The sequence below is a fragment of the Anatilimnocola aggregata genome (assembly GCF_007747655.1).
GTDB classification, from domain to species: Bacteria; Planctomycetota; Planctomycetia; order Pirellulales; family Pirellulaceae; genus Anatilimnocola; species Anatilimnocola aggregata.
The window spans coordinates 8,706,818-8,822,160 of the sequence record NZ_CP036274.1; the positions used below are offsets into that span (position 1 = coordinate 8,706,818).

At 58.3% G+C, this 115,343-nt stretch carries 86 protein-coding genes (1 of these 86 cut by a window edge); 34 read left to right on the top strand and 52 right to left on the bottom strand.

Going from position 1 to position 115,343, the window contains the following annotated elements:
* The 3 genes from ETAA8_RS33120 to ETAA8_RS33130 form a co-directional block, all read right to left on the bottom strand.
* A protein-coding gene (locus ETAA8_RS33120; RefSeq protein WP_145099380.1) for a hypothetical protein crosses the window boundary here: on the bottom strand, positions 1–757 show its beginning. It extends 884 nt beyond the left edge of the window; only the first 757 of its 1,641 coding nucleotides appear in the window; the start codon lies at positions 755–757; the stop codon falls past the left edge of the window.
* Positions 758–874: 117 nt separating this feature from the next.
* Positions 875–1,597: a sensor histidine kinase gene (locus tag ETAA8_RS33125; protein ID WP_145099383.1), complete on the bottom strand. Its 723-nt coding sequence runs from the start codon at positions 1,595–1,597 to the stop codon at positions 875–877.
* A gap of 116 nt (positions 1,598–1,713) precedes the next feature.
* Positions 1,714–2,301 (bottom strand): response regulator, encoded by a 588-nt coding sequence (locus tag ETAA8_RS33130; protein WP_145099385.1) that lies wholly within the window; start codon positions 2,299–2,301, stop codon positions 1,714–1,716.
* Positions 2,302–2,873: 572 nt separating this feature from the next.
* Between ETAA8_RS33130 and ETAA8_RS33135 the strand changes: the two genes are divergently transcribed.
* Positions 2,874–4,328, top strand: a complete 1,455-nt coding sequence (locus ETAA8_RS33135; RefSeq protein WP_145099388.1) for a hypothetical protein — start codon at positions 2,874–2,876, stop codon at positions 4,326–4,328.
* A gap of 230 nt (positions 4,329–4,558) precedes the next feature.
* A complete protein-coding gene (gene pgk / locus ETAA8_RS33140) occupies positions 4,559–5,965 on the top strand; it encodes a phosphoglycerate kinase (RefSeq protein ID WP_145099391.1) in 1,407 nt (468 codons plus the stop codon).
* A 92-nt stretch (positions 5,966–6,057) separates the two neighbouring features.
* Here the strand turns inward: pgk and ETAA8_RS33145 are convergent, their stop codons facing one another.
* Complete coding sequence (locus ETAA8_RS33145) at positions 6,058–7,137, bottom strand: threonine aldolase family protein (protein ID WP_145099394.1); 1,080 nt, start codon at positions 7,135–7,137, stop codon at positions 6,058–6,060.
* A gap of 235 nt (positions 7,138–7,372) precedes the next feature.
* Between ETAA8_RS33145 and ETAA8_RS33150 the strand changes: the two genes are divergently transcribed.
* Together ETAA8_RS33150 and ETAA8_RS33155 are read left to right on the top strand one after the other, a co-directional pair.
* Positions 7,373–7,915: an RNA polymerase sigma factor gene (locus ETAA8_RS33150; RefSeq protein WP_145099398.1), complete on the top strand. Its 543-nt coding sequence runs from the start codon at positions 7,373–7,375 to the stop codon at positions 7,913–7,915.
* A 138-nt stretch (positions 7,916–8,053) separates the two neighbouring features.
* Positions 8,054–10,807: a vWA domain-containing protein gene (locus ETAA8_RS33155; protein WP_145099401.1), complete on the top strand. Its 2,754-nt coding sequence runs from the start codon at positions 8,054–8,056 to the stop codon at positions 10,805–10,807.
* Positions 10,808–11,237: 430 nt separating this feature from the next.
* Here the strand turns inward: ETAA8_RS33155 and ETAA8_RS35115 are convergent, their stop codons facing one another.
* The 3 genes from ETAA8_RS35115 to ETAA8_RS33180 all read right to left on the bottom strand — a co-directional run bounded on the left by ETAA8_RS35115 (position 11,238) and on the right by ETAA8_RS33180 (position 15,148).
* Positions 11,238–13,466 carry a tetratricopeptide repeat protein gene (locus ETAA8_RS35115; RefSeq protein ID WP_202921426.1) on the bottom strand — a complete coding sequence of 743 codons (2,229 nt, stop codon included), beginning with the start codon at positions 13,464–13,466 and terminating at the stop codon, positions 11,238–11,240.
* Between the two features lie 18 nt (positions 13,467–13,484).
* Positions 13,485–14,453: a YybH family protein gene (locus ETAA8_RS33175; protein WP_145099414.1), complete on the bottom strand. Its 969-nt coding sequence runs from the start codon at positions 14,451–14,453 to the stop codon at positions 13,485–13,487.
* A gap of 188 nt (positions 14,454–14,641) precedes the next feature.
* Complete coding sequence (locus tag ETAA8_RS33180) at positions 14,642–15,148, bottom strand: hypothetical protein (RefSeq protein ID WP_145099417.1); 507 nt, start codon at positions 15,146–15,148, stop codon at positions 14,642–14,644.
* A 232-nt stretch (positions 15,149–15,380) separates the two neighbouring features.
* On the opposite strand from ETAA8_RS33180, the gene ETAA8_RS33185 reads away from it, so the two are divergent.
* On the top strand, positions 15,381–16,136 hold the full coding sequence (locus ETAA8_RS33185) for a DUF502 domain-containing protein (protein WP_145099420.1): 756 nt from the start codon (positions 15,381–15,383) through the stop codon (positions 16,134–16,136).
* A gap of 3 nt (positions 16,137–16,139) precedes the next feature.
* Here ETAA8_RS33185 and ETAA8_RS33190 read toward each other — a convergent pair whose 3' ends face one another.
* From ETAA8_RS33190 to ETAA8_RS33255, 14 genes are all read right to left on the bottom strand, one after another.
* Positions 16,140–16,991, bottom strand: a complete 852-nt coding sequence (locus ETAA8_RS33190; protein WP_202921427.1) for a transglutaminase family protein — start codon at positions 16,989–16,991, stop codon at positions 16,140–16,142.
* Between the two features lie 94 nt (positions 16,992–17,085).
* The gene (locus ETAA8_RS33195) at positions 17,086–17,577 is read right to left on the bottom strand and encodes a DUF1269 domain-containing protein (protein ID WP_145099427.1); all 492 of its coding nucleotides are present in this window, start codon (positions 17,575–17,577) and stop codon (positions 17,086–17,088) included.
* 191 nt (positions 17,578–17,768) lie between these two features.
* Entirely contained in the window at positions 17,769–19,619 is a 1,851-nt protein-coding gene (locus tag ETAA8_RS33200) for a glycerophosphodiester phosphodiesterase family protein (RefSeq protein WP_145099430.1), read from the bottom strand.
* A gap of 32 nt (positions 19,620–19,651) precedes the next feature.
* Positions 19,652–22,762: an efflux RND transporter permease subunit gene (locus tag ETAA8_RS33205; protein ID WP_145099433.1), complete on the bottom strand. Its 3,111-nt coding sequence runs from the start codon at positions 22,760–22,762 to the stop codon at positions 19,652–19,654.
* Between the two features lie 2 nt (positions 22,763–22,764).
* Positions 22,765–24,054, bottom strand: a complete 1,290-nt coding sequence (locus tag ETAA8_RS33210) for an efflux RND transporter periplasmic adaptor subunit (RefSeq protein ID WP_145099436.1) — start codon at positions 24,052–24,054, stop codon at positions 22,765–22,767.
* Positions 24,055–24,117: 63 nt separating this feature from the next.
* Positions 24,118–25,314, bottom strand: coding sequence for a M20/M25/M40 family metallo-hydrolase (locus tag ETAA8_RS33215; RefSeq protein WP_145099439.1), 1,197 nt, complete (start codon positions 25,312–25,314; stop codon positions 24,118–24,120).
* 58 nt (positions 25,315–25,372) lie between these two features.
* On the bottom strand, positions 25,373–27,016 hold the full coding sequence (locus tag ETAA8_RS33220) for an AbgT family transporter (RefSeq protein WP_145099443.1): 1,644 nt from the start codon (positions 27,014–27,016) through the stop codon (positions 25,373–25,375).
* 47 nt (positions 27,017–27,063) lie between these two features.
* Positions 27,064–28,902 (bottom strand): SLC13 family permease, encoded by a 1,839-nt coding sequence (locus ETAA8_RS33225; protein ID WP_145099446.1) that lies wholly within the window; start codon positions 28,900–28,902, stop codon positions 27,064–27,066.
* Positions 28,903–29,084: 182 nt separating this feature from the next.
* Positions 29,085–30,734, bottom strand: coding sequence for a DcaP family trimeric outer membrane transporter (locus tag ETAA8_RS33230; RefSeq protein WP_145099449.1), 1,650 nt, complete (start codon positions 30,732–30,734; stop codon positions 29,085–29,087).
* A gap of 146 nt (positions 30,735–30,880) precedes the next feature.
* Positions 30,881–32,173, bottom strand: coding sequence for a threonine/serine exporter family protein (locus ETAA8_RS33235; protein WP_145099451.1), 1,293 nt, complete (start codon positions 32,171–32,173; stop codon positions 30,881–30,883).
* Positions 32,174–32,203: 30 nt separating this feature from the next.
* On the bottom strand, positions 32,204–33,886 hold the full coding sequence (locus ETAA8_RS33240; RefSeq protein ID WP_145099454.1) for an MFS transporter: 1,683 nt from the start codon (positions 33,884–33,886) through the stop codon (positions 32,204–32,206).
* 53 nt (positions 33,887–33,939) lie between these two features.
* Complete coding sequence (gene glsA, locus ETAA8_RS33245; RefSeq protein WP_145099457.1) at positions 33,940–34,932, bottom strand: glutaminase A; 993 nt, start codon at positions 34,930–34,932, stop codon at positions 33,940–33,942.
* A gap of 412 nt (positions 34,933–35,344) precedes the next feature.
* Entirely contained in the window at positions 35,345–38,980 is a 3,636-nt protein-coding gene (locus tag ETAA8_RS33250) for a beta strand repeat-containing protein (protein ID WP_145099460.1), read from the bottom strand.
* 259 nt (positions 38,981–39,239) lie between these two features.
* Positions 39,240–41,870, bottom strand: coding sequence for a hypothetical protein (locus tag ETAA8_RS33255; protein ID WP_145099463.1), 2,631 nt, complete (start codon positions 41,868–41,870; stop codon positions 39,240–39,242).
* 478 nt (positions 41,871–42,348) lie between these two features.
* Here ETAA8_RS33255 and ETAA8_RS33260 point away from each other — a divergent pair, with 478 nt between their 5' ends.
* The 4 genes from ETAA8_RS33260 (at position 42,349) to ETAA8_RS33275 (ending at position 47,592) form a co-directional block, all read left to right on the top strand.
* Entirely contained in the window at positions 42,349–43,566 is a 1,218-nt protein-coding gene (locus ETAA8_RS33260) for a sialidase family protein (protein ID WP_145099466.1), read from the top strand.
* A gap of 6 nt (positions 43,567–43,572) precedes the next feature.
* The gene (locus tag ETAA8_RS33265; protein ID WP_145099470.1) at positions 43,573–43,839 is read left to right on the top strand and encodes a hypothetical protein; all 267 of its coding nucleotides are present in this window, start codon (positions 43,573–43,575) and stop codon (positions 43,837–43,839) included.
* A 720-nt stretch (positions 43,840–44,559) separates the two neighbouring features.
* Positions 44,560–46,617, top strand: coding sequence for a serine/threonine protein kinase (locus tag ETAA8_RS33270; protein WP_238397635.1), 2,058 nt, complete (start codon positions 44,560–44,562; stop codon positions 46,615–46,617).
* A 273-nt stretch (positions 46,618–46,890) separates the two neighbouring features.
* Positions 46,891–47,592 carry a hypothetical protein gene (locus ETAA8_RS33275; RefSeq protein WP_145099473.1) on the top strand — a complete coding sequence of 234 codons (702 nt, stop codon included), beginning with the start codon at positions 46,891–46,893 and terminating at the stop codon, positions 47,590–47,592.
* A gap of 433 nt (positions 47,593–48,025) precedes the next feature.
* On the opposite strand, the gene ETAA8_RS33280 is transcribed toward ETAA8_RS33275, so the two are convergent.
* Entirely contained in the window at positions 48,026–48,397 is a 372-nt protein-coding gene (locus ETAA8_RS33280) for a DUF309 domain-containing protein (RefSeq protein ID WP_145099476.1), read from the bottom strand.
* Between the two features lie 11 nt (positions 48,398–48,408).
* Positions 48,409–49,155: a Bax inhibitor-1/YccA family protein gene (locus tag ETAA8_RS33285; RefSeq protein ID WP_145099479.1), complete on the bottom strand. Its 747-nt coding sequence runs from the start codon at positions 49,153–49,155 to the stop codon at positions 48,409–48,411.
* Positions 49,156–49,721: 566 nt separating this feature from the next.
* On the opposite strand from ETAA8_RS33285, the gene ETAA8_RS33290 reads away from it, so the two are divergent.
* Positions 49,722–50,909, top strand: a complete 1,188-nt coding sequence (locus tag ETAA8_RS33290) for a hypothetical protein (protein ID WP_145099482.1) — start codon at positions 49,722–49,724, stop codon at positions 50,907–50,909.
* Between the two features lie 160 nt (positions 50,910–51,069).
* Here ETAA8_RS33290 and ETAA8_RS33295 read toward each other — a convergent pair whose 3' ends face one another.
* Positions 51,070–51,561 (bottom strand): hypothetical protein, encoded by a 492-nt coding sequence (locus tag ETAA8_RS33295; protein WP_145099485.1) that lies wholly within the window; start codon positions 51,559–51,561, stop codon positions 51,070–51,072.
* A 589-nt stretch (positions 51,562–52,150) separates the two neighbouring features.
* Between ETAA8_RS33295 and ETAA8_RS33300 the strand changes: the two genes are divergently transcribed.
* From ETAA8_RS33300 to ETAA8_RS33315, 4 genes are all read left to right on the top strand, one after another.
* The gene (locus ETAA8_RS33300) at positions 52,151–52,807 is read left to right on the top strand and encodes a methyltransferase family protein (protein ID WP_145099488.1); all 657 of its coding nucleotides are present in this window, start codon (positions 52,151–52,153) and stop codon (positions 52,805–52,807) included.
* Between the two features lie 315 nt (positions 52,808–53,122).
* Positions 53,123–54,082 (top strand): fumarylacetoacetate hydrolase family protein, encoded by a 960-nt coding sequence (locus ETAA8_RS33305; protein WP_145099490.1) that lies wholly within the window; start codon positions 53,123–53,125, stop codon positions 54,080–54,082.
* A 256-nt stretch (positions 54,083–54,338) separates the two neighbouring features.
* Positions 54,339–56,960, top strand: coding sequence for a trypsin-like peptidase domain-containing protein (locus ETAA8_RS33310; RefSeq protein WP_145099493.1), 2,622 nt, complete (start codon positions 54,339–54,341; stop codon positions 56,958–56,960).
* Positions 56,961–57,104: 144 nt separating this feature from the next.
* Positions 57,105–57,422 (top strand): FmdB family zinc ribbon protein, encoded by a 318-nt coding sequence (locus tag ETAA8_RS33315; protein ID WP_145099496.1) that lies wholly within the window; start codon positions 57,105–57,107, stop codon positions 57,420–57,422.
* A 27-nt stretch (positions 57,423–57,449) separates the two neighbouring features.
* Here the strand turns inward: ETAA8_RS33315 and ETAA8_RS33320 are convergent, their stop codons facing one another.
* Entirely contained in the window at positions 57,450–59,750 is a 2,301-nt protein-coding gene (locus ETAA8_RS33320) for a TonB-dependent receptor (RefSeq protein ID WP_145099499.1), read from the bottom strand.
* A 296-nt stretch (positions 59,751–60,046) separates the two neighbouring features.
* On the opposite strand from ETAA8_RS33320, the gene hemP reads away from it, so the two are divergent.
* A complete protein-coding gene (gene hemP, locus ETAA8_RS33325; protein WP_145099502.1) occupies positions 60,047–60,244 on the top strand; it encodes a hemin uptake protein HemP in 198 nt (65 codons plus the stop codon).
* A 17-nt stretch (positions 60,245–60,261) separates the two neighbouring features.
* On the opposite strand, the gene pckA is transcribed toward hemP, so the two are convergent.
* Positions 60,262–61,893, bottom strand: a complete 1,632-nt coding sequence (gene pckA, locus ETAA8_RS33330; RefSeq protein ID WP_145099505.1) for a phosphoenolpyruvate carboxykinase (ATP) — start codon at positions 61,891–61,893, stop codon at positions 60,262–60,264.
* Positions 61,894–62,051: 158 nt separating this feature from the next.
* Entirely contained in the window at positions 62,052–62,288 is a 237-nt protein-coding gene (locus tag ETAA8_RS33335; protein WP_145099508.1) for a hypothetical protein, read from the bottom strand.
* Positions 62,289–62,332: 44 nt separating this feature from the next.
* Between ETAA8_RS33335 and ETAA8_RS33340 the strand changes: the two genes are divergently transcribed.
* Positions 62,333–62,911, top strand: a complete 579-nt coding sequence (locus tag ETAA8_RS33340; protein ID WP_145099510.1) for a hypothetical protein — start codon at positions 62,333–62,335, stop codon at positions 62,909–62,911.
* A gap of 981 nt (positions 62,912–63,892) precedes the next feature.
* Here ETAA8_RS33340 and ETAA8_RS33345 read toward each other — a convergent pair.
* On the bottom strand, positions 63,893–64,849 hold the full coding sequence (locus ETAA8_RS33345) for an IS1 family transposase (RefSeq protein ID WP_202921428.1): 957 nt from the start codon (positions 64,847–64,849) through the stop codon (positions 63,893–63,895).
* A 584-nt stretch (positions 64,850–65,433) separates the two neighbouring features.
* On the opposite strand from ETAA8_RS33345, the gene ETAA8_RS33350 reads away from it, so the two are divergent.
* Positions 65,434–66,114, top strand: a complete 681-nt coding sequence (locus ETAA8_RS33350; RefSeq protein ID WP_145099516.1) for a hypothetical protein — start codon at positions 65,434–65,436, stop codon at positions 66,112–66,114.
* A gap of 171 nt (positions 66,115–66,285) precedes the next feature.
* On the opposite strand, the gene ETAA8_RS33355 is transcribed toward ETAA8_RS33350, so the two are convergent.
* Positions 66,286–67,278, bottom strand: coding sequence for a ComEC/Rec2 family competence protein (locus ETAA8_RS33355; protein WP_145099519.1), 993 nt, complete (start codon positions 67,276–67,278; stop codon positions 66,286–66,288).
* A 100-nt stretch (positions 67,279–67,378) separates the two neighbouring features.
* Between ETAA8_RS33355 and ETAA8_RS33360 the strand changes: the two genes are divergently transcribed.
* Complete coding sequence (locus ETAA8_RS33360) at positions 67,379–67,963, top strand: helix-turn-helix domain-containing protein (RefSeq protein ID WP_145099522.1); 585 nt, start codon at positions 67,379–67,381, stop codon at positions 67,961–67,963.
* A gap of 170 nt (positions 67,964–68,133) precedes the next feature.
* The gene (locus ETAA8_RS33365; RefSeq protein ID WP_145099525.1) at positions 68,134–68,556 is read left to right on the top strand and encodes a hypothetical protein; all 423 of its coding nucleotides are present in this window, start codon (positions 68,134–68,136) and stop codon (positions 68,554–68,556) included.
* 490 nt (positions 68,557–69,046) lie between these two features.
* Here the strand turns inward: ETAA8_RS33365 and ETAA8_RS33370 are convergent, their stop codons facing one another.
* A complete protein-coding gene (locus ETAA8_RS33370) occupies positions 69,047–69,250 on the bottom strand; it encodes a ribbon-helix-helix domain-containing protein (protein WP_145099528.1) in 204 nt (67 codons plus the stop codon).
* A gap of 213 nt (positions 69,251–69,463) precedes the next feature.
* On the opposite strand from ETAA8_RS33370, the gene ETAA8_RS33375 reads away from it, so the two are divergent.
* The gene (locus ETAA8_RS33375; RefSeq protein WP_145099531.1) at positions 69,464–70,420 is read left to right on the top strand and encodes an IS1/IS1595 family N-terminal zinc-binding domain-containing protein; all 957 of its coding nucleotides are present in this window, start codon (positions 69,464–69,466) and stop codon (positions 70,418–70,420) included.
* Between the two features lie 121 nt (positions 70,421–70,541).
* Entirely contained in the window at positions 70,542–71,042 is a 501-nt protein-coding gene (locus ETAA8_RS33380; RefSeq protein ID WP_145099534.1) for a hypothetical protein, read from the top strand.
* A gap of 65 nt (positions 71,043–71,107) precedes the next feature.
* Here ETAA8_RS33380 and ETAA8_RS33385 read toward each other — a convergent pair whose 3' ends face one another.
* The 3 genes from ETAA8_RS33385 to ETAA8_RS33395 are packed head-to-tail and all read right to left on the bottom strand — an operon-like array spanning position 71,108 to position 74,471.
* Complete coding sequence (locus tag ETAA8_RS33385) at positions 71,108–72,505, bottom strand: ComEC/Rec2 family competence protein (protein WP_145099537.1); 1,398 nt, start codon at positions 72,503–72,505, stop codon at positions 71,108–71,110.
* Positions 72,506–72,552: 47 nt separating this feature from the next.
* Positions 72,553–73,269, bottom strand: a complete 717-nt coding sequence (locus tag ETAA8_RS33390) for a hypothetical protein (RefSeq protein WP_145099540.1) — start codon at positions 73,267–73,269, stop codon at positions 72,553–72,555.
* 29 nt (positions 73,270–73,298) lie between these two features.
* Positions 73,299–74,471: a glycosyltransferase gene (locus tag ETAA8_RS33395; protein WP_145099543.1), complete on the bottom strand. Its 1,173-nt coding sequence runs from the start codon at positions 74,469–74,471 to the stop codon at positions 73,299–73,301.
* Between the two features lie 132 nt (positions 74,472–74,603).
* Here ETAA8_RS33395 and ETAA8_RS33400 point away from each other — a divergent pair, with 132 nt between their 5' ends.
* The gene (locus ETAA8_RS33400; protein WP_145099546.1) at positions 74,604–75,038 is read left to right on the top strand and encodes a GNAT family N-acetyltransferase; all 435 of its coding nucleotides are present in this window, start codon (positions 74,604–74,606) and stop codon (positions 75,036–75,038) included.
* A gap of 45 nt (positions 75,039–75,083) precedes the next feature.
* Here the strand turns inward: ETAA8_RS33400 and ETAA8_RS33405 are convergent, their stop codons facing one another.
* A complete protein-coding gene (locus tag ETAA8_RS33405) occupies positions 75,084–75,926 on the bottom strand; it encodes a leucine-rich repeat domain-containing protein (RefSeq protein WP_145099549.1) in 843 nt (280 codons plus the stop codon).
* A 156-nt stretch (positions 75,927–76,082) separates the two neighbouring features.
* Positions 76,083–77,444 carry a DUF1501 domain-containing protein gene (locus ETAA8_RS33410; protein ID WP_145099552.1) on the bottom strand — a complete coding sequence of 454 codons (1,362 nt, stop codon included), beginning with the start codon at positions 77,442–77,444 and terminating at the stop codon, positions 76,083–76,085.
* A gap of 258 nt (positions 77,445–77,702) precedes the next feature.
* On the opposite strand from ETAA8_RS33410, the gene ETAA8_RS33415 reads away from it, so the two are divergent.
* The gene (locus ETAA8_RS33415; RefSeq protein ID WP_145099555.1) at positions 77,703–78,716 is read left to right on the top strand and encodes a DUF3592 domain-containing protein; all 1,014 of its coding nucleotides are present in this window, start codon (positions 77,703–77,705) and stop codon (positions 78,714–78,716) included.
* Here ETAA8_RS33415 and ETAA8_RS33420 read toward each other — a convergent pair.
* Positions 78,708–79,526, bottom strand: coding sequence for a sugar phosphate isomerase/epimerase family protein (locus tag ETAA8_RS33420; protein ID WP_145099558.1), 819 nt, complete (start codon positions 79,524–79,526; stop codon positions 78,708–78,710). The genes ETAA8_RS33415 and ETAA8_RS33420 overlap by 9 nt on opposite strands.
* A 154-nt stretch (positions 79,527–79,680) precedes the next feature.
* Between ETAA8_RS33420 and ETAA8_RS33425 the strand changes: the two genes are divergently transcribed.
* Positions 79,681–80,622 carry a sulfite exporter TauE/SafE family protein gene (locus ETAA8_RS33425; protein ID WP_202921429.1) on the top strand — a complete coding sequence of 314 codons (942 nt, stop codon included), beginning with the start codon at positions 79,681–79,683 and terminating at the stop codon, positions 80,620–80,622.
* A 151-nt stretch (positions 80,623–80,773) separates the two neighbouring features.
* On the opposite strand, the gene ETAA8_RS33430 is transcribed toward ETAA8_RS33425, so the two are convergent.
* The 4 genes from ETAA8_RS33430 to ETAA8_RS33445 all read right to left on the bottom strand — a co-directional run bounded on the left by ETAA8_RS33430 (position 80,774) and on the right by ETAA8_RS33445 (position 86,249).
* Entirely contained in the window at positions 80,774–81,625 is an 852-nt protein-coding gene (locus ETAA8_RS33430) for an alpha/beta fold hydrolase (RefSeq protein ID WP_145099561.1), read from the bottom strand.
* Positions 81,626–81,673: 48 nt separating this feature from the next.
* Positions 81,674–82,651, bottom strand: coding sequence for a DUF1559 domain-containing protein (locus tag ETAA8_RS33435; RefSeq protein WP_145099564.1), 978 nt, complete (start codon positions 82,649–82,651; stop codon positions 81,674–81,676).
* Between the two features lie 115 nt (positions 82,652–82,766).
* The gene (locus ETAA8_RS33440; RefSeq protein ID WP_145099567.1) at positions 82,767–83,951 is read right to left on the bottom strand and encodes a hypothetical protein; all 1,185 of its coding nucleotides are present in this window, start codon (positions 83,949–83,951) and stop codon (positions 82,767–82,769) included.
* Positions 83,952–83,975: 24 nt separating this feature from the next.
* Positions 83,976–86,249, bottom strand: a complete 2,274-nt coding sequence (locus ETAA8_RS33445) for an acetylxylan esterase (RefSeq protein WP_202921430.1) — start codon at positions 86,247–86,249, stop codon at positions 83,976–83,978.
* Positions 86,250–86,388: 139 nt separating this feature from the next.
* Here ETAA8_RS33445 and polX point away from each other — a divergent pair, with 139 nt between their 5' ends.
* Both polX and ETAA8_RS33455 read left to right on the top strand, forming a co-directional pair.
* Positions 86,389–88,122: a DNA polymerase/3'-5' exonuclease PolX gene (gene polX / locus ETAA8_RS33450; protein ID WP_145099574.1), complete on the top strand. Its 1,734-nt coding sequence runs from the start codon at positions 86,389–86,391 to the stop codon at positions 88,120–88,122.
* Between the two features lie 191 nt (positions 88,123–88,313).
* Positions 88,314–88,775 (top strand): hypothetical protein, encoded by a 462-nt coding sequence (locus ETAA8_RS33455; protein ID WP_145099577.1) that lies wholly within the window; start codon positions 88,314–88,316, stop codon positions 88,773–88,775.
* Between the two features lie 18 nt (positions 88,776–88,793).
* On the opposite strand, the gene ETAA8_RS33460 is transcribed toward ETAA8_RS33455, so the two are convergent.
* The 3 genes from ETAA8_RS33460 to ETAA8_RS33470 form a co-directional block, all read right to left on the bottom strand.
* On the bottom strand, positions 88,794–89,117 hold the full coding sequence (locus ETAA8_RS33460) for a P-II family nitrogen regulator (RefSeq protein WP_145099580.1): 324 nt from the start codon (positions 89,115–89,117) through the stop codon (positions 88,794–88,796).
* Positions 89,118–89,318: 201 nt separating this feature from the next.
* Positions 89,319–89,711 (bottom strand): 2Fe-2S iron-sulfur cluster-binding protein, encoded by a 393-nt coding sequence (locus ETAA8_RS33465; protein WP_145099582.1) that lies wholly within the window; start codon positions 89,709–89,711, stop codon positions 89,319–89,321.
* Between the two features lie 143 nt (positions 89,712–89,854).
* Entirely contained in the window at positions 89,855–91,177 is a 1,323-nt protein-coding gene (locus ETAA8_RS33470; RefSeq protein WP_145099585.1) for a citrate synthase, read from the bottom strand.
* 385 nt (positions 91,178–91,562) lie between these two features.
* On the opposite strand from ETAA8_RS33470, the gene ETAA8_RS33475 reads away from it, so the two are divergent.
* The 3 genes from ETAA8_RS33475 (at position 91,563) to ETAA8_RS33485 (ending at position 97,835) form a co-directional block, all read left to right on the top strand.
* A complete protein-coding gene (locus ETAA8_RS33475; RefSeq protein WP_145099588.1) occupies positions 91,563–93,962 on the top strand; it encodes a DUF1549 and DUF1553 domain-containing protein in 2,400 nt (799 codons plus the stop codon).
* A 14-nt stretch (positions 93,963–93,976) separates the two neighbouring features.
* The gene (locus ETAA8_RS33480; RefSeq protein WP_145099591.1) at positions 93,977–95,281 is read left to right on the top strand and encodes a DUF1501 domain-containing protein; all 1,305 of its coding nucleotides are present in this window, start codon (positions 93,977–93,979) and stop codon (positions 95,279–95,281) included.
* A 184-nt stretch (positions 95,282–95,465) separates the two neighbouring features.
* Positions 95,466–97,835, top strand: a complete 2,370-nt coding sequence (locus ETAA8_RS33485) for a fused MFS/spermidine synthase (RefSeq protein ID WP_202921431.1) — start codon at positions 95,466–95,468, stop codon at positions 97,833–97,835.
* Here ETAA8_RS33485 and ETAA8_RS33490 read toward each other — a convergent pair whose 3' ends face one another.
* Positions 97,836–98,840: a hypothetical protein gene (locus ETAA8_RS33490; protein ID WP_145099597.1), complete on the bottom strand. Its 1,005-nt coding sequence runs from the start codon at positions 98,838–98,840 to the stop codon at positions 97,836–97,838. It lies immediately after the preceding gene.
* Between the two features lie 274 nt (positions 98,841–99,114).
* Between ETAA8_RS33490 and ETAA8_RS33495 the strand changes: the two genes are divergently transcribed.
* Together ETAA8_RS33495 and ETAA8_RS33500 are read left to right on the top strand one after the other, a co-directional pair.
* Positions 99,115–100,593: a UTP--glucose-1-phosphate uridylyltransferase gene (locus ETAA8_RS33495; protein ID WP_145099600.1), complete on the top strand. Its 1,479-nt coding sequence runs from the start codon at positions 99,115–99,117 to the stop codon at positions 100,591–100,593.
* 12 nt (positions 100,594–100,605) lie between these two features.
* Positions 100,606–101,706 carry a mannose-1-phosphate guanylyltransferase gene (locus ETAA8_RS33500; RefSeq protein ID WP_145099603.1) on the top strand — a complete coding sequence of 367 codons (1,101 nt, stop codon included), beginning with the start codon at positions 100,606–100,608 and terminating at the stop codon, positions 101,704–101,706.
* Between the two features lie 16 nt (positions 101,707–101,722).
* Here ETAA8_RS33500 and ETAA8_RS33505 read toward each other — a convergent pair whose 3' ends face one another.
* A complete protein-coding gene (locus tag ETAA8_RS33505) occupies positions 101,723–102,208 on the bottom strand; it encodes a metallophosphoesterase family protein (RefSeq protein ID WP_145099607.1) in 486 nt (161 codons plus the stop codon).
* A 340-nt stretch (positions 102,209–102,548) separates the two neighbouring features.
* Between ETAA8_RS33505 and ETAA8_RS33510 the strand changes: the two genes are divergently transcribed.
* Positions 102,549–103,382, top strand: a complete 834-nt coding sequence (locus tag ETAA8_RS33510) for a hypothetical protein (protein WP_145099610.1) — start codon at positions 102,549–102,551, stop codon at positions 103,380–103,382.
* Positions 103,383–103,393: 11 nt separating this feature from the next.
* Here ETAA8_RS33510 and ETAA8_RS33515 read toward each other — a convergent pair whose 3' ends face one another.
* The 5 genes from ETAA8_RS33515 to ETAA8_RS33535 all read right to left on the bottom strand — a co-directional run bounded on the left by ETAA8_RS33515 (position 103,394) and on the right by ETAA8_RS33535 (position 111,966).
* Positions 103,394–105,289 (bottom strand): ABC transporter ATP-binding protein, encoded by a 1,896-nt coding sequence (locus tag ETAA8_RS33515; RefSeq protein ID WP_145099613.1) that lies wholly within the window; start codon positions 105,287–105,289, stop codon positions 103,394–103,396.
* Between the two features lie 48 nt (positions 105,290–105,337).
* On the bottom strand, positions 105,338–106,480 hold the full coding sequence (locus ETAA8_RS33520; protein ID WP_145099616.1) for an ABC transporter permease: 1,143 nt from the start codon (positions 106,478–106,480) through the stop codon (positions 105,338–105,340).
* A gap of 25 nt (positions 106,481–106,505) precedes the next feature.
* Complete coding sequence (locus tag ETAA8_RS33525; RefSeq protein ID WP_145099619.1) at positions 106,506–107,498, bottom strand: ABC transporter permease; 993 nt, start codon at positions 107,496–107,498, stop codon at positions 106,506–106,508.
* 86 nt (positions 107,499–107,584) lie between these two features.
* Positions 107,585–109,495: a peptide-binding protein gene (locus ETAA8_RS33530; protein ID WP_145099622.1), complete on the bottom strand. Its 1,911-nt coding sequence runs from the start codon at positions 109,493–109,495 to the stop codon at positions 107,585–107,587.
* A gap of 140 nt (positions 109,496–109,635) precedes the next feature.
* The gene (locus ETAA8_RS33535) at positions 109,636–111,966 is read right to left on the bottom strand and encodes a serine/threonine-protein kinase (RefSeq protein ID WP_145099625.1); all 2,331 of its coding nucleotides are present in this window, start codon (positions 111,964–111,966) and stop codon (positions 109,636–109,638) included.
* A gap of 177 nt (positions 111,967–112,143) precedes the next feature.
* Here ETAA8_RS33535 and ETAA8_RS33540 point away from each other — a divergent pair, with 177 nt between their 5' ends.
* On the top strand, positions 112,144–112,770 hold the full coding sequence (locus ETAA8_RS33540) for a sigma-70 family RNA polymerase sigma factor (protein WP_145099627.1): 627 nt from the start codon (positions 112,144–112,146) through the stop codon (positions 112,768–112,770).
* Between the two features lie 186 nt (positions 112,771–112,956).
* On the opposite strand, the gene ETAA8_RS33545 is transcribed toward ETAA8_RS33540, so the two are convergent.
* Positions 112,957–113,241: a hypothetical protein gene (locus ETAA8_RS33545; RefSeq protein ID WP_145099630.1), complete on the bottom strand. Its 285-nt coding sequence runs from the start codon at positions 113,239–113,241 to the stop codon at positions 112,957–112,959.
* A gap of 292 nt (positions 113,242–113,533) precedes the next feature.
* Here ETAA8_RS33545 and ETAA8_RS33550 point away from each other — a divergent pair, with 292 nt between their 5' ends.
* Positions 113,534–114,616 (top strand): hypothetical protein, encoded by a 1,083-nt coding sequence (locus tag ETAA8_RS33550; protein ID WP_145099633.1) that lies wholly within the window; start codon positions 113,534–113,536, stop codon positions 114,614–114,616.
* Positions 114,617–114,626: 10 nt separating this feature from the next.
* Here ETAA8_RS33550 and hpt read toward each other — a convergent pair whose 3' ends face one another.
* Entirely contained in the window at positions 114,627–115,154 is a 528-nt protein-coding gene (gene hpt / locus ETAA8_RS33555) for a hypoxanthine phosphoribosyltransferase (protein ID WP_145099636.1), read from the bottom strand.
* Positions 115,155–115,343: the final 189 nt, after the last annotated feature.

Genomic DNA, 115,343 nt, shown 5'->3' on the forward strand with positions numbered 1-115,343 from the left:
CCATGCCGCCATAGGGCTTCGTCCCCTCCCCTTCGGAAGCCGACAAGTACCGTAGCAGTTTGCCGGCCTCGAAGTCCCACAGGGCCAGCTTGAATATTTCGCGATTCGTGGTCTCAATCACTACGCCATAGCGGCCCGATTCGCTCCACAAGCATTTCTCGAAATGAAAGTATCCCGGGTTCGTCCGTATATCGAGCAGCCTGGCCGTAATCTTGCCCGGAGCGCCCGGATTGGTGGAGGTACCTTTGGTGCCCGGGCTGGTGGCGACACTCGAGCTGCCGTTCGTCGGTGGTGTAGGCATGCGTGGCGTGGGCGATGAAGACCCACCCGTCGAAGGCACGCCCGTGGCAGCACTCATTTCGGTTGTCAGTCGCAAAAACTTGGCCTGGCGAACTTCGTGGTCCGTAGCCTTGCCTTGCTCCTGCCGCTTGTTCACGAGCTCTTCGAGCGATTTAGCAAACTCGAAGTGCCGCTGGGCAAACTCGCTGCGCGCAGGGGCATCCAAGTAAATGCCGCGAAGACTTTCGTCAATGAGCATGCCAGCGGCGAGAACGTCGCTGAACTTGCCCTTCTCAGCTAAGTATTGTTCGTAAGCAGTTTTTAGTTCTCGAAGGGAATCATTGAACTGAGTGACACGCGATGGTCCCGACCTGGAAGCAGTCACGGAGACTGGCTGCAGAGGAAACTCCTGTGCAGCGGCAATGGCAGTAGTCGAGAGGGCGGCAATCAGTAGAGTGACTTGCAAATACCAACGCATGCCTTCATTCCTTGCCGGGAGAGTTACCAACGATTGTCTTGATCGTAGAGATAATTATGACAAGAAGCGAGATGCAAGACGACGCGATTTAGCCGAGCTAAAGCGGGCTATAAACGACTATTGAGGCAATCGCAGCGCAAAACGAGCCCCATGCGAAGGCTGACTATCGACGGTGAGTTGCCCGCCGTGCATTTCGGCAATGCGATAGGCCTTCGAGAGCCCCAAGCCGAGACCGCGGCCCGCTTCGCGACCGGAGAAGAAGGGATCGAAGAGATGGCGGCGAACTTCGGGGGTAATGCCGGGGCCATTGTCGGCCACGACCAGCTCAATCCCCTGTTGATCGGTGGTCTGATAGCTGGCTGCGGTGACCAGAATCTCGCCGCCGGTTTTTAAGGCTTCGAGCGCGTTTTTGATGAGCGCGCTGAGGGCGGCGGCCAGTTGGGTTCGGTCGGCAGTGATTGAGTCGACGTCGCTGGGAAGTTCGGCGAACTGAAGATCGGTTCGCTGGGCTTCGGCAATGGCAGCCTGTTCGTCGTTGAGCTGAGACAGGAGTTCGCACAGGCTGAAGGTCGTCGGCACGAGGGCCGGCGGATGCGCAAAAAGCATCAAATCGGCCAGCATCTCGAAAGCTCGAAATGCTTGGGCGTTGATGGTGGCCAAGGCTTTGCGCCGCGCGGGATCATGCTCATCGACTAGGAGCATCTGCGCGCGGGTGGCGATGTTGGTCAGCGGATTGTTGATCTCGTGGCTCAGGCCATAAGCAAACTGCTTGAGCGCCGCGAGTTTCTCGCGCTCGAGATCTTGGGGAGTATAGAGCAGTTCCGAGTCGGATTGCGCCACAGCTCCTCACCCCAACCCTCTCCCTGAGTGTAGGGGCGAGGGAGTAACACGTTGGAGTTCCGGCTGTAGCCGGTCCTCCTCATAAACCAGAACCGGCTGAAGCCGGGACTTCAACACTAGGCGTTCGCTGCGCGTTCCATTTCGAGCATGTCGCACACGCGGTCGAGCAACTTCTCGACGGTGAACGGCTTCTGCATGAAATCGTCGGCACCGGCTGCACGCAAGTCGGACACCTTGTCCTGCTCGATCATGCCGGAGATGCAAATGACCTTCACCGATTCGAGGGTATTGTCGCTCCGAATGCGCTGGCAAACTTCTTTGCCGTTGATATCGGGGAGCATGATGTCGAGCACGACGACGTCAGGAACGAATTCCTTGACCATCATGCCAGCATCGAAGCCGTTGTTGGCGACCTTCACTTCGAACCGGCCATCGCGAACAAACGAGTCGCGGAGGAGTTCGCTCAGTTCGACGTCGTCGTCGACAATCAGCAGCTTGCGCTTGCCGCTTTCGAGCGCGTCGGTCGGAATCCCATTATCCCGCATGAAGTTGTACAACTCATTACGCGGAATGCGGCGAAATCGACTCCCCGGCACGCGGAAGCCCTTGAGGGCTCCGTTGTCGAAGCAGCGGATAATGGTCTGTTGGCTCACCTTACAGATTTTGGCGGCCTCGCCCGTGGTAAACACCGTCTTCATTGACATGGCTGCGAACCATCCTTCCCTTACGATGGTTAGACCGACTGTTGAAGCCAGCAACCTTCCGTGCTTCAACTATCGTGGAATGCCCCAAAAGAACTAGCCACGACGCTGCCGATCACTAAACTCCGTCTATCACAGACTACGCCCTAAGCGTAGCCGACACAGTTAACTTGCTTGCTGTAAAGCCCAGGAACGGCGAACCTTTCCTGCCTTACCAAACTTTCCTGACGTGGGCATTATAGCGGGGTGCCCTAGCCAGTCAAGATTGATTCAAACGACACAAAGTCAATCGTGAGTAAACCTTACGTCCTGTCTTCTGATTCAGGCTCGAATTTTCTAAGGGAGCCGAATTACCCATCTTTAAGGGCAAGTATCGCAAAAGTGTTCTGCGCTGGGGCCACTTTCTTCCTCTCCTGAGCGCCCATTCCCCCTCTCCCTCGAATGCCCTCTCCATCCGCCCAGCCCGCAAGGTCCGTTTTTTCGGAACATTCCTCACGTTCGGAACATCCGGCTGCCGATAGGTCTGGCAAGCTGGATTGTCGATTACCCCCGGTCGGTTGTTAGAGGGATTTGCCATGCTCGTCATCGTCAGCGACCTGCACTTAAACGACGGAACTGCTGGAGCGTTGCTGGATAGCGGTGCTGCGGAGCTCTTCACCGACCGCATTTGCGAGCTGGCCTATCGGGCCTGTTGGCGGGCCGATGGAAGCTATCAGCCGATTCAACGACTCGACCTCGTCCTGCTGGGCGATGTACTCGATATCATCCGTTCGCAGCGCTGGCTAACGAGCGATGTCCGACCATGGAGCGATCTGCACTCGCCCGCTGGCGTTGAAATGGTCAGCGGCATTACGAACGAAATCCTCCGCAAGAACGTCGAGATCATTCGTCAACTGCGGGCCTTGGCTACCGAAGGCCTGGTGACCGTGCCACTCGCTGGCAGCGACGGCAAGCCGCTGGCCCATCACGACGAAATGCCCGTCGCGGTTCGCACTCACTATATGGTGGGCAATCACGATTGGCCGCTTCACTTGCCGGGTGCAAGCTACGACTTGCTCCGCCACAAAGTGGCTCACCACTTGGGGCTCGCCAGCCCGCACAACAAGCCATTTCCTCACGAAGCGGTCGAAAGCGAAGAACTGGCCGATGCACTCCGCCGCCATCGCGTGCTGGCTCGTCACGGCGACATCTTCGACCCGCTCAGCTTTGCCGACGATCGCGATGCCAGCAGCATCGGCGATGCCCTGGCCATTGAACTTCTCGCCCGTTTCCTGCAACGGATTGAAGGGGAACTCAGCGGCGATCTCACACCCGCCGCGATGTCCGCAATTCGCGAAATCGATCAAATTCGCCCCACGCTGCTCGCTGCTCCGTGGATCGAATGCACGCTCGAACGCCACGTGCCGCAACTGGCAATTCGCAACATCATCAAGCGACTCTGGGATAACCTGGTCGACGATCTGCTCGAACTCGAAATCATCCGTCAGCGAAGCCGCTGGACTCCAGCCGACGTCATTGATGGCCTGGCTGGCGCGCTGAAGTTCAGCAAGCGGGACTCGGCCCAGTGGATGCACCGGACCATGCGTTGGCAAGAAAGCCTGCGGGGCGCTGCCAGCGAATCCTACGTCGCTCACGCCTTGGCCGAAGCGGACCTGCGCAATCGCCGTGCTCGGCACATCGTCTATGGCCACACGCATCATCACGAGGCGATTCCCCTCGACGCCAGCCATGCCGATGGCTACGTCCTGAATCAGACCTATGTGAATGCCGGCACCTGGCGTCGGACCTACAGCGCCACTCAGGTCGCAGCTGCCACACAAGAGTTCGTCGCCAGCGAAAGCTTCTCGCTCCTCGCCTTTTATCAGGCCGACGAGCGAAACGGTCGCAGCTACGAAACCTATAGCGGGACCCTTGCTCCCAAGAGCGCGTATGTCAGTCCACCAGCCGCTCACGCCGAACCAACTCTCGGTTCGCATGGCCAGCTCCGAGCGCCGCACTTTGCCAAGCAAAGCTCGCGCAGCCGAGTCTAAGGTTCAAAGCTAATAGTTAAACCCGAAAAGGCAGTGAAGCAGTTCGCTTCGCTGCCTTTCGCCGTTTTCTCGCTTGGCCTTCAGACCTGAACCTCGGACGACGTGCCCCGCCTCGCGGAAAACGCCGCCAATTGCTAATCTTTTTAGTCAGCGGGCCACAGCACGTCCGTTGCCTCTCCTGCCTCAGAACGCAAACTTCCAACTCAGAACTTCGACCCGGGAGCTCCCGCATGGCCGTCACCGCCGAACGTGCTTTCCGCCTTTGTCAGTTACTTAAAGGCGTTGCCACACGAGAACAACTGAGCCTCGCCGACTACTTGCAATCCATCCCCAAGCTCGATTCGCTCGAGGACCTGCCGGCAGGCACAACGGTGCTCATTCGTGGCGATGTCGATGCCAAAGTGGGTGCCGAAGTGGGCCAGGGCGATATCCGCCTGCGCTCGATGGTCGAAACCATCAAGTTTGGCCAAGAGAAGGGCTTTAAGCAGGTGATCTTCGGTCACCTCGGCCGCAAAGAGAAGGACAAGCCGATTGGTTCGCTTGCCAAGGTGGCCACGCGCCTCGGCAAACTGCTCGGCAGCGAAGTGCCCCTCATCGAAGACTGGCTGGACGAAAGCACCAACACCGTGAAGGACCACGTGCAGCAGACGATTGGTGCCGCTCCGAACGGCAGCGTCTTCGTCCTGCAAAATGTGCGTGGTTACGACATTGAAACGGCGCTGTGGAAAGCCAAGCCCGATGCGCTCGCCGCAGTGGCCGCCAAACAAGCGACGTTCGCCGATTCGCTGGCCGAGAAAGTGGCCCAGGTCTACGTCAACGAAGCCCTCTCGGCCGGCAGTCTCGATGCTTCGAGCACGATCGTCCCGTTGGCGATGAACCGCGTCGCATTGGGCAAATACACCGCCCGCGAGTTCGAAGGGCCGATGATGGAGTGCATGCAGGCCCAGTTCGTGGTTTTCAGCGGCATCAAGATCGATAAGCTTGACGACCTCGAAGCGATGATTAATCGCGGCAAGATCAAGACGATCATCTCGGCCGGTTCGCTGGCGATGGCGCTGAAAAAGGCCGAAGCCCTGGTAGCCGGCAAAGAGTTCAATCTCGGTGTGACCGAAGACCCCGCTCATGCCGACAAGCCTTACTACATTCCGCCCGACCGCATCGAACAAGCCCGCCGCATGTTGCTGGCCGGCAAGAAGCAGGGCATTGAGTTTGTCTTGCCGTGCGACTTCGTCCTGGCTGATGCCAGTGTGGTCGAAACTCTGAAACCCGGCGATCAACAATTCGACATCGGCCCCAAGACCATCGCTCTCTTTAGTCAGAAGATTGGCGACTTCCTCACCAAGCACAAGGGGCAAGAGTCGACGACAGTTGCCTTCCACAACGGCGTCTTCGGCATGTTCGAAGATCCTCGTTTCGAAGCTGGTACGAAGGCTTTCATTGGCCAACTCAAGCGGCTGACCGATGCGGGCATTAAGGTCTACGTCGGTGGCGGCGAAGGTGGTACCGCTCTCGAACGCTACGGCCAGCCGAATTGGGTCACCCACTGCTTTACGGCAGGTGGCACAGTGCTCAATGCCCTGGGTAGCGAGCCAGTTCCTTATCTCGTGGCTTTGCGCATGGCTGCTCAAGACGCCTAAGGAGCACCCGTTCCTCAAAGGAAAATCAACAAACACCGGTGCGAAAGAGTAACTTCCGCACCGGTGTTTTCTTGAATGAAGGAAAGCCTTGTTTAGTAGGCTGCTTCTAGTTCGCGCGTCGAAGTGTTTCCCTTGGCGAGTTCGCCGGCCACCTGCTTGATGATCTTGGCAGCCTGGCGACAGAGGGCTTCGGTCACATCCAAGTGAGTGACGAGGCGCACCTGCGTGCCGCTAATCGGCAGAGACAGCACGCCCTGCTGCTTGAGTTCCGCAGCGAACTGAGCAGAAGAGCCGAGGGCGGGCTCGACGGCGAAGATGATGATGTTGGTATCGACATCTTTGGGCGAGAGCGAAATCCCTTCGGTCTGGCGAATCGCTTCGGCCAGCAGTTGGGCATTGGCATGATCTTCGACCAGTCGCGCGCGGTGATGTTCGAGAGCATAGAGTGCGCCGGCCGCGATGATCCCGCATTGACGCATACCGCCGCCAAACAGCTTGCGATGACGACGGGCTTCTTGGATCATCTCTTTGGGGCCAGCGAGCGCAGAGCCGACAGGTGCGCCCAGCCCCTTGCTAAAACAAACGCTCACCGTGTCGAAGTGCCGGCTCCATTGCTCGGCTGAAATTCCGGTGGCGGCGACGGCATTGAACAAGCGAGCGCCATCCAGGTGCGTCCGCAGCCCGCTCTCGTGAGCCCAGGTGCAAATTTCTTCGACATGGTCGTAAGGCTGCACTTTGCCAGCCCCGCGATTGTGCGTGTTCTCGAGGCAGACAAGCTTGGTCCGCACGAGGTGGTCATTGAAGGGACGAATCAGCCCTTTCAGTTGGCTGGCGCTCAGCACGCCAGCGGGGCCTTCGACAGTGCGGGCGACCACGCCGCTCAATTGGGCGAAAGCACCTTGCTCGTAGTTGTAGATGTGGCAGCCCGCTTCGCAAATGAACTCGTCGCCCGGTTTGCAATGAATCCGGACGGCTACCTGGTTCGTCATAGTTCCCGAGGGCATGAAGATGGCAGCTTCTTTGCCCAGCAATTCGGCGGTACGTCGTTCCAGGCGGTCGCAGGTGGGATCGACGTCAATCACGTCGTCTCCCACTTCGCAAGCGGCAATGGCTGCCCGCATCGAGGCCGTGGGCTTGGTGACGGTGTCGCTCCGCAGGTCGATCACGTTCATAACGGTTCCGCCGGTTGGAAGGTGGGGCAAACGAACCCACATAATGTAACTCAGCGGTGTAACACCGGGCCACTTGGGACGTTAATCTTTCGGAGGCGGTCATCAGCGGGGGTTGCAAAGTAGCTGGACTCGCCAGAATTCAGTCGTCCGCGGGGCCTGGATTCTGGCGACTTCAGCTATCAAACCTCATCCGGCAATTTCCGGTGACACAAAGACTGCCCATAGGGACACAGCGATGCAAGCAAACGCGCGGCGAGCATGGGTGTTGGCGGCTCTGGAGCGGCACGAGGGCGAATTGGTGCGCTATGCACAGCGTTTTGTCGGCGATTTACACGCCGCCCGAGATGTGGTGCAGCATGCCTTTTTGCGACTCTGCGATCAGGACCCGGACGAATTGCAAGGACGAGAAACAGCCTGGCTGTATCGCGTCTGCCGCAACCGGGCTCTCGATTGGCTCCGGCAAGCAGGCAGGCTGCAAGCGATGGACGAAAGCGATGATCTGTCGCTCCAGCGATGTGCGGCCGAGTCGTCAGACCCGGCGGAACTGGCCGAACGCGGGGAACTGAGCGACGTGCTCCGGTCGCTGGTCGACCGCTTGCCCATCTTGTATCGCGAACCCCTGCAACTTTGGTCGCAAGGCTGGTCGTATCGCGAAATTGCCGAAGTCGTGGAGCGAACCGAAGGCAATGTCCGCGTGCTCGTCCACCGAGCGGTCAAAGCATTGAAAGAAAATCCGCAGGTCGCTGCCTGGACAACGGAGACAGCGGGCTCGAAATAGCCTCCTCCTTACTCCCTCTCCTCGCCATGTTTTTGAAAATACGGCCGGAGAGAGGGTTGGGGTGAAGGGCTGCCTTGCGAACTGCGGATTGCTAACGCCAACTTCCTCAACACACATTCCCTCTTGAAGGGTCATACGATGAAATCAACTTCCCATCTCGACGACGCCGCCAACAACGGTGCCCCTGATCCGTTCCTGAATTCGCTGCGGCAAGCGATTGCCAGCGAATCACTTCCTCCGGCCAGTGCGGACCTGCGAGCAGCGCTCCTGGCCCGGCTCGATCAACCCGCAGTCGCGCCGGCAGTCCTCACGCCGGCCGTTGCTGCCCGGCGCAGAACGTTTTTCCAGCGGGCCGCGATTGCCCTCGTCTCGACCGCTGCTGCCGGGGCCGCGCTCGTCCTGCTGCAAACTGGTCGAGTCAGTGACTGGCAACTGAGCCAGGTCGATAGCCAACCATCGGCGGTGAAACGAACTCAAGCTCCCGGCGCGACGGCACCAACATCGTCTTATGACCGCTTTGCGGAAGCCAATCCTTCTTCCGCCGGATTGCCTGTGGAAGGATGGGAACATGCCCCGGGTTATGAGAACCGAGGGAAGGTCGCAGGAAACGATCCGTTTGACGATGACTCCAAGAGCTTCTCCATCGGCCTAACACCTCCATATGCTCCCGCCCCTACCACTCCGCTATCCGCAGGCACTGGGGTTGTTGGTCGCAACCCCGGAGCCCAGCCTCACCCCTACGTTGAGAGCAGCAGCGCAGCCCCCAGCCCCGGTTTACAGACTGGTGGGAAATACGGTGATGGCGGTGAAGGATACGCACTCGCGCCTACGTTGCAAGGAAGACAATCAGCACCAGCGACGAGCACGCCAAGCTACTCAACCCGTGGGCCACGGGACTATTCTGGGAACGCCGGCGGTCAACCGGCGGGCGCTGGTACTCGGCAGCCCGATCTTGGCAGTGGCGGTGGTGGTGGACCGCGACCGGGCGGTGTTGCGAGCGCTCCTGGCGACGACTACGGCCGCCCTGCTCCGCAAGGGCTGCTCCCTTCGCCCGGGGCTGGCAAGCCTGCTGATCCGGCAGTCACCAGTAGTCCCGCACCGAACAAGAAAATGCCGCTTGTCGGAGGGCCAGCGCCGAGTGATCCGCGGCCGACCAGTGGTGCGGCTCCCACACCGTTTGACCTCGCTCCCGGTAGCAACGAAGGCAAGCCCGCGCAACCAATTAGCGGAGTGACAAGCCCTGGTGTCGAGGCAAATACACCGCGTCGCTCGGCGATCTTGCCCGATTTAATGGAAGGCAAGTTGGGCGAGAAAGGCGAGCGCGAGCTTCCCAAGGCTCAGCCAGAAGTGTTAGCCAAGATCACCGATCAGTCGAAACAGTGGCACGATAAGGACGAAGCCACTTCCGACAATCACTTCCGCCACGTCGCTCCCCAGGCTCAACCTGGCGAGCAATACGCCAAGATCGTCGAGAACGAATTTCGCGACCCTCGCACTGTCGAGCATGCTCTTTCGACCTTCTCGATCGATGTCGATACGGCCTCGTACGCCAACGTCCGTCGGTTCCTCAATAACGGCCAACTTCCGCCGCCCGATGCGGTGCGGCTCGAAGAGCTGGTGAATTACTTCCCCTACAAGTATCCGCAGCCCAAGGGTGACGATCCCTTCTCGGTGAATATGGAAATGGCCGATTGCCCCTGGCAGCCTGGCCACAAGCTGCTGCGGGTCGGTTTGAAAGGAAAGGAAGTCCATCGCTCCGAACGCCCCGCGAGCAACCTCGTGCTGCTCGTCGATACTTCGGGCTCGATGACCGACGCCAACAAGCTCACACTCCTCAAGCAGGCCTTCACACTGATGGTGGGGGAATTGAACGAGAACGATAAGGTGACCATCGTCACCTACGCCGGCAACGCGGGCATGCGGTTGCCGCCAACCCGTGGCGATCAGAAGGAAACGATCATCGCGGCCATCGACGGCATGCAATCGGGCGGCTCGACGCACGGCAGTGCGGGCATCGAACTGGCCTACGAACATGCCGCGGCCCAGTTCATCAAGGGTGGCACGAACAAGGTCATCCTCGCCACCGACGGCGACCTGAACGTCGGCATCACCGACGACACCGCCCTGGTGAACCTCATCACCAAGAAGGCTGAGACCGGCGTCTTCCTCACCGTCCTCGGCGTCGGCACCGGCAATTTGAAAGATGCCAAGATGGAACGCCTCGCCGACAATGGCAACGGCATTTATGCCTATCTTGATAGCGTGCGTGAAGCCCGCAAAGTCTTGGTCGAAGAGATGTCCGGCAGCCTGGTAACCATTGCCAAGGACGTGAAGATTCAGATCGAGTTCAACCCGGCCCACATTCAAGCGTATCGCTTGCTTGGTTATGAGAACCGAATTCTCGCCCACAAAGACTTCGACGACGACAAGAAAGATGCCGGCGAAATCGGAGCCGGGCATAGCGTGACCGCTCTGTACGAAGTGGCCCTGGTCGGTGGTCCTGCGGTTAAGGCTCAAGACGGCGAGCCGCTGAAGTATCAGCGAGTTCCTGCCGCTGAGAAGCCTGCCAAGGAACTGACCGAAGCCGCCAAGACGGGCGAACTTCTCAATCTCAAGTTGCGTTACAAGCAGCCTGAAGGCAAAGAAAGCAAGCTGCTCGAGTATCCGCTGACCGATAAGGGTGGCACCTTCAACTCGGCCTCATCCGAGTTTCAGTTCGCCTCGTCCGTAGTCGCCTTCGGTCTGGTGCTACGACAATCGGAGTATCGCGGCAGTGCGAACCTCTCGGCAGTCTCTGAAATCGCGGGCGCAGTCACGGGCGAAGACGCCGGCGGCCATCGCGCCGAGTTCCTCGACCTCGTCCGCCGGGCGAAGTCGCTCCGCGGCAACTAACCCCGTCGTCGACCAGCTATCTCGAAGAACCTACAAGGCCACATCCACCGATGTGGCCTTCATCTTGCGCAGTGGCCCCCATGCCAATCTCCACTTGCGACGATTTGCGGGGCACCAATTTCAACCAACTTGTCCAACTTTCATTCGATAGTTGGACACCAACCTGCAGCCAAACCCGAGAACTGCGCTATCCACTGTCCAACAATTGACCCCATTGTTGGACACCCCTCTTTTGCGGTTTTGCGACGCAACTCGGACTTCCCGCTCATGCTGCGGAGCATTCCTTCGCGCGCATTGATAGAGAGGCAGGCGCAGTAGCGCCTGCCTCGCAGATTCTCTCTGCGGGCAGTGTCCACTCGCCAGCTGGACACTGCCAATCGTCACACCGAGGAACGGAAAACAGCTCGCATGTTGAGCGCGCGATCGAACGCTAGTTCTGCCGCACGAAGGTCAAGCCCATATCGTCGGGAGGGCCACCCGGCACGATGAACTGGAACTTATCGTCACCGCCGGACTTCACGCGACCCATCATGGTGCCTTGGCCTTCCGTTTCCAGGGCAATCATGTTCCCTTCCGCCGCCAGCGAACCGGCCAGTTCGACTGGTGGCTTGCCGGTCGGTTTGGCCACCCAGGTAAACTGAGAATCGTCGGTTATCTTGAGCTCGATGTTGACGTCGTCTGCTTTCGCCAGCCACCGACCAACGAGATCCGTCGTCTGACCATCGTCTTTCGTCTCCGCCCGAGCCGAAGCATCGCGCTGCAGTGCGCCGAGCATTCGCTGGGCGGTGACATCCTTGGGTTGCAGTTTCACGACGGTTTGCAGCTTTTCAATCGCGGCATCGGTGTGACCAACAACCAGGTAGTGATAGGCCAGAACGAACGCCGCAGCGGCATTGTTCGGATTGGCATCCACATATTGCTCGAGGGCCCGCAACTGCGTCGTGTAGAGATCAATATCTCCATACACGCTGCTCATCGTCGTCCAATCCATCCCCGGTGCCGACGCCAGCAACGAATTGAGAATCTCGGCCGACTGCGGATACTTGCCCAGGGCAAAATACGTGAGGGCCAACATTTCGTGAACCACCGGATCACCGGGCAACAGCTTGAGCGAAGCGTTGAAGCTATTGAGCGCCGTGGGAAATTGCGCCTCGTAAAAGGCTGTCATTCCCGCATCGAACTGCTTCATGGCTGCTTCATTCTGAGCCGTGGCCTCCGCGGTTGCAGTGGCTGTCGCGCTGGAGTCAGAACTGACGATGTTGTTAATTACAACGGGCTGCGAGTAGTTAAACGACGGAGTCGTTGACTGGATCACGTAGGGATTGGAATAAACCACGCGACTATTCCACGAACCGAGTCCCCAGCCAATAAAGAACGCCGGCGCTGGTCGGTACCAAGGGCTTCGCCAGTGATTATTCCAGGGGCCGTGATACCAGCGGTGATTGTTCCAATGACCGCCCCAACCTGGATTCCAACCCCAACCCCAGCCCCAGCCCCAGTTGGGGTTGTTAGGCCGATTGATGATGATGTTGTTATTATTATTATTGTTGTTGTTGTTATTCCCGCCTCCGATGATCGGACCATCAGGGCGATTGGGCCAGTTCGGCCGGTCGACGATTGGGCGATCGATCACTGGTCGATCGGGGAAGACGGGGCGATCGGGACGAATCGGTCGATCACCGATGCCGGGACGATCCGGAAAAACCGGTCGATCGCCGCCCCCCGGCCGTTCTGGCCAGCCAGGCCGGTCGCCGCCGGGTCGATTGGGGAACGTGGGACGATCGCCACCACCGAGTCCTGGACGGTCAGGAAATATCGGGCGATCACCCCCGCCAACTCCCGGTCGGTCGGGTAACGTTGGCCGATTACCACCACCGATTCCTGGGCGGTCAGGGAGTGTCGGACGATTGCCGCCGCCGATACCCGGACGATCGGGCACGATTGGGCGGTCGCCGCCAATTCCTGGTCGATCGGGCAATGTCGGCCGGTTGCCACCACCGATTCCAGGTCGGTCTGGAAGTGTCGGTCGATTGCCGCCACCGATACCCGGACGATCGGGCAGCGTTGGGCGATTGCCGCCACCACCAATTATTCCAGGTCGATCAGGCAATGTCGGCCGGTTGCCGCCACCTATCTGACCCGGTAGGTTTGGACGCACTGCAGGCAACGTGGCCGGAGGCTGCAAACTCGGACGCGATAGATCTGGGCGCCCAATATTGCCCGGTGCGATCGGACGGTTCACTCCCGTGGTCGGACGATTGGCGCCGACATTGGGTCGGGAAGGTGCCGTCACATTCGGCCGGCTAATTCCGCTGAGGGACGGATTCGAGCCGCCACCGGGTCGAGCGATGGGTTGAGTGGGACGTGCGTTGAGTCCAGGATTCGACAAACTGGGCCGTGAGATATTGCCCGGATTGGGGCGGGCAGCAGCGCCACCTCCTCCCAAATTCGGTCGTCCACCACCTCCACCTCCCAGGTTCGGTCGCGCACCTCCACCACCACCCAAATTCGGTCGCGCACCACCGCCGCCGCCACCAATGTTGCCGCGCGCGCCGCTGAGACCGCCCCGTTGAGCCTGCGACTGCATGGGGAGCAGAAGCGCCGTCAACGCAACTACGCCGGCCACCGCGCACTTGCGATACCAATGTTTCACGTTCATGGTCATTCCCCTTTCGCGTTAGCGCGTTGGTGCGATGGAGTTGCGAATGGCAGGCGGCGCTGAGGCACCGTTCGGAACTGCGGCGCTCTTGGGAGCAGGCGGGGCACGGACAACGGTAATGTCGAAATCGTCACCGCGACCGTCGCCAATTAGCCGGTCGGTGCCACGCATGGTGAACTGGTTCTTACCTTTGGGAAGGATCGTGATCGTAGCGCTGCCGGTCGTGCCATCGGGCATCGTGGCTTGCGACTTGATCACCCAAGCGTCTTCGAGATTGGTCCAGCTACCTTCCGAGAATCCACCGTCGGCATCGAAGAGCCACGACCGTACTTTGCCGGCCACGGGATCCCAACCGATGCGTTGGGTGCTCTTCATTACTTCTTCGCCGCCGCGCGTCGCGCGAAAGCTTCCTTCGATAAAGTTCTTGTCGTCGGTCCAGCGATAGGACATTTTTACGACCACGTCGGAGTCTTCGCTGGCCCAGTCGCCCACCAACCAATCGAGCGCTGCCAGCCGCTGGCTGTTGGTGGGGGCCGGTTCGTCGTAGAACTCGCGAACGGAAGCGATTCGCCACTTGCCATCTTTCTTGGTGCGAACCGTGGCGTATCTCACTTGCGCTTTCCCCTCGTCTTTGCTCGACAAGTAACGGGTGCCGTCCTCCATCGACAGGTCGCTGCCGATCAGACGAATCGATTCGACATCGAGCACCAGAGTTGCCCCGGGAAACTTGGCGAAATAGCCCGAAAAGAGCTTCTGTAGCTCTTCTTTCCCTTTGTAAAGATTGCCGTTTTCATCGATCAGTTCGGCCTCGGGCGCGAAGAGTTCAACGACTGCTTCGGCCTTTCCTTGATTGAAAGCTTTCACGAAGGCCTCGGCCTCGCTTTTGACTTCGGCATCCGCTTCGGCGGCCAGTGAGAGGCAGACGGAACCCGCCAGGCACCAGCACAATGTGAAACAACTAAGCAGCGCAGAAAAGAAACGCGCCATGTGAGTTACCCCTTGAAGAAAAGACAGGATAAAGGGAGCGATCGCGGTTCGCGGGACGTGGAAAAGTCCTGGAGCCGAGGAACGTATTATCGATGAAGTTCGGCGATTCAGAAACTACCAACTTGTTAATTCTGAGCGACTGCAAGAAGCAACGCTAAGGCGTGGAGTCTATGCGCCGCACCGTTTTCTTACTGGGACGCCTTCAGTAGCGTTTCGGCTTGAGCGGGATCAATCTTTTCAAGTTTGATTACAGGTCGTTCGGGACTGGATACGCCCTTGCTGGTCACATAGTCGTGATTCCAACTGAGCAAAACAAAGTCGCCGGCCTTCAGCCCTTGGATCGTTTTCAACAAGGCCGGATCGCCGAGTGGCCGCTTATCGAAGTCGCTGACCTGAATCAAAAAGTTCTCTTGCTTGGGATCGCCAAACTCGCCGAGCTTCTCGTACTTCAGATACTTCTTGATCGTGAAGTCGGCGAAATTCCCCGAATGTCCGCACTCTTTGGGGCAAAGGGAAGTCAGTCCGCGACACAAGCGATATTCGACTTTGTTCAAAACGGCGAGCGTCTGATGAACTGCCAACCGCTCCCGCTTCTCTTTGGCCTGCTCCGTGGGTTCAGCGCCCAGCAAACCGTTCGTGCTGACCAATCCCAACAGAACGACAACCAGCCAAGAACAGCCGCCTAGTCGCAACATAGCTTGATCCTAGTAGAAGAGAGTTTGTGACGAGCTGCGATACGCCAGCATAGGGCCAGTTCAGCGGCGAAGCGAGTGGGTTCCGCAGCGGTGAGTGGGCTAGCTTGAGAAATGACAGGCACCCAAATTAGCCCGCTACTTCGCAGCGCTCGAGTGCGACTGGTGGGCCTGAGCCTACCAAGTTACATTCGAATGCTCGTTTGCGCAATTCCTGCTCAGCTTGTGGTGAATTATGAATGAAGTTTCGCGGCCTGGCACTTTTGGCCCGGCGGTTGCCACGGTACCGACAGCACCTCACTTGCCCTTGCCGCCTCAAGGTTTTAAGGCTCGCATTCTGGGCGGGCTGATTATGGTGTTGCCGGTTTTGATCACGCTGTGGGTCGTGGGCTGGCTCTTCTTTGCGCTGCGAAGTTACGTGATCGATCCACTTGCCATGTTGGTGCTGTGGACAATCCGCAAGGGGCGGTTTTCCTCGGACTTGCCCGATTGGTTCGAAATCTATGCTGCCCCGCCCATCGCGATTTTGCTCGCCCTGTTGTTGCTGTACGTGCTGGGCTTTTTTGTGCACTCCAGACTGCGGCGCGGCTTTGATGCCATCTTGCTGCGGGTTCCCATCATTTCGACCGTCTACGACGGCGTGCAGAAGATTTTTCAAACGCTCGATAAGCAGCGTACCAATCAAGGCCCGCAGCGCGTGGTGTTAATCGAGTTTCCGCATCCAGGAATGAAGGTGCCGGGATTTGTCACGGCCACTTGCCGCGATATTGAGACCCAGAAGACGTTGCTCTGCATCTATGTGCCGACCACGCCCGTGCCGACTTCGGGCTATTTTCTGTTGGTGCCCGAAGAAGATGTGACCGAGCTCAACTGGACTTCCGAACAAGCCTTGCAGACGATTGTCTCCGGCGGGCTCACCGTGCCCCCGGAAGTTCGTTACTACAAGTCAGCCCCCAAGAAGAATTTGGAACCCAGCGCCATGACAGAGTAGCCGCTACTGCGACACCACTTGCACGGAGACCTCCATCCCTGCAAAGGCATCACTGGCTCCTTCCCAGAAACCAGAGAGTGGTGAAGCCTTGTCCTGATCGCGAGCCACGGCCACCGAAACGTGCTCATTGCCGGCCAGCTTGTGATTCGTCGGGTCGTAGCCGCGCCAGCCGGCACCGGGAATGTAGATTTCGGTCCAGGCATGCGTGGCGCCATGCTGCCCTTCGCTCATCTGAATGTACCCAGTGACGAACCTCGCACCAAAACCCCAGTGACGGGCTGCTTCCATCATGAACACCGCGTAATCGCGGCAAGAACCCGTTCCCATCGCCAGCGTCTGGCAGGGGAGCTGCACTCCTGGCTCGTCGCGATGGCGGTACTGGAACGATTCGAAGATGCGCGTATTCAAGCTGTTCAGCAATTCTGCCGTGCCGATCAACTGCCCCGGACGATACAACTGCAGCAACCATTGCTGAATCGCGGGGCCGTCGTGCGGATAACTCGGCAAGCGATACTGCACCAGTTCGATCTGTTCTTCTGCGCCGTATTGAAACGGATACTGCTGGGCGCTCGGCTCGACCAGGCACTCAATGGGCCCCTCGTCATGCAATTCGACATCCACCTCGCTGAAGACTCGTAACGTCTGCCCAGGCTCAGTGAAGGTGATGATGGCAATCGAATTGCCGTAGATATCGCGGACCCAGCGCACGTTCGCTGCTGGTTCGATTTCGAGTCGCGACGCGGCAATATGCACGTCGTGCCCTTCGCGCGGACGGAGGATCGCGCGATGCGGACCGAATGTAACAGGCGTTTTGTAATGATAGGCAGTATTGTGGATGATCCGAATACGTTTCATAGTGACCCTGCCTGATGGCGCAAATAACAGGCCTCGCATCTGGCAAAATACCCGCTGCGAGGCCAAACGTGTTACTAGAATACCAGCGCCGAAACTACGCGCTCGGTGCGCTCAGTGCGGCTTGCAGCTTCGCCTCGACCTCGTGCGTGAGTGACGACTTCAGCACTTTGCCGCCGCTGCCCGCGAGTTCTTCGAGCACTTTGTCTGGCGTCATCTTGCGCACCAGCACAAACAGCGCCGAACTGCCTGGCTTGAGCGTAGCAGCCAGTTCTTTCATGAAGTTGTCGTCGATGCCTACATCGGTGAGCGCGCCGGAAACTGCGCCGGCTGTAGCCCCCACAGCCAGGCCCAGCAAAGGATTCATAAACATCAAGCCGATCAAACTGCCCCAAAAGCCGCCACTCATGGCTCCAGCAGCGGTCAGATTTACTGCCTGGTGCAATACTACTTTGCCTTGGTCGTTCTTGACGGCTACCACGGCGTCTTCCAGGTCGATCAGATAGTCCTGCTGCATCTTATGCAACTTCAAGCGGACTTCTTCGGCCTTAAACTGATCATCAAAACCGACAACAATTAATGTGCTCATCACGTTTGCTCCTAGACACTTCTACGCAGGAAAAGAAGAGAGGCGGAATTCGCCGTTGGTGTTACCCGACAGATTGGCACTGCAATGCAGCACCCATACATTGATTGCAGGGTTCACAAGAACTTTCTCCACCACAATCTAGCGATCGCTTGCTGCAACCGTCAAGCCGCGGCTATTGATCGCGACAGCCATCAAATTCCCAGCAGTACACGCGAAGACTGCAGCAGTTGTTCGGCACTTCCTAACTCAGACCACTCGCGGCGCACCTCAATCGCCAGGTCTGGATCGGAGGTAATCAGATTGTCGACATCGCGTTGAATCCATTGCGTCATCGCAGTGCGATCGTTCACCGTCCACACGTGGACCTCGCGTTTGAGGCGACGGGCCGAACGGAGCATCGCGTCGTTCAAATGGTCCGCGCGCACACTCAGCGCATCGACCTCCAAGCGACTAACATCTCCCAGTGAGTGCGCCACGATCAAACCCACGCGCTGCGCGGGGTTATGGCGTTTGTTCTCCAGCAAGGCTTCGTAATTGAACGAGGTGACGAGTGCGTCCTTTGTGAAGCCCTGGTCGGCAACAACCTCGGCGACTCGCCGCGCGAGACCATCATCGGGGCCATAGTATTTGAGTTCGATGTTGAGCTTGATGCGCCCCTTGGCCAGTGCAATTACTTCTTCCAGCGTCGGCACTCGTTCGCCTGCGAAGGAAGAGGCAAACCAACTGCCAACATCGAGTTGGCGCAACTCCGCGAGATTGAGATCTGCCAGTCGGCGCGAGTCGCGCGCCACACGCTTCAGGTCTCGATCGTGCAGCAGGATGACGTGGCCGTCGGCAGTCAGCTGAACATCGATTTCTGCGTAGTCTGCGCCACTTTCAATCGCTTTGCGAATGGCGGCCAGGGTGTTCTCCGGCGCAGCGCGAGCGTGACCGCGATGAGCGGTAACCTTCACCCACGGTTTTGCATCACCCGCCTGCAGCAGTCCGATCCAGATGAGGATGGGGGACAGCAGCACAGCTGACAGCGATACATAGACCAGCCGCGTGACGAGGATCGAGCGCGGTTCGCTAGTCGCAGCTTCTTCAGTAGTAAGCCTGCCCACATCAACACCAAGCTGCTCGGCGCGGGACAGGTAGAGTCTTCGCATCAACGCCCCTTGGCCCACGGCAGCCACGAACGAGACCGCTGCCAAGAGGAGTGCTTGAACGAGCAAAAGAAGCAGCACCAACCAGCCAGGGCGCTCTGTGGCAGCACCGATCAAGAGCAGGGCGAGTTGACGATAGGCGATGCCGACCAAGGCTGCCATTAACAGCGCCAGAAATTGCCAACCCAAGAGAAAGGCTGCGACCCGCCAGCCAATGCCGCGCACGCGTTGGGCACTGGTTCGCAAGGCAACGTGGGCCAGCTTCTGCTCGAACAAGGCAATGGGGAGCGCAAACGCCCAGCGCACATAGAGCCAGCAGCCTACACTGGCCGCACCAAGCAGAATCACCAGGCCGATTCCCGCGGCCAGCCAAAAAACAGGGGGCCGATTGATCCAATAGAAGTAAATGTCGTGCTGCGTTAAGAGCAGTCCATAAGTGATCACCGCCAGCGCGACAAAGGGCGCAAATACCACCGTCAGCAACACAACCTTGACCGCGCCGAGTTTGGTGATGTTCAACGATTTGAAGAACAGCTTCTTCAACCAGGCCATCAGCGTCGGACGCTCACCGCGGGTGGCCAAAGAAACCACCAGCATAATCCCGGCTTGCTCGATCAGCCGTGAAGTCACCGCGACAGTTCCGAAGATTGCCGCATAGAGGATGCCCAGCGGCGTGAACAGAAAATCGAGAATCTCGTGATTGGTAACGGTGAACCGCCCGGCATGTGCGAGCACTGTTCGCAGCAACAGCGCCACCGCCGGAACCAGCAGCCAGGCATCGACCAGTTTGAACAGCAACTCGTAGATCACGAGCCCGCGCCACGCGCGGGTGAAATCGGACCACGCCGCGCGGAGAACGGTCGGTGCGCTCAGGGAGTGATTATCGACAACAGCCATGAGCGCTAGCTTTGCCGAACGGATGGCTGGTGCTACAGGGCATCGCCGACAGGCTCCTTCGCAGGGGTATTCTCGTTAATATTGAAGAAGATCGCGTACAGAACGGGTACGACGAACATCGTCAACACGCAGGCGAACATCAGGCCGAACATCACCGTCACCGCGAGACCGGAGAAGAACGGATCGGACAGCAGCGGAATCATGCCGAGCACGGTGGTAATGGCCACCATCATTACCGGCCGCAACTTGGCGGTGCAGCCATCGAGAATCGCCTTGTGAGGAGCTTTGCCGGCCGCGATGTCGACGGCCACCTTGTTCAACACGACGATCGAGTTCTTAATCTGCTCGCCACCGAGCGCTAGTGCGCCCAAGAGGGCCATGAAACCGAACGGCACTCCGGTCAGCAGCAAACCGCCGGTGATGCCAATGATGGCCAGGGGGACCGTCAGCCAGATCACCGCGGTCGTCCGGATGGAATTGAACAAGCAAATGACGATAAATACCATTAGCACCAGGGCTGCCGGCAACTGACGCGCAAGTGCCGCGCGAGCGTTGCTTGAATCTTCATACTCGCCGCCCCATTCCAGTGAATAGCCCGGCGGCAACTCGATCTTTTCGATCTTTTCGCGTACGCGGCGAAACAGCACACTGGGCAAGCCCGTGCGCGGATCGGCATGCACCGTGATGGTAGGAAACCGATCGCGCCGCATGACGACCGGATTCTCCCACTCCATTTGCGGCGTGGTGGCTACCTGGCTGAACGGAATCATCCGCCCCGCGGCAGGACTCCAAATCTGCATGCTCTGGATAGCGCTCACATCGCTCCGTTCGTCCAGCGGAGGACGGGCGATGATGGGCAGAAGCCGAGTCTCTTGGGGATAGATGCCCGCCCCAGCGGCACCGGGTTCACGATAAAAGCCGACCACGCGCCCTTCCAGTCCGGTTTCGAGCGCCTGGGCCACTTCCACGCGCGTCAGTCCATTGCGGCGAGCTTGCATTTCGAGCAGGTCGGGACGCAGTACTTTTTCGCGTTCTCGCCAATCGTGGCGGACACAAACCGCGCCCCCGTCGTTATCGATGATCTCGCGCGCCTCGGCCGCCAGGGTGCGCAACTTCTCGGGATCCGGGCCGCGAAACCGCGCTTGAACTCGACCACCAGCACCCGGGCCGAGCAGAAACTTCTTCGCCACGGAGTTGGCGTTCGGGTACTTCGTATCGAGCTGATTCTGGATCTTCTCGATCAGACCATCGATTTTCTGATCGTCGTCAACGTCGACCAGAAATTGCACGTAAGCGCGGTTCTCGCGCTCGACCGAGTAGACCAACACGAACCGCAACCCGCCGCCACCGATAAAGGTCGTTAAGTGCGAAACGTCGGGCAAATCGCGAATGAACTTGCCCATGTCATCTGCGAAGGCTTCGGACTCGCGGATGTGAGTACCCGCGGGGAGAAACGTGTCGACCATGAACTGCGGACGAGTGGCCGGCGGAAAGAAACTCTGCTTGACGAGTGTGAAGCCGTACAGCGAGGCAATAAAGAGCAAAATCGAGGCAATCACCACGATCCAGCGATTCTGCAGACACCAGATCAACATCGCGCGATACGTGGTAAAGACAATCCCGCCGTAGGGATCACTGTTGTTCGCTGTTTGCGGTACGGGATTAAAGGCCAGATAGCTGAGCAGAGGCGTGATCGTAATGGCCGAGATCCAACTCAAGGTCAGCGAAATCAAAATCACCCAGAACAGCGAATTGCAATATTCGCCCGTCGAGTCGTCGGAGAGGCCGATGGCGGCGAAGGCGACGACCGCAATCGCGGTCGCTCCAAACAGGGGAACCTGGTTCTCGGCGACGGCGTCACGCACCACCGCCAGCTTGTTTTCGCCGGCTTCAATGCGAATGCGAATTCCCTCGATGATGATGATGGCGTTATCGGTCAACATGCAGAGGGCGATGATGAGGGCACCCAGCGAGATGCGTTCCATCAGGATGTCGCCATCGATGAACATGACCAGGAACGTGGCCATGATCGTCAGGAATAGCACCATCCCGATAATCAAGCCAGTCTTACGCCCCATGGCGAACAGCAGCACCACGACCACAATCGCGACTGCCTTGAACAAATTGAAGATGAACTCGTTGGTCGCAGCGGTAACTGCTTCAGGCTGAAAATTGATCTCGCCAATTTCGATGCCGATGGGCTGATGTTTCTTCAATTCGGCCAGCTTCGCGCGCACTCCGTGCCCCACGGTGACCACATTGCCACCTTGGACCGTCGAGATGCCGATGCCGATCGCAGGCTGACCATCGTAGCGCAGCAGTCGCCGCGGCGGATCGGGATCACCACGCTCGAGTGTCGCCACATCGCGCAGGAACAGTTGCCGCCCGCTATTGTCCGACCCAATCACCAGGTCGAGCATTTCGTCCGCGGTGTTAAAGCTTCCCTTGGGATCGAGAGCGATGTGTTCGTCGCCGATCCGCACGCGACCGCCGTCGGCTGCCACGTTGCGCGCCTGGAGCTGCCGATAGATCTGATCTTCGTTGATTCCCAGCCGGGCGAGACGATGGCGCGAGATCTCCAGAAAGACCAGTTCCTGTTGTTCGCCGAACAATTCAACTTTCTTGACGTCGCTGACCGCTTGCAGTTCGCGTCGCAAGAACTCGGTATAGCGGCGCAGTTCGGGATAGGAATAACCCTCGCCCGTGACTGCCAGAAAAATGCCGTACACGTCGCCGAAATCGTCCACCACCCGCGAGTTGCCGCGCACCGAGGGGGGCAGTTGCGGTTGGGCATCGGCGATCTTGCGACGGAGTTCGTCCCAAACCTGCGGGATGGAGTGCTTGTCGTATTGGTCCTTGATGACGACCGACACGACCGAGCGCCCGCGCGACGATTCAGACTCCACTCGGTCCAATTGACCCAGTTGCTGACAGGCGCTTTCGATCGGGGTGGTAACTTCCTTGGCTACTTCCTCGGCACTGGCACCCGGGTAGGGTGTGATGATGAGTGCTTCTTTGATCGTGAATTCTGGATCTTCAAGTCGCCCCATGCGATTGTAGGCCACGAAGCCGCCAATCACGATCAGCGCCATCGCCATGTACAAGACGCGGTCGTTGCGAACCGATATTACACCAAGGTTCATTGTTAGCCGCCTCCCAATTCGTCGCCAAGATCACGAACCTTGACGCCTTCGCGGAGAAAGCTGACGCCTGCCCGTGCGATTCGCTCACCGGGCTTAAGCCCGTCAACAATTTCTACCTGACCCGCCATCACCGAGCCCAGTTTGACCGGACGCCGCGAGACGACGTTATCGGAGTTAAGCACCCACACGATCTGTTCGCCGCTGCTGTCTTTGTACACAGCTGAAATGGGGACCAGCGTGCGGCTGCCGAGAATGCTCGCCCGGCGATACGTAAGCAGCACCGTGGCAGTCATTCCGGGGAGCACGTTCTGCTCTTTCGGTGCTTGCATGGCCACGCGCACGGCGAAGGTCTGCGTGGTGGGATCGGCCCGCTGGGCAATCTCTTTGACGTGCACCGGAAAACGCAGCCCCGGCACGCCGCTGAACTCCGCTTCCAATTGCAGAATATCGGCAGATTGCAGATTGGCCGCCATCACCGACTCGGGAACATCGACCACCACTTCCAACTCGTCGACATCCTGAAACTTCACAATCGGAGCTTTGGCGGCGACGTTCTGCCCCTCTTCGACAAAGCGCTGCGCGATGACACCGTCGTACGGGGCACGCAGCGTGGAATCGGTCAGGTGCAAGTTTGCTTCTACCACGCGCGCTTCGAGGCCGCGAACTTCGGCAGTTCTGGCATCGATGTCTTCCTCGCGAGCGATGGTGCCAATCTCGAGCAGTTGGCGGGCTCCCTGCAGATCTTCCTGCGCAACGCGATACTGAGTTTCTGCCCGTTCGAAGTCTTGTTGCGAGGCGGCTCTGGATCGGACCAATCTTTCCAGCCGATCGAACTCAGAGCGGGCGTTGGCCAGTCGCGCCTCGGCAGCTCGCACGTCTGCTTCGCGCCGCAGTCGTTCCTCGGGACGATCACCGGCCAGCAATGCTCGGAGTGCTGCCCGCGACTGATCGAGTTGGCTTTGCAGCGTCTTCAGCCGAGCTTCGAATTCGTCCTGCCGCAGCTGGGCAATGACCTCGCCTTTGGCAACCTTCTGGCCTTCCTTGACCGGCAGCTTGACCAGCAAACCCGGCACTTGAAAGGCAAGTTGCACGCGATTCGCGGCGTCCACTTTGCCGGGGAAGGCGCGCGTGTTGGTCGCCTCGCCCGCGACCACGACCAGAGTCTTCACGGGGCGAACTTGCTCTGGCGAACTCGTCTTGGCTCCTGAACAGCCGGCCGCTGCCAGCAATAGCACGAGTCCGATCCGCCAATCTGGACCGTAATTGGGGAGGTTGCGTCGTCGATAGGTCATAACGGTTTATTCAACTCCTGCCTGAGAATATCGCAGCCCGCATAAATCGTTTCGCGCGTGGCCTTAGAAATCCAACGTTGCCAGCAGAATCGCCAGGCGACATCCCTGGGCGAACTCCGGCAAATCGATGTATTCCTTGATGGTGTGAATCTCGTATTGCCCAGCCCCGATGGTGACAGTCGGCACGCCATGCTTGACGAGCCAGTTGGCGTCGAGGCCACCATTGGAAAAAATAGTGATCGGTTTCAATCCCAACGACTCGACGGCTTTGATCGCTCGCGCCGCGGCGGGCGAGTCGGCTGGCAAGTTGAAGGGAGGATAGGAAGGTTTGCTGGTGAACTTGACATCAGCCTTCGCACCGCCAGCGTCCGTTACTTCGGCTTGGGCTTTCGCAAAGGCTGCGCGATAGGCCTGGCAAATTTCGGTGGCAAACGTTAGCTCCGGACTGCGGGCCTCGCCCACGATGTGGACATAGTCGGTTACTACGTTGGTGGCGTCGCCGGCCGGCTTCCCTGGCTTGCCGCCGAAAATGCCCGGATTACTGGTTCCCTTGCCGTGCGGTTTGGTGACTTTGCCAAACCAGCCGCCGCGGTGCGCTTCGGTGAGTGCGATGGACGCCACGAGCGTAGCCGAGATCCCTTTTTCGGGTGCGACGCCAGCGTGAGCGGCCTTGCCGGTAATTTCCACATCCCAGTTTTCTTGCCCCACGGCACCGATGATCAGCTCCGAGGCCAACTTGCCATCGACGTTGAAGCACATGGCGGCATCTTTGAGATCCTCCGGCTTCAGCTCGCGTGCGCCGTGCAAACCACTTTCTTCGCGCACGGTGAAGAGCAGTGTGATCGGCGGATGTGGCAAGTTGTGCTTCAGCAGCGTTTCGACCAGCGAAACGAGCACGGCACAGCCCGTGCGATTGTCGCCGCCCAAAGCGGTCGTGCCATCCGAGACGATCTTATCTCCCTCGCGCTTCGCCTTGGCGCCGGCACAGAGCGGAACGGTATCGAGATGGGTCGAAAACAGCAGACGCGGCCCAGGGCGATTACCCGGGATATCGACGTAGAGATTGCCGGTTTGAGTTGGCAGCGGAATGCGCTCGTGGACCGTATCGAAACGGATAGCCGAGGCAGGGACGCCGATTTTCTTCAACTCTTCGACAACCGCCTGGCCAATGGCCGCTTCTTCGCCAGTCACGCCTTCGACCGCGAGAAAACGCATCAAGTGCTCTTCGGCGGCTTGAACATCCAGGGGAATGGAATTCATACGTTTGCTCCTCTGCTTCACTTCGTGCAAAAAACCAAGCTGCGAAACTCGACGGCAATTACAGGCCCCAGGGAAGTCCCAGTTGTTGCCAGCCGGCGAAGAGCGCGGTCCAGACAACGAACATGATTACGACATAGGGCAGCATCATTGATACCACCGTGCCCACCCCCGCTCGGCTATCGTAGCGCTGGGCAAATCCGACCACGAGAGCAAAGTAAGCATTCAACGGAGTGATGGAGTTCATGGGGGAATCGGCCACGCGATAGGCTGCGAGCACCGCCTCTGGGGAGACAGCCAGATTGATCAGAAGTGGAACGAAAACCGGAGCAAAGAGTGCCCATTTGGCGATGGCACCAGTAATCAGCAAGTCGATGAGGGCCACCACGACAATGAAGCCGATCAACAGCAGGAGTGGCGGAAAGTTCGCCGACTTCAAAAGATCGGTCATGGTTAGGGCCAGCAGTGTGCCCATGTTGGTGTAATTGAAGTAGGCCACAAACTGGCTGAGAACGAGGAACAGCAGAATCAATCCACCCAGTCCGGCCATCGCCTTTTCCATGGCCTTGATGATGGCAGTCAAGCTGGTGAGCGTTTTCGCACCATAGCCGTAGGCAGCGCCCGTGGCGAGGAACAAAATCATGATCAGAGCGATCAGACCGTTCATGAACGGTGAATTGCCGATGAGCGCCCCCGTCTCGACATCGCGGAGCGGCGCTTTTTCCGGCAACGACAGAAACGCGAACAGGCCGAGCGTCACCACCAGCGCGCCGATGGCATACCAGAGTCCCCGTGTTTCGTCGGCCGAAAGCCCGCTGGCGGTTTGATTCTTCACTTCATCCGCAGCATGTTCCGGATTGTACTTGCCCAAGCGCGGTTCGACGAAGCGATCGGTAATGAACGCCACTAAGAAGGTGAGGACTGCGACCGAGGCGATCGAAAACCAGAGATTGGAGGCGAGGCCGATCGACTTCGTGGGATCGACAAGATGAATGGCGTCATTCGTGAACTCGACGAGAACCGCATCGAGCGGCTTGATGAGCACATTGACGGTGAATGCGCCAGCCACACCAGCAAAGCCCAAGGCCAGACCCGCATGGGGATGCCTGCCGACGCTGATATAGGCAGTTGCCGCCAAGGGAATCAAAACCAGGTAGCCCGCATCGGCGGCAATGCTGGAGAGGATGCCGACGAACGCCAGAATGTAGGTTAAAGCCCAGGCGGGTGAGAGCATCACCAGCTTGCGAATGAGGGCATTCACCAGCCCCGATTCCTCGGCCACACCTACGCCGGCCATGGCCACAATCATCAGTCCGACCGCCGTGAAGCCCATGAAATTCGGGATTAAAGAGACATAGACAAAACGAATCCCTTCCGTGGTCAACAGGCTGCGGGCCGCGATCGTCCGAGTTTCGATGTCGTAACTTTTCTCGGCGTAGCTGTGATAGTTGATCGAAGAGCCCGAGTCGTAAATCGGTGGCTCATACGCCGCATCGACCTCGGCCTTCGCCTCTTTCTCGCGCGGCACAATGATTTCGGTCGTGAACTTCGCGCCGGTCATGTAGAGGATGTGCGACAAGACAACGACGATCCCGATCAGGATCAAAAAGATAATGACCGGATGCGGTACTTTGTTGCCGACCTTCTCGACGACATCGAGAAATCGTTGCATCATCGATTTCGGCGCTTCGATTGTTGTACTCATGGCAGGTATTCCAAGGAGTTATGTATCGCGCGAGATCGGCCAGTCAACTATTTAAGCGGTAGCAGCCAGGGAACCATAAAGACACAAACAATCATCACCAGAATGCTGAACGGCACCCCGACTTTGATAAAGTCACCAAAGGAGTAGTTACCTGGTGTTACCACCAGAGTGTTCACCGGCGACGAGACGGGCGTCATAAATGCCGTGGAGGCAGCCAGCGCCACAATCATGGCAAACGGATAGGGGGAGAAGCCCAGGTCGCTGGCTACGGCAATCGCCACGGGGGCCATCAACACGGCAGTCGCCGTATTCGAAATGAAGAGGCCCAGAATCGCAGTAATGGCGAAGAGTGCCCCGAGTATCACATAGATGCCCGCCCCCTCAGTAATCGTCATCAAACCATCGGCGGCCAGATCGACACCGCCTGTTCGCTGCAGGGCTGTTGAAAACGGCAACATGCCGACGATCAGCACAATCGTCTTCCAGTCGATCGATTTATAAGCACTCGTCAGATTGACGATGCCGAGACCGCCCATCAAGAGGCAACCGATCAGTGCTGCCTGAACGTTGGGCACCAGGCCACTGACCATTAAGCCCACGACGAGCCCCAGGCAACCCAAGGCGAGGAGTGCCTTGCCGGGAACCGGCAGCACGTCGTCCAACTCGGCGGGCAAGTTCAACACGACCAGATTCTTGCTTTGCGAACGCAAGGTCTCAATTCGCTGCCAAGGACCAATCAGCAGTAAGGTATCGCCGACCTGCAGTTTTTCTTCACTCAAACCACGTTCCACGGCCTCTTTGCCGCGCCGCAGACCGATGAGCGACAAGCCGTATTTCTCTCGCAATTCGATGCCAATCGCGGATTTGCCGACGAGCTCCGACAGGGCCGGCACGATTACTTCGGCCATGCCGATGTCCTGCGTCACATCGCTGAAATAGGCACCCGAAAGAGACATCAACTGCAGGCCGAAACGGTCGAGCAGCGTCTCTAAGGGAGCAGTTTCTGCAAAGCGATTGAGGAACAGAATGTCTCCCGCTTGCAGGCGGGTTTGCGGCGTCGGCTGAATGAGCGATCGCTCCCGTTCGATGGCCACCAACTGAGCATCAGGCTGATAGTTTAGCCGGATTTCTTCGATCGACTTACCAATCAAGATCGAGTCGCGCTTAACGCCTGCGCGATATTCGCGCCCCTCGAGCTTGTACATCAAAATCCAGTCGGCGAGGGTGACGCGCTGTTTGTTCGTGGTGCTGTTGGGGTCGCCCGCCGATAACCAATGCCGGGCGAAGAGCATATACACAATACCCATGATGAGTACCGGCACGCCGAACGGAGCAAAGCTGAAAAACTGAAAGCCACTGGTCCCAGTCCGCTGAAGTTCGGCATTCACCACCAGGTTCGGAGCCGTGGCAACCAGGGTCATCATGCCACTGATGAGGGCTGCCATACTGAGTGGCATCATCAGGCGACTGGGCGAGGTGCCGGTACTGCGCGAGATGCGGAGCACGACCGGAATGAAGATCGCGGTGACGGCGGTCGAACTCATGGTCGCCCCCAGGCCGCACACCACCACCATCAGCAGCACCAGCAAATTGGTTTCGCTGCCGGCGGCTCGCGCGGTGAGCCAATCGCCCAACAAACGGGCCACACCGGTGCGTACCAGTCCATCGCCAATCACAAACAGAGCCGCAATCAGCACGATGTTGGCATCGGCAAAGCCAGCGAGCGCTTCGTTCATGGTGACGACTTTCTCGCCGGTCACCACGCCCACAAACGGGAGCAACGTCAACACAATCAGCGCTACCGCGTCCATTCGCGGTCGATTGATCGCGAACATCACCACGGCTGCCACGAGCAGGCCTAGAACTAAGCCGAGAGCTACGCTCATTCGTACGAAAAGTAGTTAGTGAAACCATTGAGGCAAGTCGCGATCCGAATTAGATCGCGTCGGACGGTTTCAGCACCGTGTGTTGTAGACCACGCCGCGCGCACTGTCTAGGAGCGTAAGACGAGACACGGGACGGACTTTGGCGAGCAAGAACGGAGAAGCAAATGCCGTCTCCAGCGCGCTTAGAAGTTGTATTGAAACAGGCCGTTAATTCGGTTCACTTCGGCCGACTGCCCGTCGAAGTTGTCACGCTGGCCACGCAGATACTCGATGCCGAACGACATGCGAGGAATCGGAATCCACCACAAGTTCGCGGCCATGTATTCGCCCTGGCTATACGTCGTGCCCGGCATCCCCACATTGTTCTCGACCGAGGCGACAGAATACGTGAATACCGAAAGCCAATGCTCGTTGTACCAATGCTCGTAGCTGGCATTCCAGGCCGTCGACTTGACGATGTTGAACTCGCCCGTGACCGGATCCACCTGTGCGTCCAGTCCTTGCCCAACAAGGTCTTGCACGTAGCGCGCCGCGCCTGGGCCCCAAGTCCCTTGTAGGATGATGCGACTGCGAGTTAGGCCCGAGGGATTGTCCTCGTGAACCGGATCGGTCCCTAACAAGAGTGCCCAGGGATGAAACACAGTGCTGCCGCTGATGGCCGCCGCGGTATGCCGCTCGACATCGCCGCCGCCCGTGGGTTGATAGGCGATCGAACGGAGCAAACCCGAAATCTGCACGTGGCCTCGATCTGCCTCAAACCGCCAGTGCGTCGTCAGGTCGGGCGAGTCTTGCACACCCGTCCCCAGGCCGCTGGTGGTGATATCCGAAAACGGTCGTTCGATGGCCATGGCCCACAACGTCCGTTCGGTCACCGGCAAGGTAATGCGCGCCGACGGTTGGCGTTGATTGATCCAACCATTGGGGCCTTGAAAATCGACCACGCTGGGCCAGGCATTGCCGTTCATGAACACCGAGTTCTGCTGTCCGAAGCGGAAGAAGCCGAAGTCGAAGAAGGCATGCCGCAAACGGAACGGGTTGCCACCGCCCCCTGCAGCCTGATCGGTGCCATTAAAAAAGTCACCTTCGATCATCGTGTGTACATTCCAGTCGCAGAAGTCGGTGGGCGTCCACGACTCGAACGCAATGCGACTCATGCGGGCGCTCATGTTGAAGTTGCGCCCCGTGGTCTGTGGGACAGGAATGGTGTTGGGAACAAATGAATCGCGCGAGCCAATCGGATTGAAGTCACCGAGGGCCTGCAAACGGACGAAGCCGCGGATGCGAAACGATGTATCGGTGCCCGGCGCGAGAAACGACCCGGGAAACATACCGCCGACCACCAGCCCTTCGCGGGCTGCTTGGGGAACAACGACGGGAGGCGAGATGCGACTGAACTCTGGTATGCCCGGCGCGCTTTGGTAGTCGCGGGCTTCGTAGCCCGGTGGCGCATAGTCAGGCAGTTGGCGCGCCCCAATTCCAATTTCGTCGTAATAGTTGCGATCGTAAACATAAGAGGGAACAGGATCGGACTCGCGGTCGTAGTCCGACGGATACCCACCCATCCCCGGCGCGTTTTGCACATCGCTCGAGGGAAAATAGCCATAGGGAATGGCATTCGCCAGCGGAGGCTGCGCGAACGTGCTGACAGGTTCGATGACTGGTTCGACAACTGGCGCTGCGGAATCGTCCGAGAGACTGGCAGTGGCTGGATTGATGTTATCCGGCCCGTAGTCGGGCGGCGCGGGGACTTGAGCAAAGGCGCAGACCGGCAGCAGGACGAGTGCCGTCCAAGTTGCAATCAGGTTTCGTTTTGCTGGCCGAAGCAAATGCATGAGCCGCCTCCTGTGGGGCACCTGCTTGCTAGCGGCGAGTGGTCAGAGTTCGCGCTCGCGCAGCGGGTGTCACAATCCCTACAATCGGCAAAATTTAACACCGACTGAATTGCTAACTGGGCAATTCGAGGGAGTTCTGCGAAGTGCTAGCGTTTGCGGCGCTGCTTTAACGACGAATTGGTGCGCCCGATCAGCAATCGCCAGCCGCCAAAGCGTTCGCTCAGCCACTTATAGAGCGAAGCTCCCATCAACGAGCCCAAGGCGAGTGAAATGAAAATGAAGAGCGTCGACACCAGGCCATCGACACCCGCAGCCCGGTCGCTCAGCATCCGCGTCACGCTTAGTAGTCCCAGCGACCCCGGCACCAAGAGCCAGAAACAGGGCAAGAAGGTGACCATCGCCGGCGGGCCTTTGAACCGCAGCTGAATCAAATAACCCAGCGGCGTTGCGACCAGCATGCCGAAGAAACCGCTGATCTCTTTACCGAGCAGGGCCGCGCCCAGTTGCTGGGCGGCAAAGGCGAGGACTAAGACCAGCTGCATCCACCAGAAGGAATTGCGCGGCGCTGAAAAGTGGAAAAACACACCGACGCCAAACACAACGACTCCCAGCCACTGCACCCAAGGAATTTGAATTTGATCGGAGGCTTCAATCAGGCTATCGGAACTCACGCCGACAAGTGCCGCGCCGGCCACCAATCCAAAAGCCAAGAGCATCAATTGCACGAACCCGGTCGTCAGCCGGCTGCTGCCGCTCACCATGTCGCCATACACCAATTCCACCATCCCCAGCGACAGCATCGCGCCGGGCAGGAACGAAACGAGGGGCGGAACCAGCGCATGAATGGGGACGACCGGAAGTTCATACTTCACCGCCAGATAGACAACGGCCGAGACGATGGCGGCCGCAATCACCGGCAACGGCACCGCCAGCACGGGACGGTCCTTGTTGAGCAACTTCAGGGCGCCAATAAAAGCACCGAGCACGGCGGCGACAATCAAGTTGGTGAATGCGGAAGCCAGGATCATGGCGACACCAACGGCCAGAATCGTATGCCCGAGCACTTCGCCCACAGCCCCGAAGCGTGGCGCGGTGCGCAAGATCGCCGTGAGCCGCTCGATTCCTTCGCGGGGCGTGATCTCAGCTGCCAGCGCGAGTTCGCCCAAGTCGTAAATATCGGCGATTTGATCCAGTCGCAAGTTTTGCGTCGGACCATCGGCGACCGCAATCCGGTCGTCGACACCATCGTTTACCGAAATGAAGATGGCCGTGGGAAAGACCACCACGCGTGACCTGCGCGCTTTGTAAGCGGAGGCCACACGCCGCAGTTGCAACTCGACTTGCGGGGTCTGTTCGCCGCAGGCCAGGTAAGCCTGCCCCAGCCGAAACATGAACTCTAACAGAGCCTTGGTTTCGACAGTGGCAGGAGCTTGGGCCATTAGGTTCTCAGAGGGGTGGAGTGGGGCAGACTATTTCTGCTTGTCGCTGTTGGGTGCGGCGTTGCCCGGCACATTGCCGGGCGTGTAACCGGGCAACCAACTGCACGGAAAGATCGACAGCAACGATAAACCGGCGAGAACCACAAAGCCGATCTTCAAAGCCCGCAGGCGCGACTCAGAATTAATTCGCACGACCTCGTCAACTTGCTCGGGACTGGCGGCCGTCTGCCCCAGGCGCTCTTTCAGCTGATCGTTGCGAATGAAGTTGATGTTGTTCAAATCAAACTGGCTGGCAAGTTCCGTCTGTTTGAACTCTGGCGAGATCTTCGGATTGTCGATCACGTTCGAGTGAATCATCGACGCCAGCAGTCCGACGAGCAGTGTGCCCATCAGAGCGGTCCCAACGGCAGCGGCCAGATTCTGCGTCACACCGCGCAGCGAGCCCACGTCGGCTGCGAGGGTCTTCGGTGCCGAAGTAACCAGCACATTAAACAGCAGTGTGACGAGAGCACCCTGGCCCAGACCGACCGTGATGAGACCGATAATCACGGGGACGACGTTCCAGTCGTTGCTGACGACGAAGGCCAGCCACAACGTACCCGCTGCGACCAGCACAAACGCGGTGCGCGCGATGGTGCGAGGTGAGAAGCGATCGTAGAACCGGACAATCAGAATGGCCGTGAAGAAGACGGTCAACATGAAAGGCATCATGGCAATGGAAGTTGCCATGCTGGAACTACCTTGCACAATCTGAATGTAGAGCGGTACGGAGAAGTTGATGGCCGCTTCGGTGCCGACGATGACAAACAGCGTGGCCGCCGCAGCCCATTCGCGCGGGGCGTCGATGACTTCAAGCGACAAGAGGGGCGTGCCACCACCGAAGGCATGGCGATGGGTCCAAACGAGGAAGCCAGTGCCAATCACCAGGCCGATGACGATCAAAATTGGAGCTGGCGAGACGCCGAGCAGATCGAACGGGGCCGCATCGCGGGCGAGCAAGAGACCCCAGTTCCGTAAGTTGTTGAAGCCGAACGTGATGCAGATGATTGCCGTGGCAGAGAGCAACACTCCGAGGAAATCGATTTTGACATCAGGATTACCCGCGGATGGCTTCAGCTTGAAACTGAGGAGCAAGATGGCCGCCGCATGGACAATGAGCAGACCGAAACCGAGTCGCCAGTTGATGGCGGCAAGAAAGCCGACGGTGACAAAGGCGAGCACACCGGCAATAGCTCGGGCTGAACCCAACCAGCCCACTGCTTGGGCTTGTTGCTTGCCGCGGTAGTGATTGGCAATGAGCACAACGAGTGTTGGCACTAATGCAGCACCGGCAAAGCCCGCCAGGCCTTGAGCGGCCAGCATGATGACCGCCGTAGGACTGGCCACCATCATGATCATCGCGGCGAGGAACATCGCCACCGCGATTTGAAAGAAGGTCTTCGAGCCAAATCGCTGCCCCAACTTGCCGCCGAGCATGATAAATCCCGAGACGCCCAGCGAGTACATGACGATGGCAGTACCGACCGTCGTGGGGGGCGTATCGAAACTTGCGACCATGCCACCCATCGAGACGGGGAGGGCCGCGACGTTGAACGACATGAGCATCTGGCCCATGGCGATGACGATCATCGGTACCCACGACTCTTTGGCTTCGTCGTCGTCCAAGTGCGATGCTTGGGAAACAGACGCTTTGGAATTCGATTTTTTTGACATGACCGCCTACTAAATAGAAGAGTCGTGATCGTCGAGTGAAGGGACGCAGCGGGTCAAACCTCGGGCTGCGAAACAAACAAGTCCATGCCAAGTCCCTCGCTGAGATATTTGGCGACTAGTTGCCCCTTGATGCTGTTGCCGGCCTGATCGAGAGGTGGGGCAAACGTGCCGACGCCTGCTTTGCCTGGTGACACCGTGACAATGCCGCCACCGATGCCGCTCTTGCCGGGCAGACCGATATCGTAAAGCCACTCGCCCGATGTTTCGTACAGCCCGGCAGTTGTCATGACGACAAGTGCATAGTGGCAAATGGACGCGTCGACGACGCGCTCTTTAGTGACCGGATTCACGCCACCATCGGCCAGCGTCGCGCCCATCACGGCCAGATCTTTCGCGCTGACATTCAGCGAGCATTGGCGGGTATAAAGGTCGACCGCTTCGGCCGGGTCAAGGTAGACGCGACCATAGCTTTGCAAGAGCCGGGCGATCCCCTGATTGCGGAAGTTCGTTTCCGAAGCGCACTGAAACACTTCTTCGTTGAGCGACAACGTCCGTCCGGCAAACCGCGACAAGCCCGTGTGAATGAAGTTCCACTTCTCATCGAGCGTCTTACCGGGAACCAGACTGGTGGTGGCGATCGCCCCCGAGTTGACCATCGGATTGGTCCGGCCATTGTCTCCCTGCTCGATCGCGCCGAGAGAATTGAAGGCCAGTCCGGTGGCGTTGACCCCAATCTTCGCCCGCACCTCTTGGGCGCCGAGCACTTCGCAGACGAGGGCAAAAATGAACGGCTTCGAGACGCTCATGATGGTGAACTCGTGGTCCACATCACCGGCCGAAAACACCTTGCCGCGCGTATTGACGACGCACACGCCCAGCGAGTCCCGCGGAGCTCGCGCCAGGGCGGGATAGACTTGGGAGTTTTGTCCGTCCTGATTGGTTTTGAACTGTTCGTAGGCTTCGGTGACCAGAGTGGTCACTAGTTCATCGGGGGGCAGATGCCCCGTGGAGACATAGGGCTTGCGGGCAGTCGACTTAGAGTTCATGGCAGGTACCTCTATTTGCTTCCGTTGGTGCGCAGCACGGTTTGGAATGTGAAACTGGATTAGCTCGGTGTCCTACCTCTCGATTTCATTCCACGCTGTTGGGTCGAAACGGGGCCGTTGACTCGGTGTTGAACCGTCACCCAAGTGCCACGCGAGTGCTGCGATGATGAGATATTAGAATTCAGATGAGTCAATCGTGATGAAGCTGGCCAACTCGCCACGACAGCATCACGCGGCAGAAGAAACTGCCGACAAAACGGACAGCTTGCTAGCCGCAGCGCTGGCCACCCGCGAGTGCTGCGCAGCAAGCGCCGTTGAGTTTAGCCACGCCTTCTGGGGAGCACAAGCGTGTCCCATTGCACCCACAAACGCGTTCATGGAGCAGTGTTTTTTTGATTAACTGGCTAACTGTTTAGCCGGTGATAAATCCCAGATCGCTAACGACAACCACGTTGTTAAGCACACGGTTATCGGCCCAGTCGTTCAGCAGGGCGAGCATGGCGATGTCGGCGGCATCTCCCTTGCGTTTGCTATCGTCGGTGCCGACTGAGCCGGGCGGGGTAACGGTGGCGCTGAGGATGAGCCCTTGATACACGCGGTCGTTGCCGTTGCCGCCCGTGAGAACATCGTTTTCTGCGCCGCCCACGAGCACGTCGTTGCCGTCACCACCGGTCAGCGTATCGATGCCTGCGCCGCCACCCAGGAAGTCGTTCCCCGCCAGGCCAGTCAGCGTATCATTGCCAGCGCCGCCGTAGCCTTGATCGTTCCCTGCTCCCAGGTTGATGAAGTCGTTGCCGTCGCCGCCGTGAACATAGTCGTTGCCGCCGCCGGCATTGATGAACTTGGTGACGTCGGCCGCGCTCACTCCCTTCACCCCATCGTTGCCGGGGCCGCAGTAGATTTCGTCGGCTCCGCCGCCGGTAGTGATCTTATCGATATACGCGAGATTGGCCGGGTGAACATCCACTCCGCCAATCAGCACTCCGGGCACGCTCGTCGCTAGGGCTTCGCGGTTGGCAGCTGTGTCTGCGAGACCAGCAGCCACCGGGTCGTTGTCGCCCCACACGACATTGGCTCCTTCGCCGCCAGTGATGATGTCGTTGCCACTGCCGCCAACGAGCTTATCGGCAGCTGCCCCGCCAGCGAGCGTGTCGTTACCGTCGCCGCCGTAAAACTCGACGCCGTGGCCAGTAAAGCTGGTGGTGAAGTTATCGTTGCCGCCGCGGCCAACGAAAATCGCCTTGCCAGGAATTTGATAATTGCCGAGCGGGATGGCAATGCGGTTGGTGTAGGTGAAGGTGGCCTGGTTGGGAACAGCTTTGTTCTTGACCTTCACGTCCTTCAGGTCGAAGCGGTCGGCATTGTCGCCACCGCGGGCGTAGAAGTCGCCGTTTACGAACGTGGTGGGCTGGTTGTTATCGCGCAGGCTGGCTGTCTCGACCCCGGCATAGCTGAAGCCTTGAAACAACGAAGCGAAGAGCGAGGTCGAAGTCGAGCCGACGCGCTGACCGAGCGTGACGGGCAGAATCGTGGGGACGAGCGACAGATCGACGAACACCGCGTCGCCCGTTGTGCCCTGAGCGCCACCGTCGATGACAATGTTGGTCAGGGGCTGCGGATTAATGCCCAAGAGCGCGCTGCCGAAAGTGTCGTCGCCGGCCCCACCGTTAAGGTTGAGTCGCGGCAGCCCAAGCACCACGGCAATATTGAACGTATCGTTTCCGCCATTCCCATTGATGGTCACGGTGTTGATGCCCGACAGCGGGATGGTTAGCACTTTGTTGCTGAGCGACAGTGTGCCGCCCGTTGCTGTGGCCGAAGCGGTGGTGAAGCTGATGAACGGGCTGAGTGAAAGCGACGCTTCGCTAATGAGCAAATCGGTGCCAACCACGCTGAGGACGAAGGTATTGTTATAGCCCGCGATGTCGTTGACAGTGAGCGTGCTGCCGCTTCGCGCGGCAGTGATAGTCCCCACAATGCCCGTACCGGTGATGGCGAAGTTGTAGGGGTTTTCGTTGGTGTCGTTACTGGCAACATTAACAATGGCGGCCCGGATGCCTTCGACCGTGGGATCGAAGGTGACGTTGAATGTCGTCGATTCGCCGGGAGCAAGTGTTAGCAAGGCGGGCTGTGTGACCGTGAAGTCGCCAGAGCTGAGGATATTCGTGATTGAAACCGGGTTAGGGGGCAGGATCAGCGTGTTGTCGCCCGTATTCTCAATTGTGTAGGTGCGAGTCAGCGAATTGCCGTCGAGATCTTGTGCCCCGAAGTCGGCGGGGCCGGCCAACTCGGGAATCAGCGTGTCGTCCGCGATCGAAATGGTTCCCAGCTTGACGTTGATGTCGGGAAAGCCGCCGATACCTGTAATGGCGAAGGTATAGGGGCTTTCGTTCGGATCATCGCTGGCGATGCTGACGCTGGCATTTCGCACGCCTGATGCACTGGGGTCGAACGTAATCTCGAACGTGGCGCTAGTGTTGAAGGGGTCGAGAATATTGAAGATCGGCACCGTGGCAATCGGCTGTACGGTGACGATGAAATCGTCGGGATGATCGCCTGTGATGATGACGCGGTTGGGCGAACCGGTGAGACTCAGCACGTCGCCGCCATCATTCAGGATCGTAAAGGTGCTGACCACCGTTCCACCCGTGATCGCAGCACCGCCGAAATCGGTGCCGTCCCCAGTACCGGGGCTCGTATCGCCATTGGGAATGGTGACGACCAGACTTCCCAACACGCTGATATCCGGCGGGCTATAGCCGGAACCTTGGATGGTGAAGGTATAGGGGCTCTCGTTGGTATCGTTGCTGACGATGTTGACGCGCGCCGCGCGAGTGCCGGAGGCGCTCGGCGAGAAGGTCACATCAAATGTGAAGCTGTCATTCGGTGCAACATCGATGGGAAGTGTCGGCAAATTCGCGAGGCCGAAATCTGACGGTGCCGAATTGAATAAAGAGGCCACGAGACTGATATTGCCCGATCCGATGGTCAACGTGTCATCACCGGTATTCTGCACCGTGAAAGTATGGGTCACCGTGTTGCCGATAATGGCAGTGCCAAATGCTGTGCCGTTCGTCGTCGAGGGAGTATCAAAACCTGGGTCGTTGTCGGCGATATCAATCGCATTGCCTTGCACATTGATGTCGCCCGCGCCGGCCTGACCCTTGATGTCAAACGTATAGACACCTTCGGCGTCGGGATCGTCGCTCAAAATAGTGACGGTCGCCGTCTTCGCACCACCGGTCAAAGGATCGAACGTAATTGAGAACGTAGTAAAACCGATAAGGGCCGACAACGATGACGGACTCGGTTGGACAACGGTGAAGTCGCCGGCATTCGCGCCGGTGATAGCCACTTTTGGGCTGCCAAAATTCAAGGCCACGGTGCCAATGTTCGCAATCCGGAACGTACTGGTTGCCGAACCACCAACAACTGCAACCCCGCCGAAATCCGTGCTCTTGCCTGCAGTGGGCGATACGTCGCCATCCGGAATTTCTGTCAGGTCGCTATCGGAAACAAAGATATCGGGCGAGTTGTTCCCCTGGATTCGGAAGTTGTAAGGGGATTCACCTCCGGTGGCGTCATTATTGACGATGTTGATTTGGGCGTATCTTGCGCCGGAAGTGCTCGGGTCGAATTTGACTTGGAAGGTGAAACTGCTGCCACCTGCGATCGTTGGTAGTCCGGGCGCTGTGACAAACGTGAAGTCGCCAGAACCGAACAATATTCCCCCTGCGCTAATGATGTTGAAGGTCGAAATCGTCAAGTCTGTATCGCCAGAGTTTTCAATCGTGTAAGTGCGGACAACATTGCTGGTGCCAGAGACAGTCACCACTCCAAAGTCGGTGTGATCGGCCACCGACGGAGTTGTGTCACCGTCAACAATCGAAATACCATTGCCGACTAGATTGATCTCCGCCGCTAACATCGCCCGGCCTTCGAGTTGCTCCAACTGTAAGAAACACTGGCGGGCGGTGAGTTGTCGGACTCCGCTCACGCGACGCACTTGGGATCGGCTAACGCGGCGAATCAGGGTGCTCAGCGACATAGGAAGATCTCCGAAACTCAGGGGGGCGGTATGGCCGAAAAAAGCGTGAAATTTAGAGCAAATGGCGAAGCATGTTGCCCCCCAAAGGTGCTACGACATATCGCCGCATTGTAGGGCTGCCACTACGTTTGTCCATCCCGGAGACTGGCGTTTGGCAGAGTTATGCCGGGCGTTGCTAAGTGCCAGATTGCCAAGGCGTTCGAGCTTCATTTTTCTCGCCGGGAATCAAAAGCGGCTAACAACGAAGTGACATTTAATGTCACACCCCGACGAGGCTGGCCAACGATTGGCCGGGCGAGACGATGAAGATTTGCGAGAAGATCTGCTCGCTGAGGAACGGACGCAGGCGTGCTTCGTCGCTGAGCGCGGCTGAGCAAGTTGCCGGCTGTGAAGCGGGCGATGGCTGAACCGCAGCTGATTGCCACGCTTGTTTGGCCGAGGCAGGCCAAGCGGCTTCGCCGTCGTCGTACCAGAAGTGTTTGCCGAGTGATGCGGGCTCGCCACAGTCGGCGAGTACGAGCCCGGCAGTCTGCGCGTGACGAGCGGCGTAAACGACAATCGCGTCGACGACTTTTTCGTGCAGTGCGGCATCGACATCGCCGGCCGTGTACGCCCCGTATCGCAGTAGTTGAAAGTTGTTGCTGACCGTAATCAACATGCGGGCCAGGGCCACGCGCTTGCCATTCTTCTGGCCATAAGCATAGACCACCTGCTTGTTGGCATCGCAGGCGTTGGCGAGGACCGACATTTGGTTGCAATCGCCCAAGCTCAAGCAAGTATGAAAGTAGCTCCCCATCAAGAAGATTTCGCGCGGATCAGCGGCCAGGCAAATCTCGACCGGACGGCCGTCGATCTCCAAGGATTGCGATTCGCCATGAAGCCAACGCGTGAGATCGATCCCCTGGGCGGCGGCCCGCGCGAGCCAATCTTGATTGAGTTGCAAGTGCCGCCGATAGTCGCTGCCGTGGTCGCGCCAGGCGGCCATCAGTTCGGTGTGCAACGCGCGCGATTCACTCGGCATCTTCCGCAACCACTGAGCAAATGTCATCAAGCGCGAAAAGGGAACGTCGCTCCGCTGCCAGCACGAGTGCTCGTTCCAGATCGACTCCACGGCACGATGAACGAGCGAGCGCAAAGTCTCTACGGCGAGGATGACAAAGGCTTCTTCCGCCGCGCGAGCCACGCGGGTGTCGCTGGTCGTCCACTGTGGCAGCATCGTTTGCAGGTGATAGTACCGGATCAGTTGCCCCGGAGTGGCCGCCTGCTGAGCAGCCAGGCTGTGAAGGTGAGCCAGTTCCTGCTCCGCTTGGGCGCGTTGGTCCAGCAGTTTTCGCACTGACTTCGGTACCTTCACCGCCTGGCCCCCCAACTGCTGCAAGTGCTGGATGCGCTGCAGCCAGGCAGCAGTAGGATCGTCTGATTGGGGAACAGCAGCAGCGCGGGTCCAGGCTTTCAGTTCGTCGTGCAGGCCCAAATCGAACGCCGGGTTCACCAATTCTTTCAGGGCCGAGTGCAACAGCTGGCCGATGCGCGGCGTCACCGTGGCGGGCGTAAGGCGTTCGAGCCAGGCAATCCATTGCTGCAGGCTCAACTTGTTGGCGTCGTCGCAGCGCGCAAGGACAGAGTAGAGCGCACTGCCGGCGTTCATGTGCCGACGTTCGAACAGAGCATGGGTGCGGCGCAGCCACGGCACACTCGCATTCGATTCGTCAAAGAAGTTGAGCCAGACTTCTTCCTGCGCAAGCCAGCGAATATCGTCTTCGCGAGTGCCGCGCGCCAGCAGACGCCGAATGTTGAACAACTGCCGTTCGATGACGGCGTCGCTTCCCTTGCTTAGAAACGTCAGCAGCCGTTCGTAGCCCGGCAAGCGGCTTTGATGGTTCAGAATGATGGCCAGTTTGTTGATTTGCTGCGGCGAGCGGCGGTTAGCCTGCATTTGGAACAGTTGGGCCGGCAACGGAGCCAGGCCACCATCGCAGGCGGCCAGCGTAGCGATGGCAGCGGGCGAATAGTGCTGCGCCAGTTGCAAGTCGCCGGCGAGTAGACGCTCGCAACGGGCCAGCAATTTGTCGCACAATTCGGGGAAGGTGCCGCGCCGCTTCAGTTTCTCGCCCGGTGTGCTGATCAGGCCGGAAGGTAGCTGATTGAGTCGTTCGGCCAACTCCACATGCAACCAGCCCGCGTACTCCGTGCCGCTGCGGCGCTTGAGCGCCTGCAGATAATCGCGCAGCCGCTCGAGGGCAGCCGTCTTGGCCAGCAGTTGCGGCGCATCGATGACGCTCGTCACCGCGGCCAGAAACCGCGCCGCAGCGCGCGGACCACTCAGCCACATCACCAGCCGCGCGAGCCAGCGTTCGAATTCGGGCAGAGCATACGGCGATTGACTGGCCCGCAACAGTTGCGCCAGCTCGCGCTCTTCGTCGGCATCCAGCACGTAGGGGAGTCCAGCACGGCGCTCGGTGGTTTGAAACTCGCGCAGCAACCGATAGCAGCCGAGCAAGCGGCGCTGCAATCGCTCGACTTCGCGTCGTTCCTGCGCGCGACGTTCGCCGCTGCGCCGGTCGCGCGGGCCAGTTTCCTCGGCTTGCCGCAGCGCGCGTTCCCAAAACAACAGCGACTGCTGAAACGAAGCGAGCAGCGTCGCGGTTAGTTCGCCGTCGCTGCTGCAATCGAGTCCTAGCAGTTCCGGTGCGAGCCCTTCGCCGGGGGGTGGAATTCGCGGCAAGTTGGTCAATTTTGGCAGCAAGCGATGCGCCGTGGGAGTTCCGCGGATGATCCACAAGCGGCCATCGGCAGTGGCGAGCAGGCGACCATGCAAGGTCCGCGCGAGAGTCCGGTGACGCCGAATTCCCACGGCCCAATCGTGTTTCTGTTCAAGGTGTTTGTTCATAGCGGAGTCAAGGCACAGAGCCAGTGCGCGCGCAGCAGCTTGCGACGGCTAGCCAAGGTGGAGGAAAGCGAATCCGAATCAGCGGGCAGAGAGCCGGTCGGCTCAGATGCGCTGAGTAGCAAGGAACGGGGGCGTTAGTCAGGACGGCCCGCGCAGCATCGGCGCGGACCAATAGATTCATTCACAGGGGCGCGGCCAGCATCAGGCCGCGTGTAACGGAACAGGGAATGAGTGACTCGTTCGCATGGTTGCTACGCTTGGCCTCTGGCCGGTGTAGTGCGTGCAGAAGTGAGTTGCGCGCGAGGAACGACGGCGCAACTTGCCTGAAGCAAGGACAGGCTTCTGCGGGCGAGGTTCGCAGCGAATTTCAACCAGCGGCTGAATTCTGGTGAATCCAGCTACTTTGCCATTGTCCTGCTGACTACGATAATCGCTGCCTACCGATTCCACCTCGCCTCCATCGCCGAGCCAATCCCAAATGACGTTTCCGATCTCTCGCCGCCGCGCGTTGCAGTTTGCCAGCTTGAGTGCAGCGGGGGTGCTCAGTCCCGAGCTGTTTGCGCAAGAAGGAAGTGCTCGCGATCCGATTCGCTCGATCGAACGCGAGACGATCTTTCGCGGTCGCGATGGGGGCACGACCTGGTTCAGCACGCGGGCTTGCGCGGTGCCCAACAAAAACGGGGCAAGCATGGTGTTCATGATGCTCGCCGAGATTACGGGCTCCGATTACTTCGGCCCAGTCCATTCGACGCAAACGACCGACCTGGGAAAGACATGGTCAGAGCCTGTCGCCGTGCCGATGCTTGGCCGCACGCCGCGCGAGGGGGGCGTTCAAGAGGGAAGTTGCGACTGGGTTCCCGAGTTTCATGCCAAGACAAATACCGTGCTCGCGATGGGACACAACGTCTTTTACAAAGGGGGCCGCTTTTACAATGAGCAGCCGCCGCGGCACACCGTGTTTGCCGTTCGCCGGGCCAGCGGCGAATGGGGACCACCCACCAAGCTGGAGTGGAATGACCCGCGCGGCAAGTTCATCTACACCACCAACTGCTCGCAGCGCGTGACGTTGCCAGATGGCGATGTGCTGGTGCCGCTGTCGTTTGGAGCCGGCAGCAATGCCCGCAGCGTGGCCGTCGTCCGCTGCTCGTTCGATGGCGAGCAACTCATTGCTAAACAAACGGGGGACGAATTGAAAATGAAGGTGGGCCGCGGCTTTCTCGAACCCTCGCTGGCCACCTTCGATGGACAGATTTATCTGACGCTGCGGGCCGAAGATGGCCACGGTCACGTTGCCGTGAGTGACGACGGGCTGAAGTTCAGCCCGCCGCAACCGTGGACATGGGACGACGGCAGCCCGATTGCCATGTCGACCACGCAGCAGCGCTGGCTGCCACATCGTGGCGGACTGTCACTCGTTTACACCCGCAAAGATGCCAGCAACGAAAAGGTGATGCGTTGGCGGGCCCCGCTGTTCGTCGCTAATGTCGATCTGAAGACACGCCGCCTCATTCGCGAGACGGAACGGATCGCGCTGCCCCTCACCGGCGACGCCGTCAAAGACCCGAATGGCGTGGGACATCTCGGCAACTTCCACACGACCGCCGTCAACGACCAAGAATCGTGGATCACCGTCGGCGAGTTTGCGCTAAAGAACTGGCGCGGCGATACGCTCCTCGCCCGCGTGAACTGGAAGTAACCACCTGTGGACGAAAAGGCCGAGATCAACAACCTGCCCTGCTGCGGCCCGACCGAGACGGCCAAGCTGAAAGAGTTGCCGCACCTGTACGGCTTCGATTTCGATTTGCACTGCTGCCTGAGTTGCGGACGGACCTGGGTCTATGCCTTGAGCACCGGCTTTGGCAGCGGGCGGTGGGAGTGGGTCGCGGAATCCGACGCCGAAGAAATGCTGAACTCCGACGGTGAGGAACTGCAGCAGCTCATGCGCACCTGGGGGCAGCGGCTGGATTGAGTGGCGAATCTTAAGTAGCCCGACGCGTCAGCGAGGGAGCTATTCTGTTCTCGCGCTCTGTTGTAGCGAATCGGTGTTCTTGATGTCCCCTCGCTGACGCGTCGGGCTACCTGAAAAGCCTTTGGCTTCTCGCCCCTCACTCCAAAATGCGCGCGTGAACGAGTGCTCTTTCGAGCAGATTGAGGTGTTGGAGCTTGGCGAGCAAGAGAGTCGCCACTACGACTCTGGGCAGGGCTGGCAGTCGAGTAGGCATTTTTCATTGACCTTGGGCCGCAACACGAGGTTTTGTCGCCTCAGTGGAAGATTGTTGAGCGCGCAGAAGCGATTCGCAAGTAATTTGCCAGAAACTGGCTCAGCGACTTGATTTGCCGCAAACGGGACTAAAATTGAAGGTGGCTGCTTTACTCGCCTCGCGCAGGGGTGTAACTTTTTTTCAAGCAGAAAATATTTCCTTGTCTACATTTGCGCTTTTGGCGGGGCGACGGAATGTTGCTGGCGCGTTGAGAGTGCAGATTTTGCTGCTGACCATCGGGAACATGGTCGAATAGGAGGAGAAGAGCGGAACGCGCAGAGAGATTGCGTGAGCGTCACGGCTATGTCGTCGCAGCCTGGGCATGATTGCCTGCCAGCTGTGATAGTTGCTTTGCCTGGCAGCGCGCGTGCACAATCTCTCCCCAGGAGCTAACACCGGCGAGTGGTCACCGGTTCCGCCTCACCTGTATGGCAAAACTGAGCGTCGATAACTTTTTGGATTTCGTCGAGCGAAGCAAGCTGGCAGATGCCGACCAGCTGGCGAAGTCGCTGGAGACGCTCCGCGCTCAGAACTCGGGTTCGCTCCCCGATGATGCCGACCGTGTGGCCGAGTCGCTGATTGCGGCCGGTCTGATCACCAAGTGGCACGTCGATAAGCTGATGGACAAGAAGTACAAAGGCTTCATCCTCGGCAAATACAAACTGCTCCGTCTGCTGGGCAGTGGCGGCATGAGCACCGTCTATCTGGGCGAACATACGCTCATGCACCGGCTGCGGGCGATCAAAGTGTTGCCCAAAGGCCGCGTGAACGATTCTTCTTACCTGGCGCGTTTTGTGCGTGAAGCCCAGGCCACGGCTTCGCTCGACCATCCGAACATCGTGAAGGCGTACGACATCGATAACGATGGCGACACGCACTACCTGGTCATGGAGTACATCGAAGGGCGCGACCTGCAGAATATCGTCAAGCAGGAAGGGCCGTTGCCGCTCGAAGTGGCCTGCAATTACATCGCTCAGGCGGCCGACGGTTTTCAGTACGCCCACGAGAATGGCCTGATTCATCGCGACGTGAAGCCTGCAAATTTGCTCATCGATACCAAGGGGCAAGTCAAGATTCTGGATCTGGGCCTGGCACTTTTAGCCGACGAAGACCGCTCATCGCTGACGGTGGCTCATAACGAGAATGTGCTCGGCACAGCGGACTATCTGTCGCCCGAGCAGGCGGTGAATAGCCACAAGGTCGATTCGCGGGCCGATATTTATAGTCTCGGCTGCACGCTGTATTACGCCCTCAGCGGGCATGCACCCTTCACCGATGGTTCGCTCGCTCAGCGCATTGCCAAGCATCAAACGCAGATGCCCGAAGATATTCGCAAGGAGCGGGCTGAAGTGCCGCGCGACCTGGCCGATATCTGCTGGAAGATGATCCAGAAGCGGCCCGAGCGGCGCTATGGCCGGATGAGAGATGTATCCGATGCGCTGAAAGGTTGGCTCACGAGTCGCGGGTTTGAGTTCACGCCGGCCAATTCTGGCAACGCCAGCATGAAGTCGATGAACGGCGGCACCGGAGGGGGCGGCGGCGGTTCATCGAAGTTGATCAAGCGCCCGGGTACCGGCAGCAGCGTCCGGCGAGTTCCCGGTGTGGGCGAAGATACGGTCTCGGACAAGTTGCGGCAGGAGACGATGAAAGGTCTCGGCACCGGCAGCAGCGTCGGTAAGACCGACAGCAGCAAGGCGCTCCCTAAAGCGACGCAGCGTTTGCCAATGGCCAAGTCGCTCGATGCTCCCACAGCTGCCAAGCCCGTCGGTGAAGCCAAAACTGGGAGTGATACAAAGTCCGGCAGCGATGCCAAGCTGAGCGGCGAAATGCGGGCCGTGCGCGAAACGAAAACTGGCAGCGATCTCAAATTCCCAGCCGCCGCCAGGCCGGCAACGCCCGCCGACAAGAAACCAAGCTCGCCATTTAATTTCAACGTCGGTGGTCCCGCCAAATCGACATCGAGCCCCGCGTTCCCCGCCATCTCGCTTTCGAAGACTCCCAGTGGCCCGATCCCGACGAATCCCAAAGCGGCCCTTGGGCCCAAGGGTGCCGCGCCCGCGCCACCGAAGGTGAACACGACCGCCACTACCGCAATACCGGTGGGCTCGGCGAAGCCCGCCATGCAACCGCTGATGATGTGGATCATCGCTGGGGCTGTTGGCTTTCTCGTGTTCGTTGGTATTACCGTGGGCGTAATCCTGGTGATGTCTTCAGGCAAGGAGGAAAAGAAGCCACCTGCCACTGAGCAGCAAGCAACAGAGCAGCCAGCAACCGAGAAATCGGCCACGGACAAGAAGTCAGAGAAGAGTTCCAAGTCGCCTGCAAAAACAACGAAGCCACCACAGCGGAAGACAATTCCTGGTAAGCCTGCGAAGCCCGGCGAACTGGATACCGGCAATCTGTTTCCTACGCACGAGTCCCCGCGCAGGCTGATTGCGTGGGTGGGGCCCAATTTGTTTGTCAGCAACTTCTCGCCAATTGGTTAATAATCGCCGAGTTCCGAACTGCCAAAAAGCCCCATTGGACATGTCAATAGGCAGTTTTTGGATTTCGCAAGTGCTTGCCAAATAGCCACTTGCGCATCTTGCTTGAATCTGGCCCAGCTTGGGTCGTAGGATAGGGGTGTGGGAATCGCCCGCAGCATTTGAGCCAGAGGCCTGTGTGACAGGCTAGGAACGGCACTTCGGAACCCGCCAGCAGGAAGCGACTGAGCGGCAAATGCGTGTAGAGATCCCGTTTCAACTGAGTAGGTTGCTTCCATGTCTCGCCGCGTTGAACTCAATCTGAAAGCCCCGGCCCCCGCCAAGAACAACACGGGGCGCGTTGCGTCACGCCGCGTCGCTGGTGCTGGCAAAGGCGCGCGGATTGCCGGTTCCCCCGTGCGCGGTCCCTACATGCCGCCCGAAAACTGGTACGAACCCAGCGAGAACCACAACGGCCAATTCAATGTCATCGAGCAGGCAGCTGGCCTCGGCTATCGCCACATTCTGGGCGAAGACGAAATCCGCGAGCGGCTGTCGCTGTTGCCAGCTTGGATGGTCAAGCCCTTGCAGATTGTGCAGCTAAGCCAGATGACGCGCAAGAAGCGGCGCGCTCCTTGCTATGGCATGCAGTGGGGCAACACGATCTATCTGTATCCCATCGAGCAGAACCTGATCGAGAACTTCCGCCGCGCGCCGAAGCCCGCCCAGCTGATCGAAGCCAAGATGTTCGGTGCCCGCTGGGAACGGATCTCGTCCACCTCGTGGAACCTGATCTGGTCCGAGAGCACCATTCGCGACTTCTACCTGAACAACGTGCTGATCCACGAACTGGGTCACATTCTCGACGAGCGCAACACCCGCTCGATCGATCGCGAACGGTACGCCGAGTGGTTCGCCCTCGAGTACGGCTACAAGCCCTCGCGCCGCAAGGTGTACGCCGAACGGGCTGCCGCCCTCTACAGCGGCGAAGCATCGTAGCACTCCGCGGGGTCGGGAAGTTTTTCGGGCTCGCGCGCTTTTGCTTAGGCCGAATGATGTCGGCCCGAAAATCTCCCTAAACCCGCTGGGGTGGAACCATCGCGCGAGCAGAGCGATCTCGCGAAGCTGCGTTATTGGATCAGGACAATGTTTCGGGTCGGCGCTTGGCGGCTGAAGGCAACGTTAACCAGCCCGAAAATTGCCCCGACCCGGTTTGGGGTCGGGAAGTTTTTCGGGCTCGAGCGATATTGCTTGAGCCGAGAGATGTCGGCCCGAAAATCTTCCTGAACCCGCTGGGGTGGAACACTCGCGTGAGCAAGGCGATCTCGCGAAGCTGCGTTATTGGGTCAGGACAATGTTTCGGGTCGGCGCTTGGCGGCTGAAGGCAGCGTTACTCAGCCCGAAAATTGCCCCGACCCAAGGGCGCTCAAGTTTACTCTTCCAGATGAATCTCCGGAATCAGGTCGGCGTTGACTTCGACCTGCGGAAACTCTTCGGTGCTGGTGAGAAATTCGTGGCAGCAGATTTCGAGTTGGGCGAGCAGTTGCTCGATGTTCAGCCCTTCGAACACCGGCCCGTAAGGCTGCAGATAGCCGCGGCTGCTGTTGTAAAGCTTCTTCGCGCCCCGAATGTTGCCGTTGCCGAAGTGATGCAGGCAGACGGCAACATGAATCAGCCCTTTGTAGAATAGCCGCGACGTCCCGCCGACGTCTTTCCACAAGTCTTCCCACACTTCGTGGGCCTCGAAGAAATCGCACTGGTTGAAGTGTTCGATTCCTTCGAGATAGCGCTGGTCGTATGCCATTGGCTCTCCCACTAGTCGCGTCGATTGAATGCCATCAACAGCCGCAGGATGTTATAGAACAGCATGGTGATCGAAGCGAACAGGGCCAGCGAAGCGGCCACGTATTGATCGGTGCGATAGCGGTGCAGGATGTTCGAGGTATCGTACAGAATGTACACGCTGGCCAGCCCGACCATCGCGGCCGCAAACCAGACGCCGAGTTGAAAGTTGAAGAAGATCGCGGCGACCACTACGCCAATGGACGCAATGCCGGCCCACCACAGGTACTGGCCCCAGCCCGAGAAATCGGCCTTCGTCAGCACGACGAACATCGTCAAGCCACCAAAAATCAGCAGCGTGAGCAGGCCAGCTGCGGGAATCGTCCCCGGGGCTGTGCGCTGGGCGATGTATAGGAGCGGCACAAAGATTAACGCTTGCGCCACGATGTAGAGCATCAGGCCGGCGTACTGCATGCCTTTCGACGATTCCGAATTGGCCAGCGACTGCGCCAGCCAACTGGCGGCCATGAAGGCCCCAATCACCATCAGCCAGCCGAAGCGACCGCCCAGCAGCATCCCCATCGTCCCCCGCAGCGTTTCTTCGGGAACGAGGGTGAAGATTGCCGCTTCGATGCCGGTGAACAGCAGCACCGCGGCAAAGACGTGCACATACACACGCCGAATGAAAGTCGTCCGGGCCGAAGTTTCCGCGAGAGCGGCTGGCAACGTCCCAATATCGACCGGAGATTCGTACGGATTGGGCTGCGAATAGTAGTTCATAACCGAGCCACGCGTCAAAAAAGGAAAGAACGGTGCGAACAGACACAGTCGCCCTCGCCGGTAATTCTACCACGCAGACCGCCGTTTGGCAGGAATAGGCGGGGGGGGAAGGAGAGAGTGGAAGAGAGGGAGAGTGGGTGAGCGTGCGAGTTCTGCCTTCTCACGCCACCGCCCCTGCGGCGGTCGTTCATTGGCTTGTGCACTAGAGATGCTGGGAACTATCTAAAAATGTTCTCAGAATGTGCTTGCGATGTGAGCAGCAGGTCCTTAATGTTGTGAGTAGTTGCGTAGGATGTTATGCGCAGTTCGTGATAACAACAGGCCGGGGTCGGGAGGTTTTTCGGGCTCGGGAGTGGTTGCTTGGGCCGAGAGAGGTTGGCCCGAAAATCCTCCGGAACCCGATGGGGCGGAATCATCGCGCGAGGAGAGTGACATCGCGAAGCTGCGCTTGTGGGTCAGGACAATGTTTCGGGGCGGCGTTTGGCGGCTGAAGGCAACGTCTGCGCGCCCGAAAATTGCCCCGCCCCGGTTTGGGTTTGTTTGTTTTCATTTCGAAAGGAGCCGTTATGTCTCGCAAGCTACGCATCAGTGCCCAGGATATCGAGATTTTCAAGTTGGTTCGCGTCGAAGGGCGCAAGCAGAAGGATGTGGCGATCAGCTTTCAGCTGACGCCGAGCGCGATCTGCAAAATCGTGCAGAAGATGGAGCAGTGGCAAGGCTCGCTGGTGCCGCACATCACGCGGAAAACGGCGGAGTTTCGCGAGCTGAGCCGCGAGCAGCGGTTGTACAACTGCGTGCGATTGCGGCGACGGCAACTGCAAATGATGTACGAAGATTCGATGGAGGCGTGGCGCGAGTCGCGCAAGCCGCTCGTCTCGGCCAAGGTCGTGAAACGAAACGGCGTCATCGAGCGCGAGGAATCGTGGAGCCGGCAGTGCCGCGGCAATCCACGGATGCTGCGCGAGGCCCGCGAGATCAGCCGCGAGTTGGCGGAACTCGACGGGCTCAAGCGCGACGGCACGGTCGATCTCAGCTGCGAGGGGCGACTGTTCGAGCCCGCCGCGCTGACGAAGGAAGAAATGATCGCCGAGCTGCGCGCGGAGGTGGACCTGTCGCTGCGGGAACTGGCGAAGTGGGAGCGGGCGGGGAAAGAGGGGGAGAGTGGGAGTGAGGGAGAGGGGGAGAAGGAAGCAGAGAACAAGTCAGAAGGTAGAAGTCAGAATGCAGAAGTGAAGACGGAGGAAGAATTCTGGAAATTGAAAATGGAAAGTTGTGCGAGTCAGGAGGAAGTTATTGTGGCGGAAGTCGTGGAGGAGTCAGTAGATAAGAGCGTAGCGAGTCATGTCGAAACAATTGAAGATTCCGGAAATTTCCAGACGTCAATTCCTGTTCCTGTCTCCCCCTCTGCTTCTACTCCCAAGCTAGAGATCCCGCAGAACCTGACCGCAGAGGGGAGGAGCCGGTTAGCGCAGCAGTTGTCGCTGTCGTACAAGTTGCAGCATGCGCCGGAACTGCTGGAGCCGCACGAGCGCCCCGCGGAACTTCCAGTGCAGTCAAAGAGCGCGTCAAGGCAGCCCGTGAAGAAGAGCAAGCTGCACGTCAACCAGCACGGCCGCATCTTTCGCGACGTGGGTGGCTACCTCATGCCGATTCCGGGCATGTGGGTCGAACCGGAGAAACCGTGGAAGCGTGAGGAACGGGAAAGGGCGGAGGAAAGGGAGAAGGAAGAACGCAGAATGCAGAAGGCAGAATGAAGACGAGCGGGGAGATTGCGAGCGAAGGAAAGGTCGTGCACAGTGCTGCCCCTCTCCCCGGAGTACCGAGGCGAGGGAGTGAGGAGTGGTAGCCACTCGTCTCTTCGTCCCTTTGTCCCTTCGTCCCTTCGTCCCTTCAGCTCAGCCCTGACTCGTCGCGTTAGCGGTGATAGTGCGAGGCGGGAGCGCGGCTGGTGGAGACGGCGCGAGCTTGTGTCATGGGACCAGCGGGCATGGGGCGTTGAGTGGTGCGAATTTGGGCGGGCGTTGGTTGGCCAGCCTGGTGAATGTTTTTGCCGGGAACGGCGGGAGTCGGTTGATGATCCCAATTTTCGTGCATGAGGCTGCCATGTTCGCCGCCGTAGTAGGCACTGCTACCACCGCCGCACGAATCACAGCCCGCACCACCGCAACTGTTACAGCTGTTGCACGGAGTGCCGCAAACTATGCTCTGCCACAGAAAGAGGAGAGGTCGTGGGCCTGGTCCGCAGCAGCGGGGGCCGACGAAGTTACCGCATTTGTTGCAGGGGTCGCAGCAGTCGGGGCCATCGCTGACCCACTCGCCGACGTAGCGCTCGCCGCAACTGCGGCCGGCATAGCAGCGTCCGTTGAGCCAGTATTTGAGTCCGCCGCCACAGGGGCTGCAGGTCAAGCTGCGAGGTCCGCAGGTGTTGCACGAAGGGCCACACGAAGGTCCGCAACTGGGACCGCAGGTCGGTCCACAAGTGGGACCGCACGTTGGGCCGCAGGCGGGTCCGCAGCCGGCAAACAGTGCCGGACGTGGGCCGCAAGGTCCGCAACAGCATCCGCTGGCAGAGAGAAGGGCAAGGACAATCGTCGGCAAAGCCCATTTGATCATGGCTGTAGCTTCCGTGCGCGGCCAATCGCAGAACATTCCACAACCGCAGGGCCAACGATCGGCACTACGGCGGTTCCACAAAACGACTCCCTGTGTGGGTGTCAGAAGGAGATATCGGCCCGCAGAATCGGCAGAATCGAGAAAATCTCTGCAATCGGCAAATCTTGCCGCGGCAAGAAAAAATGCTGTCAGCGGGTCGCTAGCGAGGCTAGACCAGATAAAAAGGGTGAATCGGGTGTTCTGGGTATGACGATCCGGCAGCTTCGACAGGTATCAGCGTCTGTGATGCAAACGCCGATGATTACAAAGCTTCTGAGCGGGCAAAATTCAAGCGGAATTGAACTTCTCGTCAATTCGCCCGTCATGCTCTACTGAGTCCACTATGAACGCCGCACCCACGGAAGCTCGCACTTTCATCGATCCTGTCTCGGCCAGCCGCGATTTTATTCGCCGCTCGCGGGCGTGGATTTCGCTCTTGCTGCTCTGTCCCGTCATTGTGTTGGCGGTCTTTTCGCGGACCCACTTTGCCGACGATAGCCTGGCCGAACTGGGCGTCGAGATCGCTGCCTGGGCGTTCTTTTTGTGCGGGGCGTTACTGCGCTGGTGGGCCACGTTGTACATCGGTGGCCGCAAGTTGAACGAGTTGATCGTCGACGGTCCCTATTCGATTTGCCGCAATCCTCTGTACCTGGGTTCGCTGCTGATGTGCCTATCGGTGGGCATCTTCATGCAAAGCCTGCTGCTGATCGGCGCGATGCTGCTGGTCTCGATCATTTATCTGACAATCACGGTGCCCGTTGAAGAAGAACGGCTGGCCGTCTGCTATGGCGACGAGTTTCGCGACTATTGCCGCCGCGTGCCGCGGATCATTCCGAACTTCAGCACTTATCAATCGCGCGAAGAAATCACCGTCCGCCTGATTGGCCTGCGGGCCGAACTGCTGCGAATGATGCACTGGGGTGCGATTCCCGTGTTGTGGTACTTTCTGGAGCACGTGCGGATGTTGTCGTGGTGGCCGGCGTGGTTCAACCTGCCGTAAGGAAAGTGGAAGCGAATTCCGGCCGGTGCAGGAAAGTACGGTGAAGGAATGACAGGCAAGGTGCCTGTCCCACGGAATGACGGGCAAGATGCCTGTCACACGGGGAAGAGCGGACAGGCAACGAGGCCTGTCCTCATGGATGGCTGGCAAGGGAAGCCGCAAAAATAGTTGCATGCGGCATGTTGGGCGTGATATCACAACAGGCCCTGTGTTGACTCAACCCTGCCCTGCATTGACCCAAGCTGGCCCCGCGCGCAAGCCGCTGCCTGGCTGGGCCGAAAGATTCCCGCCACCTTTCCCCCCCGGAGCATCTCCATGCGTCTCTGTCGTTATCAACAGCGTGACTCGGTTCAGGTTGGCTTTTACGACGAAAAGTCGATCATCTCGCTGGCCGCCGCAGCAACCGCTTACGGACAAGGGACGCACGAACGGCTGCCAATTCCGGTGGGCGATTCGCTCATCGACTTGCTCCCCAATGGCAAACACGCCGAGGCCGCGCAGAAGCTCTTCGATTGGGTGGCCAAGAACGAATCGATGTTGCCCGCCAATGCGCGAGTGGAAACCGACAAGGTCCAACTGCTCGTCCCGATTGCGCGGCCCAACAAGCTGCTGCTCTTGGCCGGCAATTACAACTCGCACATTCAAGAAGGTGGTGGCATCGCCACCGAGCGGGCCGAGACATTTCCTTACGTCTTTATGAAGCCGCCAAGCACCACGCTCGCCGATCCCGGCAAGCCGGTGTTTGTGCCCAAGGTTTCGGCCAACAACGTCGACTGGGAATGCGAACTGGCCATTGTGATCGGCAAGGGTGGCAAGCACATCACTGAAGCCAACGCCCTGCAGCACGTCGCGGGCTATACGGTGGTCAACGACATCTCGGACCGCAAGTTCAAACCGAACCCCGGCCGCAAGGAGCGGAAGAACGATAGCTTCTTCGATTGGTTGCACGGCAAATGGCACGATAGCTTCTGCCCCTGCGGTCCGTGCGTGGTTTCGGCGGCCACTGTGCCCGATCCACAAAAGTTGAAGATGAAGCTGACCGTCAACGGCAAAGTGTGGCAGGACGCATCCACCGCGCAGCAGATTTTCTCGGTCGCGGCGACCATCGCCTTCATCAGCGACATCGTCACGCTGGAACCCGGCGACATCATTGCCACGGGCACACCCGCCGGCGTGGGCAACACGAGCCAGACCTATTTGCACGCTGGTGATAAGGTCGAAGCCTGGATCGAAAACATCGGCACGCTTGTCTCGCCCATTAAGGATGAAGCTTAAGAGAGTTCTTCGCTGGCGAAGCAACGAGAATAGGTTGTAGGAATCAATAATCCCGAATGCTTTTTTGTTTGCGCATTTGGGTGAGTAAACTTCTCGTCGAAATCCTTGCGGACAAGCGCACAGCGGTTGATAATATCAACTCCGAAACCACCAACTCTCGCCGGCTATGCTGCTGCGCGGTTAGTAGCTTTCGGCTGGTGATCTCGTCGACCTGCTTGCTTGTCCAACTCCTCTCGCCACGATTCGGATTCCAGACATGTCGGAAGTACTTTGCCGCTGCACTGCTTGTTCGGCCAAGTTCAAAGTCGACGCCAAGTACGCTGGCCGGAAGGCTCGCTGCCCGAAGTGTTCGCAGGTGGTCGAAGTCCCTGCCGCGGGGAGTGCGCCCGTCTCGAGCAGCACCACGATTGTTCCCACGCTGACGACGGTGGCACCCCCCAAATCGTCGCCGGCACCTGCCGCGCCTGGGGCGCATCCCGATCAGTTTCCGCCGAGCCATCCTGCTTCCAAACTGGCTCCCCCCGCACATGCGAGCAGTAGTTCGATCCCCGTTAGCAAACCGGTGCCAAGTCGTACGTTGCCCGCCCATCGTCCGCCGCCCCCCGTGGCAGTGCCGGTGCACGAACAGCCCATGAACGCATTGGTCGAAGAACCAGTGCCAGTTCCTCAGCACACTCCGTATGCCAATCAGTATGCCGACCCCTATGCTCAGCCTCATGGTGCCCAGCCCCATGGTGCCCCCGTCAATCCGGCGCTGAGCGCGCCGCAGGCCCCCGCCAATCCGGCGGACAGCTTGGGCTTTCAATTGAATGTTAGCCGTCCCAAGGTGAGTTCCGCTTCGGCCATTCACGCCGCACCGAGCGATCCTCACGCTGCACCCGGCCTGCCAAGCAAGCCAATCAAAGCCAGTGGCAACTCGGCCCTGCCGCTCATCATCGCCGGCGTTGTCGGCCTGATGTTGATTGTCGGCGGCGCGGGTGCCGGTTTCGTACTGCTGAATTCAGGTGGCAAAACCGTTGCGAAGGGAACCAAGAACGGCGGCAAGAGTGCCATCGTCAAAGGGACCGGCAAACTGGTGATCGATTGGGCGGAGGAAGATCGCAAGGAAACCTTCCAGGTCTTCATCGACACCAAGCCCGAAATCACTCTCAGCAAGGGCGAGTTGTATTACGACCTGAGTCCCGGCGAACATGCCCTGATTCTGCGAAGGCGAGGCTATGCCCGCGTCGATACCAAGGTGACGATCGTTGCCGGCCAGACAACCACATATAAACCTGAATGGACGAAGGACGTCTTCGGCACGGGTGGGTCAACCATCGCCAGCAAGGGCCCCGGTGGTGCCACTAAGTCGGACGGCACCGACTTCTCGGTTGGCCTTGGTGCCGGTTCGCCTGTCACGGGCTTTGAAGGTTTCACGCAGAACTTTCATCTGGCCAAAGAAGCGGCGCTCAAGTCGCAAAAGGGAATCCTGATTATCTTCGGTTCGAGCGATACCGATTCGCAGACCCAGTCCCTCGCTCGGCTCGTGCAAGAGCAGGCGCTGAAGGACCAAATCACGGCTGCCTATGTGCCCGTGATTATCGATCTGCCCCGCACGCGCGAAGGGCATAACAACTTATTCGATTCGGCGCAGAACTTTGCGATGCTGCGGGAGTTCGGCCTGCGGCAGATCCCGGCGCTGGCATTGCTCGATTACAAGGGAAAGACTTACTACCTGCAAACCGAATGGAAGAACGGCACGAAGGATCTCAAGGGTTACCTGAGTGAAGGGGAAGCTGACCGCACCGAGCGTGACCGGATGTGGGCCGAGGTCAAAGGCGAATCGCTCGACCCCGCCGTGAAACTCGTCGAATGGCTGCTCGAAAAGAAGCTCGTCTCGCGCTATAAGGAAGAGATCGATAATTGGTCGCGCGTGGCCACTCGCTTGGATCCCAACAACGAGAAGGGACAACTCGAAAGCTTTGTCGAAGCGGGGTTGATGGTCAAAGCAGTCGATACGGATGCGGACGACGAAATTGAAGTCACCCAGTTTGTCGAGCCGCTGAAAGACTGGCTTACCAATAAAAAGTTCGTCAACGACGATCGCGGCGCGCGGATGCACATCCTTGCCGCCAGCTTGCTGGGCCGGGCCGATCGACGCGACGAAGCGCTCAAGCATCTCTCGCGGGCGGCGACTTACAGCCCCAAAGATGCCAAGCTGAAAGAGGCCATCGCCTCGGCCAAGGAATTGATCGAGCGCGGCAGCATTCTCTCGTCGGGCACGGGCTTTCTGGTTTCCGACGCGGGCTACATCATGACCAACCACCACGTGATCGATGGTCCCGGCAAAGTCGTGGTCCGCTTGCCCGGCGGCAAAGACACCATCGATGCCACGGTAATCGCCAAAGACGCCGATCGCGATATGGCGATTCTCAAAGTCACCCTGCCCGCCGGGAGCACCATCAAACCGATCTCGGTCAGTCCCGCTGCTGTCGGCCGTGGGTTGAATGTCGCGGCCTTTGGTTATCCGCTGGGCGATGCCTTGGGTTCGAACCTGAAGCTGACAACCGGGGGCGTGATGGCCCTGCCCGACGAGTCGAACGAGAACATGATTACGCTCGACCTGCGCGTAAATCCCGGCAATAGCGGTGGTCCATTGTGCGACCAGAAGGGAAACGTTGTCGGCATGGTCACAGCCAAAACAGGCGGCAACATTTTCGCCGGCGTCGATAGTTATGGTCTCGCCATTCCCTCAAACGACCTCGTCAAGTTTCTCGATATGCACCTGCCCGGCGGAACACCGCGGCCCGAAGTTAAGGCCGGTGCTGACCTTGGCAATTGGAGCGCCGTCGATGGCATCGTCAGTCCCGGCGTGCTGATGATTCTTAAAGTCGAGTGAAAGGGAGGCAGATGTTAGAAGGCAGAAGTAAGAGTGACTACGACTGACCTGCCGATCTCTGACCGCCGACTCCTGACTTCCCGCGCGTCGGTGCTATAATGGTGGTAGTTAACCAACCGCCACCAAGAATACTCCCTTAACGCCATGCCCCTCTACGTTTACGAAGTGATCACCGACGACGACTCGGGCGAGCAGTTCGAAATTTTTCAAAGCATGGCCGAGGAACCGCTCAAGCAGCATCCTGAGACGGGCCTGCCCATTCGCCGTGTGTTTCAAGCGCCGAACATCGGCGGCAAGTGGTCCGACTCGGCGATGGGCAAGAGTGCAGCCGACGATAAGAAGCTCGGCCGCCTCGGCTTCACCAAGTACGTAAAATCGGGCGACGGCACCTACGAGAAGACCGTGGGCAAAGGGCCCGATACGATCTCGCGCGATGCCCCGGTTTCTCCCGGCGACCTGTAACGCCGGGAGCCTGTTGCCGCTGCCGCATTACTGGCGATACTCGTAACCGAAGATCGCATTGAAGCCCGTGCCATCGACACCGCTGCCATGCACGCGGTAGTACTGGTCGGTAATATTTTCCAACGACAAGCTCACGCGATGCTGGTCGAACTCGCCCCACGTGGTCCCGGTCCGCAAGTTCAGCGTGGCAAACCCGGGAGTCGCGAATTGGCCATTCACATAGAAGCGGCTATCGCCGACCGTGTTGGGATTGTTACTGTTCCGATCTTGCCGGTTCACCATCCACGCAAAGACCTCGAAATAGCTGCGGCGGTCGAGTTCGCGCCAGCGCAAGCCGAGTACACCTTGGGTCGGCGGAATTCGATTAATCGGGTCCTGAATGGTCAGGTCCTGACCGAAGGTATAGGCGAAGTTGCCGAAGAGGGACCAGGTCGGATCGAGCAAGTACTCGCCGGCCAGTTCGGTGCCGTTCAAAAAGGCATCGTGATTGGCAAGGACCGTATTGCCCATGACGGTGTCGCGGGCCAGGTAGTCGTTGATCGAGTTCCACCATTCGAAGATCTGCAACTGCAACCGTTCGCCGCTGTACTTGGCGCCGATCTCATAGGTGACGCTATGTTCGGGCTGTACGTTCAGCGCCGCCAACTGAGGTGACTGGACGGCGTTCTGAGCAAACGTGGTATTCACGACCAGGTCGTCCACCGTCGGCGCTCGATAGCCTTCATACACGCCACCGACGATGTTGATCTCGTCGGTCAGGTTGTAAGTCAGGCCGATGCTGCCGATCCAATCCTGGTAGGTTCGTGAATAGAAGACGTCTTCCGGCACACCTGCGAATGAGAACCGCGGCGTCCCTTGCTGATCGGAGTTTTCGTACCGCACCCCGATCACTGCATTCAAGCGACTCGTCAGCAGCACGTCCCAATTCAAATAGCAGCCCACGCGATCGGCAATCGAATCGTCAGGATACTGCGGACCAATGGCCTGTTGATTGGGCGGCAGCGGCGCACCGGTCTGCACGCTGAAGCGCTGCCGGCTGGCGTCGATATCTTCGTAGTAGTAGTCAGTTCCATAGGTGATGATGCCGAACCCTTCAGCGGTCAAGTCCTTCGACAGCGAAGCTTGAAAGCCCAGCATTTCGTCGTCGAATTCACCTTCTTGCCGGCGCGTGTAGTCGTTCAGCGGCACACTGAAGTTGGTGAACTCACGCGAACCCTCCTTCGTGCGTTGATACGAGAAGGTCGTCGTGAACGTATCGAAGAGCGGGTTGATGTTGTAGGCCATCCCTTGCCAACGAATGTAGGCCAGGTCCCGCTGCTGCGGATCGAAGAAGGTCGGTCGCGCGGTGTTGCCGGGCCGATTGAACACGAACGGCGGAAAGCGGTCGCTCCGCGGCAGGTTCGACTGCTCGAAGTGCGAGAGGGCAACTGTCACTACCTGGTCGTCGTTGACCATCAGATTGTATTTGATGTCCCCCGCATATTGTTCGTAGTTGGTGAACGGCTGCCGTCCGCGACCGCCGCCGATATCGATGTCGTTCACGTCCATAAAGCTGGCCCCAGCAAAGAGGCCGCCACCGCCGACCCAGCCTTCGATATTTGCCCGGCTATAGGGCGAGTTATCGGCCGTGCTGAAAAACTGGCGAAACGAACCGGCCGTGTAATTGGCCCGCGTCGGATCGGCCGACCGCGTGACAATGTTGATCGTGCCGCCGATGGCATCGCTGCCGTACAGCACCGAACCGCTGCTCCGCAGCACTTCGATCCGCTCGACTTGCCCAGGATCGAACGTATTGAAGTATTGATTGGGACCGGCCCGCAGCACACTGTTGTTCACACGAATGCCATCGACCAGAATCAGCAACTGCTGCCCCGTTACACCGCGAATGAACGGCGATGCCTGGCCCCGCCCTGTTTGCTGCATCAGCACACCCGGCTCGAATTGCAAGGCGCGGAACATATCCGTTGCTTGTTTCTCGCGAATCGTTTCCTGGTCGATGATGGTGCCAAAGTTCGATTGCTCGAAGAGGGACTTCTCGCCCTTGATCACATTATTCAGCCCGCCGAAATCCAGCGGCGATGCCCCACCATAGAACTGCTCGGTCAGTGCCGGAAAAGCAAAATTCCCGGCCGGTAGATCTTGGTTACCCGGATCAAACGGAGTGGCCGAGGGTGTTGGTTGACCGACGACATCCGTATCGGGCAGCGTTTGCGGCTGACCCGTTACTGGTTGCAGAGTGCTGGTCGAAGTTGTCTCTTGAGCGCCAACCAATGCGGGAAACGCCGCCATCGCCAAGAGCGCGGCAATCCATCTCGGTGGGTAGAACATCACACAAAACTCCGTCCCCTGCCGCGCGCAAGTTGGCCCAGAGCTGGTCGCGCGTGAGCAGGTGCCTGCTGCTCTAACCTTTCGTCTTTGCAAGGTTTGTTCGCTAAATAATGTTTGTAGCGGTCGTACCGTTTAACACGGTTGCATAATTTGGATGGCGAGGACTTCGACAGACGGGTCGAATTCACCGACAGCTAGCGCTTGGTTGCTGCTAGCAATGTACAAATTATGGCTGTTTTCCGTGGCTGGTAAGTTCTCGCAATTGGTGGCGCGCGAATTGCCAGCAGCTAGCGGACATGAACGATCCCAACTTGTTGCCCCCTCACGATTCGCCCGATTCTTCTGCGCCGCGCGAGGCAGAACCGTCGAAAAGTCCACGCATCTATACTTCCGCGGAACTCTTCGGCAACCAGCGCGAAGTGTGGATCGAACATGGCGATCAGCAATATAAGTTGCGCATCACCAGCACCAACAAACTGGTGCTGAACAAGTAACGCCGTCTCGTATTCGTTTACTTGGGTCCCGCAGCTCGCACTTCGGCCGAGACGTTCGCCGCGTACTTCTCGAAATTCTCCTGGAACTGAGCGCTCAGGCGTTGTGCGCCCGAGTCATAGGCACTCTTATCAGCCCACGTATTGCGCGGTTGCAAGATCTCGCTTGGCACGGCCGGGCAGGTCTTCGGCACGGCGAAGCCGAACACAGGATCGGTCGTCGTTTCGACTTTGGCCAGGCTGCCATTGTGAATGGCGTCGATGATCGCCCGCGTCAGCTTGAGCTTCATGCGCGAGCCGGTGCCAAACGCGCCACCGGTCCAGCCGGTATTCACCAGCCACACGTTGGCCTTGTGCTCCTTCATCTTCGCGGCCAGCAGTTCCGCATAGTACGAAGGATGCCAGACGAGAAACGGCCCACCGAAGCAAGGCGAAAACGTCAGCTGCGGCTCGGTCACGCCCATCTCGGTGCCGGCGACCTTGGCCGTGTAACCGCTGATGTAGTGATACATGGCCTGCTCGGGCGTGAGTTTGCTGACCGGCGGCAGCACGCCGTAAGCATCGCAGGTCAGAAAGATCACGTCGGTCGGATGGCCCGCCACGCAGGGAATTTTGGCGTTGCTAATGAACTCAATCGGATACGCCCCGCGCGTGTTCTCGGTAATACTGCGGTCGTCAAAATCGACGTGGTGCGTTTGCCGGTCGTACACCACGTTCTCGAGCAGCGCACCGAATCGCAGGGCTTGAAAGATCTCGGGCTCTGCCGTCGCCGACAGGTTGATGGCCTTGGCGTAACAGCCACCTTCGATGTTGAAGATGCCATCGTTCGACCAGCAATGCTCGTCGTCGCCGATCAACAGCCGATTCGGATCAGCCGATAATGTCGTCTTCCCCGTACCCGACAAACCGAACAACAGCGAAGACCGGCCGGTCTGTTTGTCCGCTGTCGCCGAGCAATGCATCGACACAATCCCCTGCTTCGGCATGTAATAGTTCATGAGCGTGAAGACGCCCTTCTTCATCTCGCCCGCGTATTCGGTGCCGAGAATCACCATCTCGCGTGTCGCGAGATTCAGGTCGATGCTGGTCTTCGAAGTCATGCCCGGGGTATGCCGGTTCGCCGGAAACTGCCCCGAGTTATAAATCACGGCATCGGGCTCGCCGAAGTTCGCCAACTCGTCAGCCGTTGGACGAATCAGCATGATGTGCATGAACAGGGCGTGATAAGGTCGCGAACAGACCACGCGGATCTTCATGCGCGTCGCCGGATCCCAGCCTGCAAAAGCATCGACGATGTACAGCTTCTTCCGCGTGTTGAGATAGTCCTTGGCCCGCTCCAGGTTGATCTGAAAGATCTCGTCCGTGATGCCGATGTTGACGTTTCCCCACCACACGTCCTGCTCGGTCGCCGGCTCGCGCACAATCCGCTTATCTTTGGGCGATCGTCCCGTCTTCGCGCCGGAGTAGGCAATCAGCGCCCCGGTATCGGCAATGTTGCACTGCGGATCTTCGCGAATGCCCAGCGCGTACAGCTCCGCAGGGGCCAGATTGCGGCGGATGTCTTCCACCGTGATGCCGATGCTCTTGAGATCGAAAGCTGGGGCGACACCCGGGCTGGGATCGGCAAACGAACTATCCGGAACATGAGGCATGAGTGCGAAATCCTGCTCGCGCTATGGAATCGAAGACAGCTGGCAACAAGAGCCTCGGCAAAAACCCGCTAACGCCCGCCTCTGACGCTGGCCGATTCCGCCTTGCTCGTCGGCATCTTCGCACGTCACGCCGGTAGTCGACAAGGTGAGGACCAAGGCTACTTCAGCGGGCGGAAGGTTTCGACTTGAATCCCCGCGGCAGAAATGAAGAAGCAAATCGAGCCAGTTTCAGCTGTATGAAAGACCTGCGAGCCAAGTTGGCCATACGAAAATTTCACCGCGTTAATATCGGCGATGTCTTCGACATCGAAGCCGCCGCTGATCACTGCGAACTCCGGACGGCTCCAATTGGCGAAGCCACGCGGGTGGTACTGTCCGACCAAACCCACACACACGATTATAACCTTGCCTGCCGATTGCTCACCCGTAGCATTCCGGCATGAATGAATTCGCAGCACTGCGCAAACGCGCGCGAGACAAACGGGACAAGGCAATCGCCATCGTGCGGCGTGAATACGAACTAGCGCTCACTCAGATCGCCACGCTGGAGCAAGACTTGCTCGGACTTGAATCGTCGCGGCATCAGAAAATCAGCGCGTGCATCGAGCGCGTAATTCCTCGCGACGAACCGTTCAACTCGGTTGACATCATGGCGGCACTTGAAGCGCTCGACCCTACGCGGCCTTGGCGGATGCACTCCATTCACAACCACATCGCCCGCCTGCGAGAGCGCGGCATCATTCGCCGGATTAAGCGGTCGACTATCCACGAGCCGGCGAGCTATGTCCGCTATGAGGTTCCGGTCCCTGAGAACGCGTCGTCGGTGCTCGATATGAGCATGAGCCAAGTTATCGACTTGGTACTGACTCGCCCCATGACAAGCACGGAAGTTGTCGTAGCGGTTAGAGAAGCGGGCTACGTTTCCACGATGACGAAAACGGGGTTCCGCAATCACGTTGTCGACCTGTTGAACCGTGGCAAGTACCGGCAGGACGGAGGGAAGTGGCTGCGGGGGTAGAAAATCCAGACTAGGGCTACACTAGGGCTAGTGCCAGCAACTAGGGCTAGTTCGCAAATTGCGGCCGCTTTGCCAAAGAACCGTTTGACATCCGGATGGCAGCGGTTACATTTCCAAAGGTTACGAGGTTATGGTTTACTAAGGTATTGACTGGCAATCTGCGGTCGTGCCATTTAAGCTGGAATTAAACGAGAAAGGCCCGCCTCGGGTTCGAGCCGAGACGAGCCAGTTACTGCGAAAGCAGTTTTCTCGCTTCACTGAAGAAGGGGCTGGTGACTGTAAAAGGTTATCAGCCTTTTTTCGTCGCCATAGACAATCCTACCGGCAGTTGCAGCAACCAGGGTAGCATCGCACGTGTTCGATAACGAACTCCGTCTTTGCACCATTGGTCCCGCGGGGTCGACGCCAGTAGTAACGGACTCTCACTTTGGGCGGCATAACTTGCCTCCAACTGCCCGCTTGAGATTTCCAGCGCCGCCCGGACAGGCAGCAAGCGACTGGCCAGCTTGATTAAGGCTGGTGTGATTTGTGGGCCATCTCGTGATTGAGTAAACATTCGTGCAATCCTTGGTAGTGAAAGGGAAACGAAAAAAGCCGCGACCAAATTGGTTGCGGCTTGAAAAGACACTGTTAGACAGTCGCCATTTTTGTGGCGATACTGTGCCGAATCGGGATTATCTCCCGCCACGATCATCTAACTACCCACTGTAAATACATCCATGACAAATCAACTCGCGATCATGCGGTTGATGAAATTACTTCATGTGTGACGACCGGCCAGTAGGGCCAAGAGTGGAGTTGTGCTGAACCACTGGAATGGCTTGTGGGTGTCGTCTTCGCTATTAGACCGCAGACTCGACCCAAACGGAATAGTTTTTGTGAAGAAATATCAAGAAAAGAGTGAGGGCAGGAGTCGAAACTCCTGCCCTCGGTGGTTCAGCACAGGCAACTATTATTGCGATAGGCTATGCCTTCTGTCAACTAATTCACCGTCGCTTTCAATAATTCCTTGATCGACCACACGTGGTCAGTCAGCCCCGCAGCCATCGCGGGAGTCTGCTTGCCCTTGCCGCACGATTCGTGCTTGCGGCAGTAGTTGTAGAACGCCACAAATAGGCTGACCGCTGCCGAGTGGTGTTCGGCGCTTTTGCTGTGGGCATTCGTCAACCGCGTGAACCGGCGATTGTGCATACGCACCGACAAGTTGAGCCGTTCGCTGTAGCTAGTGCTGATGTGGGCCTCGTCAGGATTGCCGAAGCGTGGCACCTTCTCGATGTTGCTTATCGTGGCTGGGCTGTAGCGGGTTTCCGATTGGCTGCTGCTGTAGCTCTTGATGATCTGGGCGAAGTCTACCCGCGAACCCATGTGCATGGGTACGCCGTGGGTGTAGGTGCTGAAACCATCGCTGGTCACTTGAGTGCGGCCAACGGTAGCGCGGTTGAGTTGCGAGAGGAAAGCATCGCAGGTATTCACGTCACGCTTGCCGACAGCGTGCGAGAGAATCAGTTTGCTGTCGGCATCAATCGCGAGCCAAGTCCAAGAGTCGCCCATTTCTTCGCTGTTCTCTTTGCCAACTGCTGCCTTGGCTTTGCAACCGACAAAGCTCCAGATTTCGTCCAGCTCGATGTACTTAGCTTTCACGCCGCGAATGCCATCCTTCAGAAAGCGGTCGCAGTTCTGGCCAACGTGGAGAACCAGGTCGCAGATAGTGTCGCGGTTAACGCCAGTGATTCGCTCACAAGCGCGGATGCTCATACCTTCCAGCAGCATCTTCAGGACAGCGACGGCCTTGTCCATTTCCAATCGCATGTTGCCGAGAGGGCGTTCCATTTCGCGAACGACAGTGACATTGCAGCGGCAGCACTTCCAGCGTTGATTGCCCTTGCGATCCTTACCGTGCTTGGCGAGTTTTTCGTGGGTGCAGGCAGAAGCGATCATCGAAGCGTTTCCCTTGTGGGACGCTTCCGCTAGAATGGAGTTACTAGGTCTCAGTCTGGCGGAAACGTCGGGTTGTGATTCGGCCCCAGTCATTCCGGCAAGTTTGACTGGGGCTTTTTCGTTGAGTCATTCGTCCTCAACTTCAGACTATTGTAATTACAAAAGTAGCTTTGGCAAGAGGGGAGCGGGATTGATTCTCGGAATTTTGTCATTACAATTCCCGCATGGAAAAGAAAATGGGCAGGCCACCTAAAGCCCCAGGTGGATTAGGCAGCGTATTTCAAATCCGGCTCTCTGATGCTGAGCGTGCCGAGTATCAGGCGGCAGCTGAGCGCGCAGAGGTTCCCTTGGCTGAGTGGATGCGGGACCGGCTTTCAAAAGCCGCCAAACGCGAATCCAAGAGGGACTAGCGGAGAGAAGGGGAATCGAACCCAGCCGCGCGCAGCGGCACCCTGACATCGTTTATAAAGCGATTGCGCCACCAAGACGCGGGCCACTCTCCGACACCGCGTGATTGGCCCACTAACAACAAGACTCCTATCTTGCTTTGTGGTTCGTTCTATTCCCGAACAAGAGGCACCCTAATGTCAAACACGGAATTCGACCCCAAAGATGTGTTTGTGCAGGCGCTGCGATTCGACATTACAGTCGATGTTTTGGCTAGGCACATGGTTGCAACCTGGAGTTCTGGGCATGGGGTAACAAGATCGCTCAACAACGGACTGCTGGTCACTCAGTTTCCGCCAACAAAGCACGCCCCCACGTTGATTCCGTCTTTCGTGTGTGAATCATTCGCAATCGAGCTGTACTTCAAATCAATTATGTATTTAGAGAAAATCGCCGTACCCCAAAAGCATCTTCTTACGATCCTTTTCGATCATCTTCCGCAGGTCTGGCAGGGCCGAATATCGGATGCCTTTGACAAACAGATGCAACGGGCTGTTAACGCAACGTCTACCGCAAAAACACTCGCTGAGATAATTGCGGAGTCGTCGCGGGCATTTGAAATGTGGCGATATACCTATCAGGGTCAGCCACGATGCAGTTACCTCAGCATCGTCCGCTTTGCGGCCCATGACGCGATCGTTGCGTTTAAGCCAGATTGGGCCGACTTGCGCATGGACCTATGTATTCCACCCAAGCACCCAACTCCGTTGATCCCAGCACAAGTCGACGAACTTCAGTGGACTCTCGTAGTTGATAATCAACAACCAGACCCCCACCCTCCACCAAGTCCCGATCAACCAGAGAACCAATCCGAATAATTACAGCACCGATCAGCTCGCGCGGGAACGCCTCGCTTTTCTCATGGATCGCCGGTAACTTGTCGTCTACTTCTGCTTTCGATAAGTCATTCACTTTCAGTTCCCCACGTTGGGGCACTGTCCAGTTAGTCACACTTCGGAAATCTGAAGTCAGCCCATAACCCGGCAACTTCAGGAGTTAGATTCCGTGTGTGGTTCTAGTCGGACAGTACCACGCGGGTCGCTCCGTTTCGAGCCATGATGGGGAGTCATCACGATATCGCAATCGATGGGCAGCTCTGCCAGGACGTGATCGAGACCGGGAGATTCGAGGTCGCCCGGGAGAAGCACTTTTCGCCCCGCATATTGCAGCAGCACCACCAGGCTATGAGCGTTGTCGCTGCCGATCACACCTTGCGGTGTGGGATGCAAAATCTCTACATCGACGTCGTCACCCAGCTGCAGACGATCGCTCGAAGTGATCGTGCGCACCGGAACCTGAGATTTGTCGATCACGTCTTTCAGGGTGCGCACCGCAGGCTGGTCGAGCCTTTCGAACATGAATGGCGAGACGAGGATTTCGCCAACTTGATACCGCTGCAGCAAGTCGGGAACGGCGTTAAAGTGATCGGCGTCGGCATGCGAGATGACGATGCTATCGAGCCGCGTGATCCCGCGCGACCAAAGAAGTGCCGAGATCGGCCGGGCGGCTCCCACGGGCGAGCCCAGCTTGCCAGCGTCGTAGAGCAAATTGCGCCCGTCGCTCGTTTCGACCAAAACGCTCGTGCCGTGCCCCACGGCGACAAACGTGCAGCGAAGTCCAGCCTGCTCGTTCGTCCCCAGGTTTGGCAACGGCGACGTCGACAGAAACAGGCCCGCGGCAAACCAGCTAATCAACAGGGTCATTCCCCAGAAGCGTCTCGATTTCCATTGCGGCAGGAAGGCCCAGGCCAGAAAAACCGTATAGAAAACAGCTACCCACCACCAAGGCGGCGGTGGCGACCAGACATGGTTTCCCCACGGTCGCTGCCCCTGGGCGATGCAGTACTCGATCGCCCAAAGATTCGCGTCGCACACGCTGCCCAGAAGTTGCCCCAGGGGAGGAACGAGTGGCCCCACAATCAGCACCGCGAAGCCGGTGTACATCGCCAGCGTGATGGGAATCCATACGACGATGCTGAGCAATAGAGCGATTGGCGAAATGAGGCTGTATGGTACTGTCCGACGACTGTGGATATAGCCGGCGAAATCTTGCCAGCCTGATTCTACGCGCTAGCGTTGGAGTATGCCAAAACCAACCAGCCCTTCCGAATTCGTCCAACTTCGCAACCGCGCACGCGAGCGCCGAGACAATGCCATCGCGCAGATTCGCAGCGAGTACGAAGAGACCCTAGCCACGATTGCCGACCTAGAGCAGCGACTACTAGGCCGCGCGATCCCCGATAAAGCCACGCTCACGAGTGCCGTGGAAAGCGTCATCCCACGCGACGAGCAGTTCACCATTGCCGACGTGATGCGTGCGCTGGAGTCGCAAGACCCTGGGCGAGTCTGGCCGAAGGCGAGCGTACATCGGCACATCACGAAGCTACGCGAGCTTGGATTGATTCGCCGCGTGCGCCGGCACAACGTCAACCAGCCGGCTATCTACATTCGCAGCGACGACGCGAAGCCAACACCGAACGATAAGGCACTGCGGGAAGTGATTGCGGAAGTTGTTAACAAGCCCATGCGCACGGCGGAAGTGGTAGCGGCAGTGCTAGAGACTGGTTGGCAGACCCAGATGATTCCGGCCCACTTCCGCACGCACGTTAAGGCGAAGCTGCGGCAGGCGGGGTTCAGGGAGGTGAGTGGGAAGTGGGGGAAAGGCTAAAGACGAAAAGCCAGTGTACGGACTGTACATTAGGGCGAGAACGCGATTGTGGCGTTCTTGGCTTGTGGCGTTTAACCGCTTTTCTTTTCTAGGACAACTCCCTACACTAGGTATAGTGCTTGCATCTTCGCGCGAGCACTGTGGATTCTTCAGCAGGCAGGGAGCCAAATATGCAGTTCGAAGCTCTCGAAAAACTAGACGCCGAAATTGAAAAGGTAGCGGCACGGTTAGAGACGCTAAAGCAGTTACGCGACACTCTTCGCAACCCCGATGCACTTGAGGCGTTGACGTGGTTGTTCAATCCAGCTGAAGCTGCGTTCGCCGCGGATCAGGACAGGATTCCAGGCACGATAACCACACCGCAAAAACAAAAGCGACGTCGCCGCTCTGGGCTACTCGAACAGATCAAAGCCTTGATCTTGGATGGGGGCAATGAATGGGCGTCGGTGCAGGAGATCGCCGCCAAGGCAGACTTGCCGCAAATCACCGTTCGCGACGTTATCTACAAGCGAGCGTCGGACCAGTTTGAGAAGAAGACTGGTCCTGGGCGTTCAGTGGCGTTTCGCGTGAAGCCAGCGGAGCAAAGTGCATGAAGCACAAAAACTCCTTGGATACGCGAGGTAAGCCAAGGAGTTTTTTCAGTTTCCCCTCGCAAGCTGTCGTCACGCCCACGTTACGCCCTGGAAAGTTTGGCGTGGAGTGATGACCCATCAGGTGAGGAAAAACCTGAATGTGTACGTTTCTGTTGAACGGAATGTTGGAATCGTGGGAAGGCTGGAAAGTTCGGTTGGGCCGGAAACGGCTCACTCGGCTTTTTGGTCTTGGCCAGTGCATTAAGCACTAGCCGATTCCTGGTTCGGCTGTCGTTGTCGCGGCAGCCGAACTTTTCTTTACACTGGAAATCCTAGGGAATGTTTTCGTCTTGTCTAGGGTTCCTAGATAACCATTTTCACCAAAAGTTAGCCACCACAATGGAAATCACCCACTCTCACCTGGAGAGCAGCCCGCGCATTGGCCGCGCAGTCGCCTTATAAACGACCCTAGGGTGCCGTTATCGGCTGGGTTCGATTCCCCTTCTCTCCGCTAGGACTTCTTGCCTAGCAACCAGCGAATAGCCTCTGCGAATGCCTGAGAGCGGTTCCAGCCCTCTTTCTCACGCAACTCGTCCAGTTGGACTACCAGCTCGTTCGGCACAGTCACCGTTACAGCCACCGATTTCTCGCTGGGGTCTTTTTCCTTGCGCCCAGCGCCAGCACGTTTTCCGCCGTGGGTTTTCTTTTTCCCCATCCCTGAATCCTTGAAAAAAATAAGAGTGAAATCATGTTGACAGCCATCTTGATTTTAATATAATCAGATTCAACGAGGCCTGCAAGCCCAAGAAAAAAGCCCAGCAACGGACTGCAATCCGAAGCTGGGCCGAATCACAACCCGACGTTTCCGCCGAATCGCGACCTAGTAACTCAGATTCTAGCGGAAGTGTCCCAAAGACGGAACACTTCGATGATCGCCATAACCTGCAAGCACGAACAACTAGTCAAGCGTGGTAAAGATGCTCGCGGCAATCAACGCTTCAAGTGCTGCAGCTGCGGCGCTTCAGTTGTTCGCCACGAAGGTGGCAAGCCTCTCGGCAACATGCGTCTTGAAATGGCGAAAGCAATCATCGTTCTCAAGTTGCTGCTGGAAGGCATGAGCATTCGCGCTTGCGAACGTATCACCAGCGTGAATCGCGATACGATCTGCGACCTGGTTCTAACGCTCGGCCAGAAGTGCGATACGTTCCTTGAGAACACCGTTCAAGGCGTGCAAGCCAAGTACATCGAGCTTGATGAAATCTGGGCATTCTCTGGATGCAAGGCGAAGACCGCGAAGGAAAAAAACTACGGTCCTGAAATGGGAGACGTGTGGACGTGGTTCGCGATTGATGCCCAATCGAAAATGATTCTCTCGCACAAGACTGGCAAACGCGATCAAGTTACTGGCGATGAATTCCTTCGCCGCCTGAACAATGCGACCGTTGGCCGCACGCAAGTTACGAGCGATGGCTTCAGCGCCTACACCTACGGCGTGCCGAGTGCGATGGGTTCGCGGGTAGACTTCGCTCAGCTGATTAAGCACTACGCTGGCTCGCAGAACGAAACCCGCTACAGCCCGGCTCAGATAGTGGGGACCGAAGTTGTGCCACGTTTCGGCAACCCCGATGAAGCGCACGTCAGCACGAGCTACAGCGAACGATTGAACCTCTCGGTGCGCATGCACAATCGTCGCCTGACTCGCTTGACGAATGCCCACAGCAAGAGCGCCGAACACCACAGCGCGATGCTGAGTATCTTCACCGCGTTCTACAACTACTGCCGCAAGCACGAATCGTGCGGCAAGGGAAAGCAAACGCCAGCGATGGCTGCAGGGCTGACCGACCATGTGTGGTCGGTCAAGGAGTTGCTGGAAGCAGCGGCTTAGATCAGTACAATGAAAAAGCCGCGAGGGGCAAACTCGCGGCTTTCTTTGCTGAGCCGATGGCCCAACGTGTCGTTACGTTCATGGTACACCCCTCGGCTGCACTGTCAACCGAGAGAGTAACATGGAAATCGTCACCGCAATTCTTCACTGGCTACCACAGGTGCCATTCGTGCCACTCGCAACCCTACTCGCTTCGATTGTTGCGATTGCAATTTGGGATAGCCTTGCAAAGCCACTTGGCATCGAGCAGCAGCGATGGATTCCGGCTGCTGTCGGCTTCGTGTCGTCTATACTTGTGATCGCACAGGCGATGCACCTTGTTTGGGAAATAACTAAGGCGCAGTGGAATAAGTTGTGCGAGAAAAAGGCGTTTCGCGAGCGATTCGCTGACCTGTCGTATGTAGAGAAACGATTGCTTTTTGAACACTTCGTAAGGCCGGGCCGCAGGCATACATGTGCGGGATTGGATCTCGAAATGCTGCAGCAGTACATCAAGGAGGGCTGGATTATTGCCGCCATTGGGAATCCTCACGAAGACTACATCAACTGCTCACTGAGGCGCGATGTTTTCGAATATCTCTGCAAGAACCGCAACCTTGTTGAGATACCAGCCTCCACTTAGGGAAAGTACCGACAAGAAAACTGTTCACTTCACCCCCCAAGAATTCCGCGATTCGCCGCAAGTGACTAAGCCGGCGCGGGTTCGGTTTTCATATCCACAGTGTTCGGACAGTACCGGCTGTATTGCAGCCACACCAGCGGCATGGTCACCGTCCAAACGATCACACCTGTCAGCCAGACGCGCCAGACTTCGCCGGTGAATGCACGAGTCAATCGAATCGGCCAAGGACGCGAGCTGGCGATGAGTTGATCGAGGGGATCGCCAATGACGGGCTTCGACAGCCACGACGAAAACAGAATCATGGCGGCCACAGAGAGAAACGACAATTGCGACCCAGCTTGAAAAAGCGATGCCGGATTCAGCGCCAGAACGACGAGCCCCGCAAAGGCCAGCGCGTTGTAGCCCAGTGCTTGTCGTCCGCGGAGGGCGGCCAGGCAAGCTGTCACCACCAGGATGGTAGAGCGAACAATCGGCGGCTGCGAATCGGTAAGCAAGCAGTAGAGGCTAACGAGCACAATCGCCGCGTAGAGCATGAACTGACGACCAAAGAGGCCGGTGCGAAACAGTAGCCAAAAACCATAAGCGAGAATGCCTACATGCAAACCCGAAATAGAAAGTACGTGGATCGTCCCCGTGACGAGAAAGCCTTCGTTACGTTCCGGGTCGAGTTGTTCGCGCGCACCCAGGAGTAATGCGGCGGCCAGCGTCGAACGTTGATAGCTGATGTGTTGGCGGAGGATGCCGTTGCCCGATTCGCGCAGGCGCGAGAGCCACATTCGCCAGGACCAAATCGAGCCGCGTTCGACTACGGTCACACTTTCGGGAAAAAGTCCGCGCAGGCGGCAAAAGACTCGGCGGCTCCGCTCGTAGGCTGCATAGTCAAACTCGCCCGGATTGAGCGGTTCCATCGGTTGGCTGGAAAGGACCAGCATGCGGACGCGATCGCCGGCCCGCACACCGAGCAGATGGCCGTCGACGTCGAGCATGGCATAGCCACTGGCAGGCCGCCAGGTCGCTCCTTCCCGCACGCTCGTTAACCACACGAGAAGTTCCGTTTCGTCTCCTTTGGGAATAGATCGCATCGCATGCAGCGGCGGCGCCGGTGACCAGCGAGGCGAAGTGATCGCTACTCCTTCGCAGGCCAGCGGGCGAATCTCTTCGGTCACGCACAGGCCCACTTCGTCGTGCTGTACGAGTCGCCAATAGTCGTGATGCCACGCGCCACCCGCTGCGGCGACGGCCAGCAGCAAAACATAAGTCGCGATCAACTGCCGCCTACGAAACCACAGCGCACACCAAGTGGCGAGCGCCAGACAGGCAGTGAGGTACCAGACCGTTGGCGCAAGTGGCCAGTAGCGATCGCTGACCATGCCCGTTCCGCAGGCAACTAAGAGCAAGAGGCACGGGTGATAGACTGCCCGGCGCGGGTCGGCATTCGTGAAGGCTGCAACTTCGCTTGTCATTTGCCGCGGGTCACAGCGGGTGCAGGAAGATCCTTAGTGCCCCATTTTTAACCCGAGGATTCACTAGCTGCAAAGACTTTTAGCGCGCTATCGAATTGTCCGCAGAAGGCGTCGCCATCAGGAAGTTGGCGCAGTCGCTGCTTGCACCGTTCGAGTTCATCGGTCGCGGTTTGTCGATCTGCCGAGGCCTTATCAGCGGCCACGACCCTGACCACAATCGCAAAACCCTGGGCGAGGAGCGCTTCAGCAGGAGTGTTCGCAACGGTTGCATACCTTTCGGCAGCAGCAAATGAATCGCGGGCTGCAGCGAGCTGCTTCGCTGCCAGTTGCTGGGCTCCGAGCATCCAGTGCGCTCGACTGAGCGGGAGATCTCCCTTTTTCAGTTCCAAGGCCAATCGCAGGTTCGCTTTCGCAGCATCAAGTCCCATCAGCATATCGGCGGCACCGATCTCGATCCCCGGTTCATCCCAGCCGCGCCAGGTGAAGGAGGCGAGATTGTAGGTCAGTGCTTTGGCCGAACTGCGGAGGTCACTCGCCACTGCTTCATTCGTCTCGGCGGCAGTCAGGGCGAACTGGGCTCCGGCGCGACCAAAGGCGAGTGCCAGGGGCAAATCTTTTTCCTGCCAATACAAGTGCAGCATCGTCTCGCTGAAGAGCTTAGCGGCGGCAATGGGATCGGCCTGCCGCGAAAGATATGCGAGGGCGGCGAAGGTATCCTGCTCGCGGGCCACGCGAATAGCTTCGTCTTTGGTGAGGGCGATCATGGCAGGTGTCGCTAGGAATGAAGTGAAGGCTAGGCAGCCCACTTCTCCCGGCGGGCAACCTGCGCCAGCGGGTCGGCGAAGCCGAGGGCTGCATAAAAACTGGCGATTTCATTCAGCGGTAAGCGTACTTGATGTTCGCGGCCGAGTGAACCATCAGCGGAGAGGACCACATCGGCCCCCTTATTCGCCGCGTTCACCTGTCCCGCCGCATCGCCGGCAATCAGCACCCGGCAATCGCAGTGGCGGGTGAATCGCCCCTCGCGCGCCAGAGCCATTTCCAGATCCACGCGCTGGCTACTATCGCGCACGATGGCGAACTCCGCTGCTTGTACCCAGCGGCGAGCGTCGGCGAAGTCTGCTGCGGTGCCATTCAATCGCACCGTCACTTGGTTCGCACTGCGGTCACTCAGACCGGCGAGGCATTTCGTCAGCCGAATCTTGCGCGTGAAGTATCTGTAATTCTCACCCTCTTTGTACTTTTGCTGCTTGCCGTCAGCTGGCGGATGCCACAGGTGGTAGGTCCGCGTGCGGTGCAGAATGTAATCGACTTTCATGCCTAGCGCGCGGAGTCGCATGCCCAGATCGTCGTCTTCTTTGCCCCACGCTTTGAAGCGCTGGTCGTAGCCATTCACGCGCAGGTAGTCAGCCTTCGCGATGCCCATATTACCGCCCCGTAGCGCCGGCTTGCGCGAGTTGCCGAGGGCCCGATGAAACCAGGCCTTCCATTGCATCATGGTCAATTTGCGCAGCTCACTTTTCGGCACCCACTTTAGATACTCTTTGCTGCGAATTGCATCGACGGTCACTTGCTGCGAGGTGGGTTCGTCCAGCCGCACACAGTAGGTGTTCGTCACGCAGTTCTGCCGCCAGCTTTTGAGATGCTGCTCGACGTGATCGGGCTCGACCAGGCAGTCGCCGTCAAGAAAAACAATGTGGGGAGCAGTGGCCAATCGCACGCCTTGATTTCGGGTGCGCGAAAGTTGAAAGCCATCGTGAGGGAGTGTGGTGTATTTGACGGGAAACGATCCCCGCGCAGCGAACCGGGCAACGACTTCCGGCGTCTCATCGGTCGAACCGTCATCGGAGACGACCACTTCCATTTGACTAGCCACGGTCTGCATTTCGACAGCAGCTAGCACCCGCCGCAAGTGCTCGGGCATTTGATAGGTGGTGACGACAACCGTAACAGCGGGCGAAGACATGGCACTTCCTTGTGCGTGCGTCCAGACATTGCAGGCGCGCAAACCTGCGGCCAGTATGTGTTAGCCCGCCATTGATTTTGGGTCAATGTCAGTCGCCAGCGGGCCGAGCAAAAACAGCATCCTGAGTCAGCCATGAGCCTTGAAATTCGCGATTTTCGACCGGCAGACCTCGAACCGCTCCGCTGGATCTATCTGCGCTCGCGGGCTGAAGCGTTTGTGTGGCTCGAACCGAATTCGCTGCTACTACAGGACTTCGACGTGGCCACCCAAGAGGAGCCGATTCTGGTTGCCGAACAGGCTGGGACGATTGCCGGGTTCGTCTCGTGGTGGCCGCCGGAGAATTTCATCCACAACCTGTTTATCGATCCAGCCTTCACCCGGCAGGGTATCGGTCGGGCACTGCTAGTCGAATGCTTAACCCGAATTGGCCGGCCCGCGACGCTGAAATGCGTGCAGCAGAACGCGAATGCCTGCGCGTTCTATCGCGCGCTAGGTTGGACGATTGCCGCCGAAGGAACCGGCGACCACGGAGCGTACTTCCTGATGCGGAAGGACGCGGAAAAATGAGTGGCTCCTCAGTCACGGAGTGACTGAACTACGGTGAGCAACGGGCTACCACTTCAGCGATTCGGTGTTCACCCGCACGCCGTAGCTTTTCAGTTCATCGAGTTGCTTCGTTTTGGCGGCATCGCTCAGTGGGTTGTCACCCAGGTACAACTTCCAGAAGGGAGCGAACCGCTTCTGCCCTTCGAAGTCCTTCTTGGCCATGCCGACCAGGACAGAAAGATCGCTCACCTTGTTGTAGTTGAGAAACAGGAACTTCCACTCGGTCAGCCCGGCCAGCGGCGAAAGGTCCGAAATGTTCGTGTTCCGCAGGTCGAGTCGTTCGAGGTCCTTCAGTTCAGCCAGCGGCTTGAAATCGGTGATTGGGTTGCCATCGAGATAGAGCGAGTAGATCTTCTTGCACTCGACCAGCGGCGAAATGTCTTTGATCTTATTGTTCGAGGCGTACAGGTTCCGCAGGGCACCGATCTTCTTCAGCGGGGCGAGGTCTTCGATCTGGTTGTTGGCGATCTTCAGGAATTGAATGCCGGTCAGATCGGCCAAGGGTTCGATGCTGACGATCTTGTTCTTGTCCAGATTCAGTGACTGAATATTCTTCAGTTCCTTGAGCGGGGTCAGGTCGACGATCGCGTTATTCTCCAGCAGCACTTCGGCTAGGCTGCGGCACTTTTCAAGGCCGGCGAGATTCTCGATCTTCTTGCCGGTTCCATCGAGCCGCGCGATGTTCTGCACGTCAGCTTCGACGAGCGGCATCGTGTTGTTCCGCTTCTCGAACACCTGCTCGCGCACGGCCGCTTCCAGGTTCTTATCGGGAAATAGATCGGCAGCGAGCGAAAAAGTGGGCAATGCCAGGCAGCAAACGGCGCAGATCGCAGAAATGAATCGCGGCATGGTAACGACCTTGGAGAGGCGGGTGGGACAACTTGCAGGACGAATCGGAAGCTCACAGCATACTTAGCGGCGAGCCTCTCTTCCACCCTGCCGTGGCATCGGCTGCCAGCCTGTGAATCACCGCAAGCATGACAGGCTAGTGTGCCTGTCCCACGGTTAGATCAATTCTTTGATCGGCTTGACGCTGGGGTCGACGAGGTATTGCGGCCGGCCGCGGAAGTCGAAGAGGCGCGGGGCAGTGGCGAGGTTGATCCCCAGATTGCGATAGAGCGTCGCATGCACTTCTTCGAAGGTCACTGGGCGCGAAGCTGGTTCGCCACCGAGCCGGTCGGTCTCGCCGATTACCTGGCCGGTCTTCATGCCGCCGCCCGCGAGCAGGGCACAGCTGACGCGGGGCCAGTGATCGCGACCGACATCTTTGTTGATCTTGGGAGTGCGACCAAATTCGCCCCAGGCCACGACGGAGCAATTATCGGCCAGGCCCCGTTCGTGCAAGTCTTCGACGAGGGCCGATACCGCTTGATCGAAGATTGGCAGTTCCCCCTTGGCGTTCTTGAAGTTGCCGCCGTGCCAATCCCAAAAGCTGTAATTGATGGTCACCACGCGCACACCGGCTTCGACCAGGCGGCGAGCGAGCAGCAGATTCTGCGGTACGCGCGGGGCACCATCACCCTTGGCGCGGGTCGGATCGTAATAGCCGTAGCGAGCGCGGGTCTTCTCATCTTCCTTGGTGATATCGAGGGCATCGAACAGCTGCGAGGACGTGAGAATGCCCATCGCCCGCTGCGTGAAGACATCGAGCCCGTCCATCGAACGCGAGTTGTCCCACTGGCGACGGAAGTTATCGACATTGGTCAGCAGATTGCGGCGGTCGTCGAGCCGCGAAGCGTCGATTCCCTGCAGCACCAGATCGTCGCGACCTTCACCCATCGGGCGGAACGCCGAGTGACCGAGACCGAGGAAGCCGCCGTGCGGTTCGTTATACGGTTTGTGTTGAGTCTGATAACAGAGGCTGACGAACGGCGGCACGCCGGGTTGCGTTGGTCCTTGCAGGCGCGAAACGGACGAACCGACATGCGGCCAGCCACCAGCTGCTGGATTCGAGCTTAAGTGACCCGTATAGCATTGATAGCCGGCGTGCTCGTCGCGGGCACCAACGATGGTCCGAATCGGCACCAACTTGTCCATGATGCGAGCCATGTTCGGCATCAGCTCGCAGATTTCGATGCCGGGGACATTGGTCTTGATGGGATCGAACTCGCCCCGAACCTCGGCGGGGGCATCGATCTTGATGTCGTACATGTCTTGATGCGGCGGCCCACCGCAGCAGTAGATCATGATGACCGACTTATGACCTGACTTGGTCTGACCAGCTTGGGACTGCCCCGCTTGAGCTTCAAGCTCCAGCAGATTCGCCAACGACAAACCACCGAGCCCGAGCGCGCCGATTTGCAGAAAGCTGCGCCGCGATTGGCCGTTGCAAAGTTTGGCCTGACGAGGGCCGGCGAGATTCAGCATGGCAAACATCCTAGGCAGCAGCGGGCGTGCGGGCGGCGGGAACACGAACAGGCGGGAAATTTGGGGGTCTACTTCATCTATCGTCGTCTTTGGCCTGTTTCGTTGCAAGTGCGACGCATTTTGACAGAATGACAAATCATCGGGCATTCAGTCGGCGAATGAACCCAAGTCTTGCCGGCATTCTCCGAATACTCCGTTAAGAAATGCTGTGTAAGATCGATACCTGTGTCCTGATCAGCGTAGTTTTCCGAGGCTTGAATGCCCAAAATTGGTTGCGGCGGCATCTTCTCCATTCTGTTCGCAACTTACTGGTGCGGAATTACATTCCTCGCCGATGGCCTTTTTATCTCAATCGCGGTTCAACAACTGCATAGGGAGCGGTACTCTGTTACGCAGGGTACGGTCACCTACTCCAACGTGAAGGTCGAAAGCGATGGCGAAGTGACCTCCTATCGTCCTGAAGTCCGCTTTCGGTTCCAGGTCGCAGACAAGGAATACGAGGGGAGGCAGATTCGCTACGACTACTCAGTAACTCGCAAGGATCGTGCTTACGAAGTAATCAGCAATTATCCGATCCTGAAGACCGTCACTGTCTACTACTATCCTGACGCCCCTGCAGACGCGGTGCTGGAGAAAGACCTGGAAATTGCTGGTTTCTATGGTTTGCTGTTCTTAACCCCATTTAACGCTATCTCACTTGGATTCATCGGCAGCGCCATCGGCGGATGGCGCGCCCAGCGCCTCGGTCAACCGTTAACCGGAGTTTCGGTCCAAAGTAACGGCCTGAATACGGTTATTCGCATCTACAAACACAGTCCCATCTTGTCCGCGTTCGCAGCTTGGGGTGGGGTCGGTTTTCTGATGATCTTCGGCGTGAACCTGCTGGACTTAGTCATCTCACTTGAATCGGCGGTCATTTTGGGCTGGCTTGTCACACTGGCAGCACCGCTGATTGCCTGGTGGCAAGCGTCAAAGCACTACTTGCAAATTCGCCATGATATGTTGCGCGGCATGATCGAAATCCGCGAAACGGATGGCAGAGTCTCGCTGCTCGTCGACAAAGACCTGCAACCCGCACGCTATTCTCGCAGCCTGACGACTGATAACGATGGCGAAAAAAGTGGATGGTTTACCGTGGAACTGCCGTTTTGCGATCCGGCAACCAACGACGTCCGCACGTTAACTTTGCCGGAACAAACAAGCCAGGAAGATGCCGAACGCTTTGTCCGCTGGCTTAATGGCCAATTGAGAATTGGCGACACACTAACGTAAGCCCGCTCCCCGCATGAGGCGGTCGGTAGCTTGATACGCCTCCGTCACCCATTCCGTGATCTTCTCCGGCTCCGGGGAATATTCGAGTTCAATGCTAATGGCCCCGTCGATGTTCAGGTCTTTAATTTCACGCAGGTAGGGCTCGAATGGCACCACACCGCGGCCGGGAGGGAGGTCGCCGTGCTTTTTGCCGTCGCAATCGCTGATGTGGACGTGAATCGCCCGCCCTTTGAGTCGCCGCAGTTCTTCCGGCGCGACATTGGCCAAGACCAGGTGTGAAATATCGATGTTCGCCTGCACCGCCGGATGCCCGCAGTCGTCAAGAAAGCGGACCATGTTCTCGACGTTGTTCAGCAGGGACAAGTGAAACGGCTCCAGTTCGAGCGCGATTTGCAAATCGAGATCGGCCGCATAATCCCCCAACTGCTGGCAAGTCTCGACGGCAAACTTCCATTGCTCGGCGGGCGGAATCACTTCCTGATTCCAAATGTATTCTCCCAGCACCAGCAGCACGTTGCGGGCTTCGTACTCGTAAGCGAGGTCGAGATACTCCTGCACGCGGTCGATGTGAAACCGCCGCACGCTGGGGTTGAAGTCGATCAGTCCCACAGCCACACAGGCTATCGACACGATCGGCAACTGCAGGCGGTCACACTCGCGCTTGATGAGGAGCCGCTCGCGAATATCGATATCGAGCGGGTCGACGAAAATATCGACGCTGTCGAAGCCCAGTTCCTTCGTCTTCCGCAGGCCATACTCCGTAGGCTGATTCGCCTGCACCCACGCCGAATTGATCAAGCCCAGCTTCATGGTTTGTTCGCCGTTTTAGACATTGGAAAGAACGTTCGCGACGGCTGATGATAGTGGCAACTTTTAACTGTCGCTATCACGACACCCGCCAACATGACCGAGAATCGATATACTTACTACTTCACGATTCAAGCCACTCGCTGAAAGCCCTCCGTTGCCAGACGCTACTCCACTCCTGCCCGAACCAGCGCTGCTGGACTACGCCTGGCTTTGTGTGACTGCTGCCCTTGCCGGGGGAGTGAACGCGCTGGCCGGTGGTGGCACGCTGCTGACGTTTCCTGCCCTGTTCGCTGCGCTCGGGCCGGCGAATGCCGTGATGGCGAATGGCACTAGCACGGTGGCTCTGGCTCCAGCTTCGTTCAGTAGTGCCTGGGCCTATCGCAACGAACTGGCCAAGGAGGCCCGTTGGCTCAAACTGCTCATTCTGCCGAGTCTTATCGGCGGCGTGATCGGCACGTTGCTCGTCACGCGTTTGCCCGATCACTACTTCAAAACGCTCGTTCCCTGGCTCATCCTGCTGGCCTCCATACTCTTTGCCCTGCAACCACTGCTGGCGAAAAAGAAGGTTAACCTTGCTCCCGACGAAATCGAACCGCAGCCGAAACCGGAGTCGTTCCTGCAGCTGGCGGCGATTGTCTTTTTCCAACTGCTGATTGCCATTTATGGCGGCTATTTCGGCGCTGGCATTGGCATCCTTATGCTCACCGGACTGGGCATGATGGGGCTGAAGAACATGCACGAGATGAACGCCATCAAGACCGTGCTTGCGGGCTGCATTAACGGCACGTCGGTCGTGATCTTCGTCTCGGAGGGCAAAGTGAACTGGCCCATCGCGCTAATCATGATGGTCGCGGCGATTCTCGGTGGCTATTTCGCTGCCAGTTATGGCCGCCGCCTGAAGCCCATCTACATTCGCTGGTTCGTCATCACCATGGGCTTTGTCCTCTCTGCCTATTTCTTCTACGGCCAGTGGCAGAAGGCAAAAGAACCAGCCGAAGTGCCCGCCAAGCAGGAAGCTCGCAGCGACGCTCCAGTGAGGGCGTCGGCTTGCCTCGAAAAACCTTGGCTGTTGCTCCATGATCGGGCCACGACGTAAGTCGCGCGGCAGTCACAACGGGGGGTGTCCAACAATGGTTCGATAGTTGGACACTAATGCGCGCCATTCCCGAGAGATATGGCAGGTACTGTCCAACAATTCCATCCAAATATGGACACTTTGGCTGGAATCAGAACTGGCATTCACAATGTTACGTCGCGCGCGGTACCGCTTGCAGGAGGGCCGTGCGAACGGCCTGGCGAACTGCAGCGAGCGCGGTTCGAACGGTCGGATCGGGGTGTTCGAACCAGCGGCTGCGGAGCATGAAATAGCGATGGCGCGCACCGGGGACGATTTGTAGGTGACCGCTGGGGGCGGCCAGCAAGGGGGCGTCGGTGGCATTCACCACGCGGTCGAGTTCGCCCAGGATTTGGAAGATGGCGGGTCGCGGTTGTGAGGGGTTCGGCATGGTGGGCGAGGACTGTTGCAACTCAACGAGCCACGGCGACGGCTTCAACCCTGCCAATGCCAGCCGACCAATGCGCAGCCAACCGAGCGAGCACCGATCGAGAAACGACCAGTCTCCCATTTGCCGCCCCGCGGAGGTGGCTAAACGTTGCAGTCGCGTGGCTGGCAACAGACCGCGGTCGTCGCTGGCCAGCAGCAGGGCTCGTTCGAGTTTCGCGAACCAAGGCTTCTCCCGCGCGAGTTGCAATAGTCGTAGTGCCAGGAGCCCGCCGAAGCTATGACTGACCAGTTGGAGTGAGTCGTATTCACTTTGCCGAGTCAGTTCGTCGATCTGGCCGATGATCTCGCGGACGATGGCATCTGGATCGCGCGGCGACCAGAATGTGGCCAGATACCAGACTGGAAGTAAGTCGCGCGCAGCAAAGCGAGGAGAAAGCGTGTCATCGATCAGCGTGAGAAGGTCTTGGTATTGCTCCAGACGGGGCCAACCGCTGAAGAGCCCCGGCACAAACACCACGAGGCACCTGGGAACGGTGTCAGCCGTATCGCCACGCCGATTCAGGCGGCCAAATTGCCAGGGCGCGGCGGTCGTCATGAGGGGCGGCTGGCAAAGATTGTTTTCATCGGTTGCAACGCATGGCGTTTAGTCGAGATGAACGCTCTCGCCACCTGCCCGCGAACCAAGTCCCCAATAGACAACCAGATCGACGTTGGGTTTGACGCCGCGCACGCTGCCATCTCCAAAGGCGAACTGCACCACCTGCGGATGCAAACTCTTAAAGCCATTGAAGCGATTGGCGGGGTTTGCGGTGTGCATGGCACTATCGCTCATCCCCGCTGTCGGACGTTGCGCGGGACTGGCCATAAAGTTCAAGGGTATGTTGACGCTGCACAGCGACAGGTTGGAAGTAAACGCCGCCAAGTGCCCCGAATGAGTAGGCAGGCTTTCGCCGATCAAAATTGTATTGGAAAGTCCATCGGTCACTTCTGCCGCGCGCACACCCGTTGGCCACCGATGAAACATGCCAGGCGCAGAACCTTTTTCGCCGTACTTCACGCCCTGGCAACAGGGGTTGCCGTCACCGGCGGTGGGGTTCGGGCAAAACGGACAGCCATCGCAATCGACGGGTCCCATCGAACCGGCATACCACAAGCCCGCGGCGACCGAAGAATTTCCTAAATTGCAACACGAGCAGCGCGCGGGCAACGGACCAGCGTGACCGGCGCCATCGCTGGGGCAACGATAAGTAGGGACGGTTCTGGTGACGGCGATCTTGTTCGCAGCATCGTCCATCGGCAGCTTGAAGTCGAACTTGTCAAAATGGGCCTGCTGCTCGATCTGAGGCAAGATGCAGGTTGACCAGCTATGGGGAGCGGCAACGGCCGTCGAAGGCAAATAAGAGTTGCCCCAGGGGAAAGTGCGGTTCGTCGATTCGTAGTTGATTAGTCCCAACGCGATCTGCTTGAGGTTGTTGCTGCACTGAGTTCGTCGAGCCGCTTCGCGAGCGGCCTGCACCGCGGGCAAGAGCAATGCGATCAACACACCAATGATGGCGATGACGACCAGCAATTCCACAAGTGTGAAGGCGCGGGCAATCTGCAATCGCCTGGTGGATAACATGCGAGGAACTTGGAGCGGAGAGGAACGAAGCAGGTAGCACTGCTATGCTCCGTTACTTTAGCTGGACAATCACCGTCTTTCCAAGGGTATTTTCGGCGGTTTCCAACGAACTGGTTTACTTGCGAAACCAGACGCGGGCCAGTTCGTCGGTCTTAAAGAAGTCGAGCAGTTGCTGCGCGACTTTACGGCGGCCTTGCTCCGAAGGGTGCGTGCCATCGTTGGCCAAATCCTCGCGCAGGTAAACGAGTTTGTCGGTTGCTCTGGGCGTTGTGCCGTCAGCCCAAAGATAGGGCCCCCAGAGCAGAACTGGCGCTTTGGCGGTTGCGTCGTTGCCGGCAGTCAGAGTGTCGCTACCCTTAATCTGGTCCTGAATCAACCAGCGCACAACGAATGCCGATTCGTAGGCATAGGGCTCTGGATTGAGAGGGGTGGTCGCATAGCCGGCGTAAATGCGGCTCGAGAGATACGCGACTCGCAGGTTGGGAAACTTGGCCTTGGCATTCTGTATGACTGCCAACGTATCTTGCTGCAACGTCTTGCCATGTTCGGGCAAATTGCCCCGTGGACCTTTATTGGCCAACTTGATCCAAGCGACCTGCACTTGCTGCGGGCTGACCTTGGCGGCGGACAGCAGATTGCTGGCGGTGGTCCAAGGCCGAGCAGCGGGGCTGGCCCACTCGGCCATTGCCTGGCCACCTTGAGCGCAGTCAACAATCTTCACCAATGATGACTTTTCCGGGTCGCGGTCGGCGATCTGCTTGAACATCGAGAACTCTTGCGTGGCATTCGACATGCTGATCGAAATAAGCCCAATCAGGCCATCGCTGGCCGGCTTGCCGTCGGCACCGAGCGGCTGAATCTGCTTCGACTCCGCAGTTGCCAATTGCAGATGCTTGGCAGGGGGCGTATTCGATCCCGCGCCATACAGGCCGCCATCTTCTCCCTGGTAGCGATCTTCGGCCTTCATTTCCGAGAGCGGTTTCAGACCGACCGATTCTTTACCCGACATTGCCGGAGAAACTGAGGCACGACGCGGTGCCGCGGCATCACCGCCGCTGAGACGCTCGAGAGCTTGCCAGGCCTGATAGGCGTCCGTGGCCCGCTGGAGAAATGCTTCGTCGGCAGCTGAAAGTGATTCGCCCGCCGCGCGCTTGCGCAACAACTCTCGCGCCCGGGCAAAATCGATGGCCTCTGCTGCAGCGGGCTTCGTCGCAGGATTCGCGGGTGCCTGCGCAAATGTCGACGTGAGGTTTACAGCCAGACAACTGACCACTAGCGAGAAAGCAAGCTTGCGAAACATAGTCGCCTCTTCCATTCAGTCGGTTTAGCGTGAAGGTGATTTCTTCGCGCGCAGTTTTTCAATCAGCCAGGCCGCAGCAGTTCTCGGATCGTTGTCTTCACCTGGCCGCACCGAAGTGGGGACTGCGCGATTCCAGCAGTCGACGAGTTGATCTTGCCGGAGGCGCAGTTGCGGCGACTCTGTAGCAACATCCGTCCGCACCATGAGCGGCAGTGGAACTGCGTCATGCGGTAGCAGTACTAACTGATTGCGGAGGGCGGTTTCCAGCGAGTCGATATTCCCCCGCGTATAGATCGCCGGTAAATCCATTTCGACCATCGCTTGAGCGACCATGTGCGGCAAAGGATCGGGGCCGGGGGGCAAGCGGCCGTCGTCGTCGCGGGGAACCTGAAAGTTGGTATCGTCTGGATTAGGCGGGATCAGGCTATCGCTCCAGACGGCAACGCGGTCCGGATCCCAACCTTGCCGCGTGGAAAGGTCGCCAAAAGTCGACAGCGCATCCTGAAGTTGTTCGTCCCGCAAATGATTGCCAAACATGGCCAGGGTCGAGGAGCGACTGGTGTTTCCGCTTCGGCGACCAGTGTCGGTGCCAGAACCGGTTAGCCCGGAGTTGTAAAGGTCGGGCAAGGCGACGCTGACGCCAGCATCGAGAAGCTGTGCAATGAGCGCAGCTCGCTGGCGGATGAAGTCCTGCTTCAGGCCGCGGTTGATGACGAGTACTCCAGGTTTGTTCTTGGCCGGAGCTGATGGAGGCTCGAGCACCAACAGAGGAATCAAGCGGTTTGGCTGGGCGCGCAGCACGATTTGGCGACCCTTCAAACCGTTGATCAGCATTTCTCCACTCTGCCAATCAACTGTTGGATTTGGTGAATCTTCGAATTCACTCGGCGCGCTGAGCGCCATCTTTTTCCATTGGGCCTGCAAGGGAACTAGCAACGGAACCGGCTGAAGCTTCGCATGCAGCTCGTCCGTGCAGCAGCGAAGTTCCGCCGAGTCATGGCGATCGGTCGACTCTTCGCCGTTGGGTAATTTAATCTCGAACCACTTCGCCAAGGCTTCGTGAATCTGTTTGCGATGCGTCTTGCCAATGTGCGTGCAATGACTACCCGGCGGATCCTTCGCCGTGATGGTGCCGTAGCCCGTGGCAAAAGAAAGTTGGTCGGGCTTGTCGTACCAGCCATAGATTTTCTCGAAGCGCCGCCAGACAGGATCGCGCTCGCGATCCCAGGCAAACTCGTGGCCATAGATTAGACGTCGCGGTGCGATGCTGCCGACAATGACCCATGGCAAAGTGCCATCCTTCAAAGAGCTGGCCAGATTGCGGGTCGATTCCCAGCCGCCACTACCACCGTAGTTGAACGACGTTTCAGCATCCTCGGGAAGCGGATACTTCGACTCGGGTTGCGGTCCACCGAAGTTAAACGGAGCCGCGCAGCTAATTCGCTCATCGAGCGCTGCTGCCACTGCGGCAGGATCGCCACCGCCGGCAACTGCGCCAAGCAAGATGATCTTCTCGCGATCAATGCCCGGCAAATCCCGCAGCAAGCTGACGCCACTCATCAAGTCGAGCGCCAGGCAGCCCATGAGACTTTCGCCAATAATGTTGAGCTGTAAATTCAAATCGTAGCGATGGTAATAGTCCTGGCGACTTACCTGAAACGGCTTCGCATAGTCGGCAGCTGATCGAAACGGATGCTGCTTGCGTTCCCCATGCCCCAGATGATCGGGCACGAGCACATAGCAACCGGCTCGCGCCCAGAGGACGCCCATGTCTTGTAACTCGCCGTTTTCCTTCGGCGTATGGTGAGCGTGGCTGACGATGAAGCCGGGCATCTTCTCGCGCGGTGGTTCGGGTGCGTATAGGTTCGCCGTGATCCATTGGCCGTAGGCGCTGGTATACAGCAGCTTCTCGATTCGATACCCGTCCCCCTTGATCTCTCCCGCCTTCTCCAGCGGCGCGTACTTGCTGGGTGGTTGCCAATCGTCTTTGGCAAACGAGCGACCGAGCGATTTCCGCAGTAGCTTGAGCTTTTCTCTGCGGAAGGCTTCCCACTCCTCACGAGACTTGATGGCGTGCCAATCTGCCGAGCTTTTTGCATTGGCTGCCTCACGCCGCTGACGCAAATCGTTGGGAACGTAGTCCCGTAACTTTTGCTTCACTTCGTCCGGCATATCGGGAGCGGTGAACTTGCTCAAAGTCTCCGTCAGCGACTGCCGATTCGCTTCATCGGCAAACGAGGTCACGGAGATCGCGAGCAAAGCAGTGAAGAGGAGCAAGCGGAAGGTAGAGGCAAGCATGACGACCTCGGCGAGAGAAGCAGGCACACGCATGGCAGGACAAGGCACAATCACTATAGTGAATAGCTGCGGCGTTATCGCTATTCTTTCCAGACGCCTGGTTTGCCAAACGATTTGTCATTCCCCTGAGTTCGCCCGCATGACTAACGCTCAAATCGCAGATGCTTTCGACATGATCGCCGACCTGCTGGAGTTTCAGGCGGCGAACCCATTCCGCGTGCGAGCCTATCGAAACAGCGCCCGCACGCTGCGCGATTACTCGGAGTCGCTGGCGTGGATCGCGACTCAGGAGAAGCAGAAACTGACGGAGATCGATGGCATTGGAAAGGATCTGGCGGAGAAGATCGTGCAACTCGTCATGACCGGCGACCTTCCTTTCCTGCAAGAACTGCGAGAGCAGGTGCCGCAAAGCGTCCTGGCATTGTTGCGCATTCCCGGTGTCGGCCCAAAGAAGGCCGCTGCCTTGCACAAGCAACTCGGCATTGCGACGCTCGACCAACTGCGCGCGGCTTGCGAGGAGCACAAGGTGCGCGATTTGAAAGGCTTTGGAGAGAAGACCGAACAGCTGATTCTCGCGGGCATCACGCTGGCCGCCACGGCCAGTTTGCGGTTGCTGTGGGCCGAAGCAGATACGCTGGCCAACTCGCTGCGGGAACACTTTAAGGATTGCCCCGGAGTCGAGCAGTTCGAGTTCGGCGGCAGCTATCGCCGTGGCAAAGAGACAGTCGGTGATCTCGATATTCTCGTCGTCGCTGCTGACCCGACCGCTGCCATGGATCGCCTCGGTGCCTTCGAGCAAACGAAAGACGTCATTGCCCGTGGCGAGACGAAAATGAGCATCCGCACGCACTCAGGGTTTCAAATCGACCTGCGTGTCGTGGCGGCAGAATCGTTCGGTGCGGCGCTGCAATATTTCACGGGCAGCAAAGAGCACAACGTAATCGTCCGTGGCATGGCAAAAGCCAAGGGGCTAAAGATCAACGAATATGGCGTGTTCAAAGTGACGGGAGATAAGGAAACGTATGTTGCCGGTACAAGCGAAGCCGATGTGTATGCCACCCTCGGGCTTCCTGAGTTCCCGCCCGAGATGCGCGAAGCTCGCAAAGAGTTCGATTGGGCAGCTGCGGGTGAATTGCCGGAGCTAATTACTGTCGACGACATTCGCGGCGATCTGCACATGCACACGCACGCCACAGATGGTACCGCTTCGATCGAGGAAATGGCCGCGGCTGCCCGCGCGCGAGGTTTGTCTTACATCGCGATCACCGACCATTCGCAGCGAGTCTCGATGGCCAACGGCCTAACTCCCGCGCGCTGCCTGGAGCAGTGGAAGGAGATCGACCGGATCAACAAGGATCAGCCCGCAGGATTTCGAATTCTTAAGGGAATCGAGTGCGACATTCTCGAGAAGGGTGGCATGGACTTACCCGACGATATACTCGCCGAAGCCGATTGGGTCATCGCGAGTGTGCATTACGGGCAGAAGCAACCGCGGGCGCAAATCACCGAACGCATTCTCGGCGCGATCGCTAACCCATACGTCTCGATGGTCGCCCATCCCACCGGCCGACTGCTCAATCGTCGCGAAGCTTACGAAGTCGATCTCGATGCCGTTTATGCAGCAGCCAAGGAACACGGCAAGTTGCTCGAACTCAATGCCAACCCCATGCGCCTCGACTTGAACGACGTACACCTGGCCGCCGCGAAGCAACATGGCATTCCCATCGTTATCAACACCGATGCCCACAGTACGGAAGGCTTGAATGTCCTGCGATACGGCATTCTGCAAGCCCGCCGCGCGGGCCTCACCAAGACAGATGTGGCCAACACTCGCACCTGGTTGCAGCTGAAAAAGCTGATTGGGAAGAAGTAATCCGTGCGCGGACTGTAACGACCGGCAACCTCAACGGCACACCGCTTGCACTCTATCGGCTGTTCACAACTGCTCGGACCCGAGCCTGTGAAAACGCCCTGTTTTCGCAGGTAAAGGTAAATCTCTGGCCTGTCAGCAGCCAATGTGGCTGAATTCGGAGCCCGAGCATCCTCGATAAAGGAGGCTGCAACATGATGACCCAAAATCCACAAGAGGCGCAACTGAAAGAAGTTGTCGAAAAGTTGGAGCGGTCGTTACTCACGCCAGTAATCTCAGGGGAACTCGTCAGCTGGGTGACAACGGTGCAGGATGGCGCGGATGAACTGGATGAACAGATCCGGCCATTCCTCGAAGTACTGCACGCGGAGTACAAGCAAATCGTCAAGGCAGACAGCGAACTGATGTCACGAGTTGAACAACTCGTCGCAGAAGAGAAGAAGATGCTACTCGCGCTCGAAGCATTTCGTTGCGACCTGCACCAACTAGCCGAGCGGGCACCGACTGTCTTCAGCGACGAAGCAAAGGTCGCTGACGAACGGAAGAAGGTTGAGAAACAGGGGACCGATATCCTCATTCAGATCAAGCGGCAACAGACTGCTGTTGCCACCTGGCTCAGCGAAGCTGACTATCGCGATCGTGGTCCCGTAGATTAGTTCTTTGCTGAGTTGCCGCTAGGCCTTGGCATCCGTTACAGGCTTGAACGTGGTGACTGGCAAGATGAGAATCTTGCCATCACCCAGGCGACCGGTGGATGCCTTCTCTTGAATCAGCTGGACAACTTCTTCCAGCCGGGAATCGTCGACCCACACTTCGATTTCGAGTTTGGGCAGAAATGCGAGGGCGTACTCCGTCTCGCCGTATTGATTCAAATAGTCCTTTTGCCGGCCATAGCCGCGAACTTCGCGCACGGTCAATGCTTCGACCGGTGCTCGCAACAACGCTTCGACCAGCCCCTCGGCCAGATGCGGCTTAACGATGGCCACCACTTGTTTCATGGCTCGTGCTGCGCCCAGTAGCCCGACGCGTCAGCGAGGGAGCTAGTTCGTTACGGGTTCGTCTTCAACGCGACGAGTTTCGCATCTTCGTTTGAGCCTGTTCAAGAACAGCTTGGCACGAATACCCGGCCGTGATCGTCGTCTTGAACCATCCCCTCGCTGACGCTTCGGGCTACTTCAAGATGGCCACTTCCAGCCGGCTTAGCTAAAAAAGTTCTCGCCGAACAGATTCATTTCCGGTCCGCTGGCGACCGTGATGTCGCCTTGAACGACCGTGCAGCACGCCAGCCGCATTTCATCCTCGTGACCTACATAAGCGAGCGTTGGAATTGGATCCGGAATCAGGACCGTCTTGAACCGGACCCATTCGGACATCGTCAGCTTGTTTGTGTTTTCGATTCCCTCGGTGATCAGCACGCGACACGTGCCGCAAACACCCTTTCCCGCACAGTTAAGAATACGGTTCACGCCAGCACCAACGCCATTCAAACCTTGATTCAGGTTGACGCCGGCCTTGATGGCCTCGTTGCGCAAGTTCGCGCCCATCGGTACTTCGATCTCTTTCTTCTCTTTGACAAACTTGACAATCGGCATGGCTGGAAAGGGGTTGGAGATCAGGGACTAGAAGCTAGGGAAATCATGGCTCCCTCTCCTCAGTGCCCCGAGGAGAGGTTGCGGGTAAAGGGCCGGCCTTTAACAAATCGTAGCTTACGCACACAATTGGGTTAAGACAGCTTTTACCTCTTCTCGATTGGTTGGAACTTTCGCTGCGTAGGACCGGTGTAGATTTGACGCGGGCGATAGATCCGCTTGGTTGGGCTGCGGTGCATTTCGACCCAGTGAGCGATCCAGCCCGGCAAGCGGCCCATCGCAAACAAGACCGTGAACATCTGCACCGGAATGCCCAGCGCGCGATAGATCACGCCAGAGTAAAAATCCACGTTGGGATAAAGCTTGCGTTCGATGAAATATTCGTCGCTAAGAGCGACCTGCTCGAGTTGTTGAGCCACATCGAACAGCGGATCGCTCACCGACAATTTGGCCAGCAGCTTGTCGCAAGCCTGCTTGATGATTTTGCAGCGTGGGTCGAAGTTTTTGTAAACGCGATGGCCGAAGCCCATCAGGCGGAAATTGCTCTTCTTGTCTTTCGCCATGTTCACAAACTTGCTGACGTCGCCACCTTCTTGAATGATTCGCTCGAGCATCAGCACGACGGCTTCGTTGGCACCGCCATGCAGCGGGCCCCAGAGGGCGCTGATGCCGGCCGAAATCGAGGCGAACAGGTTGGCGTTCGACGAGCCGACCATGCGGACGGTCGACGTGCTGCAGTTTTGTTCGTGGTCGGCATGCACGATCAGCAGCAAGTTGAGCGCGGCGACCGCATCGGCATCGATCTCATAGGGCTCGCAAGGAACCGCAAACATCATCTGCAAGAAGTTCTCGCAGTAACTTAAATCGTTCTGCGGATAGATGAACGGTTGGCCGGCAGACTTTTTGTAGCTGTAGGCAGCAATCGTTGGCAGCTTAGCGAGCAGGCGATGAATCGAAACTTCCACCTGGCGGGGATCGATCGGGTCGAGCGAATCCTGGTAGAAGGTCGAGAGGGCACTCACCACCGACGACAGAATCGCCATCGGATGAGCGTCACGCGGGAAGCCGTTGTAAAAGGCCCGCATTTCTTCGTGGATCATCGTGTGCCGGCGAATGGAATTCTTAAAATCTTCCAGTTGCTTGGCATTCGGCAATTCGCCGTAAATGAGCAGGTGAGCGACTTCGATAAAGTCGCAACCGGCGGCGAGTTCTTCGATCGGATAACCGCGGTAGCGGAGAATTCCGTTGTCGCCATCCAAAAACGTGACCGACGACGTGCAAGAGCCAGTATTGGCGTAGCCATCATCTAGCGTGATATGTCCGGTCGTTGCCAGCAGCTTCGAGACGTCAACGCCTCGCTCGTCTTCGCTGCCGACTACTACTGGTAATTCGTATTCTTTTCCAGCTAACTGGAGACGGGCCGATTCGGCTGACGTTGTCCCCTCAATCCCCTTGGCACCTTCTGCCATGCGATTTCCTTTCGTCCCCTCACTCTGGTTGCGCGTGCTTACTCGAAGACTGCCTACGGAGGACAGCTTGCCGGGTGCCCAGGTCGCGGGCCCTACTTCGCGACCAGGTCGCCCAGATTTGTGCGATGCTGGCAGTATAGCGGGGGAATCGGGTGCGGGTGAAGCGGCAGAGCCCACGGAAAAGTGGGCACTGCGGCAGAATGTCGCGACTTGAGGGTTCATCATCACGTAAAAACCTCGCTTCAATATTGGCATTCGTCGCTGGCAGGCGTTACCATGCAGGACCCCCTACCAATTCACTCGCCGCCTGTCTCGCCCGCCGTCAAAGCACTGTTCTCAAGGAACCGGCGTCAAAACACCGCCGTACCCTGCCTGCGGAGTACCTATGTTTCGCCTGCCACTGCCAACCCTCGGCCTGTTGTTATTGCTGGGCCAGGTGGCGCAAGCTGCCGACTCGCAATCGCCGTCGTTTGCTTACGACGTTGTGCCGACGTTCTATAAACTGGGGTGCAGTGCGGGGGAATGTCACGGCTCGTTCTCAGGCAAGGGAAATTTTCGCTTATCCCTCTTCGCAGCTGTGCCGGAGGATGACTTTCTCGAAGTGCGCGGCGCATTCGGCCGCCGACTCGATCTCAACCATCCGCGGCAGAGTCTGCTCCTCCAAAAGCCGACGGGCAAGGTTCCGCATGGCGGTGGTGTTCGCCTGGCCGTCGACAGCCCAGAATATGCCCTGCTCGAAGCCTGGATCAAAGCTGGCGCGAATCACGACGCAGCAGACTCGCCACAACTGAAGAGCATCCGCATCGAACCCGCGCAACTTGTCGCCAAGAAGAGCGTGCCCTCGGAACCCTTGAAGGTCTTCGCCCGCTTTAGTGACAACAGCGAGCGCGATGTCTCTGCTTATGCCCGGTACGAAACGCTCGACAGCGGCACCGCGAATGTCGCCAGCGATGGTCGCGTGACCACCCTGCGTGTCGGCGATACCAATATTCTGGCGCACTTCGCTGGGCAGATCGCCTTTGTGCCGGTCCTCTCGCCGGGCGAATTGCCAAAAAATGCAACGTTTCCCGATGAACCGCTGAGCGATGCGGTCGATCAACTCGTCGCGGGCAAGTTGCGGCAGCTGAATATCCTCCCTGCCGAACTGTGCAGCGACAACGACTTTCTGCGGCGAGTCTATCTCGATGTCGTGGGCCGCTTGCCGACCCCCGCTGAAGTGCGCGAATTCGTTGCCGACGCAGCACCCGACAAGCGAGCCCGCGTGATCGACCAGCTCTTGCTCGACCCGCTCTATTCGGCTGTCTGGGCGAACAAGTTGTGCGACGCGATGGGGGCCGACAATCGTACGATGTACGATGAATCGGTCTATCGCATTTACGACTGGATGCGGAATCGCTTCGATCGCAATGTTCCCTGGGATCAAATTGTGCGTGGCGCCATCACAGGGACCGTGGCCGATGGTCGCAGTGACGCCGAATTGATTGCCGATAACAATCGCCGCACCGAAGCGCGCAAGAAACAGGCAGAAGCTCAGAAAGCAGGAATAAAGGTCGAGCCAGTGCTGGCTGAACTCACCGACCTTCCGTTTCGTTGTGGTCCCGCCACACGTAACACGCTTGAAGACTTTACTTTTAACCTGAAGTTCCGCGTGCAAGCCGGCGAGCGGAAGGGGCAAATGGATGCCCGACCTCTCGCCCAGCATGTGGCGACCGCTTTTCTGGGCGTCAGGCTTGAATGTGCCGAGTGCCACAAGCATCCGCACGATCGCTGGTCGCAACAAGACTTCCTCAGTTTTACGGCAGCGTTCTCGTACGTCGGCCGCGGCGTTTCGCAGGAAATGCGCGACAAGAAGTTGAACTACATCAACGGCGTGTTTGTGAGCGAGAAACCGCTGGAAGAATTTCTCGATCCCCGCACCGGAGAAGTGTTGCCGCCGCGCCCCCTGGATGGTCCTGTCATTGAAATCAAGCCGGGCATCGATCCCCGCGCGGAAGTTTGGAAGTGGATGGTCTCGCCAGAGAATCCGTACTTCGCCAAGGCAATGGTTAATCGCGTCTGGGCTCATTATTTTGGCCGCGGCCTGATCGAACCTGCCGATGCGCTGGCTGCTGCCAATCCCCCGTCGCATCCTGCGGTGATGGACGAACTGACCCGCGAGTTTGTCAGCAGCGGTTATGACCTGCGCAAACTCCATCGCCGCATTCTAAACACTCGCACCTATCAGCGCGATTGGGCGACCAACACGACCAACCACGATGACGAACGAAACTTCTCGCATCGCGTACTGCGGCGCATGTCAGCCGAAACTGTGCTCGACGCGCTCGCAGATATCACGGCAACTCCCCTGAAGATGGACCTGCTGGTGTATGGCGGGCCCAAAGACAATCGCACGGTTACCCGCGCGATCGAGATGCCCCTCAGCCGTCCACGTGGTGACGATACTTACGTGCTGCGAATCTTCGACAAGCCCCAGCGGACCCAAAGTTGCGATTGCGAACGCTCGTCGATGCCGAACTTGAGCCAGTCGATGTACTTCTATAACGACACGGCGCTAATCGAAAAAATCACCGCTCCCGAAGGGCGCTTGAGCAAACTGCTGAAAGACGTGAGCGACAACAACGCTCTGCTCGACGAGTTGTACTTGCTCACGCTCGCGCGCGTGGCGACCTCCCTAGAGCGCGAGCAAGCGACGAAGTACCTCTCGGGCGTCAGCTCGCGAGCCGAAGGTTTCGAAGATTTGTTTTGGTCGCTGCTGAATCGGCAAGAATTTCTGGTCACGCACTAACTGCGGAACATACGATGTCACTCCTCAAGGGCTGCCGAAACTTCACCCGCCGCGATGTGCTGCAACTGGGCGCATTGGGTCTCTCGGGACTCACATTGCCTAACTTGCTGCGGGCGGAACAAGACGCGGGCAAGGCAGCCCCCAAGGCCAAGAACGTAATCTTCATCTGGCAACAGGGTGGGCCGCCGCATCAAGACATGTGGGACATGAAGCCCGATTCGCCCGCCGAAATCCGGGGTGAGTTCAAACCGATTGCCACGAATCTGCCGGGCTACCAGGTCTGCGAACTGATGCCGCTCCTGTCGCAACAGATTCATCGCCTCTGCATTCTGCGCGGCGTGAATCATCACATTCCCGATCACAATCCCGCCAGCATGTTTATGCTTGGCAGCGGCAATGCCCCGAGCAGTGCCCACAAGTTTCCCACCTGGTCGGCTGTCGCGAAGCGCGAACTGGCCGAAGTGGTCGGCACTCCCACGTCGGTCGCCATTCCCGTCGAACCGAGCGAAGGGCCCGGCGCTGGCTTTCTCGGTTCGGCCTGGCAATCGTTCGCCCTGCAAGCCGACCCGAATGACAGCGAATTCAAAGCCCGGTCGATGTCGATGCCGCCGGGCATCGATGCGGCACGCTTTGAACGTCGTCGCCAGTTGCTGAAAGACACGGAGCACTCGTTCGAGCGGCTGGTCGAGCGCCCCGATCTACTCCGCGCGCAGAGTAAATTCTATGAAGACGCGCACCAGATCATCCTCTCGCCCAAGACCAGCGGCGCGTTCCGCATGGACGAAGAGTCGGCCGAGAAACGTGATCGCTTTGGCCGCAATAAGCTCGGCCAGCGGCTGCTCCTCGCGCGGCGGCTGATTCAATCGGGTGTCCGGTTTGTCACCATTAACGAGCCTGTCGGTTGGGACACACATGCCGACAACTTCAAACGCCTGCGAACCAATTTGCCGGTAGTGGACCAGGCCGTAAGTGCTTTGCTCGATGATCTGGCCGAGCACGAACTGCTCGACGATACGCTGGTGATGATGTTTGGCGAATTCGGTCGCACACCGACCATCAACAAGCAAGCCGGTCGCGATCACTGGGCCAAGGCGATGAGCATAGTCCTCGCCGGCGGCGGCGTACCTGCTGGTCTCATTTACGGTGCCACCGACCGCGACGGAGCTCACGTCATCGACAAGAGCCATTCCCCTGCTGACTTTGCCTGCACCATCTACACACTCTTGGGGATTAATCCCCACAAGATCTATCAAACGCCTGCCGGCCAACCCGTACCGCTCGTCCTCGGCGGCAACCCCATCGCTGCCGTTTGTGGCTGAGGACTGAGTAGCAGTCGGGGCCACGCCTGACATGACCCAGCGAGCCGAGTTACAGTAATCCTCCTCGCTCGATTGTGTCCGCCGGCAGTCCCAGACGTTTGCTCCTCGCATGACTCCTGCAGCCCGCTTTTTATTTTTGCGCATTCTAGCAACGCTGATTTTCTTGGCGTCGGGCGCTGCGGGCATGATCTATGAGATTTCGTGGTCCCGGCAATTCGGCAACGTGTTCGGGCATACGGTCTATACATCGGCGCTGGTGCTCTCGAGTTTTCTGGGCGGCATGGCCATCGGCTATTGGCTTGCGGGCAGGTATCGCGGACAGTGGCAGCCATTGATGGCCTACGGCATTCTGGAAATTGTGGCCGGAACTTGGACACTAATCGTTCCGTTCCTGCTGCACGCCGCGGCGACCACGGTGATCGGCTCGCTGGAGCCGGGGCCGCTGAGTAGCTACGTAGCGCTGCGGGTGATTTTTAGTTTCCTCGTTCTCCTGCCGGCCACTGTTTCGCTGGGAGCGACCTGGCCTTTGATGGCTGCGTTCTTATCGCCGCGCAACGCGCCCGCGCCGCAGTGGCTTAGTTGGGGCTACGCGACGAACACTGCTGGAGCCATGCTCGGCTCTGTACTGGCGACGGCCTTTCTGCTCGTGAATGTGGGTGTCACTTTGTCCAGCTATCTCGCCGCGGGGGTTTCGATCGCGTGCGGACTCCTTGCGATTCTGGTGGGGTTCGCTGGGCAAACCGAAAGCGGTAGGGAGAATATCGACTCGCAGGATTTGGTGGGCGATCCTGGCAAAGTGATGATCCGCACGGCAGATCTGTCGGAAACGATTCCGCTACGGTGGTGGCTGTTGGTGGGCTTCTCGGGATTTTCGATTCTCGCGCTCGAAGTCCTCTACATGCGACTTTTTTCGCTCGTGTTTCACAACAGCACGTATACATTCGGTGCGGTTGTCACTGTGTTCTTGTTAGCCCTGGCATTGGGGTCCACAATCATCGGCTTCCTAGGGAACCGTCTTGCGCCGGCGACGTTGGCTGCCTGGTCGTGCGGACTCGGTGCGGTTGGCATCATGCTGTCGATTGCCATCTTCAAGCGCTGGACTAATTTTCAATACTTCAGTGAAGGCACCTCGTTCGAAACTTACCTACTCGCCGCTTTCAAGCTGGTGTTTTGGGTCGTACTGCCGCCGATTACCGCACTGGGCATGATCTTGCCGTTGGCCTGGCGGGCCATCGAGCCAAAGGTCGCACGTGAATCGCAAATTGCCGGACTCACTGCTGTGAGCACTATTGCCGGCGCACTCGGTTCGCTTACTGCGAGTTTTTTATTGCCGCTGCTGGGATTGTGGGGCAGTTTCATTGCGCTGACGGCGCTCTATCTGCTCCTCTGCTTCGGCATGCTAATCGGTCGCGGTGCGATTTCGCAGGCGCTGGCCTTCGCCATCGTGGCGACAGTGGCGCTGGAGTTCAATTGGAGCACGATGCGCAAAGTGAACACCTTGGAACCGGGCGAAACACTACTGCAGCGGTGGGAAAGCGCTTATGGCTGGATCGATGCGATTGAGTTCACCGACAGCCGTGGGTTCTCATCGCGCACGACTCGGCAAAATCTGCATTATGGCTTTGGTAACAGCCGGACGAGTGTGCAGCGGGACTATCGTCAGGGACATTTGCCGCTGCTGCTGCATGGCAAAGCCCAAGATGTAGCCTTTCTCGGCCTGGGAACGGGACAAACGGCTGCGGCGGCGGTTCCACATGAGGAACTCAAAAGCATCGTCGTGGTGGAACTGATTCCCGAAGCGGTGCTCGCCGCGCGGTATTTGAGCGAGACGAATCGAGGCCTCATTGATGCGCCGCGCGTCGAAATTCAAGTGAACGATGCCCGCCGCTTTCTCAGTGGCAGTGGCCGGCAGTTCGATGTGATTGTGTCAGATCTGTTCGTACCGTGGGAGAGTCACACCGGCTATCTCTATACCGTCGAGCACTATCGCGCAAGCCAGCGGTCACTTCGGCCCGGCGGGCTGTTTTGCCAATGGCTGGCGCTGTATCAAATGGGCCCCGCCGACTTCGAAGCGATTGCCAACAGCATGGCGAGCGTCTTTCCCAACGTCACGCTTTGGTGGGTCAGGCCGAACACCAATAGCCCGGTGCTCGGTTTGATCGGCACCGAGAAACCAATTGTGTTTGCTCAGACAGCTGCCGCCCAAGGCTGGCTGGAACACAATCCGCATACGGGCGAACACGATACGCTGCTGGCTGACGAGCAAGCGATCCTCTCCTACTACATTGGCGATTGGCACCCGGTGCGCGGCGCAAAGCTCAACACCGACGAGCATCCGATTGTGGAATTCTCTGCACCCATCGCGCACGGCAACAATCGCAAATTGCGCGGCCCACCCATGCAGGACTACTTCGAGCGCGTCCTCGCCTCACTGCCGCAGCGCGGAGTGGATGTAACGGGCGTCACCGGCCCCGCAAGAGATCATGCCTGGCGTCTCACCCAGCAGCGGCAATTGCTAGGGATTGAAGTCGCCTCGCCGCCGACGAAACCGTAACTACGGTTTCAACACATCCGCCATCTGCTCGACGATTCGCGGCGTCGCCAGATTCGGGATGCGTTGAATGAGGTGGACAAAGTTATCGGCCAGAATCTCGTCGGGGTGAATGATGTAGTTGGTATTCTTGCCGATCTGGTCATGAAAACTTGTGACCTTTGCGGGATCGAGCACTACGGGCTGATCGCCTCTCAGGCGTGGTTGCCATTTGCCGTCGACCTTGTCGACCACAAGCAGTTTGAAGGTCACGTAGCGAAAAAAGGTGCCTCCGATCTTGGCGTCGTAGTCTTTTGGCGTCGCATAGATGATGGGGACCGCAGTCACTTGTTGCTCGTCGTTTTTGAGTTCAATGAACGAGTCGAGGCGCGGCGCATCGGGATTTGTGATGCGGCGTTCTTCAAGCGAAGCGGGGATCTCGATTTCGTCGCGCACCGTGAAGCCGACAATTTTGTAGAGCGCGTGACGAGTGGCTGCATCATGCCGGCTGAGGACATGAAACAACTCGTGCAGAATTAAGGCGTCGAACTGGGGCGACGGATAACGCAACACCTTCGAAGGCAAGATGATGGAATTGCCACGCGTATAGGCGGCTTCTCCTTCTTCTTTGCCGGTCGTGCGGATGAGGAGTACTTCCTTCGGCAGGCGCAAGCGATAGGGGGCCAACTTAGGCCGCAGCGACTCGACTACCTTGCTGATTTTTTCGCGTTCGACGGGCGTCCAATCCACGACTTGCTCAGTGACCAGTTTTTTCCAATCGTCCTTGGTTACCGCGCGGTCGGTCTGCAGACGAGCTTGGAGGTCGAAGCGGCTGAGTCGGCGGGAATAGTCGTCGTCGGCCAACAGGACTTCGCGCGCGGCTGCTGGTTCGGCAAAGACCAGGCTGGTGCCCGCCGTGAGCTCCAGCGACGCCAGCGGTGCCTCGACCGCAGGCCTTTCGTCGGCGATCAGTTTCGTGGGCGCGAGTGAGACGAGCGTGGCCAGCAATACCAAGAGTGGCAGTTTCATGGGGTTTACTTCGCAGCGAAAAGAGCAGCGCGGCACAGTGTACAAGCGGGATACCTCTAATTTAGCGGAACCTTTATGATTGCTGGGGAGCGGACTGACAGCATGACAGGACCGCATCCGAAGCTGGGATTTGAGGCAAGTGAACTGATATGGCACGTTGGCCGCGACATTTTTGGACGACCGTGTTCACGTATGGCGCGATTTTTGTACTGTTCCCGCTGTTGAGTTGGCTGGCGTATGCCTGGGTTCAAGGTTGGCTGTTTCGAGGGGACTGATGACGAGCGACGCGAAGCGAGATCTGCTGCTGGATAAGTTACGGCCTGCCGGCCAAGAACATTTATTGCAATTCTGGTCTCAATTGCCCCCCTCTGAGCAAGCGAAGTTGGCCGAGCAGATCGCCGCGCTCGATCTAGCAACCTTCACCCAGCTCAAAAAAAAGTATGGCGGCGTTAGCGCGGCCGAACGCGAGAAAACGGACGATCCTCGCGCACATTGGGCGGCCCTCGCTGCTCGCGCTACATCCCCCCCGGCAATGCGACTCGATGGGAGCGGAGTACCCTTCACGAAAGAGGCGGCGATTGAGCGCGGCCAGCAGTTGCTCCGTGACGGCCAGGTCGGCATGATTCTCGTCGCGGGCGGCCTCGGAACCAGATTGGGCTTTGATGAGCCCAAGGGGATGTTTCCCATTGGCCCACTCTCTCAGCGGCCGATGTTTCAAGTGCTGATTGAACAGCTGTTAGCAGTTCGCGAGCGGTACGAGGCCAAGATCCCACTGTATGTGATGACTAGTCCCGCGACGGACCGAAAGACACGCGAGTTTCTCGCCGCGCACGATAACTTTGGCCTGCCCGCCGACGATTTGCATTACTTCTGCCAGGCCACGATGTGGGCCGTCGATGACCAGTGGCAACGGATTCTGCTGGCCTCTCCCAGTGAACTGGTCCTTGCCCCGGACGGTCACGGTGGAATGCTCAAGGCCTTTGAGAAGAGTGGTGCCCTGGCCGATTGCCAGCAGCGGGGCTTGAGCGTCCTCTTCTACGGACAAATCGACAATCCACTGTTGCAGGTCTGCGACCCACTCTTGCTCGGCAGCCACCGGCTCGCTGGTTCGGAAATGACGACGCAGGTGGTGAAGAAGCGGCATGCACTCGAGCGCGTTGGGAATCTTGTGGCGGCCGATAATCGCGTGCTGATGATCGAATATAGCGATCTGCCCGATGAATTCGCCAAGCAAACGTTGCCGGATGGTTCGCTGAAGTTCTGGGCAGGCAACCTGGCCGTGCATGTGCTCGATGTCGCCTTCCTGCAGCGCTCGGCAGTTGCCGACGATGCTTTGCCGTTTCATGTGGCTCACAAAAAGACGCCGCATATCGACGAAAGCGGCAAGCGCATCGAGCCCGACAAACCAAATGCCTATCGCTTCGAGCGGTTCATTTTCGACTTGCTCAATTCGGCAAACAATGCCCTGGTGGTCGAAGCAGATCCGGCCGATGCCTTTGCGCCCGTGAAGAACGCAGATCGTGAACCGACTGACAATGCGCCGCTGGCCAGGCAAGCGATGATGGCCCTGCATCGGCGCTGGCTGCGGGCGGCCGGGGTGCAGATTGCCGATGATGTGCCGGTCGAAATTAATCCGCTGTTTGCAGCTTCGCCTGCGGAGATTGCCGCGAAGCTGCCGCCAGGAACAAGCATCGAACAGCCAACCTACTTTTCTCCAGCGGGCCCGACAGTGGTTCGCGAACCATCGCGTTAAGGACTGACGCTCATGCTTCATGCGGTCATCATGGCGGGCGGCGCGGGAACTCGCTTCTGGCCTCTCAGCCGGACGACGACTCCCAAGCAATTACTGGCGCTCGTCGGCGCGCAAACGATGATTCAACAAACCGTCGCGCGCTTGGACGGCCTCGTTTCACCCGAGCGACTGCTCATCGTTACGAACCAACGACTCGTGCAGCCGATGGGCGAACAATTGCCGCAACTGGCGAGTTCGCGCATTCTCGGTGAACCCTGCAAGCGCGATACCGCTCCCTGCGTGGGTCTCGCGGCCTTGCTGGTGAGTCAGAACGACCCCAACGCCACAATGGCTGTGATGCCCGCCGATCATCTCATCCAGCCCACGGCGGCATTTCAGGCTGCGCTGAAACAAGCCGTGGAGTTGGTCGAGCAAGAACCGGCGCGGATCGTAACCTTTGGCATCCGTCCCACCTACGCTGCTGAAATCTTTGGGTACATCGAGTGTGGCGATCCGCTGCCACTTGGCACGGGCAAAGGTGCTGTGGTCGATAGTGCCAGCGCCTATCGCGCGACGCGTTTCCGCGAGAAGCCGGCTCGCAGCGTGGCCGAACAATATCTGGCAGCTGGCAACTTCTTTTGGAACAGCGGCATCTTTGTGTGGAAAGCAAAGACGATTGTCGACGCGCTGACGAAGTTTGAGCCGCAGATGATGGCACACTTGCAAACAATTGCTTCGGCCTGGGGTCAGCCCAACTTTAACGCGGTGTTCGATCGCGAGTTCACCGAGATTCGCGGCAAGAGCATCGACTTTGCCGTGATGGAGCACTATCCGAACATCGTGGTGCTGAAGGCGTCCTTCACTTGGGACGATGTCGGCAGTTGGCAGGCGATTGCCCGCACTTCCGGCAGCGACGCCCAGGGAAACACGATTCAAGCCAGGCACGTAGGCATTCGCACCACGGGCTCGATCGTGCGGGGAACGGACGATCACTTGCTCGTTACATTGGGGATGCAAGACTGCGTCGTCGTGCATACTCCCGATGCGACGTTGGTCGCCCATAAGAGCGAGGAAGAAGCCATTCGCGAAGTCGTGAAAGAACTCGAGCAGCGGGGCTGGCGCGAGTATCTTTAGGCCGATCGTACCTGGTTTATAGCTTGAAGTGCATGGCTTCCAGCTTGGTCAGATCGACGACGGCAATCTGGTGTGGATTGGCGCGATACAGCGCGCCGGGATTGAGGACCAGCGTGCGCCCGTCGAGATGCTGCTCGGCGATGTGCGAGTGACCATAGCAAACCAGGTCGTACTCGTTGCCGGTCGTCACCCGGCGAAAGCGCCGGGCATCGTCGCTGTGCAACAGGGCGATTCGACGCCCGTTCAGCATGAAGTCGGCAAACGCGCCGTGAAACCTTCCCCCAGCAGCCGTCACAGCTGCCGACAGCGCGTCCTCCTCACCGTGGTCAACGTTCCCCACGACATAGTGCGTGGGCCAGAGCGAGAAGGCCCCCGGAATGGCCGGCGAACCAATATCACCGCAATGCAAAACGGCTTCCACTTCCAGCGATTGCAGCATTCGCGCCGCGGCCTGAGCATTCTGCAAATGAGCATGGGTATCGCTGACAATTCCAATCCGCATGTTTGGTCACTCGTTCCTTCGTTTGAATCGCCCGACAATCTGTCCCACGCTCGTTCGAGTGTAGCAGCGAAAGGTCGGACGTTGCAAAAAGGCAACATGTTCCCGGCGTGCGAAATCGATCCGAATTTGTCTAATTCACGTCTGCGTAAGCGTTTGCCTGCTGATTCGGTGAACAACAATTGTCGCGGCATTCCGATTGCAATGGCTATTGAAATGACTTCTGCCCATGCAGAGCCCACGTCCCCTCGGGCTCCACATCGGCAGAAGCTCCTCGCACCGCGCCTGCCCGCGGTGAGTTTTTCTGGTGACCTGCCGGCGGGGTCGTTACTGAAAGTTCGGCATGAATCTGGGCGATCTTCTCGAAATCGGCGCTGTTGCGGCGACTCATGCGCCCGTTTTCATCGAGTGCCGAGCCTGGATTCCGCACGGAGCCATCGAGCAATACTGGTCGGCCTCGAAGTCCCGTCAGGAACGCTGGTATCGGCTGTTCCGCGGTTCGACTTCGGGAGTGCGTTCGACCACACGACTGTCGGAAGTCGTCTACGAAGTGCTGGCCAGCGAGTTGCTCACGCGCGTGTTCACGGCGATGTGCGCCGGACACGATCGAGCCTCGGGACACGTCGAGCTGGAACCGATTGCCCATAGTATTCTGCTCGGGCACTTGGAAGCCCGAAACTGCGCCCTGCAATGGATGGTGACCGGGGAAGGCATCGACTTGAAACGGGCCGTCGATTGCAATCGCTTTCGCCGCCGCATCGAACGCTGGACCGACATGCTGCTGGGGCGGATGGCCGCCTATTGCGATCCCACTCCGCTCGCGTTCGAACCTGAACGAGCCATCGACTTTTCGGAAGACTTCGATTGCTCGCAGTCGTCGAACGAATTTGCTTGGAGCTTGGCGCTAGCGGCGACGCGCGCTTCGTTTCAAACGCTCACGCAGCCCACGTTTCACGCCGATCTGAACCGGGAAGTGGCTTCCTCGGTGCTGGGCTGCTTAGGAACGGATGTGTTCGATAGTCTAGGACTCGGCAGATCGCTATGGCTGGAGCGACTCTCGCGAACCGCCAGCGATACACAGGGAATGATCGATCAGCTCATTCGCCTCGATGCGGGCTTGCCTACGACCGAACCGCATCGTTTGCGCGGCACCCCCAAGCGACGACGAAAGTCGTAACGCCCTCGCAGTTACTTGACTCGCTTCGAGAGTCCCGCTTCGCGCGACGCTTGTCGCTGGCGAATGTTATCGAGCGAGTCGTTCGGAGTCGCCCGAATCAGATCCTTGGTGTACTCTTCCTTGGGCCGCGCGTAGATGTTCTCGGAAGGCCCGAATTCGAGAATCTGTCCCTTCCGCATCACGGCCATCATGTCGGCCATGAACTTGACCACGCTCAGATCGTGGCTGATGAAGATGTACGTCAGCCCGCGTTTATCCTGTAGTCGCTTAAGCAGGTTCAAGACCTGAGCTTGCACGGAAACATCGAGCGCAGAAACCGATTCGTCGCAGACGATGAACTCGGGCTCAACGGCCAGGCAGCGGGCGATGCAGATGCGCTGCCGTTGACCGCCGGAGAATTCGTGCGGATAGCGGCCCAGATGCTCGGCCTTCATACCCACTTCTTCGAGCAGGGCCACGGCGCGGTCGCGGCGATCTTTGCTGCCACTGCCGATCTGCTGAATGATCATCGGCTCGGTGATGGCAGCTTCGATGGTAAGCCGCGGGTTCATGCTGCCGTAAGGATCTTGAAAAATGATCTGCATCTTGCGACGCATTTTTCGCAGTTCGCTGCCGCCGAGCGATTTTAGATCGACACCGTCATAGGTAACCTGCCCGGCATCGGGTTCGATCAGCCGCAGGATCGCGCGGCCGGCAGTTGTCTTGCCGCAACCCGATTCACCGACAAGCCCCAGCGTTTGACCACGGTAGATATCGAAGCTGATGCCGTCGACAGCTTTCACGTGATCGACCACGCGCAGCAACAGCCCCTTGCGAACGGGAAAGTGAACCTTCAAGCCTTTGACCGAAAGTAACGGCTGTTGACCTTCGGTCACGGCCTTGGTATCGGGCGCGTGCTGGCTCTCTTCCCACGGATGGCCGATGGCTTGGAGGACCGAGCGCGGGTGCAGCAGCCGGCCGCGACCTTGCGTGGTGAGGTGCTGCAAGCGATCGGGCGAGAGTTGCTTCTCGATGACGACAGCATCCGGCCCTTCGCCACGAATTTCCATGAAGTCGGCAACGGTGGGAAGAATTTTGTACGGCGTGTCGAGCCGCGGCTTACAAGCGAGCAGCCCTTTCGTATAGGGATGCTTGGGATTTGAAAAAATGTCGATCACCTTGCCGTACTCGACGATCTTTCCTTGCAACATCACCGCTACGTCGTCGGCAATCTCGGCGATCACCCCCAGATCGTGCGTGATGAACAGCACGCTCATGCCACGTTCATCGCGCAGCCGGCGGAGGATATCGAGAATCTGCGCCTGAATCGTTACGTCGAGGGCAGTGGTCGGTTCATCGGCAATGAGCAGCTTGGGATTGCACGAAAGGGCCATCGCGATCATCACGCGTTGCTTCTGCCCGCCCGACATCTGGTGCGGATAGGAGTCGACTCGCTTTTCGGGATCGGGCATGCCAACCTCGCGAAACAATTCGATGGTCCGCGTGCGAGCTTCCTGCTTGCTGACGTCTTGATGCAGCCGGATGGCTTCCATCACTTGCGCGCCGACGGTGAAAACCGGATTGAGCGACGTCATCGGCTCTTGAAAGATCATGCTGATCTCTTTGCCGCGAATCTTGCGCATTTCCGGTTCGGGCAGCTTCACCAAATCGCGGCCGAGAAACGAAATCCGGCTGTGCGGCTCAATCTGCCCAGCACCGGCCAGCAGTCGCATGATCGAATACGAAGTGACGCTCTTGCCCGAACCCGACTCGCCGACAATCCCCAGCGTCTTCCCTTCTTCCAATCTCAACGAGACATGATCGACCGCGCGAACGATGCCCGACTCGGTGTAAAAATACGTCGCCAGATTGTCCACCTCGAGCAGTGGTTGATCGGCGGCGGGTTTGGTTGCGGTCGCGGTGGTCATGGGGATTCGTAAATTCTGTTCTGCAACGGCGACTCTATTTCTTCGACCCTATTTCTTCGACTCAACCAGACGCGGATCCGTCGCTTCTTGCAGTCCCTCGCCGATCAAGTTGTAAGCCAGCACCGTGAGAAAAATTGCGGCACCGGGGAAGGTCGTCATCCACCACATGGTTTGCAAATTGCTGCGGCCGAGATTGAGCACCGTGCCCCAACTGGGCGTATCCGGCGGGGCACCGATACCGAGAATGCTCAGTCCCGCTTCGAGCAAGATGGCCGAGGCAATGCCGAACGAAATCGGCACGAGGACCGGAGCCATCGCATTTGGCAAAATATGCAAAAAGATGATACGCGGGGTGCTCGCTCCGAGAGCTCGGGCAGCTGTGACGTATTCGACTGCACGGAGTTTCAAAAACTCAGCGCGCGTGAGGCGGCAGATCGATGGCCAACTCGTGAGCCCGATGATGATCATCGTGTACCAGATGGACGGTTGGTCAACGATGGCCAGCAGCGCGAGAATCACAATGAGCGACGGAACGCACATCACAATTTCGGTGAAACGACTGATGACAAAATCAACCCCTCCACCGATGTAGCCCGCCAGGCCGCCAAGCGTGATGCCGATCGCAGCAGCTACCCCAGTGGCAACGAACCCGACCAGCAACGCGATCTTGGTGCCGTGGACCATTTGCGCGAAGACATCGATGCCGAGCTCGGTCGTGCCCATCAAATTGAATCTGCTTGGTTTCCCGTTGTCGCCGGTTGGATTGGCGGGGACACCGGGGAATTCATTCGCATCGACCCAGCGGAGCGGATCTTGATAGACGAGCGGCCAAACGGCCCAGCTGTTGGGATCCTTCTCTTTCAAGTTGTAGTAATAGCGGCCGTAGAACTGATCGCGAAAGAAGACGGGGTTCTCGAACTTGCGATTAAAATAGTACAGCGCCGGGAAGTAGATCTTCCCCTTGTACTGACAGATGACTGGCCGCGTGCCAGCGATGGCTGGCGAAAAGACGGCGATGAGGGAAAGGAGAATAACGTAAACAACCGCGATCATGGCAAGCGGACGACGGGAGAAGCGATGCCAGGCGTCGGCTGCAAAGCCACGCGAGCGCTGCCGGCGCGTCGGCTGAGGCGTAGCGACGGGCTGGCCGGGCAGGTTTGAGGCGGGAGTTGATTTCAGGTCACTGGCCATGAAGCGAGGTGCTGATTCTGAGGTGCTACTTGTAGGTAATGCGCGGATCGAGGAAGGCGTAAGCGATGTCGGCAATCAATTGACCCGCCAAGGTAAGCAACGTGAACATCAGCACGAGCCCCATGATGAGCGGATAATCGCGGCGGGAAATGGACTCGTAAAAGAGCTGGCCCATGCCCGGCCAACTAAAGATGCTTTCGAGAATCACCGCGCCGCCGACCAGCGCTGGCAACGACAGGCCAAGCAGTGTGACAAGCGGAATCAGCGTATTGCGGAAGCCGTGGTTAACGATGATCCACAGGGGGCTCACTCCCTTGGCCCGGGCCGTGCGAATGTAGTCCTGCCGCATCACTTCTTCCATGTTGGCCTTGGTGAAGCGACTGTCGTAAGCCAGCGAACCATACGTCAGGCACGTCAGCGGCAGAATCATATGCGTCCAAACGTCCCAGACCTTGCCGAGTGGCGACAACGACGCGTAGTCGTTGCTCACCATGCCGGTAGCCGGCAACGAGAACATGGTGTTTTGTAGTCGCAGGTAGAAGAAGACCAGCAACCATAGCGCGGCCACATAGGACGGCAGCGAATAAAGGAAGTACAGGAGCAGACTGATGGTGCGCTCCTGCAGGGTGCCACTGCGAGCCACGGAGTAAAGCCCGATGGGAATCGAGATTGTGTAGGCCAGCAGAATGGAAGGAATCGAGAGGAGTAAAGTAGGGCCCAGGCGCGAGGCAATCGACTTGCTGACGGGTTGCTTCTCGAAAAACGAAACGCCCAAGTCGCCGCGGGCCAGGTTCGTGACCCACCTGAAGTAAGCGATGTACCACGGCTTATCGAGCCCAAAGGTCTTGTTGAGCCGGGCCAGATCCTCTTTGCTGATTTTCTTGCTGGGATCAACGGCTGCAGCTTCGTTGGTGAGGGGCGTTCCCGGCATGTGCCGCACGAGTGCATAGACAAAGAACGTAATAAACAGCAGCGTGAACGCCGCGAAGACGAGCCTGCGAATCAGATAGTTGAGCATGTGGTTCTAACAACGCTGTTCTGGCAAAACTCTACGTCGGCGGCACGAAACGGCATCCTGGCTTGTTGATGGGCCACGGCGGCAGACTATTCTGCCGCGCGATAAACGCTGCTGAACCCCGGGCTGTAATGGTACGGACCACGCGGGCTGAACATGTAACCTCGCAGCTCTTTGTTGAAGCCGTAGTAGGCATTCTGGAAGAAAAGCCAGGTGTAGGGCTGATCGTCCCACAACATGTTGTGCAACTTGCCATACAGGGCGGCCCGCTTATCTTCGTCGAATTCCTTGCGGGCTTCGGCAAAGATCTTATCCACTTCGGGATTGATATAGCCGGCGTAGTTGCGCTCTTCGGTGCTCCCCCAAATGTTGTAACTGGTATCGGGATCGGCACCGGTTCCCCAACCGCCGAAGGCAGCTTGAAATTCCTTCTTTTGCATCTTGTCTTGCAGAACAGAGAACTCGAGCGGACGGACCGTGCAGATGACACCGATCTTTTCGAGGTTCTGCTTTAAGAGGTTGCAAATGGCAATCCGGTCGGGGCGATCGGCGACAATCATACCGAACTCGAACTTCACCTTCTTGCCACCAATTTCCTTATCGAGCACCGCATCGTTGTCGGTGTCGGCCCAACCCGCTTCTTTGAGCAGTTCCGCAGCCTTGGTCAGATCTTGATCGATAGGCTTCGGGGGATCTTTCGGTGCCCAACGCGAGCTGGGGTGAAAAATGCCGTTGCAGGGTTCATCGAGACCGAACCGCAACTTTTCGAGCAGCTGTTTGTGATCCATGGCATAGGTCATGGCCCAGCGAGTTTTCTTATCGGCAAACAGAGGATTCTGGCAGTTCCACAGAAAGTGAAAGCTGGTCCATTCCAGTCCGTAGGCCTTCGTGCATTTGTTGTAGAAGTCGTCCTGCGTCGTTTCATTCAGCCACTGCGGCGGCGTGAGGATCATTTCGTCCAGATCGCCACCCTTCAGTTGCAGCAGCGAGGCCGTGGGATCCTTCACCATCTTGAAGCGAATGGTTTTGAAGTACGGCTTATCGCGAACTTGCTTCCCATCGTGCATGTAGTAGCTATCGCGCCGTTCTAGCAGTGCCTCTTGCCCCAGCGAGCGACTGGCGAAAACGTAGGCACCACCCGAGATCGGTGCCTTCTCGTATTTCACCCAATAGTCGCTGTGCTGCAGCGTGGGGTCGTTGGCCAGTTCCTTGACGTTGTCATAAATATGCTTGGGCACCACCGAGAAATTGACGTTCCACACGTTGGTGGCGAGCGCGTCTTTGTGAAAGAAAATCAGGGTGTGATCGTCATAGGCTTTGATGTACTTGATCTTGTCGGTACCCGAACGCTGAGCGGGGACGGGGACCGCTTCGGTCATGATCAGGCGATAGCTGAATTCGACATCGTGGGCCGTGATTGGTTTGCCATCGGACCAGGTGAGATCCTTCCGCAGCACAACCTTGTCGTACAGCAGGTCTTTGCTCGATTGCCACGAAACGACCGCGTCTTTGCTGGCAAACGGCTTAAAGTTCCAATCGAAGCCAAAGAGGCCGAACCCTGTTAAGCCGCTTACGTCGGACTCGGTAACCGAACTGCTCAGGAGCGGATTCGTCGACTTTACATCGAAGGCCGAGTGGCGAACGATTTCGGCGTCCCAGTTGACTGCTTTGTCATCGACGGGAAGGCGGCCGAGAGCGCTCAAGATTTGCTCATTCGTCTCGGTGGTGGTGTTCTTCATCGCCAAGGCTTCTTCGACCGTCACCTTGGGCATTTCGCCAGCTTGTTTCTCGCGCAGCAGGACCATGCCATCGAGCACCGGGCGATCGATCCACTCGGCCTTGGCCTCGAGTTCCGCCAGCGGAGGGGGGGTGAAATCGGCCACCAGGTCGCCGAGTTTGAATTCCTTAACCTCTTCGTCCACCCCAAAGTCGCAGCCCGCAAGCCCCGAGACTAGGACCACACAGCACAAAGCCAAAGCTCGCTGGCGAAGGAGCATCATCGTGAATTCTCACTTGGTAGCTGAAATCGTTGCCTGGAGTCACCAGCCCGGCCGGCTGGCAATTTGCTGGTCAATCTAGCCCTTCTCGCGCAAGGCGGCAACCTTAGCAAGCTGGGCGGAACTGGGGACGGGCGAAAGCCTCACATGGAATCGATCGAAGTACTGACGGTCACTGAGGGGTCACCAGCGCGGATCACGGCCAGGAGAACCTTCAGGTCTTCTTGAATCTGTTGGTACAGGAAGAACGACCCCAAAATCGTGATGATCGCGGCAACAATTGTTACGACTAACCAAGGGATTTGGTTGGACCAAGGATCGCCCTTATATTCAGTTGGCGGATAACCCGAGGCCAGAATGAGCAGCGCAACGAGGGAAACGATCACGGTACTGACCAAAAACCAGGCCGATTGGCGGCGAATCCGGCCCAACTGTTGCTGTTCCCATTCGTCCGGGGTGCCCGCCCCAAGCAACGCGGGATAATGGGCGCGCAAGACGACCCAAGTCGTCGCCAGCCAAGGGAGCCCGAGAGACATAAGGCCGCACAAGGTCTGTGAGATCACGAAGTGAATGTAGAACTTCGCCGGGACCGGCCCGAATTCCGCTGGCAGAAAGAGGTGAATGGACGTGGGAAAGACGATTCCCGCAATCACCCACTCGATGGCCGCCACCCAACACAAGCACGAGCCCCACCACAGGACACGCCTGCGCGCCATATTCACGGCACTGGGATCCATCGTTCCGCCGCGCTCGCGATACTGCCGAATCGCGTGACTGACCGGCATCATATAAAGCAGAACCAGCGCGACCCCGAGTGGATAGAAAATGGAGTTCACAAAGATCGAAGTGCTTTGAAACACGGCCTTGATCGCCACCTGAGCCGCCTCATAGCCTGCCGTATCGCCCCCGATTTGCAGTTCGCGGCGAAAGTTGTGAATCATCTCATCTTGGTTGTAGAAGAAATTAATGGCACCCCAGATCGCCAACGGCGGAATGTTGATCGGAATCAACGACAACAGCGGATACTTCAGCGCCAACCCGCGCCAACCACTTTGTGCCCGTTCGAGAAATGAAGCGGCCCCGGGAATGAGGCAGAGGCGTAATTGCCGAGCGAGTTCGATGCCGTTGGCGGGGCGGTCTTCGGGGTTCGGCGAGAGGAGCTGGCGGAGGACTTTTTCCAAGCGATGCCCGACACTGTCGGTGGGAGTTGCGCCGCGATAGGGGCGTTCGTCGTTGCGGCGACGAATCATCTCGACCAGCTTGGTGCTCCATTCGTTGTCGAGTGAGCCGTCGTCGAACGGTCGCTCGCCGAAGTAGAGTTCCCACAGCAGCACGCCGAGCGAAAAGAGATCGCTCCGTTGATCGAGTTCTTCGGGCTGGCGCGTATGTTGCGGGCTGCAAGCTTCAAGTTGCTCGGGCGACATGTAGGCGAGGCTGCCACCAAAATAGGCGGCTGGCGACGCCCCTTCGATCTTCGAACAAAAGCTGATGTTAAAGTCGGCCAGCTTGGGCCAGCCATCGGCCCCAATCAGCACGTTCGCGGGCTTGATATCGCGATGCAAAATGCCGCGGCCATGCGCATATTCCAACGCTTCGGCCAGCTTGGCCCCAATGCGGCAGACAACCTGGCTCCACGGGGCCGAGGCAATTTCTTTGGGCCAGCCAGCGACCGACAGGGGCGGCACCCCCGCTTTAATCATGGCCTGGGTCGCGGCGAGCACTAGGATTTGTCCGCTGCGCGCCGAGGCTGGATTCTGCTGCACCAGTTTGACCACTTCGAGCAACGTACCGCTGGGAGCGAACTCCATATACAGCAGCCGCAGTTTGCGTTCGATCATTTGCCGCTGATCGAACACCCGCACGATACCCGGATGATCGAGCTGGGCCAGCGTTTGTGGCTCGTTCCCTTTATCGGCAGAGATCTTCAGCGCCACTTGCCGCTGCATCGAGACTTGCCGGGCGAGATAGACTCGTCCGAAGGCTCCCTTGCCTAGTTCGAACAGCAGTTCAAAATCGTCGAGTCGCTGCCCTGCGTGCAAATCGGCCATGAGTTCGGTGCGGCAGATCGCGGTGGATGTGGTAGCCGTATTGGGATCGCCAATCACGCGCCGCAAAGCGGCCGACGAGCGAGGAAACCGCTCACAGTATTGATCGAGCGAAACCACCTGCGACGCCGCCCGCCGAACGTGATACTCTTCGCAGATCAACTCCAGCGGAATATGCCCATCGTCGAGCATTTCGGGCAATTCCGCTGCATAGCTTTCGAGCGACTTGAAGTCATGCAAGTGCGACCGCTGTTCCAGGTCGGCCTTGATTAACTCAATCAGCGTCAGCTTGCGGAGCGAATACGGGTGAGCGGGAAGATAGTCGACCAGCTTTGGAAAATGCTGAGCCTGCCAGGCCGCAAGAAACCGCGTGACCCATTGCTCGATCTCGCTCCAGGCTTCGGTGCCGGCATTGATCGTCAGGTCCATGATCGGCTGCAACGACGGGTTCAGGTGGCGACAAGGCTCGGTTGGCCAGTCTCGAACGCTGTGTCTAACACAGCGTCGAACACGGTAGAGAGCCCCTAAGGGTGATGGTACACTATCGGCGACGAATTGAGGGGAGCCAATCGACTTAGATCGATGGGCTTGGATAGGTCCAAGTTTATGAATGAATCGCCCGACGATCCACTCGTACAGCGTTTGCGGCAACGCGAACCGGCGGCGCTGGCCGAGTTCCTGCAGCAGAGACGCGCCCCGTTAATGGCCTTCATCGAACGGCAATTGGGAACCGCCCTGCGCCGCAAAGTCGAGCCGGACGACGTTTTTCAAGAAGCGTCAGCCGAAGCAGTGAGGGCTCTGCCGAATGCAGAACTGTCGGAACGCGATCCGTTCTCGTGGCTTTGCCAAATCGCCGAGCGCCGAATTGTCGACTTGCATCGCCGCTATTTTGACGCTCAAAAGCGCGATGCTGGCCGAGAAGTTCCGCTGGGGGCCGGCAGCACCGATACCGCTGCCCCGAATCTCGCGCAGATGCTTGCTGCCAGCATTACCTCGCCGAGCGCTGCCTTCTCGCGCAACGTGCGCGAAGCACGGCTGGAAAGCGCCCTGCAAGCGTTGCCAGACGATCAGCGCGAAGCACTTCGCCTGCGCTACCAGTTCGATATGCCGTCGAAAGAAATCGCCGAGAAGCTCGGCAAGACCGACGCCGCAGTCCGCGTCATGCTCACCCGCTCGCTGAAGAAGCTGCAGCAACTGCTGGGGGAAGAGATCAGCCCGAAAGATATTTCGTAGGTCTCTCGTTACGCGCAATCATCGAAGTCGTCGCTGCCACCGCGAGAGGGACTGCTAAAGAGTAGCGACCTTCTCGCGGCGGAGCGTTCCAGCCGGACGTCATATTCTCGCGAATGAGCCGGCCAGATAATGATTTGTCAGGCAGTTGTTGTTTCTGCCTGCTGATTGCTTGCTGTTGCGGGCCACTTACTGGATTGGCGCGCCGTAGACGGGGGCAGGACCCGATTCGACCGGGCCGAGCATCACCGGCGAGCCAGCCTGGAAGGGCATGCCAGCGCTGGTATTACACGGGGGTGGTCCACAATTATCGGAACTGCGATTGAACCAACTCATAAACGGGCGGTTGCAACCGCAGCCGCTCATGCTGAGCGCGGCCAGCGCCAGCAACGTCAACGTCCAGATTTTTTTCATGACAATTCCCTGTTCCTGCAAGCTTCCTGTGTTCGGCCGCCGCCCGACCTGCCATTCCATGTGGCACTCGTTGCAGCCAGGCAACTCTAGCTCACGGCTAATGAGGTGCAAATTCAACTGCTGCTTTTTTGCCTCACTCTGCCAAAGTAGGTGAGGACGCGCGACGATTGTGCGGCGCATAACGCGCTGGAAAACCTTGACGCGCGATTTGAGGCGTTTTGGCACCCAGCCAGTTGATTCAGTGCTACATTCTGTTAGGTGAGTACGTAGCCTTTACGCAACCGGTGTTTCTTTCCCACGCCTTAATACCGCGTACTCAAACACTCGTAGTCTCGCATCGCGGCTGATCATCATGAAGCTTCGCATTTCTTCCACGCTCAGCAACTTACTCGTCAGTTTGTTGGCTGCCGCGCTGTGGCTACCCGCTGTCGCCAAAGCTCACGACCTGTCGCTGCTCGATGCCGAGTTCGCGCAACTGGCGATTGAAGAGACGCCGGTCTCGACAAGTGCGGTCACTACGACTACCGCGAAACATACGCAGCCTTGCCCGGAACTGAAGACCTGCTGCCAGAACTTCCGCGTTCGTGCGCAGGACCAGGTTTGGGTCATCAGCTCGCGACATCTTGGCTGCGCCACGAACACGTCGGCCAATTCGCTGCAGGCCTTTCTCTATGAAAAGGGAATGTGGCAGCCGAAACCAATCGCCGAGTTCTATGCCACCGATAGCGTGGATGTGGTGACCACCTTTTATATTCACGGCAACCGCATCGACGCCGGCCTCGCTCGCGCCGATGGGCTGGCGGTCTATTTTCAGCTAGTCGGCAAATTCGAACATCAACGGGCCGTGCGATTTGTCATTTACTCGTGGCCCAGCGACCAGATCAAAGGTCCGCTGAAAGATGTCCGTGCCAAAGCCTATCGCGCCGATGAAGAGGCCTTTCTCGTTTCCCGCTTTGTCGGACGCATTCAAAAGGATGTGCCGATTGGGTTGATCGGCTACAGCTATGGTGCTCGCATCATTCTCGGCAGCATGCACTTGCTGGGGGGCGGTTCGTTCGGCGGACGCGCAACCGAACCGAGTCCTGGCCAGCCGATTCGCGTGGCTTTGTGGGCTGCGGCCGAACATAACTGCTGGCCGCTCCCCGGCCACGCTCATGGTCAGGCGCTGGGCATGGCCGACCATTGGTTCATCACCATCAATGGTTGCGATCCCGCACTGCAGCGGTATGCGATGGTCGATAAGTGCGAATCGCCAACCGCGCTCGGCTATGCCGGCTTCGGCGGCGGTTTGCCCACTCACCTGGCTGAGCGTGTCGAACTGATAAACGTCTCGAACATTGTCGGCGGCTCGCACGATATGCGACTCTATCTATACGCCCCAAGCATTGCCCAGCCCACGGCCAAGACGGTGCTGTGGTACGACCTGAAAGAGTAAGTGCCAGCGACTACTTGTGCGCAACCAGGTCGCTCTCTTCGAGGGCGGCCAGGTAGGGCAAGTTGCGATACATGTCTTGATAGTCGAGGCCATAGCCGACGACGAACTCGTCGGGGATTTCAAAGCCGACGTAGTCGGGACGCATCTCGACTTCCTGTCGCCCCTTCTTCAGCAGCAAGACCGCCGAACGCACCGACCGCGGACCAAGTTCGTCGATCATGGCGATGACTTCCTTGAGCGTGTGGCCGGTATCGAAAATGTCGTCGACCAGCAGGACGTCTCGCCCTTTGACATCGAGCATCATGTCGCTATTAATCGAGAGCGACCCGCGCGTGGTGCCGCCCCGATAGCTGCTGGTCTGTACGACGCCGACTCTCATCGGCAGTTCGAGTTTGCGCATCAGGTCGGCCAGGAAGACGATGGCACCGGTCATGATGGCGATTACGGTGAGGGGCTTGCCCGCTTCGCGCTCGCGGATGTCCTGAGCCAGCCGGGTGATGGAATCCTGAATCTGCTGCTCGGTGACCAACGTTTTCACGACAAATGCTTCCCGTAAGTGGGCGGAAGGAAAGGAGCGAGCATTGTAGGGGGCGCGGGCAGAAGCGAAAAGTCGGACGATTGCTCGCCAGTTGGTGATCTGACATTTGGGAAGGCCTTCGCTGTTTCCTCGCCACTGGGGCTGAGTTAGATTAACGGCTAATCAGCCGACAGATCCCTTTCTTGATTG

Excerpts from the sequence above, each read along its gene's own strand:
- pgk (WP_145099391.1), top strand. The coding sequence starts at position 4,559 with ATGGCCGTCACCGCCGAACGTGCTTTCCGCCTTTGTCAGTTACTTAAA.
- ETAA8_RS33455 (WP_145099577.1), top strand. The coding sequence starts at position 88,314 with ATGATGACCCAAAATCCACAAGAGGCGCAACTGAAAGAAGTTGTCGAA.
- ETAA8_RS33190 (WP_202921427.1), bottom strand. The coding sequence starts at position 16,991 with ATGAAACGTATTCGGATCATCCACAATACTGCCTATCATTACAAAACG.
- ETAA8_RS33350 (WP_145099516.1), top strand. The coding sequence starts at position 65,434 with ATGTCAAACACGGAATTCGACCCCAAAGATGTGTTTGTGCAGGCGCTG.
- ETAA8_RS33215 (WP_145099439.1), bottom strand. The coding sequence starts at position 25,314 with ATGAATTCCATTCCCCTGGATGTTCAAGCCGCCGAAGAGCACTTGATG.
- ETAA8_RS33145 (WP_145099394.1), bottom strand. The coding sequence starts at position 7,137 with ATGAACGTGATCGACCTGCGGAGCGACACCGTCACCAAGCCCACGGCC.
- ETAA8_RS33360 (WP_145099522.1), top strand. The coding sequence starts at position 67,379 with ATGCCAAAACCAACCAGCCCTTCCGAATTCGTCCAACTTCGCAACCGC.
- ETAA8_RS33530 (WP_145099622.1), bottom strand. The coding sequence starts at position 109,495 with ATGATGCTCCTTCGCCAGCGAGCTTTGGCTTTGTGCTGTGTGGTCCTA.
- ETAA8_RS33495 (WP_145099600.1), top strand. The coding sequence starts at position 99,115 with ATGACGAGCGACGCGAAGCGAGATCTGCTGCTGGATAAGTTACGGCCT.
- ETAA8_RS33185 (WP_145099420.1), top strand. The coding sequence starts at position 15,381 with ATGAATGAAGTTTCGCGGCCTGGCACTTTTGGCCCGGCGGTTGCCACG.
- ETAA8_RS33320 (WP_145099499.1), bottom strand. The coding sequence starts at position 59,750 with ATGTTCTACCCACCGAGATGGATTGCCGCGCTCTTGGCGATGGCGGCG.
- ETAA8_RS33155 (WP_145099401.1), top strand. The coding sequence starts at position 8,054 with ATGAAATCAACTTCCCATCTCGACGACGCCGCCAACAACGGTGCCCCT.
- ETAA8_RS33505 (WP_145099607.1), bottom strand. The coding sequence starts at position 102,208 with ATGCGGATTGGAATTGTCAGCGATACCCATGCTCATTTGCAGAATGCT.
- ETAA8_RS33410 (WP_145099552.1), bottom strand. The coding sequence starts at position 77,444 with ATGCTGAATCTCGCCGGCCCTCGTCAGGCCAAACTTTGCAACGGCCAA.
- ETAA8_RS33375 (WP_145099531.1), top strand. The coding sequence starts at position 69,464 with ATGATCGCCATAACCTGCAAGCACGAACAACTAGTCAAGCGTGGTAAA.
- ETAA8_RS33480 (WP_145099591.1), top strand. The coding sequence starts at position 93,977 with ATGTCACTCCTCAAGGGCTGCCGAAACTTCACCCGCCGCGATGTGCTG.
- ETAA8_RS33220 (WP_145099443.1), bottom strand. The coding sequence starts at position 27,016 with ATGAGTACAACAATCGAAGCGCCGAAATCGATGATGCAACGATTTCTC.
- ETAA8_RS33280 (WP_145099476.1), bottom strand. The coding sequence starts at position 48,397 with ATGGCATACGACCAGCGCTATCTCGAAGGAATCGAACACTTCAACCAG.
- ETAA8_RS33300 (WP_145099488.1), top strand. The coding sequence starts at position 52,151 with ATGAACGCCGCACCCACGGAAGCTCGCACTTTCATCGATCCTGTCTCG.
- ETAA8_RS33515 (WP_145099613.1), bottom strand. The coding sequence starts at position 105,289 with ATGACCACCGCGACCGCAACCAAACCCGCCGCCGATCAACCACTGCTC.
- ETAA8_RS33345 (WP_202921428.1), bottom strand. The coding sequence starts at position 64,849 with ATGATCGCTTCTGCCTGCACCCACGAAAAACTCGCCAAGCACGGTAAG.
- ETAA8_RS33225 (WP_145099446.1), bottom strand. The coding sequence starts at position 28,902 with ATGAGCGTAGCTCTCGGCTTAGTTCTAGGCCTGCTCGTGGCAGCCGTG.
- ETAA8_RS33305 (WP_145099490.1), top strand. The coding sequence starts at position 53,123 with ATGCGTCTCTGTCGTTATCAACAGCGTGACTCGGTTCAGGTTGGCTTT.
- ETAA8_RS33310 (WP_145099493.1), top strand. The coding sequence starts at position 54,339 with ATGTCGGAAGTACTTTGCCGCTGCACTGCTTGTTCGGCCAAGTTCAAA.
- ETAA8_RS33285 (WP_145099479.1), bottom strand. The coding sequence starts at position 49,155 with ATGAACTACTATTCGCAGCCCAATCCGTACGAATCTCCGGTCGATATT.
- ETAA8_RS33180 (WP_145099417.1), bottom strand. The coding sequence starts at position 15,148 with ATGTTGCGACTAGGCGGCTGTTCTTGGCTGGTTGTCGTTCTGTTGGGA.
- ETAA8_RS33485 (WP_202921431.1), top strand. The coding sequence starts at position 95,466 with ATGATCTATGAGATTTCGTGGTCCCGGCAATTCGGCAACGTGTTCGGG.
- ETAA8_RS33470 (WP_145099585.1), bottom strand. The coding sequence starts at position 91,177 with ATGGCAGAAGGTGCCAAGGGGATTGAGGGGACAACGTCAGCCGAATCG.
- ETAA8_RS33210 (WP_145099436.1), bottom strand. The coding sequence starts at position 24,054 with ATGACCTATCGACGACGCAACCTCCCCAATTACGGTCCAGATTGGCGG.
- ETAA8_RS33460 (WP_145099580.1), bottom strand. The coding sequence starts at position 89,117 with ATGAAACAAGTGGTGGCCATCGTTAAGCCGCATCTGGCCGAGGGGCTG.
- ETAA8_RS33340 (WP_145099510.1), top strand. The coding sequence starts at position 62,333 with ATGAATGAATTCGCAGCACTGCGCAAACGCGCGCGAGACAAACGGGAC.
- ETAA8_RS33235 (WP_145099451.1), bottom strand. The coding sequence starts at position 32,173 with ATGGCCCAAGCTCCTGCCACTGTCGAAACCAAGGCTCTGTTAGAGTTC.
- ETAA8_RS33435 (WP_145099564.1), bottom strand. The coding sequence starts at position 82,651 with ATGTTATCCACCAGGCGATTGCAGATTGCCCGCGCCTTCACACTTGTG.
- ETAA8_RS33200 (WP_145099430.1), bottom strand. The coding sequence starts at position 19,619 with ATGGCTGTTGTCGATAATCACTCCCTGAGCGCACCGACCGTTCTCCGC.
- ETAA8_RS33405 (WP_145099549.1), bottom strand. The coding sequence starts at position 75,926 with ATGCCGCGATTCATTTCTGCGATCTGCGCCGTTTGCTGCCTGGCATTG.
- hemP (WP_145099502.1), top strand. The coding sequence starts at position 60,047 with ATGAACGATCCCAACTTGTTGCCCCCTCACGATTCGCCCGATTCTTCT.
- ETAA8_RS33545 (WP_145099630.1), bottom strand. The coding sequence starts at position 113,241 with ATGGAATGGCAGGTCGGGCGGCGGCCGAACACAGGAAGCTTGCAGGAA.
- ETAA8_RS33550 (WP_145099633.1), top strand. The coding sequence starts at position 113,534 with ATGAAGCTTCGCATTTCTTCCACGCTCAGCAACTTACTCGTCAGTTTG.
- ETAA8_RS33500 (WP_145099603.1), top strand. The coding sequence starts at position 100,606 with ATGCTTCATGCGGTCATCATGGCGGGCGGCGCGGGAACTCGCTTCTGG.
- ETAA8_RS33430 (WP_145099561.1), bottom strand. The coding sequence starts at position 81,625 with ATGACGACCGCCGCGCCCTGGCAATTTGGCCGCCTGAATCGGCGTGGC.
- ETAA8_RS33445 (WP_202921430.1), bottom strand. The coding sequence starts at position 86,249 with ATGCTTGCCTCTACCTTCCGCTTGCTCCTCTTCACTGCTTTGCTCGCG.
- ETAA8_RS33135 (WP_145099388.1), top strand. The coding sequence starts at position 2,874 with ATGCTCGTCATCGTCAGCGACCTGCACTTAAACGACGGAACTGCTGGA.
- ETAA8_RS33400 (WP_145099546.1), top strand. The coding sequence starts at position 74,604 with ATGAGCCTTGAAATTCGCGATTTTCGACCGGCAGACCTCGAACCGCTC.
- ETAA8_RS33255 (WP_145099463.1), bottom strand. The coding sequence starts at position 41,870 with ATGAACAAACACCTTGAACAGAAACACGATTGGGCCGTGGGAATTCGG.
- ETAA8_RS33150 (WP_145099398.1), top strand. The coding sequence starts at position 7,373 with ATGCAAGCAAACGCGCGGCGAGCATGGGTGTTGGCGGCTCTGGAGCGG.
- ETAA8_RS33130 (WP_145099385.1), bottom strand. The coding sequence starts at position 2,301 with ATGTCAATGAAGACGGTGTTTACCACGGGCGAGGCCGCCAAAATCTGT.
- ETAA8_RS33195 (WP_145099427.1), bottom strand. The coding sequence starts at position 17,577 with ATGAGCACATTAATTGTTGTCGGTTTTGATGATCAGTTTAAGGCCGAA.
- ETAA8_RS33415 (WP_145099555.1), top strand. The coding sequence starts at position 77,703 with ATGCCCAAAATTGGTTGCGGCGGCATCTTCTCCATTCTGTTCGCAACT.
- ETAA8_RS33420 (WP_145099558.1), bottom strand. The coding sequence starts at position 79,526 with ATGAAGCTGGGCTTGATCAATTCGGCGTGGGTGCAGGCGAATCAGCCT.
- polX (WP_145099574.1), top strand. The coding sequence starts at position 86,389 with ATGACTAACGCTCAAATCGCAGATGCTTTCGACATGATCGCCGACCTG.
- ETAA8_RS33260 (WP_145099466.1), top strand. The coding sequence starts at position 42,349 with ATGACGTTTCCGATCTCTCGCCGCCGCGCGTTGCAGTTTGCCAGCTTG.
- ETAA8_RS33540 (WP_145099627.1), top strand. The coding sequence starts at position 112,144 with ATGAATGAATCGCCCGACGATCCACTCGTACAGCGTTTGCGGCAACGC.
- ETAA8_RS33275 (WP_145099473.1), top strand. The coding sequence starts at position 46,891 with ATGTCTCGCCGCGTTGAACTCAATCTGAAAGCCCCGGCCCCCGCCAAG.
- ETAA8_RS33535 (WP_145099625.1), bottom strand. The coding sequence starts at position 111,966 with ATGGACCTGACGATCAATGCCGGCACCGAAGCCTGGAGCGAGATCGAG.
- ETAA8_RS33270 (WP_238397635.1), top strand. The coding sequence starts at position 44,560 with ATGGCAAAACTGAGCGTCGATAACTTTTTGGATTTCGTCGAGCGAAGC.
- ETAA8_RS35115 (WP_202921426.1), bottom strand. The coding sequence starts at position 13,466 with ATGAACGTGAAACATTGGTATCGCAAGTGCGCGGTGGCCGGCGTAGTT.
- ETAA8_RS33370 (WP_145099528.1), bottom strand. The coding sequence starts at position 69,250 with ATGGGGAAAAAGAAAACCCACGGCGGAAAACGTGCTGGCGCTGGGCGC.
- ETAA8_RS33205 (WP_145099433.1), bottom strand. The coding sequence starts at position 22,762 with ATGAACCTTGGTGTAATATCGGTTCGCAACGACCGCGTCTTGTACATG.
- ETAA8_RS33475 (WP_145099588.1), top strand. The coding sequence starts at position 91,563 with ATGTTTCGCCTGCCACTGCCAACCCTCGGCCTGTTGTTATTGCTGGGC.
- ETAA8_RS33290 (WP_145099482.1), top strand. The coding sequence starts at position 49,722 with ATGTCTCGCAAGCTACGCATCAGTGCCCAGGATATCGAGATTTTCAAG.
- ETAA8_RS33250 (WP_145099460.1), bottom strand. The coding sequence starts at position 38,980 with ATGTCGCTGAGCACCCTGATTCGCCGCGTTAGCCGATCCCAAGTGCGT.
- ETAA8_RS33395 (WP_145099543.1), bottom strand. The coding sequence starts at position 74,471 with ATGTCTTCGCCCGCTGTTACGGTTGTCGTCACCACCTATCAAATGCCC.
- pckA (WP_145099505.1), bottom strand. The coding sequence starts at position 61,893 with ATGCCTCATGTTCCGGATAGTTCGTTTGCCGATCCCAGCCCGGGTGTC.
- ETAA8_RS33385 (WP_145099537.1), bottom strand. The coding sequence starts at position 72,505 with ATGACAAGCGAAGTTGCAGCCTTCACGAATGCCGACCCGCGCCGGGCA.
- ETAA8_RS33465 (WP_145099582.1), bottom strand. The coding sequence starts at position 89,711 with ATGCCGATTGTCAAGTTTGTCAAAGAGAAGAAAGAGATCGAAGTACCG.
- ETAA8_RS33365 (WP_145099525.1), top strand. The coding sequence starts at position 68,134 with ATGCAGTTCGAAGCTCTCGAAAAACTAGACGCCGAAATTGAAAAGGTA.
- ETAA8_RS33440 (WP_145099567.1), bottom strand. The coding sequence starts at position 83,951 with ATGTTTCGCAAGCTTGCTTTCTCGCTAGTGGTCAGTTGTCTGGCTGTA.
- ETAA8_RS33380 (WP_145099534.1), top strand. The coding sequence starts at position 70,542 with ATGGAAATCGTCACCGCAATTCTTCACTGGCTACCACAGGTGCCATTC.
- ETAA8_RS33525 (WP_145099619.1), bottom strand. The coding sequence starts at position 107,498 with ATGCTCAACTATCTGATTCGCAGGCTCGTCTTCGCGGCGTTCACGCTG.
- ETAA8_RS33315 (WP_145099496.1), top strand. The coding sequence starts at position 57,105 with ATGCCCCTCTACGTTTACGAAGTGATCACCGACGACGACTCGGGCGAG.
- ETAA8_RS33175 (WP_145099414.1), bottom strand. The coding sequence starts at position 14,453 with ATGGCGCGTTTCTTTTCTGCGCTGCTTAGTTGTTTCACATTGTGCTGG.
- ETAA8_RS33490 (WP_145099597.1), bottom strand. The coding sequence starts at position 98,840 with ATGAAACTGCCACTCTTGGTATTGCTGGCCACGCTCGTCTCACTCGCG.
- ETAA8_RS33510 (WP_145099610.1), top strand. The coding sequence starts at position 102,549 with ATGAATCTGGGCGATCTTCTCGAAATCGGCGCTGTTGCGGCGACTCAT.
- ETAA8_RS33520 (WP_145099616.1), bottom strand. The coding sequence starts at position 106,480 with ATGGCCAGTGACCTGAAATCAACTCCCGCCTCAAACCTGCCCGGCCAG.
- ETAA8_RS33240 (WP_145099454.1), bottom strand. The coding sequence starts at position 33,886 with ATGTCAAAAAAATCGAATTCCAAAGCGTCTGTTTCCCAAGCATCGCAC.
- ETAA8_RS33390 (WP_145099540.1), bottom strand. The coding sequence starts at position 73,269 with ATGATCGCCCTCACCAAAGACGAAGCTATTCGCGTGGCCCGCGAGCAG.
- glsA (WP_145099457.1), bottom strand. The coding sequence starts at position 34,932 with ATGAACTCTAAGTCGACTGCCCGCAAGCCCTATGTCTCCACGGGGCAT.
- ETAA8_RS33230 (WP_145099449.1), bottom strand. The coding sequence starts at position 30,734 with ATGCATTTGCTTCGGCCAGCAAAACGAAACCTGATTGCAACTTGGACG.